Annotated in this window: 98 protein-coding genes and 1 tRNA gene (2 of these 99 running past the window's edge); 45 read left to right on the forward strand and 54 right to left on the reverse strand. The window is 40.2% G+C overall.

The genetic code is table 11. From position 1 onward, the window contains the following. Nucleotides 1–1962: the 3' portion of a TonB-dependent receptor gene (locus AC1XUO_RS10515; RefSeq protein ID WP_483329734.1), read on the forward strand. It extends 105 nt beyond the left edge of the window; the window shows 1962 of its 2067 coding nt (coding positions 106–2067); the start codon falls outside the window, past its left edge; its stop codon occupies nucleotides 1960–1962. A gap of 188 nt (nucleotides 1963–2150) precedes the next feature. Continuing rightward, the gene (hemW, locus tag AC1XUO_RS10520) at nucleotides 2151–3275 is read left to right on the forward strand and encodes a radical SAM family heme chaperone HemW (RefSeq protein WP_483329735.1); all 1125 of its coding nucleotides are present in this window, start codon (nucleotides 2151–2153) and stop codon (nucleotides 3273–3275) included. A 77-nt stretch (nucleotides 3276–3352) separates the two neighbouring features. On the opposite strand, the gene AC1XUO_RS10525 is transcribed toward hemW, so the two are convergent. After that, a complete protein-coding gene (locus AC1XUO_RS10525; protein WP_483329736.1) occupies nucleotides 3353–4807 on the reverse strand; it encodes a collagen-binding domain-containing protein in 1455 nt (484 codons plus the stop codon). Nucleotides 4808–5189: 382 nt separating this feature from the next. On the opposite strand from AC1XUO_RS10525, the gene AC1XUO_RS10530 reads away from it, so the two are divergent. Beyond that, on the forward strand, nucleotides 5190–5687 hold the full coding sequence (locus AC1XUO_RS10530) for a DinB family protein (RefSeq protein WP_483329737.1): 498 nt from the start codon (nucleotides 5190–5192) through the stop codon (nucleotides 5685–5687). Between the two features lie 67 nt (nucleotides 5688–5754). Here the strand turns inward: AC1XUO_RS10530 and AC1XUO_RS10535 are convergent, their stop codons facing one another. Further along, nucleotides 5755–6177, reverse strand: a complete 423-nt coding sequence (locus AC1XUO_RS10535; protein ID WP_483329738.1) for an OsmC family protein — start codon at nucleotides 6175–6177, stop codon at nucleotides 5755–5757. A gap of 251 nt (nucleotides 6178–6428) precedes the next feature. Here AC1XUO_RS10535 and AC1XUO_RS10540 point away from each other — a divergent pair, with 251 nt between their 5' ends. The 3 genes from AC1XUO_RS10540 (at nucleotide 6429) to dinB (ending at nucleotide 8796) form a co-directional block, all read left to right on the forward strand. Next, nucleotides 6429–6962 carry a hypothetical protein gene (locus AC1XUO_RS10540; protein WP_483329739.1) on the forward strand — a complete coding sequence of 178 codons (534 nt, stop codon included), beginning with the start codon at nucleotides 6429–6431 and terminating at the stop codon, nucleotides 6960–6962. A gap of 103 nt (nucleotides 6963–7065) precedes the next feature. Beyond that, entirely contained in the window at nucleotides 7066–7668 is a 603-nt protein-coding gene (locus tag AC1XUO_RS10545) for a DUF1684 domain-containing protein (RefSeq protein ID WP_483329740.1), read from the forward strand. A 24-nt stretch (nucleotides 7669–7692) separates the two neighbouring features. After that, nucleotides 7693–8796 carry a DNA polymerase IV gene (dinB, locus tag AC1XUO_RS10550; protein WP_483329741.1) on the forward strand — a complete coding sequence of 368 codons (1104 nt, stop codon included), beginning with the start codon at nucleotides 7693–7695 and terminating at the stop codon, nucleotides 8794–8796. Nucleotides 8797–8924: 128 nt separating this feature from the next. Here dinB and AC1XUO_RS10555 read toward each other — a convergent pair whose 3' ends face one another. Further along, entirely contained in the window at nucleotides 8925–11078 is a 2154-nt protein-coding gene (locus AC1XUO_RS10555) for a M43 family zinc metalloprotease (protein WP_483329742.1), read from the reverse strand. Nucleotides 11079–11295: 217 nt separating this feature from the next. Beyond that, a complete protein-coding gene (locus tag AC1XUO_RS10560; RefSeq protein ID WP_483329743.1) occupies nucleotides 11296–12225 on the reverse strand; it encodes an aldo/keto reductase in 930 nt (309 codons plus the stop codon). A gap of 258 nt (nucleotides 12226–12483) precedes the next feature. On the opposite strand from AC1XUO_RS10560, the gene AC1XUO_RS10565 reads away from it, so the two are divergent. From AC1XUO_RS10565 to AC1XUO_RS10575, 3 genes are read left to right on the forward strand one after another with little or no spacing between them, the layout of a single operon-like run. Next, entirely contained in the window at nucleotides 12484–14310 is a 1827-nt protein-coding gene (locus AC1XUO_RS10565; protein ID WP_483329744.1) for an ABC transporter ATP-binding protein, read from the forward strand. After that, the gene (locus tag AC1XUO_RS10570) at nucleotides 14311–15246 is read left to right on the forward strand and encodes a glycosyltransferase family 2 protein (RefSeq protein WP_483329745.1); all 936 of its coding nucleotides are present in this window, start codon (nucleotides 14311–14313) and stop codon (nucleotides 15244–15246) included. 59 nt (nucleotides 15247–15305) lie between these two features. Then, a complete protein-coding gene (locus AC1XUO_RS10575) occupies nucleotides 15306–16268 on the forward strand; it encodes a glycosyltransferase family 2 protein (RefSeq protein WP_483329746.1) in 963 nt (320 codons plus the stop codon). Here AC1XUO_RS10575 and AC1XUO_RS10580 read toward each other — a convergent pair whose 3' ends face one another. The 13 genes from AC1XUO_RS10580 to AC1XUO_RS10640 all read right to left on the reverse strand — a co-directional run bounded on the left by AC1XUO_RS10580 (nucleotide 16269) and on the right by AC1XUO_RS10640 (nucleotide 29847). Further along, nucleotides 16269–17162: a glycosyltransferase gene (locus tag AC1XUO_RS10580; protein ID WP_483329747.1), complete on the reverse strand. Its 894-nt coding sequence runs from the start codon at nucleotides 17160–17162 to the stop codon at nucleotides 16269–16271. A gap of 80 nt (nucleotides 17163–17242) precedes the next feature. Further along, complete coding sequence (locus AC1XUO_RS10585) at nucleotides 17243–18631, reverse strand: hypothetical protein (RefSeq protein WP_483329748.1); 1389 nt, start codon at nucleotides 18629–18631, stop codon at nucleotides 17243–17245. Nucleotides 18632–18766: 135 nt separating this feature from the next. Beyond that, on the reverse strand, nucleotides 18767–19690 hold the full coding sequence (locus AC1XUO_RS10590) for a phosphatase PAP2 family protein (protein WP_483329749.1): 924 nt from the start codon (nucleotides 19688–19690) through the stop codon (nucleotides 18767–18769). Then, complete coding sequence (locus tag AC1XUO_RS10595; RefSeq protein ID WP_483329750.1) at nucleotides 19683–20318, reverse strand: sterol desaturase family protein; 636 nt, start codon at nucleotides 20316–20318, stop codon at nucleotides 19683–19685. Before AC1XUO_RS10595 ends, AC1XUO_RS10590 begins: the two co-directional genes overlap by 8 nt. Before the next feature lie 7 nt (nucleotides 20319–20325). Next, nucleotides 20326–20895, reverse strand: coding sequence for a DUF4833 domain-containing protein (locus AC1XUO_RS10600; protein ID WP_483329751.1), 570 nt, complete (start codon nucleotides 20893–20895; stop codon nucleotides 20326–20328). Further along, nucleotides 20873–21604 carry a CDP-alcohol phosphatidyltransferase family protein gene (locus AC1XUO_RS10605; RefSeq protein ID WP_483329752.1) on the reverse strand — a complete coding sequence of 244 codons (732 nt, stop codon included), beginning with the start codon at nucleotides 21602–21604 and terminating at the stop codon, nucleotides 20873–20875. The genes AC1XUO_RS10600 and AC1XUO_RS10605 overlap by 23 nt, the downstream gene beginning before the upstream one ends. Before the next feature lie 16 nt (nucleotides 21605–21620). Then, nucleotides 21621–24176 carry a DUF5686 and carboxypeptidase-like regulatory domain-containing protein gene (locus AC1XUO_RS10610; protein ID WP_483329753.1) on the reverse strand — a complete coding sequence of 852 codons (2556 nt, stop codon included), beginning with the start codon at nucleotides 24174–24176 and terminating at the stop codon, nucleotides 21621–21623. A gap of 76 nt (nucleotides 24177–24252) precedes the next feature. Further along, nucleotides 24253–24624 carry a GtrA family protein gene (locus tag AC1XUO_RS10615; RefSeq protein ID WP_483329754.1) on the reverse strand — a complete coding sequence of 124 codons (372 nt, stop codon included), beginning with the start codon at nucleotides 24622–24624 and terminating at the stop codon, nucleotides 24253–24255. A gap of 1 nt (nucleotide 24625) precedes the next feature. Beyond that, nucleotides 24626–25084 (reverse strand): phosphatidylglycerophosphatase A family protein, encoded by a 459-nt coding sequence (locus AC1XUO_RS10620; protein WP_483329755.1) that lies wholly within the window; start codon nucleotides 25082–25084, stop codon nucleotides 24626–24628. Nucleotides 25085–25273: 189 nt separating this feature from the next. Further along, entirely contained in the window at nucleotides 25274–26266 is a 993-nt protein-coding gene (locus tag AC1XUO_RS10625; protein WP_483329756.1) for an NAD-dependent epimerase/dehydratase family protein, read from the reverse strand. Beyond that, nucleotides 26263–27387 carry a hypothetical protein gene (locus AC1XUO_RS10630; protein ID WP_483329757.1) on the reverse strand — a complete coding sequence of 375 codons (1125 nt, stop codon included), beginning with the start codon at nucleotides 27385–27387 and terminating at the stop codon, nucleotides 26263–26265. The genes AC1XUO_RS10625 and AC1XUO_RS10630 overlap by 4 nt, the downstream gene beginning before the upstream one ends. After that, a complete protein-coding gene (gene spt / locus AC1XUO_RS10635) occupies nucleotides 27384–28589 on the reverse strand; it encodes a serine palmitoyltransferase (RefSeq protein WP_483329758.1) in 1206 nt (401 codons plus the stop codon). The genes AC1XUO_RS10630 and spt overlap by 4 nt, the downstream gene beginning before the upstream one ends. 655 nt (nucleotides 28590–29244) lie before the next feature. Further along, the gene (locus AC1XUO_RS10640; protein ID WP_483329759.1) at nucleotides 29245–29847 is read right to left on the reverse strand and encodes a TetR/AcrR family transcriptional regulator; all 603 of its coding nucleotides are present in this window, start codon (nucleotides 29845–29847) and stop codon (nucleotides 29245–29247) included. 406 nt (nucleotides 29848–30253) lie between these two features. Here AC1XUO_RS10640 and AC1XUO_RS10645 point away from each other — a divergent pair, with 406 nt between their 5' ends. The 3 genes from AC1XUO_RS10645 to AC1XUO_RS10655 all read left to right on the forward strand — a co-directional run bounded on the left by AC1XUO_RS10645 (nucleotide 30254) and on the right by AC1XUO_RS10655 (nucleotide 32863). After that, nucleotides 30254–30448, forward strand: a complete 195-nt coding sequence (locus AC1XUO_RS10645) for a hypothetical protein (RefSeq protein ID WP_235153708.1) — start codon at nucleotides 30254–30256, stop codon at nucleotides 30446–30448. Between the two features lie 347 nt (nucleotides 30449–30795). Next, on the forward strand, nucleotides 30796–31857 hold the full coding sequence (locus tag AC1XUO_RS10650) for an Atu2307/SP_0267 family LLM class monooxygenase (protein ID WP_483329760.1): 1062 nt from the start codon (nucleotides 30796–30798) through the stop codon (nucleotides 31855–31857). A 106-nt stretch (nucleotides 31858–31963) separates the two neighbouring features. Next, a complete protein-coding gene (locus AC1XUO_RS10655) occupies nucleotides 31964–32863 on the forward strand; it encodes a DNA-3-methyladenine glycosylase family protein (RefSeq protein ID WP_483329761.1) in 900 nt (299 codons plus the stop codon). A gap of 2 nt (nucleotides 32864–32865) precedes the next feature. On the opposite strand, the gene AC1XUO_RS10660 is transcribed toward AC1XUO_RS10655, so the two are convergent. The 3 genes from AC1XUO_RS10660 to AC1XUO_RS10670 form a co-directional block, all read right to left on the reverse strand. Further along, nucleotides 32866–33450 carry an alpha-ketoglutarate-dependent dioxygenase AlkB family protein gene (locus tag AC1XUO_RS10660; RefSeq protein ID WP_483329762.1) on the reverse strand — a complete coding sequence of 195 codons (585 nt, stop codon included), beginning with the start codon at nucleotides 33448–33450 and terminating at the stop codon, nucleotides 32866–32868. Between the two features lie 14 nt (nucleotides 33451–33464). Beyond that, nucleotides 33465–33734, reverse strand: coding sequence for an Ada metal-binding domain-containing protein (locus AC1XUO_RS10665; RefSeq protein WP_483329763.1), 270 nt, complete (start codon nucleotides 33732–33734; stop codon nucleotides 33465–33467). Between the two features lie 341 nt (nucleotides 33735–34075). After that, entirely contained in the window at nucleotides 34076–38215 is a 4140-nt protein-coding gene (locus AC1XUO_RS10670; protein ID WP_483329764.1) for a two-component regulator propeller domain-containing protein, read from the reverse strand. Nucleotides 38216–38550: 335 nt separating this feature from the next. Here AC1XUO_RS10670 and AC1XUO_RS10675 point away from each other — a divergent pair, with 335 nt between their 5' ends. After that, nucleotides 38551–39066, forward strand: a complete 516-nt coding sequence (locus AC1XUO_RS10675; protein WP_483329765.1) for a DinB family protein — start codon at nucleotides 38551–38553, stop codon at nucleotides 39064–39066. Between the two features lie 43 nt (nucleotides 39067–39109). Here the strand turns inward: AC1XUO_RS10675 and AC1XUO_RS10680 are convergent, their stop codons facing one another. The 7 genes from AC1XUO_RS10680 to AC1XUO_RS10710 form a co-directional block, all read right to left on the reverse strand. After that, entirely contained in the window at nucleotides 39110–40117 is a 1008-nt protein-coding gene (locus tag AC1XUO_RS10680) for a PAS domain S-box protein (RefSeq protein WP_483329766.1), read from the reverse strand. A 6-nt stretch (nucleotides 40118–40123) separates the two neighbouring features. Then, the gene (locus AC1XUO_RS10685; protein WP_483329767.1) at nucleotides 40124–40555 is read right to left on the reverse strand and encodes a response regulator; all 432 of its coding nucleotides are present in this window, start codon (nucleotides 40553–40555) and stop codon (nucleotides 40124–40126) included. Beyond that, nucleotides 40552–44682 carry a PAS domain-containing protein gene (locus AC1XUO_RS10690; protein ID WP_483329768.1) on the reverse strand — a complete coding sequence of 1377 codons (4131 nt, stop codon included), beginning with the start codon at nucleotides 44680–44682 and terminating at the stop codon, nucleotides 40552–40554. Before AC1XUO_RS10690 ends, AC1XUO_RS10685 begins: the two co-directional genes overlap by 4 nt. A 592-nt stretch (nucleotides 44683–45274) precedes the next feature. Then, nucleotides 45275–46345 carry a hypothetical protein gene (locus AC1XUO_RS10695; protein ID WP_483329769.1) on the reverse strand — a complete coding sequence of 357 codons (1071 nt, stop codon included), beginning with the start codon at nucleotides 46343–46345 and terminating at the stop codon, nucleotides 45275–45277. A gap of 36 nt (nucleotides 46346–46381) precedes the next feature. Continuing rightward, a complete protein-coding gene (locus AC1XUO_RS10700; RefSeq protein WP_483329770.1) occupies nucleotides 46382–47125 on the reverse strand; it encodes a hypothetical protein in 744 nt (247 codons plus the stop codon). Further along, nucleotides 47103–47714 (reverse strand): RNA polymerase sigma factor, encoded by a 612-nt coding sequence (locus AC1XUO_RS10705; RefSeq protein ID WP_483329771.1) that lies wholly within the window; start codon nucleotides 47712–47714, stop codon nucleotides 47103–47105. The genes AC1XUO_RS10700 and AC1XUO_RS10705 overlap by 23 nt, the downstream gene beginning before the upstream one ends. 403 nt (nucleotides 47715–48117) lie before the next feature. Beyond that, the gene (locus tag AC1XUO_RS10710; RefSeq protein ID WP_483329772.1) at nucleotides 48118–48813 is read right to left on the reverse strand and encodes a hypothetical protein; all 696 of its coding nucleotides are present in this window, start codon (nucleotides 48811–48813) and stop codon (nucleotides 48118–48120) included. 322 nt (nucleotides 48814–49135) lie between these two features. Between AC1XUO_RS10710 and AC1XUO_RS10715 the strand changes: the two genes are divergently transcribed. Next, nucleotides 49136–50068 (forward strand): glycerophosphodiester phosphodiesterase family protein, encoded by a 933-nt coding sequence (locus AC1XUO_RS10715; protein WP_483329773.1) that lies wholly within the window; start codon nucleotides 49136–49138, stop codon nucleotides 50066–50068. 13 nt (nucleotides 50069–50081) lie between these two features. On the opposite strand, the gene AC1XUO_RS10720 is transcribed toward AC1XUO_RS10715, so the two are convergent. The 6 genes from AC1XUO_RS10720 to AC1XUO_RS10745 form a co-directional block, all read right to left on the reverse strand. Next, complete coding sequence (locus AC1XUO_RS10720; RefSeq protein ID WP_483329774.1) at nucleotides 50082–50624, reverse strand: hypothetical protein; 543 nt, start codon at nucleotides 50622–50624, stop codon at nucleotides 50082–50084. A 33-nt stretch (nucleotides 50625–50657) separates the two neighbouring features. After that, a complete protein-coding gene (locus tag AC1XUO_RS10725; protein ID WP_483329775.1) occupies nucleotides 50658–50834 on the reverse strand; it encodes a hypothetical protein in 177 nt (58 codons plus the stop codon). 21 nt (nucleotides 50835–50855) lie between these two features. Next, nucleotides 50856–52034 carry a DUF748 domain-containing protein gene (locus AC1XUO_RS10730; protein ID WP_483329776.1) on the reverse strand — a complete coding sequence of 393 codons (1179 nt, stop codon included), beginning with the start codon at nucleotides 52032–52034 and terminating at the stop codon, nucleotides 50856–50858. 27 nt (nucleotides 52035–52061) lie between these two features. Beyond that, nucleotides 52062–56285, reverse strand: coding sequence for a malto-oligosyltrehalose synthase (gene treY, locus AC1XUO_RS10735; protein ID WP_483329777.1), 4224 nt, complete (start codon nucleotides 56283–56285; stop codon nucleotides 52062–52064). Continuing rightward, complete coding sequence (gene treZ, locus AC1XUO_RS10740) at nucleotides 56278–58125, reverse strand: malto-oligosyltrehalose trehalohydrolase (RefSeq protein WP_483329778.1); 1848 nt, start codon at nucleotides 58123–58125, stop codon at nucleotides 56278–56280. The genes treY and treZ overlap by 8 nt, the downstream gene beginning before the upstream one ends. Before the next feature lie 479 nt (nucleotides 58126–58604). Continuing rightward, entirely contained in the window at nucleotides 58605–58784 is a 180-nt protein-coding gene (locus AC1XUO_RS10745) for a hypothetical protein (protein WP_483329779.1), read from the reverse strand. Nucleotides 58785–58935: 151 nt separating this feature from the next. Between AC1XUO_RS10745 and AC1XUO_RS10750 the strand changes: the two genes are divergently transcribed. After that, complete coding sequence (locus AC1XUO_RS10750; RefSeq protein WP_483329780.1) at nucleotides 58936–59556, forward strand: hypothetical protein; 621 nt, start codon at nucleotides 58936–58938, stop codon at nucleotides 59554–59556. Between the two features lie 59 nt (nucleotides 59557–59615). Here AC1XUO_RS10750 and AC1XUO_RS10755 read toward each other — a convergent pair whose 3' ends face one another. Further along, nucleotides 59616–59885: a DUF4180 domain-containing protein gene (locus tag AC1XUO_RS10755; RefSeq protein ID WP_483329781.1), complete on the reverse strand. Its 270-nt coding sequence runs from the start codon at nucleotides 59883–59885 to the stop codon at nucleotides 59616–59618. Nucleotides 59886–60093: 208 nt separating this feature from the next. Here AC1XUO_RS10755 and AC1XUO_RS10760 point away from each other — a divergent pair, with 208 nt between their 5' ends. The 5 genes from AC1XUO_RS10760 to AC1XUO_RS10780 all read left to right on the forward strand — a co-directional run bounded on the left by AC1XUO_RS10760 (nucleotide 60094) and on the right by AC1XUO_RS10780 (nucleotide 66599). After that, nucleotides 60094–61344 (forward strand): hypothetical protein, encoded by a 1251-nt coding sequence (locus tag AC1XUO_RS10760; RefSeq protein ID WP_483329782.1) that lies wholly within the window; start codon nucleotides 60094–60096, stop codon nucleotides 61342–61344. Continuing rightward, nucleotides 61341–63743 carry a TonB-dependent receptor gene (locus AC1XUO_RS10765; RefSeq protein WP_483329783.1) on the forward strand — a complete coding sequence of 801 codons (2403 nt, stop codon included), beginning with the start codon at nucleotides 61341–61343 and terminating at the stop codon, nucleotides 63741–63743. Before AC1XUO_RS10760 ends, AC1XUO_RS10765 begins: the two co-directional genes overlap by 4 nt. A gap of 1 nt (nucleotide 63744) precedes the next feature. Further along, complete coding sequence (locus AC1XUO_RS10770; RefSeq protein WP_483329784.1) at nucleotides 63745–64695, forward strand: DUF4249 domain-containing protein; 951 nt, start codon at nucleotides 63745–63747, stop codon at nucleotides 64693–64695. Between the two features lie 370 nt (nucleotides 64696–65065). After that, on the forward strand, nucleotides 65066–65893 hold the full coding sequence (locus tag AC1XUO_RS10775; protein WP_483329785.1) for a sensor histidine kinase: 828 nt from the start codon (nucleotides 65066–65068) through the stop codon (nucleotides 65891–65893). After that, on the forward strand, nucleotides 65886–66599 hold the full coding sequence (locus AC1XUO_RS10780; RefSeq protein WP_483329786.1) for a LytR/AlgR family response regulator transcription factor: 714 nt from the start codon (nucleotides 65886–65888) through the stop codon (nucleotides 66597–66599). The genes AC1XUO_RS10775 and AC1XUO_RS10780 overlap by 8 nt, the downstream gene beginning before the upstream one ends. 284 nt (nucleotides 66600–66883) lie before the next feature. On the opposite strand, the gene AC1XUO_RS10785 is transcribed toward AC1XUO_RS10780, so the two are convergent. The 6 genes from AC1XUO_RS10785 to tilS all read right to left on the reverse strand — a co-directional run bounded on the left by AC1XUO_RS10785 (nucleotide 66884) and on the right by tilS (nucleotide 70084). Next, nucleotides 66884–67291, reverse strand: a complete 408-nt coding sequence (locus AC1XUO_RS10785) for a hypothetical protein (protein ID WP_483329787.1) — start codon at nucleotides 67289–67291, stop codon at nucleotides 66884–66886. Between the two features lie 92 nt (nucleotides 67292–67383). Next, nucleotides 67384–67737, reverse strand: a complete 354-nt coding sequence (locus AC1XUO_RS10790; RefSeq protein WP_483329789.1) for a hypothetical protein — start codon at nucleotides 67735–67737, stop codon at nucleotides 67384–67386. A gap of 26 nt (nucleotides 67738–67763) precedes the next feature. After that, a complete protein-coding gene (locus tag AC1XUO_RS10795) occupies nucleotides 67764–67949 on the reverse strand; it encodes a hypothetical protein (protein WP_483329790.1) in 186 nt (61 codons plus the stop codon). Further along, a complete protein-coding gene (locus AC1XUO_RS10800) occupies nucleotides 67942–68211 on the reverse strand; it encodes a carboxypeptidase-like regulatory domain-containing protein (protein WP_483329791.1) in 270 nt (89 codons plus the stop codon). Before AC1XUO_RS10800 ends, AC1XUO_RS10795 begins: the two co-directional genes overlap by 8 nt. 259 nt (nucleotides 68212–68470) lie before the next feature. Continuing rightward, nucleotides 68471–68555 (reverse strand) — tRNA-Ser (locus AC1XUO_RS10805). A gap of 179 nt (nucleotides 68556–68734) precedes the next feature. Next, on the reverse strand, nucleotides 68735–70084 hold the full coding sequence (gene tilS, locus AC1XUO_RS10810) for a tRNA lysidine(34) synthetase TilS (protein ID WP_483329792.1): 1350 nt from the start codon (nucleotides 70082–70084) through the stop codon (nucleotides 68735–68737). A 237-nt stretch (nucleotides 70085–70321) separates the two neighbouring features. Between tilS and AC1XUO_RS10815 the strand changes: the two genes are divergently transcribed. From AC1XUO_RS10815 to AC1XUO_RS10865, 11 genes are all read left to right on the forward strand, one after another. Further along, entirely contained in the window at nucleotides 70322–71809 is a 1488-nt protein-coding gene (locus AC1XUO_RS10815; protein ID WP_483329793.1) for an OstA-like protein, read from the forward strand. A gap of 171 nt (nucleotides 71810–71980) precedes the next feature. Beyond that, a complete protein-coding gene (locus tag AC1XUO_RS10820; RefSeq protein WP_483329794.1) occupies nucleotides 71981–72595 on the forward strand; it encodes a T9SS type A sorting domain-containing protein in 615 nt (204 codons plus the stop codon). A gap of 75 nt (nucleotides 72596–72670) precedes the next feature. Further along, complete coding sequence (locus tag AC1XUO_RS10825; protein WP_483329795.1) at nucleotides 72671–73594, forward strand: outer membrane protein assembly factor BamD; 924 nt, start codon at nucleotides 72671–72673, stop codon at nucleotides 73592–73594. 58 nt (nucleotides 73595–73652) lie between these two features. After that, nucleotides 73653–73964 carry a DNA-directed RNA polymerase subunit omega gene (locus tag AC1XUO_RS10830; RefSeq protein ID WP_483329796.1) on the forward strand — a complete coding sequence of 104 codons (312 nt, stop codon included), beginning with the start codon at nucleotides 73653–73655 and terminating at the stop codon, nucleotides 73962–73964. Nucleotides 73965–74108: 144 nt separating this feature from the next. Continuing rightward, nucleotides 74109–75317 carry a bifunctional phosphopantothenoylcysteine decarboxylase/phosphopantothenate--cysteine ligase CoaBC gene (coaBC, locus tag AC1XUO_RS10835; RefSeq protein ID WP_483330394.1) on the forward strand — a complete coding sequence of 403 codons (1209 nt, stop codon included), beginning with the start codon at nucleotides 74109–74111 and terminating at the stop codon, nucleotides 75315–75317. Further along, nucleotides 75314–76237, forward strand: coding sequence for a type IX secretion system protein PorD (porD, locus tag AC1XUO_RS10840; protein WP_483329797.1), 924 nt, complete (start codon nucleotides 75314–75316; stop codon nucleotides 76235–76237). Before coaBC ends, porD begins: the two co-directional genes overlap by 4 nt. 25 nt (nucleotides 76238–76262) lie before the next feature. Further along, a complete protein-coding gene (locus AC1XUO_RS10845; protein WP_483329798.1) occupies nucleotides 76263–76493 on the forward strand; it encodes a hypothetical protein in 231 nt (76 codons plus the stop codon). A 153-nt stretch (nucleotides 76494–76646) separates the two neighbouring features. Next, complete coding sequence (gene recN, locus AC1XUO_RS10850; RefSeq protein WP_483329799.1) at nucleotides 76647–78302, forward strand: DNA repair protein RecN; 1656 nt, start codon at nucleotides 76647–76649, stop codon at nucleotides 78300–78302. Nucleotides 78303–78329: 27 nt separating this feature from the next. Beyond that, nucleotides 78330–78761, forward strand: a complete 432-nt coding sequence (locus tag AC1XUO_RS10855) for a viral A-type inclusion protein (protein ID WP_483329800.1) — start codon at nucleotides 78330–78332, stop codon at nucleotides 78759–78761. A gap of 5 nt (nucleotides 78762–78766) precedes the next feature. After that, nucleotides 78767–79426 (forward strand): SCO family protein, encoded by a 660-nt coding sequence (locus tag AC1XUO_RS10860; RefSeq protein WP_483329801.1) that lies wholly within the window; start codon nucleotides 78767–78769, stop codon nucleotides 79424–79426. Between the two features lie 23 nt (nucleotides 79427–79449). Next, nucleotides 79450–79863, forward strand: coding sequence for a c-type cytochrome (locus AC1XUO_RS10865; RefSeq protein ID WP_483329802.1), 414 nt, complete (start codon nucleotides 79450–79452; stop codon nucleotides 79861–79863). On the opposite strand, the gene lptC is transcribed toward AC1XUO_RS10865, so the two are convergent. The 3 genes from lptC to AC1XUO_RS10880 are packed head-to-tail and all read right to left on the reverse strand — an operon-like array spanning nucleotide 79860 to nucleotide 82471. Continuing rightward, entirely contained in the window at nucleotides 79860–80444 is a 585-nt protein-coding gene (gene lptC, locus AC1XUO_RS10870) for an LPS export ABC transporter periplasmic protein LptC (RefSeq protein WP_483329803.1), read from the reverse strand. The genes AC1XUO_RS10865 and lptC overlap by 4 nt on opposite strands. Nucleotides 80445–80463: 19 nt before the next feature. Beyond that, nucleotides 80464–81765 carry a BamG family beta-barrel-assembly machinery protein gene (gene bamG, locus AC1XUO_RS10875; protein WP_483329804.1) on the reverse strand — a complete coding sequence of 434 codons (1302 nt, stop codon included), beginning with the start codon at nucleotides 81763–81765 and terminating at the stop codon, nucleotides 80464–80466. Continuing rightward, entirely contained in the window at nucleotides 81749–82471 is a 723-nt protein-coding gene (locus AC1XUO_RS10880; RefSeq protein WP_483329805.1) for a type III pantothenate kinase, read from the reverse strand. Before AC1XUO_RS10880 ends, bamG begins: the two co-directional genes overlap by 17 nt. 458 nt (nucleotides 82472–82929) lie before the next feature. Between AC1XUO_RS10880 and rho the strand changes: the two genes are divergently transcribed. From rho to AC1XUO_RS10900, 4 genes are all read left to right on the forward strand, one after another. Then, complete coding sequence (rho, locus tag AC1XUO_RS10885) at nucleotides 82930–84861, forward strand: transcription termination factor Rho (protein WP_483329806.1); 1932 nt, start codon at nucleotides 82930–82932, stop codon at nucleotides 84859–84861. A gap of 130 nt (nucleotides 84862–84991) precedes the next feature. After that, nucleotides 84992–85894 carry an OmpA family protein gene (locus AC1XUO_RS10890; RefSeq protein WP_483329807.1) on the forward strand — a complete coding sequence of 301 codons (903 nt, stop codon included), beginning with the start codon at nucleotides 84992–84994 and terminating at the stop codon, nucleotides 85892–85894. Between the two features lie 30 nt (nucleotides 85895–85924). Then, nucleotides 85925–86446, forward strand: coding sequence for a hypothetical protein (locus tag AC1XUO_RS10895; protein ID WP_483329808.1), 522 nt, complete (start codon nucleotides 85925–85927; stop codon nucleotides 86444–86446). A gap of 43 nt (nucleotides 86447–86489) precedes the next feature. Continuing rightward, nucleotides 86490–87023, forward strand: coding sequence for a hypothetical protein (locus AC1XUO_RS10900; RefSeq protein ID WP_483329809.1), 534 nt, complete (start codon nucleotides 86490–86492; stop codon nucleotides 87021–87023). A 63-nt stretch (nucleotides 87024–87086) separates the two neighbouring features. Here the strand turns inward: AC1XUO_RS10900 and htpG are convergent, their stop codons facing one another. Beyond that, complete coding sequence (gene htpG / locus AC1XUO_RS10905; protein WP_483329810.1) at nucleotides 87087–88925, reverse strand: molecular chaperone HtpG; 1839 nt, start codon at nucleotides 88923–88925, stop codon at nucleotides 87087–87089. Between the two features lie 248 nt (nucleotides 88926–89173). On the opposite strand from htpG, the gene AC1XUO_RS10910 reads away from it, so the two are divergent. Next, nucleotides 89174–89725: a hypothetical protein gene (locus AC1XUO_RS10910; protein WP_483329811.1), complete on the forward strand. Its 552-nt coding sequence runs from the start codon at nucleotides 89174–89176 to the stop codon at nucleotides 89723–89725. 53 nt (nucleotides 89726–89778) lie between these two features. On the opposite strand, the gene AC1XUO_RS10915 is transcribed toward AC1XUO_RS10910, so the two are convergent. After that, nucleotides 89779–90480: an MCP four helix bundle domain-containing protein gene (locus AC1XUO_RS10915; RefSeq protein ID WP_483329812.1), complete on the reverse strand. Its 702-nt coding sequence runs from the start codon at nucleotides 90478–90480 to the stop codon at nucleotides 89779–89781. Between the two features lie 160 nt (nucleotides 90481–90640). Next, the gene (locus AC1XUO_RS10920) at nucleotides 90641–93157 is read right to left on the reverse strand and encodes a TonB-dependent receptor (RefSeq protein ID WP_483329813.1); all 2517 of its coding nucleotides are present in this window, start codon (nucleotides 93155–93157) and stop codon (nucleotides 90641–90643) included. Nucleotides 93158–93478: 321 nt separating this feature from the next. Between AC1XUO_RS10920 and AC1XUO_RS10925 the strand changes: the two genes are divergently transcribed. Beyond that, complete coding sequence (locus AC1XUO_RS10925; RefSeq protein WP_483329814.1) at nucleotides 93479–94213, forward strand: DUF6962 family protein; 735 nt, start codon at nucleotides 93479–93481, stop codon at nucleotides 94211–94213. Between the two features lie 72 nt (nucleotides 94214–94285). On the opposite strand, the gene AC1XUO_RS10930 is transcribed toward AC1XUO_RS10925, so the two are convergent. Beyond that, nucleotides 94286–94921 (reverse strand): peroxiredoxin, encoded by a 636-nt coding sequence (locus AC1XUO_RS10930; RefSeq protein ID WP_483329815.1) that lies wholly within the window; start codon nucleotides 94919–94921, stop codon nucleotides 94286–94288. 489 nt (nucleotides 94922–95410) lie between these two features. Between AC1XUO_RS10930 and AC1XUO_RS10935 the strand changes: the two genes are divergently transcribed. From AC1XUO_RS10935 to AC1XUO_RS10950, 4 genes are all read left to right on the forward strand, one after another. Continuing rightward, entirely contained in the window at nucleotides 95411–96250 is an 840-nt protein-coding gene (locus AC1XUO_RS10935; RefSeq protein ID WP_483329816.1) for an ABC transporter ATP-binding protein, read from the forward strand. Between the two features lie 93 nt (nucleotides 96251–96343). After that, a complete protein-coding gene (locus AC1XUO_RS10940; RefSeq protein WP_483329817.1) occupies nucleotides 96344–97114 on the forward strand; it encodes a hypothetical protein in 771 nt (256 codons plus the stop codon). An 11-nt stretch (nucleotides 97115–97125) separates the two neighbouring features. Next, entirely contained in the window at nucleotides 97126–97506 is a 381-nt protein-coding gene (locus AC1XUO_RS10945; protein WP_483329818.1) for a GntR family transcriptional regulator, read from the forward strand. Nucleotides 97507–97516: 10 nt separating this feature from the next. Then, nucleotides 97517–98023: a hypothetical protein gene (locus AC1XUO_RS10950; RefSeq protein WP_483329819.1), complete on the forward strand. Its 507-nt coding sequence runs from the start codon at nucleotides 97517–97519 to the stop codon at nucleotides 98021–98023. A gap of 263 nt (nucleotides 98024–98286) precedes the next feature. Here AC1XUO_RS10950 and AC1XUO_RS10955 read toward each other — a convergent pair whose 3' ends face one another. The 5 genes from AC1XUO_RS10955 to AC1XUO_RS10975 all read right to left on the reverse strand — a co-directional run bounded on the left by AC1XUO_RS10955 (nucleotide 98287) and on the right by AC1XUO_RS10975 (nucleotide 105391). After that, entirely contained in the window at nucleotides 98287–99627 is a 1341-nt protein-coding gene (locus tag AC1XUO_RS10955) for a sigma-54-dependent transcriptional regulator (protein WP_483329820.1), read from the reverse strand. 140 nt (nucleotides 99628–99767) lie between these two features. Then, nucleotides 99768–100496, reverse strand: coding sequence for a 6-phosphogluconolactonase (gene pgl, locus AC1XUO_RS10960; protein WP_483329821.1), 729 nt, complete (start codon nucleotides 100494–100496; stop codon nucleotides 99768–99770). 10 nt (nucleotides 100497–100506) lie between these two features. Next, nucleotides 100507–102009 carry a glucose-6-phosphate dehydrogenase gene (gene zwf / locus AC1XUO_RS10965; protein ID WP_483329822.1) on the reverse strand — a complete coding sequence of 501 codons (1503 nt, stop codon included), beginning with the start codon at nucleotides 102007–102009 and terminating at the stop codon, nucleotides 100507–100509. A gap of 15 nt (nucleotides 102010–102024) precedes the next feature. Next, nucleotides 102025–103437, reverse strand: a complete 1413-nt coding sequence (gndA, locus tag AC1XUO_RS10970; protein ID WP_483329823.1) for an NADP-dependent phosphogluconate dehydrogenase — start codon at nucleotides 103435–103437, stop codon at nucleotides 102025–102027. Nucleotides 103438–104836: 1399 nt separating this feature from the next. Beyond that, complete coding sequence (locus tag AC1XUO_RS10975; protein ID WP_483329824.1) at nucleotides 104837–105391, reverse strand: YcxB family protein; 555 nt, start codon at nucleotides 105389–105391, stop codon at nucleotides 104837–104839. A 304-nt stretch (nucleotides 105392–105695) separates the two neighbouring features. Here AC1XUO_RS10975 and AC1XUO_RS10980 point away from each other — a divergent pair, with 304 nt between their 5' ends. From AC1XUO_RS10980 to AC1XUO_RS10995, 4 genes are all read left to right on the forward strand, one after another. Continuing rightward, entirely contained in the window at nucleotides 105696–107756 is a 2061-nt protein-coding gene (locus AC1XUO_RS10980) for a BatA domain-containing protein (protein ID WP_483329825.1), read from the forward strand. Nucleotides 107757–107860: 104 nt separating this feature from the next. Further along, nucleotides 107861–109003, forward strand: a complete 1143-nt coding sequence (locus tag AC1XUO_RS10985) for a 5-(carboxyamino)imidazole ribonucleotide synthase (RefSeq protein ID WP_483329826.1) — start codon at nucleotides 107861–107863, stop codon at nucleotides 109001–109003. A 38-nt stretch (nucleotides 109004–109041) separates the two neighbouring features. Next, nucleotides 109042–109533, forward strand: coding sequence for a 5-(carboxyamino)imidazole ribonucleotide mutase (gene purE / locus AC1XUO_RS10990; protein ID WP_483329827.1), 492 nt, complete (start codon nucleotides 109042–109044; stop codon nucleotides 109531–109533). 61 nt (nucleotides 109534–109594) lie between these two features. Next, nucleotides 109595–110251 carry a LysM peptidoglycan-binding domain-containing protein gene (locus tag AC1XUO_RS10995; protein WP_483329828.1) on the forward strand — a complete coding sequence of 219 codons (657 nt, stop codon included), beginning with the start codon at nucleotides 109595–109597 and terminating at the stop codon, nucleotides 110249–110251. Nucleotides 110252–110409: 158 nt separating this feature from the next. On the opposite strand, the gene AC1XUO_RS11000 is transcribed toward AC1XUO_RS10995, so the two are convergent. Together AC1XUO_RS11000 and AC1XUO_RS11005 are read right to left on the reverse strand one after the other, a co-directional pair. Continuing rightward, nucleotides 110410–113262 carry a TonB-dependent receptor domain-containing protein gene (locus AC1XUO_RS11000; protein WP_483329829.1) on the reverse strand — a complete coding sequence of 951 codons (2853 nt, stop codon included), beginning with the start codon at nucleotides 113260–113262 and terminating at the stop codon, nucleotides 110410–110412. 133 nt (nucleotides 113263–113395) lie between these two features. Continuing rightward, nucleotides 113396–115343, reverse strand: the 3' portion of a protein-coding gene (locus AC1XUO_RS11005; protein ID WP_483329830.1) for a PAS domain S-box protein. Its footprint extends 1667 nt past the window's final position; the window shows 1948 of its 3615 coding nt (coding positions 1668–3615); its start codon lies off the right edge, out of view; its stop codon occupies nucleotides 113396–113398.

The following is a 115343-nucleotide window of genomic DNA, read 5'->3' on the forward strand; positions in this document are numbered from 1 at the left end:
GAGATTACTGTTAGCGCGTTTGAAACTAATACAAACCGTCTGGCCACAACCGCAACCGTTGGATTACTTACCCCGAAATCCATAGAAAGATTTTCTGCAACTACCTGGACCAATGCTGTCAATGCGATTGCCGGTGTCAGAATGGAAGAAAGATCTCCCGGGAGTTATAGATTTTCCGTGCGGGGCAGTATGATCCGCTCGCCTTTTGGAATCCGAAATGTCAAATTCTACTGGAACGGAATTCCATTCACAGACGCAGGTGGAAATACACCCCTAAACTCGGTTGACTTTGGTGCAATCCAGAGTATGGAAGTAATTAAAGGACCCGGTAGTAGTCTTTACGGTGCCGGAACCGGCGGTGTTGTTTTAATGCATAGTCGCACCGATAATCCTGCATTAAATCGTATTGAACAAAGTGTTGGTTACGGAAAATATGGCTTCCAGAGTAGAAGTACTACTTTACAGGTTGGTGATATTTCCATTCAATATGGTCACCAGGAACAAGACGGATATCGCAAGCAAAGTGCTATGAAACGTGATGCGATACGTTTTACTTCGACTTCAAAAATTGGCGAGAAAGGCTCTTTGTCTCTGCTGGGCATGTATTCAGACTTATCCTATCAAACGCCGGGCGGTATTAATCTTGCACAGTATCAGTCGGATCCGACACAGGCGAGACAATCTACCGCGACGGTTCCCGGAAGTGAGGCCCAACGAGCTTCGATTTATACCAAATTTGCGCTTTTGGGTGGGAATTATTCAATCGCACTTTCCGAAAACTGGACGCAGAGCACAGCACTGTATTTAACTGTAAACGATTTTGCAAATCCTTTTATCAGTAACTATGAGAAACGGGACGAGCAGGGAATTGGTGGAAGAAATATCTGGAAAAACAGTTCACAGATCGGCGACATAAAGACCAATTGGACGTCGGGTTTTGAATGGCAATATGGCCGTTCAGCACAAAGAAATTATGACAATCTTGGTGGAACGCCTGGGAAACAGCAAACGGTTGAAGATGTTCGCACCGCCAATTTAACAGCATTCAGCCAGCTCGAAGCTGTTTTATTTTCAGATCTTACCGCAACGGTTGGACTGAGTTACAACACGTCAAAATACAAATACGAACGTTTTTTCGTGCTTCCGTACAGCAAAGAGCAGAGAACTTTTGACGGCATCTTTGTTCCAAGATTTGCAATTAATAAGATAATCGCGAAAACCTGGGCCGTTACCGCCTCATACAGCAGCGGCTTCTCCCCTCCCACTTTGCAGGAAGTCCGCCCTTCTGCGGGTGGTTTTAGAAAAGACCTGGAAGCAGAACGTGGCATGAATACGGAAGTGGGAATTCGAAAGATAACGGAACATTTTACCGCAGAAATCAGTGCCTATCATTTTGGTTTAAAGGAAACGATTGTGAGAAGAAGCAACGAAGCGGGTTCCGAGTTTTTTGTAAATGCCGGCAAAACAAAACAATTGGGACTTGAATGGAATCTTGGTTACGATCTTCTTTCGAATCCAAAAATCCCTGTTGCGCTACGTCTATGGAATTCAGGAACTTATACCAAATATACCTATGAAAACTACCAGCAGGCGGATGTCGATCTGACGGGTAAGCTTATTCCGGGCATACCACGCTTTATTCAAACCACGGGTATTGATGCCATTTTCAAGTATGGTTTTTCTCTTTTCGCAACCTATCAGCACGGAAGTTCCCTCTTCCTGAACGACGCAAATACGTTAAAGAATACTCCTTACCACCAATTTACCGCACGGGCGGCCTGGAAAAAAAGCTGGGGACAACATCTTTACAGCGAACTATCTGCCTCAGCCGAAAAAGTTAATGCAGGAATTTACAGTCTGGGCTACGACCTGAACGCATTCGGCAGTCGCTACTATAACTCAGCTCCAAAAAATAATCTTTGGGCAGGCGTTAAGGTTGGCTGGGAATGGGGAAAAAAATAATTGTCAATTGTTAATTGTTAAGGGTTAATGATGGAAACTTGTTATATCACTGACCATTCACACATCTTGGCGAGAGACGTTGTGAACTTTTGGGACGCTATTCGTTGTAATACAATTCTTTAATTTTATGAAAGCGGATTAACGCAAACCTATTAATCCTTTACAATTAACCATTAATAATTAAAAAATTGCATCTCTACATACATATACCCTTTTGCAGACAGGCTTGCCATTATTGTGATTTTCATTTTAGCACGAATACGAAAAATAAACGGGCTATTGTTGAAGCCATTGCAAAGGAGATTGTTTTAAGGAAAGAATATCTGGATTCAAATAATGTAGAAACCATTTATTTTGGCGGAGGTACACCTTCGCTATTAGACACCTTAGAGCTGGACTTACTGTTGAATACAATTCACTCAAATTTTACAGTAAATTCTGATGCCGAAATTACATTGGAAGCCAATCCTGATGATCTTGATCTGCAAAAACTTGTTCAGCTAAAAAATGCAGGGATCAATCGGTTAAGCATTGGTATCCAATCATTTCACGAACCGCATTTAACATATCTTAACCGGGTTCACAACGCTTATGAAGCTGGAAGCTGCGTCAAAATTGCTCAGGATGCGGGCATTACCAATATTTCCATTGATTTGATTTATGCAATACCTGCCCCGGATCATTCCATTTTGAACTTGGATATGCAGAAAGCATTTGATCTGGATGTCTCCCATATTTCTGCTTACTGCCTCACGATCGAACCGCAAACTGCATTTGGAAGTTGGCTTAAAAAGAAGAAAATCAAACCTATTGATGAAGAATTTGCCGCACAGCAATTTGAAATACTCATTGCCGGACTTTCCGAAAAGGGATATGAGCAATATGAAATTTCTAATTTTGCCAGAAATGAACAGTACAGCAACCACAACAGCGCATATTGGAAACAACGCCCATATCTAGGTGTCGGGCCAAGCGCACATTCCTATAACCGGGTGAGTCGTGAGTATAATATTTCCAACAACGCCCAGTACCTTGCTGCAATTCAGCAGAATACTATTCCTTCGACCATTGAAATTCTTTCCGCTGCTGACCAGACCAATGAGTACCTGTTGACCGGCTTACGTACAAAATGGGGATGCGAACTTTCGACACTGGACCTGCTATCCGGCAATCAATTTCAAGAGCGAAACCGTGCGGAAATTTCCGAAATGGCTCAGAAGGGGTGGCTGTATACGGACAACGGCACCATTTTTCTTTCCCAAGCTGGAAAATTATTCGCCGACCGTGTAGCCAGTGAATTATTTATCGATTGACACAAAAATAAGAAGGCGCACAAAGCTAAATCGTGCGCCTACATGAGTGAAATGTTCTTAATTTAACCGGTTATCTTTTATTGCTTCACAACTTTCGTAGTGCTGACTACCCCGTTCGCCTGATTTACCTGAATAACATAGATACCAGCTCGGACTTTTGACATATCAATTTTGTCAGCTGACATCGACATCGCTGTTTTCTGGCCCGCTGCATTGATCAGATAAATTCCGCTTACCGCTTTCCTGTCCTTAGTTTCAATGGTCAGATCATTTACAACGGGGTTCGGATAAATTGTTAAAGTAGTTTCAACATTCATGAACACGTTCTGAACGCGACTAAATGCAAACGTTCCGTCCCGGTCAATCATTTTTAAGCGATAATAATTTTGACCATTTAAAGGACTTGCGTCAACAAATTGGTACCGAATTAGATTTTTGCTTTCTCCGGTAGAAGCGACTGAGCCTGCCAAACTCCAATCCTTGGCATTAGCACTACGCTGTATCTCAAAACGATCACTGTTTGTTTCCAGCGTCGTTTCCCAATTCAAAACAACCTGATTTCCCTCTTTTCCGGCTGAGAAAGAAGTAAGCGTTACTGGAAGCGGGGTTACAGTTGGCATTGCGAAAGTGGAGCAATAATTATGAAATTCGAATCCATTATCCTGGGTGACATTGCCTCCGATAACAGACTGGCCATTGATATTCCCCCCACTTCCCGCCAGATTTGCCAAAGGCGCAAGTAATTGCCCCTGTACGGCAAAACTTTTTAAAGAAATATTGGTCGCAGCAGGAAAATTAAACAATGTGTTTTCCGCTTGTCCTCCGTTGATTGATCCTCCATCTACAATTACATTCTTATTGGTTACATTAATTAATACAGCAGAATTAACCGGAACATTGATGTTGATACCGAAGGGCTTATCCTCTGGAAGTGTTACATTAAAAATATTCAAACTCGTATTAGTTCCAACAAGATCGATGGTCACAAAACTATACGGAGCATAATTTACAGTACCGTTCGCAGTCATGTTTGACAGACTGACAGAGAGATCTGTAAAGTATGTTTTCAGATTATTATAGGCCAGCAAATCCGTAATCCCAGGTCCTTTATTTGTTCCTGTACCGACCGGATGGGTTGGATATTGAGAATTGATAGCCGCTTCGTTGTATACAAAGTTCCCTGTCATCCCCCAGTTGTTCGCATTTGTAAATTTCCCGTTCACGATAAAATTGTCTGTGTTTGGCGTAGCATCACGTCCACCACCAGAACCTACACTATAACTGCCAGGCGCAGTAAAATCACCGGCGACAACAAGCCGGCCTTCACTGTCACCTCCGGTGGCAACCAAATTGCCGAAAATGATAGCATTGAAATTTCCATTTCCGACCAACTCATCACTGAGATAGGAAGCGGGTACCGTAAGTACGGTATTCGAATTACATTGTGAGAAAGCAACATTTACCGATAAAATGAAAATGTTAATGACTACCAAACTAAAAAAGCAAGCGAAATTTCTTGTACACGATTTCATAGAGTCCAGGTTTAATGATAATTGAATTATTTCAACTTTGTAGAAAAAGATTTAATCAGAATTCCTATTAATTCTAAATCGATAAAAACTAACTAAAAATTAGTTCTACAAATATTAACTATCTAAATACCAAATAGTTAACAGATACAAATATATACCAACCTTAGGAAAATATCATATTTTTTTGTCATAAAAATATAATTTTTCTACGAAATAGAACTATATCACATAGTACTTTACACATAATTCTACACACCAGATATGTGTGTCGTTGATCGTCTACAAAGTCATAATTTTAATTTTTGAAAAATATTTCAACCCAACTGACATAGGGCTGTCACTGGCCGTTCTTTTTTTTGCGGCATCACTAAACAGGACAGCAATGGAAATGATATCGGTTTTCTTAAAAGAGTTTGTACAGGAAGCAATGACGACGCGCAAAATGTTGGAGCGCGTACCCACAGATAAATTTGACTGGCAACCGCATCCTAAAAGCATGACGATCCGGCAGTTAACTGCGCATATCGCTGAATTACCCACATGGATATCTTTGGTCCTCAATACCGATGAACTTGACTTTGCAAGCAGTCCATATAGCCCTCAGGATATTAAGGACACTCCTGGTTTACTGGAATTCTTTGAAAAATCGTTAAAGGAAGGGCAACACGCTCTTGAGCATGCACAAGAAGAACAGCTTAACGACATTTGGGTACTTAGAAACGGGGAAATAATTTTGAGTAAAACCTCAAAGGCTGAATTTATCCGAATGACTTTCAGCCAGGTGATTCATCACCGTGCACAGCTTGGTGTTAATCTGAGACTTCTGGATATTCCCATTCCGGGAAGTTATGGCCCAAGTGCAGACGATCAGCAGTCATAAAATATTGGGCTAAAAAAAACGAGGCTAAGAAGAAATTTCTCAGCCTCATTTTTATTTTCTTTTGGTATTAAGAAATAAATTCAACCTCCAAAGTTTTCTCTGCATTCAAAACTTTGGAAACAGGACATTTTTCTTTGGCGGCGTGCGCAATTTCATCAAATTTTTCAGCCGTGATTCCCGGAACTTTGCCTTTCAACACCAACGCACTTTTGGTAATTGCGCCTTGTGAAGGATCAAGGGTAATGGTAGCAGAAACATTCAATTCGTCAGCTGTAAAACCAGCTTCATTCAAGAGAAAGCTTAATTGCATGGCGAAACATCCCGCATGAGCAGCCGCAATAAGCTCCTCAGGATTTGTTCCAACACCATCAGCAAAACGTGTATTGAAAGAATATTGTGTATTTTCAAGGACAGTACTTTGCGTACTCATTACCCCGGTACCTTCTTTTCCAGTACCTTTCCAAACGGCATTAGCTTTACGGTTGATCATATCCTTCTTATTTTTTGGATAAATAATTGTTTTGATATTACAAGTCAGCAAAATACTATCTTACTCTATTCATTGCAAATTAATTATTTGTTAATGAACAGCGGTATTTCCGTCCTCAAATACCCAACTAATACCGCGCAAGAGTAGTTTCATTTTGTCAATGAAAAGTTAATGGCCCGAAATTATTAGGGCAATTAAAAAACATAACATACGTTTGTTAGCAGTAAAATTCACTTAGCCAATTTAAACTCATGATGAAAAAACTCATTCCCCTGTTGTTAGTAATTTCAGTTCTTTTTGCAGGATGTAAAGGAGACGATGGTGCACCAGGGATTCCAGGTGCTGATGGATTGATCGGCACTACCTTTGAAGCCGAAAATATCAATTTCACAGCTGGAAACGAATATACTTACACGATCAGGTTTGCTGATGTTCCGAATCTGGAAGTTGTGGAGTCTGATGCGGTGCTCGTGTACATTCTTTGGGAAGTAAACGGTTCGGCACCGATCTGGCGTTTATTACCACAGGCGATAACGACCACAGTAAGGTATAACTTTGACTATACGCCGACAGATTTCAGTGTATTTATTGATGCAGATGATCCTAATTATAACAAAGGTTCATTGAACAGTGCCACATTACAAAATCAAACGGTGCGTGTTGTTGTCATTCCGTCAAATTTCAACGCAAGAACAAGTGACGCTGTGGATGTAACCAACTACGAAGCTGTAAAAAATTATTACCACATCGACGAAAGCAAAATAATCAAGATTAAAGCGAAATAAATATTCAGACATCTGGTGATAATTAATTACCACCAGGTGGCACAGTATTGACAATATCACAAAAATCCGGTAATTTTTGCCGGATTTATTTTTTTAATACATTATGAAAAGCTTGCTCAACCTAACGATTCTTCTTTTACTCTGTACCAACGTTATCGCACAGAACTTCAATGAGGAAACTGAAAATTTCAGAAATCATTACAAAGAAGATTTTTTAAAATCGAAAAACTCCCCATTAAAAAAAGACGATCTGTCATACCTCCGCTTTTTTGAGCCGGATTCGACTTATCGTGTGACTGCGGTTTTCAAAAAAATCGAGAAAAGCCGGCCTTTTGAAATGCCAACTTACAGCGACACCAACAAAACGTATGTAAAATATGGTGAACTAAAATTCCGGCTTCACGGTAAAAAGCAATCGCTCACCGTCTATCGCAGTCTAAGTCTGCAATCACTTCCCCAATACCGGGATTATCTGTTTTTACCTTTTAAAGACAAAACAAATGGCGTTGAATCTTATGGCGGCGGTCGTTATATTGATCTGAGAACCGGGGATATTAAGGAAAACGTTGTTATTCTTGATTTTAACAAAGCTTATAATCCATATTGCGCATACAGCGACGGTTATCACTGCCCCATTCCTCCTGCTGCAAATCACATTTCTGCCAAAATTGAGGCCGGAGAGAAAAATTTTGGTAAAGAACATTAAGATCATTTTTTTGGTTTTAGAGTAATGTCAGATACGCCAAAACCTTCTCATCGTAAAATCATCCATATTGATATGGACGCATTTTACGCGTCGGTTGAGCAGCGTGATTTCCCCCAGTATCAGGGAAAACCTCTGGCAGTCGGAGGCTCCCCCACCGGCCGCGGCGTGGTGGCGACGGCAAGTTATGAAGCCAGAAAATTTGGTGTCCGTTCGGCAATGTCATCCCGCCGCGCAATTCAGTTATGCCCCAACATTATTTTTGTTTACCCAAGATTTGAAGCTTATAAATCAGTTTCCCGCAGTATCCGGGAAATTTTTGAGCGTTATACGGATATCATCGAGCCGCTTTCGCTGGACGAGGCATTTCTGGATGTTACGAATGACAAACAGAAGATCGGATCGGCGCTGGAAATCGCGCAACAGATAAAAAAAGCTATCAAAGATGAATTAAATCTTACTGCTTCCGCCGGTGTTTCAACCAATAAATTTGTAGCAAAAATTGCTTCTGATATCAACAAACCTGATGGACTGACTTTCATCGGCCCTTCAAAAATTGAATCTTTTATCAACAATCTTCCCGTCGAAAAGTTTTTCGGCGTTGGCAAAGTGACGGCGCAGAAAATGAACAGTATGCAATTGTTCACCGGTGCAGACCTACGAAAACTACCTGAAATTGAACTCGTCAAACATTTCGGAAAATCGGGGCATTTTTATTACAAGATTGTCCGGGGAATTGATGAGCGGGAAGTACAGCCTCACCGGGAAACCAAATCATTGGGAGCCGAAGATACATTTACTTATGATCTGGTTACGACCGAAGAAATGCACAAGGAACTCGATCTGATTGCGGAGACCGTTTTCAATCGCTTGCAGAAAAAACAACTGAAAGGACGGACAATTACTTTGAAAATCAAGTATAACGATTTTACTCAAATCACGAGAAATTATTCGTATCCTCATCCGGTTGGCGACTTCGAAACCATTTTTAATACGGCCAAACAACTTTTGGAAAAAGTAGACAGGGAAGAAAAGCCCGTAAGATTGCTCGGAATTTCACTTTCCAATTTTGGAGAACCAGAAATAAAACCAAGAAAACCGCGCGATCCTGAACAGCTGGAATTATTCTGATCTGCATAAATATAGAAAAACGCTTTACCGAAGAAAAGCCAGGTAAAGCGCTTCTAAATTTTGATCCTGTAAATTTTGCGGTTCAGAGCCAACAGCCGACCGCCGATAGCCGACCGCCGATAGCCAAGTTAGTATTTCACAATCTTCTTCGTCAGCGTTTTGTCATCAAATACAGCTTTAACGATATACATCCCGGCTGGATAATTTTGCAGGTTAAAGTTGAAAATATTTGTAGCAACTGCTCCCTCTGGCAGCGTAAGCCTTGCTACTTCCTGCCCGCTGATATTGTAAATCTGAACCGATCTCAATCTTGTTGGATGCGGATAAAACTGAACGGATATCTCACCACTTGTTGGATTAGGGGTAACTAAAAACCCTGCCTCTTTCAGATTCGGATTAACAGTGACCGTCCGAATATTAATATCGTCAAGATATACATCATTTTCGTTTCCATTAATGTTCTGGAAAGCGATCAGAACATTTCCCTGGCTGATAAAATTGCTGATGTCAAGCTCCTCTCGTCTCCATTCCTCGGATAATGGAGTAAATGCAGTTCGGGTTGCAGCCGTTCTTGTCACCAGATTTGGGCCCCATTTTTTATAAATACTGGTGTAGGTAAGCCCGCAATCCGTACTTACCAAAACCTGCAAGGTATCCCAGGCGCTGCTGCTAAAATTGGTCGAATTGGTATAAGTGGCCGCAGCTACCTGGAAAGAGACAAAGGCAGAATCGACGCCTGAAATATTAACGGTTGGCGTACGCAGATAATCTTTTTGGCCGATCGACAGGTAATCAAAATTCCTCATTCGCGCCGCACCATTGCCTGTTTTTGCGGCTACGTTTGTTTTCTCCCAGGTTTGCCCCCCATCCGGGTTTACAATATCCCAGGCCATTGCCGGGAATGTTCCTTCAAAACCTTCGCTAACTGGCGGGACCGAAGGCAGGTAATAAATAAAGTTGAAGCTTTGGGTATCATTGGAAGTGTCTTCATCCGCAACATCGTTTGGATTAACGGAGGTGACAGTCAATACATGATCACCCTCTGTGGTCGTCATCGTTGGCAGCGTGACAGATACTTCCCCGTAACTTTTCAAGGAGCCTGTCCAACGATAACTGGTAACAGGACCGTTATCAATACGCACATTAATCGTAACAGAAGTCAAAATCTCGCTACCCCTGTTTCTTAATAGAATGGATGGAGTAAATGTATTGGTACAAAGACGTTGTTCCGGGGCGGTAATCTGCCTTATCGACGCATCGTTACGCTTCAAATCCAATGGCAGACATCCTTTGGATTCACTTAGTAACGATCGGTAAGTTGCATAAGCAGTTTCCATCCGCGCGACCTGCTCATTGGTGAACATCAAAAGACAGTTGTCAGGCGAATAATCCATAAAATTCTGATACATAATTCCGGGAGATGCCGGACTGCAATTGTCCGTCACCACTCCCGTACGGCAGGTTGTCGTACTGTTTCCTTGATTGGGCGTATCGCTGACAAAATCGGTGCCGTTACAAGCACCACGGTCATCACCCCAGATGTGGTATAGATTGAAATAATGTCCGATTTCATGCGTTAGTGTTTTACCTGCATTGAAATTCGTCGCAGATCCTCCCGGGAGACTATTATACGCGATTACAACGCCCTGCTCATCATCAGCACCATCGTTAGGAAATGTGGCATACCCAAGGGTTTCATTATTCAGGACACAGACCCAAATATTCAGATAACTATTAGGATCCCAGGCATCAGCACCTCCCATCGCTGGATGTTTCACAAAATTATTTGTAAAGTCGAAAGACGTTTGAGTAGTATTATACCTGACGATTCCAGTAGTAGGTTCGTCGGAAGGAGTTCGCTGCGCGAGGCAGAACTGAATGCCCGACTGACCAAAAAGCGACTGGAAGTATGATGGAATTCTTGCAGAACCTTCATTTAAACCTGCATAATCTTTGTTTATCGTATCGAGCTGCGCTATAATCTGTTGATCCGTTACAGCCGACTGATTATTCATTACGATATGAAACACAACCGGAACCGTTATCAATTCATTCGTTTTTGAAGATTTCCGAGTGGCCATCCGTTGCCTGACCATATCCTGAAACTGGCTTTCCCTGGCGCTGAATCTAAGTTTCAAGGCCGGATTTGCTGAGAATTTTTGTTCCAGAAGTTCAATTGTTGCACACCTTTCCTGTGCTTCGGCTAAAAAATGAAGCGATAAAAAACAAAAAAGGTAAAACAGTCTGGAAAAATTTATAACATTAAAATACAATTTATTCATTTCAGGGCGCAAATAAGTTCTGATTCACTTTTTGTTCAGGTCGTTTTTTAACTTTAAAGCCAGTCAATCAGTACTTACGAAAAAAAGACCCGGAATGATGCAAGCACCCGAGTCATTTATTTATTATTTAATACCATACAAAGACTGGTCAACCAAGGTGACCAGCTATTTAACCGAATAGAAAATTTTAACGTTCGCGAAAAATCGAATTAATTCGTCAAATTGATTCGATAAAGGTCAGCATTTTTTTCAAACCAACCTGATCCGGTAATTTCCCATAACCTGCTCCCATATTGTCAATAAGATGTTTTTCATTCGAAGTTCCGGGAATTACGCAATTGACCGCAGTGTTTGCCAGAATATATTTTAGGAAAAACTGAGCCCAGCTTTTGATATCATAATCCGCAGCCCAAGCCGGCAAGGTTTTTTCTTTTACGAGTTTGAATAAGTTGCCGCTATCAAAAGGTTCATTGATTATAACCGCGACACCATGATCTTTCGCTGCGCTCAAAAGGCTTTTCTCTGCGTTCCTGACCTTGATCGAATAATTAAACTGAACGAACTCCACCACTCCGGATTTTACAATCCGTTCAAGTTCGTCATGTGCAGAAGCGGTATAGTGCGTAATACCGACGTACCGGATCTTCCCTTGTTCCTTCCAGTCTTTAAGGGTCTTGATATGGGTTTGCCAGTCCTGTAAGTTATGGATCTGCATCAGATCCATTTTCTGACGTTTCATCTTTTTAAAGGAGCTGTTCATTTGGTCGATGCCAGCCTGTTTGCCTGTGGTCCAGACTTTCGTTGCGTAAAAAAATTGATCCGCCTCGCCGGAAGCTGCTGTTAAATCGCCAATAACCTCTTCTGCTCGTCCATACATAGGCGAAGAATCAATTAATTTCCCACCCTGTTTATTCATACTTTTTAAAACCTGAACCAATCCCTGGCGTTCATTTTCAGATTTCCCAACGTCAAACTGCAACCAGGATCCAAGCCCGACAACTGGTAATTTCTCTTTCGAAGATGGAATTTCTCTTTGAAGCATATTTTGTTGATTATTAGCCTTCAACGCAGATGAATTGAGTAAAGCGGCCGACGTTAACGCACCAATATGATTTAAAGCTTCGCGTCTGGACAAGTGATTTTTCATATATTTTTTTATCTGTCGACATAAAAAAACCGATCCTGAAAATAAAGATTTCAAAAGCCTGTTCCAACCTTTGAGGAGATTATGGGTCTCAATACTATACGCAGTTCCAGGAAAAACACAAAAACGGGTAAACGATTTAAAATTAAAAACTGATTTTATGCGTTACTTAATATCTTATCCCAACTAAACAGAAACGGATTCGCACCCGGATCTTTACAGAACGGCATAAAAACGTATCTTTGTGCCTTTATATAAAAAATGAAAACATACTTCCGATTATTATCCTTTGCCAGGCCAATTGAAAAATTCGCCATTCCATATGTCATGTTCACTGTTTTAGGTGTTATTTTTAGTACCCTTCAGTTAGCACTTCTTTCTCCATTGCTGAACACGCTGTTTATAAGTGGAGCTAATAATGCGACACCACTCGAAGAGCCGAAGAGCTGGGTTGACATTACCGGATATTTAAATTATTATGCTCAACAGATTAGTATCAATTACGGCCCATTTGATGCTTTAAAGTACGTTTGTGGAATTATTGTATTAGCTGTTCTTTTAGGCAACGTCTTCCGATACTTTTCTCAGCGAATAATGGAGAACCTCCGCATTCACACATTGTTAAACCTTCGGAAAACCGTTTTTAATAATGTCATGAATCTTCATGTAGGATACTTCAACAATCAACGAAAAGGGGATATTATTGCAAAAATAGCATCGGATGTTGGCGCTGTTCAATTCTCCGTAACAGCTACTTTACAGGTCGTTTTCAAAGAACCTTTGCAGCTTCTTGCTTATGTGTTCATGCTTTTCTCTATTTCTTTTAAGCTCACGATATTTGCGATCTTGGTAATTCCAGTTTCGGCATTTATAATTTCGAAAATCGTAAAACGCTTAAAAGAACAAGCAGCTATGGCGCAACACATGTTTGGCCTGATGATCAGCTATTTGGATGAAGCTTTGTCCGGAATTAAGATCATTAAATCGTTCAACGCGACAGAAGCTATTAAAAATAAATTTGATTCGGAAAATGTACGTTATTCCGACTTAGGCCGTAAAATGGCGCGTCGACAGCAGCTTGGGGGACCGGTTTCGGAAACGCTCGGAGTTGCCATGGTTGCAACTATTGTTCTTTATGGAGGGTCACTAATTCTGAATAATGAGTCAGATCTTACAGGACCTGCATTTGTTTCTTACATCGCACTTTTTTCTCAGGTGATGCGCCCTGCGAAAGCATTGACCGAATCGTTTAGTAATATTCATACAGGTATAGCAGCAGGAGAACGCGTTCTTGCGTTGATTGATGAAAAACCAGAAATCACAGACGCTCCTGACGCCATTGCGCTTACTACTTTCAATGAAGCCATTCGTCTGGAAAATCTTTCTTTCTCGTATTCTGAAAGACAAGTACTAAAATCGATCAATCTAACTATTCCAAAAGGGAAAACCATTGCTTTGGTTGGGCCTTCGGGTGGAGGAAAATCTACTTTGATGGATTTGATACCGAGGTTTATTGATGCAGAAAGTGGCCGCGTAACGATTGATCATGTTGATGTCAAAAAACTGAAAATGGAATCGTTGTGGTCCATGATTGGTGTGGTGAACCAGGAATCGATGTTATTTAACGATACGATTTTTAACAACATCGCTTTTGGTATGCCGGATGCAACACAACAGGAAGTGGAAAACGCTGCGAGGGTTGCCAACGCTCATGATTTTATTCTTAACACAGACAACGGTTATGAAAGTAATATCGGTGACCGTGGAATGAAACTTTCCGGTGGGCAAAAACAACGGATCTGTATTGCAAGAGCTGTTTTGAAAAACCCTCCGATTATGCTTTTGGATGAAGCAACATCGGCTTTGGATACTGAATCAGAAAAACTGGTGCAGGAAGCGCTTAATAATCTGATGAAAAACAGAACGTCGCTGGTGATAGCTCACAGGTTGAGTACAATCCAAAATGCCGATATGATTGTGGTTTTGGAAGATGGACAAATCATCGAAACCGGCACACATGCTCAGCTTATGGCAAGCCATGGTTTGTATAAAAAGCTGATTGATATGCAGCAGTTTACGGAAGCATAAATGGATAGTCTGCCATTAATTTCTATTGCTTTGTGTACGTACAATGGCGAAGAATTCCTTGAAGAACTCATGGATTCGTTGCTGGCCCAAACGTATAAAAATATCGAAATTATTGTCGTAGATGACTGCTCTTCGGATGGGACTGTTAATATCATCCATGCTTATTGTCAGCGATATCCGTTTATCCGACTTATTCAAAATCCTGATAATTTAGGCTACAATAAAAACTTTGAGAAGGCTTTGCGCCATTGCTCCGGAGAATTTATAACACCTTGCGACCAGGATGATATCTGGGATAAAGACAAAATCAAATTACAGGTTGAGGCGATTGGGCAAAATCTGATGATTTATCATGATTCAGAATTCATTGATTCTCATGGAAAATCCATGAACCTGACAATTTCCGATAAGTTTATTTTTTATAGAGGAAATCACCCCGGACCGTTTCTGTTCATGAATTGCGTTTCCGGGCATAGTATTCTGATGCGGAAATCATTAATAGCACATATTCTCCCGTTTCCGGAGGGGTTTCATTACGATCAGTGGATCGCTTTTATTGCCACAAATCTTGGATCCGTTGATTTTATCGAAAAACCCCTGGTGAAGTATCGGCAGCATCAGCATAACAGCACCGACCTGCTGGCAATAAGAACACCAAGAAAAAATAGTACCGAAAGGAAAATCGAAAAGCTGACTCAGGAAAGTGCCTGGCTGAAAATTTGTTTGGAGCACAGTTCTGAGCGGAACAGCAGCCTGATTTCAAAGCTTTACCAATTAAGTTTGAAACGAAATTCCTCTTTGGTAAGTCCGGCTTATGGGCTGGAAATTTGGAAACATCAGGACCAGCTTTTGTATTTAATGAAAAAAAATAAAGTCAGCCGGTTCTTTTTTACAGTAAGAAAAATATGGGGAATAGTTATAAAGCGTGTTTTTTAGTTTTGTAAATCAAATTTCCGTCCGATGAAAAAACGGTATAAAAATAGTAAGTATCCAAGATGAATCAACCAAATACACCCCTCGTTTCCATTGCATTATGCGTTTACAATGGAGAAAGATTCCTGCACGAACAACTTGATTCACTGGTTAATCAAACCTATCCCAACATTGAAATTATCGCCGTAGATGATCGCAGCAGTGATACCTCGGTTAGTATTGTACGGGAATACCAGCAACGATTTCCCTTCATCAAAATTTTCGAGAATGAGCAGAATCTTGGTTATGTGAAGAATTTCGAAAAGGCGGTTAATTTATGCCAGGGCGACTTAATAGCACTTTCTGACCAGGACGATATCTGGGATCTCGACAAAATCAGGCTGCAAGTCGAAGCAATTGGCGACAGCCTTTTGGTATACCACGATTCCGCGTTGATAGACGAGGATGGAAATGATGCCGATAAAAAAATGTCCGATATTGTCAATTTGTACAGTGGCGATAATCCGAAAATTTTCCTGCTTTTCAACTGTATTTCCGGCCACAGCTGCATGATCAAAAAAGAATTATTGCAGTGGGCTCTGCCTTTCCATAAAGACTTTTTCCATGACCAATGGCTGGCCTACGTTGCGGCAAATGTTGGAAGTATAGCCGTGATCAACCAGTGCCTGGTGCAATATCGCCAGCATGGATCCAGCTCAACGGATATTTTAAATAAAAGAAAAAAGATAAACAAGAAATATCACGAGAACCGGGATATCGTTAAAATGAGGAAAGAGCTGAAATGGCTGAAACATTGCAACGGTTACAAATACAACAAGTATCCTGAGTTTGTTAACAAACTTGTCACGCTTTTTGAAGAACGTCTGGATACATTTTTCTCCTTCGAATATTCCAGTTTATTGCGCGAAGATTATGATTCGCTTTACTACATTCCGAGATATAGAAAATCAAATAAAAAAGGATTTATCAACCGACATATCTGGGGTATGAAGTCTAAACTTCTCTGGACCAGGATCTTTGGATAATCATTTCCCAATACCCAGCTTCTGCTCGACCAAGTGAGCATAACCCTTGAAAAATAATCTCAGTGGCATTTTACCAGACTTCCCGACCGTCAAAAGCATCCGGTGAATCTGGTAAAATGAATATTTCCAGTCGATCATCTGCTCAACCAGATTTTTCAGTGCTGCTTCTTCCGTATCATATAATTCAATATCTGCCACATCAGAGATCGTAAGCGGAAGAGATTTCGTCCATTTCCTGTGAACCTTTAAAATTTCGTCAAGCCAGTTTTTATTGAAATTTCCTTCGGACGCATGTTTCATCAGAACATCGTAAACGACGACAATTTTGTGCTTTCCGTAAATGTTCAGGCAAAAATCTACGTCATAACCGTGAAAACCTTTTAGAAGCTCTTCATCAAATGGTTTCTCATCCAGAATTTCTTTTCTTGCACAAAACCACAAGCCATCAACGCAGATTACTTCTGATATCTTTTGTTCGTACGGGTTGTGGTAAGCATGGATTTCATCTTTGTCATCCAGTTTAAAACCTTGTAAGAGATTTTGAAAATATCTGTCCACAGACTTGTATTCGAGGCAATACCAACCGGAAGGTGTCAAAGATTTGTAACCGCCGCCAGCGACCCCGATAACGCCAATATCAGCACGGCCTGCAAATTTGTCCAGCACGTTTTTTCCCCAATCAGGCGTATCGATCCTGATATCCTCGTGCATGAAACAAATGATATCAAACTTCGCCTTCTTTGCACCAATATTGTATAGCTCGCAAATACCTTTTTTTCCATCACTATTGTCGAAAGAAATAATTTCAACCGGTACGCCGATGGTTTGTTCGATATTTTGGGAAACGAGCCTTAGATCATTTGCGTTGGCCGAACAGATTACTATTGATATCATTTATTTTTATCTAATTTGAAAACAAAAAATTAAAACGGCTAAGTACCATAACCTAATCACGTTTTAAATATTAAGTAAAATTACTTTCCCGCTATGATTCCGTTGTCAATTCGTGGCAACACAGACTGATAAGTTTTAAGATCCAGCATTTGTTGAAGCCGTTCCTTGTCCGGATAGGGTATCTCAAAACGAGGTCTGTCAAGTGCCGATTTATCATGCGTTTTATAATATACAGCGACATTGCTCACCTGGAGAGACATCAGTGCATGCTGGTTTTTCATGTCAGTCATATCATCTGCAAAGCGCAGTTTATGCGTTTTATAATAAGTGAGATAAAAAGACAAACCAATAACAAACATCAAAACCCAGACGCGCACATTCCTTTCGAATTCTTCTAACAACCGTATCGAAAACCAGCTGACCGCAATAAGTCCCGGCGTCAGCAGATCAGAATACCGCGACGTAACCTGAGCCAACTCATGGCCCCTGCCATAAGAAATTGCCAAAACCTGAGCAAAAGTCCAGGCAAAACATGCAGCCATTAAAAGGTCAAATCTTTTGAAATTTCTGCGAATCAAGATAATAGGAATTCCTATAACAGCGGGAAGCCAAAGCGGTATTCCGAGCCAGCGGTTTAATCTGGATGGCCAGCTGAGAACTCTTGTAAATCCTTCAAAAAACTGGGTTAGATCCGCCGCACGAAGCCGCTCATGGCCTTCGACATGCGCCACCATTTGATATCCAGCATAGGCTAATAATAACAGAAGCGAAACAAAAACCAATGTCATCAGATAAGCCCGGCGATCGGCAATACTATGGTAAATATAAATTCCGCAGGCTGTCAATGGCAGCAGTATACCGGATGCCATGGTTAGAATACTCAATAAACTAAGACTTAAAACACCAGCAAACGCCCAAATGTTTTGAGGATGAAATATGGCGAGCGCAAAACCGGACAAAGCAAAAAACATCAGAAAGAAAAACTGGCTTTGGAACCCTACCAGGATATTTTCCCAACCAAAAGGAAGGATAAACTGTGCAATAATGATTAGTAAAATGACCCATCTGAATCCGAACAACTGCTTTTTTACCTGCATTAACCAGACGAGAAAAACAGGTGTTAACGCGGCAATAAATACGTTAACTCTTGCTTCATTGAGATTGCTCCATACACCGGTGAGTTTAAAACAAAGCCATGTAACGATGCGCGTCGGTAAAACGCGATGTTCGTTGTGAGGCAGCCAGAGATTTGAAAGTTTAAAACGTCCTTCCACAATTGGCCTGACAACATCTTCACCCTCGGCATCCCACTGATCCCAGAATGGAAAAGATAATCCAAATGTTTGAAGATAATACCACCGCGGGATAATGATTACAGCGGCGAAAAGAAGGAAAAATATGACATTTAAAATTCCTTTATTTTCTTCAAATTTTTGGTACCATTTAAGCTGAATGGTTTTGTTATACATTTCAAATCGTGATACTTTTCATGACATTTCACCAAGACGATGAAACTGATCGACTTTGGGATAAAACAAAAAGTTGAAGATAACGAACCATCCGGCTTATCCTCAACTTTCGCTGTTTAAAATCAAAAATTTATTCTAAATAAACCGTTTTGCTACAAACATATTGACCAAAATTATTCCAACAATTGCACAGCTGATTCCAGCCAAAACATCCAGAACATAATGATGACTTGTGTAAACAGCGGCGAACCAGATTCCCGGCATCGTTATCCCAATAATAATGGTCAGTGGCAAACTGATTTTACTTTTGACGGCATAATATAAAGCAATCAGCGGATAGGACGAATGTAACGACGGCATTGCGGCGAAAACATTTGAGCTTTTCGAATAAATGGATTTGAAAATGCCCACATCAAAAAACGAATCAAATCGTGATAATCCTGCTGTATTCCCCGGCGTGTTGGCTATAAATTCAAAACCATATAGCTGGCTATACCAAGGTGGAGCTGCCGGATAAAGATAATAAATCACAAACCCGATCAAATTGACAAGCAAAAACGTGAAAGCAAAGGTGAAAAACATTGGTCGGTTTTTGAAAAAAAGATATCCCGCCAATGACAATGGCAAAGGGATCCAGGTAAGATAAAACAGCCCAGACATGACATCCAAAAATGGATTTTGATGTTTGATCCAGAATTCATTTGGTGTCAAAACAGAGAGACCTGACGAGATACCAAACACCGATTTTTCAAGATCATATAAACTTTTTATATGCACCGTATTGTAATTATAATTCGGAAAAGCCTTCATATAATCAAACAAAATCCAATACACGATGAAGATCGAAAATGCGGTTATGAACCTACGGGTGGCGTCAGAAAAGAAATAGAATCCATTGGTTAAAACCAGCAAGACAATCTGTTCACTGCGAAACCCAATAAGATATCGGGATAGCAAAAGATAACCCATCGATAAACCGAGCATCGTCAAAAGGGCTTTTGGGCCAAAAAAATCTCTTCTCGAAATACGTGTTACCGGGCTATCTAAATCGTTAATCATTTTTCTTGTTTAAAAAATCGGAGTTAAAAATTTTGTCCCACAACGGAGAACTCACTCCATATCCTCTGGACGCATCATCATAGTGATGTAACATGTGATGTTTTTTCAGTTTCTTCCAGAACTTATTTTTAAAGTTAGCATGATGCAGCATGTAATGGGTCATGTCGTAAAATAAGTAACCTGTCATGAACGCCGAAAAAAATGCTGCCAATGGACCTGTTTCCAGAAAAAAAGAAAAAAGGAAATAAAACGCTGCCGAAAGTGGAATGCTTACCGACGGCGGCATGACCAGCCTTTTCGCATCACTGGGATAATCATGATGAACGCCGTGAAAAATAAAGTGGATTCTTTCCAATGCTTTATTTCCTTTTTTTGGTTCTAAATGAAAAACAAAACGGTGCATAACATATTCCGTCAGCGACCAGACAAACAAACCTAACAGATAAAACCCTGAAAATTGAATTGCGGAAAGCTGCTGCTCCCAGATTGCTTTCCAGGCGAAATAAATAATTACAGGTACAAAAATAAACAATGGCACTGAATAGTGCACTTTGGAAACGGATTCCAGGAGATCGCTTTCGAACATCCTTACCGATTCTTTGGAGTTGGATACATAGTTCTTAGGCATGGCAACATCATGAAAATTTGGTAATACGTTCGACCACAGTCTTACCATTTGAGGGATCGGTGCCCGTCACTTCGATATACTTCACGTTAGGAACCCAGAAAGTTCCCCCATCGATTCTTACAAAAATCCTGGTTAGCACACACTGTCTTTGATTGATCTGCATGAAAACCTGATATTTGTTATTTGTGCCCTTTTTAAGATATAAAGGGGTTTTAGCGTAAGCCACCGACTTCAGCTGGTAAAAATCTTTGCCAGATTTTTTAACTGTAATACCATAAGCAAATTTGCGCTGAAGATAATTTAACTCTTTGCGTGCTCCACCCGTAGGATAAAGTATCCAGTAAGGGTGAACCGGATTTTCCTCGTTTAACTGGCCTTTGTTATCCACATTAAGTTCATAACAAATGGTATTGGTGTTCGGATCTCTTTGAATGTAAAAAAGGAGATTAGGAACTCTTGGAACCGGGAAAGTGTCTACAGCCGTGGCTGCTACGTTCTCCCGTTTGTTTTTGTCTGCGAAGGTTTTGTCAGTTGTTGCGAAGAAAGCAAACAAACTAACGATTAATAGAAATCTCATCGGAATCTTTTTTGTCCAATATTTTTTTTACACTTAACAATCGATTAACAGCGGTAATATTGGTGAGAACGGCCATGATTGTAATGGGAATTGTAAAAATTGACATTGTTTCAAATACATGGAAAGGTAATCCCGGGATAAAAAGTTTATAATCCCCACCAATATAGCCAGATGCGACGCCGCAGGAAATTGCTGATATTCCTACCAAAACAACCCTTTCAGGACGTTGCATTAGCCCTTCTTTGCATTCAACTCTGAGCCCCTCAGCCCTGGCGCGTGTGTAACTTACCATAACGGATCCGATCAAAGCGATAAATGCAAACAGCGAACTAAAAAAATAGTGATGACCTACCAGATAATAACAAATACCCAAAAACATCACCATTTCACTATATCTGTCCAAAACAGAGTCATAAAAAGCACCAAAAGTGGAGCTCATATTTCCCAGTCTGGCCACTTGTCCGTCGAGCATATCAAAGATTCCTGCGAACAAAACCAGAAATCCAGCCCAGCCTACATAGGCAAAATCTCCCCTGTTTCCATCTTCGACACCCAGAATAAAAATCACCGCGACCCCAATATTCAGGACCAAACCGATGGTTGTTACCATGTTGGGTGTCAGTCCGGCTTTAATCAGAAACCTGACAAACGGATTGATCACTTTGTATATTCCTTGCTGTAAAGCCACTCTTAACTCGTCCTTATTCATTTTACCTGGTTTTATACTAAAAATCCAACTTTACTCTTGCCCTTATACCCCATTCTGAAACATTGGGGTTGTCAAGATAGTTGAAGCGCTTAACCAAATCAACTCTTAATAATTTAAAAATGTTCGCGATCCCTACACTTCCTTCCATATAAGGTTCTTTGTTGAGAGAATATGTGGCTGATGTCCCGTCATCATTTTGTAAAAAGCGGTATAATTCCGGATTATTGGCGGGGTTGTTCTCATTTCTCAATCCACCATATAACCCTTTGAATGCTACGACCTCTCTAAGTTTTAATCTTTTTAACAGCGGTATTTTATTGAATAAAAATCCGTTCAGATAATATTCAACACCTAAACTGGCATAATGATCGCTGACAAACTCCAAAAAGTTCATAAGATTATAAGAGCTTAGCTGATACGCATAACTCTGGTTGGCGCGGTGAATTGTCAGCAAAGGAAACGGTATATTTTTCCCAATCATATAACCACCTTCTGCGGTTACGTCGGCATAACCGAACTGTGAAAGGAAAAAGCGTTTGGCAATATTTCCTGTAAAATTATGATAACTGGTTTCACCGTCAAGAAAACCTTTGATACCTGCCCCATAACGGAAAGTGAAAACAGGGTATTTGTTAGGAATTGGAATACGGTATAATTTACCCTGATAGTATTGCTCCTTCGGCGCATACCGAAGTTCCAAACTTACTTCCGAATTGGATAATTTAGGAATATTGACCAATCCGTCGCTCGTTGTATCATATCGCTGATACACCAAAGCTCCGGCGGGACTCTGCGCCCATTGTGTAAAACCTAGTTTATAAGAAACACGGCTTGGAAATTCTCTTACATACTCAAATTTGTAAATGTCGTTGTACAGCCAGCGATCGTTATTCCCTCTTTTAAAAGATAAAAGAAAATTATCTTCCTGAACAAATTGCAACTCCTGTCCGGGAATTTTGGTATCATGCTGATAACTTAGCCTGAAATAATGAAGCGGGAAATGGTAAACAGATTTATTATTCAAAGAATACGTGCCGCTAACAAAATATTTCCATTTCATGTCCTTAAATCCGTACGCTGCATAAGTCTCGAAATAAAGTCTTTTACTGAACTGTGGTGTTGTCCTTCCGCCAAAGCGCAACCTTAAACCTTCAACCGGATTGAAGCTATAAAACGTATTTACCGGCCCGATTTCCAATGGTCCAAGAGACTTGTAACCAGCCAATAATAACGTACCGATATCCATTGTACGTTTAAAGGATTTTATTGTCTGAAGCGTATCTACGTTTTTGTAAATCTCAACTTCGCGGCGTTCCAGCGGAATGTGGCGGGAGTTTACCCAGAAATCCGGATTCTTCTTTTCCTCAGGATTATACATAATTTCCTCAGCCGGACCCTGATAAACACTATCCTTCTGCGCCTTATTTATCTCATAATCCCTAAAAGTAACAGTCCGCTCTCCGTATAACCCTCCGCCCTTATCTCCAAAGGCAAATTCCATCCCGAGTGTACTTTTACTCATATGATATCTACCGTCTGAACTCTTTTCAAATTCAAGTTTCGCTTCAAGATTACGCATGAAGTTCAGGTTAATATCCTTATTTACTGTCAGATAAGCGTGTTGAACACCATAATGACCGTCCAGGGTAATATATAATTTCCCCTGAAAAAGGAGATCGGTTTTGTTACGGGGAATAAAACTCAGCTCAACTAACCAGGGTTGCTGCGTCTTGATTGTATCCGTAATAAAAAACTTGTAAAAAGTAGGAGCACTATTGGCTATCGGACTCAGCAACAGGTTAGTAACCACCGAAATATTATTATTGTAGATGTTAATATCTTCATAGAGACGGTTAAAATAAGTGCTTAAACCATCATTATCAATAAACCGTGCGTCATACTCTGCTCGTTGATCGGCCAGAACACGCTGCTTCTTTTTGTATGGATTTTTACGAAAGTAAACCTGCGAAAGGCGCTCTCGTAAATAAGCAGGCAGCATATTCTTCCCACCGATGGTACTTGAATCCTGCTCTGTAAAAAGAAATTGATAGTTTCTAAATATTCGCTTTTCCCGGAATTTATCCGATAAGTTACTCAATGCCAGCGATATTTTTTCATATTGTTCATACTGCACATACGCATTTGCCTCCATCTGATTTTCCTCCTTATGGTCAATCACTTTTTGGATGAGCTCAACAGCAGGATTATTGCGATTTCTGTAACGCGCTTTGCCTTTGATAACAACCTCCGTCAGCATGGAGGCATTAACACTCAATTTCACGTTGATCACCTGCTCCTTACCAGGCTGAATCGCTCTCACGGCAGTATTGTAACCAATATAACCAAACTGAATTTTTGAATAGGTACCTTCCAGCTTGATTGCGTAACGGCCTTCGTCATCAGCCAGGACACCGATGGTGGTTCCTGGTATCAGAACATTCGCGTAAGGTAACGTCTCCTTTGATGCGGAGTCGGTAAGCACTCCCCTGATGATTGTAGTTTGTGCGCTGACAATATCTGCTCCAAACAGTATCAGGAAGAATATGGCAACTGTTTTAAATCGTACTAACATTTCTATTTTTTTTTAGCGTCTCCTGCTGCGGGCTTTAAGGCAGGAGCACCTTTCATCTGATTTTATTCTTCATGTGCTAGCTGAAAACAACCTTTTTCTGAAAGACATAGTTATAGCCAAAACCTACAACAAGTGCTACCAATGCCTTTGAAACTACGTAATTCCATTCTGTACCGTGTAAGATCAAATACATTCCTGCGGCATTAAGAGCCAAATTCCCGATCCAAACAAGGAAATATTTGAAAGCCTGGGCGCCCATTTTATTCTCTGTCGCTTCAAAAACCCAATAGCGGTTTATGATGAAATTAGTAACACCGCCACAGGTCGTACCGACTACACTACTCATAAACGGATCTTGTAAAAAAAAGTTCACCAGAACGATTGCAGTCGAAAAGTCGATAAATGTTGCCATCAAAGAGGAAGCTTGCGCTTTGATAAACCTTAACATTTTACAAGAGATTGAATCTGAATATGATTTGTAGAAGAATGTTTGCACAGACACCTGCCAACACGTCATCAAGCATAACGCCCAACCCTCCGGGTAGTTTTTCTGCTTTGCTGATATACAAAGGTTTTACAATATCGAAAAACCTGAATAGTACAAGCCCAGCTGCGATATAAGCAATTGATGCAGGTAAAAATAATAAGCTGATACACATCCCCGCGACCTCATCGATCACCACTTTTTTATCATCTTTTCCCCAAAAAGGCTCAACAGCATCGGAAGATATTATTCCAATTACCGTAATAAAAAGCGTAACCCCTAACGTCAGCCACAGGCCAGGCACAAAACGCTCATGCCAAAAATACCAGCAGATACATGTGAAAACAGCCGCGACTGTCCCTCCTCCTTTTCCGACGTATCCTATTCCCAAGGATGTTGCAATTAATTTATGCAACTGGTTCATTATTTTCAGGTTAAATCTGCACTAAAAGGTTCCAAAATCTCATACGAGAAAGCGAACCAATTTTTATCCCTGACCTTTCTGTTCAATCAATATCATGCTCCAAGTCAGTAAAGCATGATGCGGGTTAGATTCCCGGTGGTCTGATGTGCTGGTCTGGATTAATCATAAATTTTCAAATAAGAGGTGATTTTAAAGCCATTTCTTCTCTGTATACCAAGGCAATGATTCCGCCAATCCTGTTTTTAGATTATAAACAGGCCAATAATTCAGGTCCTTTTTTGCTGCTTCGATACTACAAGCCCAATTTGGTGCCACTAGTTCATTCAACTTTTCCTGATTTAGAACCGGCATTTTCCTGGAGTTAGCATATGCCAGTTCCAGAATACTTGCCACAACTTTTACTACACCTTCGGGAATGTGAAAACGCATTGTTTTTTTTCCTGTCAGGTCTTTAAAAGTATCTGCGAGTTCGTATCGGTTGTAAACATTACCGTCCGAAATATTATAAGTATACTCTTTCTTGTTTTCAGCCTTCAATGACAACATCGTGGCATTTACCAGATCCTGCACATAAACAAAACTGAAACGCTGCGGGTTATCGCCTATATACGCATCAAATCCGTCCTGTAACATTTTAAAAACGATGAACAAATCTTTTTCTCCCGGACCGTATACAGCCGTTGGCCGTAGAACCGCTTTTGGTAAATTAATTTCCTTTAAAAATTGCTCTGCCAAAAGCTTACTTTTGCCATAAGCCGTTACCGGATTCGGCGTTCTGTCTTCTTTAAAAAGATGATGATCGTGATATGCGGACGGTCCAAGGGCCGCAAGGCTACTTAGAAAAACAAATTTTTTCAACGGAATATCGGCCTCCGCAGCGGCTAATGCTAAATTTTTAGTGTATTCAGCATTGATAAGATTATACTCCCTTTCGTCTTTTGCTTTCGTAGCCCCGGCAGCATGCACGATGTATTCGTATTGTCCATCTTCCAGGTTTTTAAGAAGTGAATCTTTTGACCTGAAATCAAGATATATATATTTAGGAGCAAGAGAATCCAGTTGCGATAACTTGCTGGTTGCACGCACGGCAGCGTGGACTTCCAGGCCGGCTTTTTGTGCAGCTTTTATAAGATGGTACCCTATAAAGCCACTAGCACCCGTTATCAGGATTCTTTCGCTCATATTTCTTTTTCAAAAAGCCGGTAACGTTTATAAAGCTCTCCGTTCATCTGATCCAATGCGCGGTTCATCATATGATTATCTTCCAGCATCCAGGAGCACTCTCCGCCTTTAATTTTGGTGCCCTTCGAATTTTTGATTATCCCACCATACAAACACGCCTCTATCCCCATTTTCCGGTAACCGTCAATTACACCCAGCGTTAGTATGCGTAACATGTCGATATTTTTCTTCAAAAACAGAAGTTTGAAAATACCTGTCGGAAGCAATCGCCCCTTTTTTATCTTGATCAGTATCTGGTTAATGTCCGGGATGGCCAGAATAAAACCTACGATCTTATTATCTTTCTCAGCAAGCAGACAGTAATCAGGATTCAAAATCATTTTCAGATCTTTTGCCAGATATTCAAATTCTGCTTCCGTTGTTGGCACAAACCCAAGGTTTTCGGCCCAGGCAATGTTATAAATCTCCCGGATTTTCACTACCTCGTTTTTGAAATCTTTCAGATTTACCTTGCGAATCACGATCCCGTGTCTTTCAAGCAAACGATTTTGGAGCGTATCCAGCATTCTGATCGCCTTATCATTTACAGACTCATGCATTACCTTATAAGCGAGCAAATCTGTTTTTTTCTTCAAACCAATATTCTCTACAAGTTTCAGATAATAGGGAGCATTGTAGGGCATCATTGCAACGGGCGGCATATCAAAACCCTCAACTAACATTCCACAAACATCATTTGTAGAAGGATTTGCAGGTCCTTGAATTTTGTTAAGTCCTTCGCTTTTTAACCAGTTGATTGCACTTTCAAACAATAAATCAGCCGTTTCCTGATCGTCTATACAATCGAAAAAACCAAAGAAACCGTCCTTTGCACCAATAAATTCGTTATGATTTCTATTATTTATCGCAGCAATTCGTCCCGTTATCTTGTCGCCATCAAAAGCTAAAAACAGCTGAGCTTTTGAATGTTCGTAAAAAGGATGTTTACCAGGTGTAAGAAGATCTCTTTGTCCGATAAAAATTTCCGGTACGTAATTTACATCGTCCTTATACAGATCATGTGGAAAATCAACAAACCGGTCTAAATCCTTTTTAGAAGTAACGGGTAAAACTCTGGTCATACAGTTTCGGTGACGGGGTAAGAATATATCTGCTTATAAGCTTTCGCCATTTTTTCGACCGCCTCTTCAATCTGGTCAAAAGTGTGCGTAGCCATCAGTGAGAAACGAATTAGTGAGTCAGAAGTATGAACAGCTGGCGAAACCACCGGATTAACAAATATACCGTCTTCCTGCAAAAGTTTTGTGATATGGAAAGTCTTCTCGTTATCACGAATATAAATCGGCAGAATAGGGCTTTCTGTGCGACCAAGGTCGAATCCGCTTTCAATCAGTAATTTCTTCGCGTAATATGTATTCGCCCAAAGTCTTTCTATATGCTCAGGTTCTGTCTGTACAATTTCAAGACAAGCCAAAACACTTGCAACTGAGGAAGGCGTCATACTCGCACTGAACATCAATGAGCGGGCACGGTGTTTCAAAAACTCTATCGTTTCAGCATCAGCAGCAATAAATCCACCGAGGGATGCAAAAGACTTACTGAATGTACCCATGATAAGATCCGCCTTGTCAGTCAGACCAAAATGCGAAGCAGTTCCCGCACCGTCAGTACCGATAACACCCAAACTGTGCGCATCATCAACCATGATATTTGCTCCGAATTCCTCCGCAACTTCAACCATTTCAGGAAGTTTCACGATATCACCTTCCATACTGAATATACCATCAGTAGCGATCAACTTAATCGCATCCTCGGGAAGATTCCGAAGTTTGTTTCTAAGATCAGCCATATTATTATGCTGATACTTAACCACTTTCGAAAAGGACAAACGGCTGCCATCAATGATAGAAGCGTGATTTGCATCGTCAAGAATCAAATAATCATTTCTTCCGGTCATGCAGGAAAGCGCACCCAGATTAGCCTGGAAACCTGTACTAAAAAGCACAGAGGCTTCTTTGCCAGTGTAAACTGCCAGTTTCTCCTCTAATTCTTCATGGATATCAAGCGTACCATTTAAGAAACGGGAACCTGCGCATCCGGTTCCGTATTTAGTAATCGCCTCGCGAGCTGCTTCAACGACCTTTGGGTGGTTCGTCAATCCGAGATATGAATTTGAGCCAAACATCAGCACCTTTTTGCCATGAATGATCACCTCAGTATCCTGACCTGACTCAATTGGCCTAAAATAAGGGTACAGCCCCTTCTCCTTAATTACCTTCGAATCTCTGAATTCAGAAACCCGGGCATGTAGTTTATTCCCCATAAATATTTAGTGTCAGAAACATGCACCTACTTCCAGATTTTCAACTCGTTCAAGTGGGTTATGTATCATGTTCGTCATTAAAAAAGTAATAATATCAGATTTCGGCAATATTAACGCAACGTTTCGCCTGCATTACCTAACATGTTTACTTCAATAAAGGTTTTTACTTGAATTGATTTATTTAAAAAATTTATAACAAAAACAGTTTTTATTGAAATACCGGGAAAATCATCGAATTGTTTAAAGACAATTTATTGCTCTTCCTGGTATCCTGATAAAAGTCTGTCCAAATATTAATTAGCTACAATAGTATTCATAATCACAATGTTAACATCTGTTACAACTGTTGAATATCACCATTTAGAACTGTAATAGTACCGTAGCTGCAAAGATAGATAAATTGTATTTTAATATGTTCGTTACTTCAATTAATTCATGTCAAACAGAAAACAATATTATCTAATCAATAAGAAATTATTAACTGGCAAAGAAAATGTATTTATATCACTAAACCCGTTTAACAGATCAGATTATGGATATTTTAATACCTATTTAATCTTGAACTACGAATGAAACCCGCAAAAAAATAAAGCACTGCGGATCGTTGTAACAAAATTGACAATCAATAAAATAATTTAGCCAAATCGTCTGGAAGTTAAGATTTCTTAATCCCGTTCATGACAAGCTGCATCAGCAAACTTAAATAGTCAAGCATTTCGTCCAGTTTATCATACATAAGAAGGTCGAACTCAATTCCCCTTTGAGCACTGGCAAGCACAAACGCCATTTTTTCGAGTTCGCTTTCACTTAGAATCCTGAACTCTCCGCTGATCATCCCGTATTCGAGAATACTCTTCAGGATAATCATTTCCTTCTCATCGTATTTCTTCCGCCAGGTACAATCTCCTCCTACTGAAAACATTGCGTCTCTCGTTTCTGAAACCAAAACAGTATACAGATTGGCCATCTTCTTCATCATTTCAAAACGCTTTACATAAAAGGTTTTGAATTTTTCAAGCGCAGTTGGAGCCTTTGAAATTTCACCTTTCAGCATCTGGAAAAACTCATCTTTCTCCCTGCCGATTATAGCGTCAAAAATCTCTTCTTTGCTTTTGAAATAATAATAAAGCGTGCTTTTCCCCTTCCCGGCGTCCTTGGCAATATCTTCCATCGTGGTTTTATTTAAACCATATCGCTGGAATAACTTGTCAGCACCCTCCAAAATTTTCGCCTTAATTACCTCATCCTTATTCAACATTGGTCTTAACTATTTTTTCGACTAAAACCGTATTACGGTCTAAAATTAACTTATACAATTAACAGAACAATATATTTTTAAAAATAACTTCAAACATTCAAGATAAAGTACAAAAAAGTCTTATCATTATTTAAAAAAAATAATGCCAGGGCAACTGTAATAGTACTTATGCATGTGAGCATATTGAACGTAAAACTCCTTCTAAAATTAGTGTAGAATAGCTGAATCAAGTTTTTTAAAGTTGCCTGGATTGATGTAATTATTGATAAAAATCAAAGAATATGTAACCCTAGTTATTTAACGGTTAGGCAATTAAATAAATAAAATCCAAATTGACGCTCAATTCAAAACCAGCAACATTCTTGATAAAGTACAGGTAACCATTTTAACTATTTAACCCAGACGTATGAAAACTGACGAAACATCATTTACCGAAATCAATCGGCTCCTCGAAACTTACATGACAGAAATTGAGTCATCCGAGTTGAAGCCACTTGCAGCCAACATTTATCTTACCCATGCCAAAAATTTCGTCCGCTGGATCGAAGGTGAATTTGTCCCGGGAGGCAGGCTAAAAAAAACATCCGAAGCATTAAGCTAACAATTTAATAACACTCAGAGCACTTAGCACACACTATACTTTCTGAGTTTCAATTCCAAACCTGATTTCAGATTCTTCATTAATTCTGCCTTTCTCAGATTTCTTCAAAATACTTTACACTACAGCATTATTCTGATTTGAATTAACAAACCGTGACAGTTTCAGATTTCCCAGCCAGTTCTTCTGCCACACTCCTTATAAACTCCTTCCCATGTCCTATTAAATTACTTTCAGGGCCTTTGAAATTTTAATCTTAAAATTAAACTGACCTACTACACTTTGTGTTGTCTTGATAACAAAACTGAAAAGAAAGAAAATTCAGACTGCCACTTAGGATAAATCAAACAATGGAATTAGGTATAAGTACTTTTGGAGAAGTGAAACCAGATGGCGTTTCCGGAAAAGCTTTCAACGCACATCAGCGCATGAAGGAATTATTGGAAGAAGTTAAATTGGCAGACGAAGTTGGTCTCGACGTTTTCGCATTCGGTGAGCATCATCGTCCCGATTTTGTAATTTCTGCCCCGGAAGTCATTCTTGGCGCAGCGGCGGCGATTACTAAAAATATAAAATTATCAAGTTCAGTAACCGTCCTGAGCTCCGCAGACCCTGTCCGGACTTTCCAGAATTTCGCAACTGTTGATCTACTTTCAGATGGTCGGGCAGAAATTATGGCAGGACGCGGTTCTTTCATCGAATCATTTCCGCTTTTCGGTTATGATCTGAATGATTATGACGAATTATTTACTGAAAAGCTGGATTTGCTTATTAAAATCAATCAAAGCGAGAAGGTATCCTGGAAAGGCAAATTACGCGCGCCAATTGATAACAAAGGAGTATACCCAAGGCCTTTGCAGGAAAAATTACCGATCTGGCTGGCAGTTGGAGGAACACCTGCATCCGCAGTTCGCGCCGGGAAGATGAATCTTCCAATGACGGTGGCATTGCTCGGTGGCAGAGCTGACCAGTTCGTTCCTTTTGTTAATCTATACAGGGAAACTGCAAAAAATGCCGGGCACGATGTGAATAAATTACAATTGGCAATCAGCTCACAGTTTTATGTGGCAGACAATGAGCAACGCGCCGTGGATGAATTTTACCCGTCTTATGAAATTTTGATGAACCGGGTTGGCCGGGAAAGAGGTTGGTCACCGCTGAGCCGCCCTCAATTTGAATATATGCGCAGCGATGGTCCGCTTATGGTTGGTAACGAGCAGCAAGTGATCGACAAAATTCTTTACCAGCATGAACTCTTCAAAAATACCCGCTTTTTAGCGCAGTTGGTAACGGGATATATTCCGCATAAGAATGTACTGCGGGCTATTGAATTATATGGAACGAGAGTAGCGCCGGTAATCAGGAAAGAGCTGAATGTTATACCGAAAACATTAAAAGATGTTTTGAACTAGATATGTTCCAGGTTCCTTAAACATTATTAACGCAAGATCCGGGTTATTAATTAATGAGAAATCTGTTAACTTCGGATTTCAACTTAGCTCGTTTTTTACACAGCGCATGCCTGAAAACATTCTCTTTATACCAATTTCTTCCACATTCAATTTTAGCGAATCCTTGTGGTTTTTGAACCGGAATTTTGACGATTGCCTCCATACTGTTTTCCCTGATCATGTTAGAAAAGCACTCGTGATCAATAGCAAACCGATTTTAATTGAAATTGTACAAAAGGAAGATTCCTTACAGATAGAAATTCTTTTTGGTAGCTGTCAGGAAGAAAACAAATCTGAACTTCTTGCTTATATTAAAGAATGGTTGGATATCGATCAGGATATTTCCCATTTCTATGAACAGCTTAGAAAAGATGAACGTCTTTCTTACATGGAGCAAGCGTTCGGAGGACTAAAACTTGTTGGCATACCTGATCTGTTCGAAGCATTATGCTGGGGGATTATTGGACAACAAATAAATCTAACGTTCGCTTACAGATTAAAACGAAGACTTGTAGAAAAATTTGGAACACACATAGAATTTGAAAACCAGTTCTATCACATTTTCCCGACCGTTGAAGTACTTTCGGAAGTTGACCCGGAAGATTTGAAAGGGATGCAGTTTTCTTCTAAAAAAGCGGAGTATATTGTCGGATTAGCTAAAATTTTTAAAGAGGGAAAACTGGGCAAGAACCTATTAAAAAACTTACCTGATTTGGCTGCACGTCAAAAAACATTGACTTCCATCAGAGGAATCGGAATATGGACGGCAAATTACGCTTTGATGAAAAGCCTGAAAGAACAAACCAGTATTCCATACGGAGACACTGGATTGATGCAGGCCTTGTTCAACCATCAAATCATTCAACACAAAAAGGACACAATTCCTGTTAAAAAGTTTTTTGAAAATTACTCCGGCTGGGAAAGTTATCTCGTTTTTTATCTATGGCGTAGTCTATCGAAAAAATAATTTCAGCTGATAATTTTCCTGAAAGTCAGATTGATCCTAGCTCCTGAAATTTTGGGTTCTTTTGGTATACTATGATACCAATGATGCTGTGTGTTTCCTGCCATTAGCAAAAAACTTCCGTCGGTCAATAACAGTTTCTCTTTTAAATTTTTATCCAATTGGTTTTTAAAGTTAAAACTTCTTGAAACGCCGAAACTGACTGAGCCTATCACAGGATTTACTCCTAACTCCTTTTCATTATCCTTATGCCAGCCCATGCTGTCATTTCCGTTTCGATAATAATTCAACAAAACATTTGTGAAATAACAGTCCGCCTCTTCTTCAATTCGTTTTTTGATTTTCATTAATTCCTCTGTCCAGGGCTGCGGCGTCATCGTTATACCTGAATATCGATATGTTTTTGGCTCGCCATACCAGGCCGTAAGCCTCGGCTGCATAATCTCACGACCCATAATTTTTATAGGTTCCTGCTTCCAAAGAATGGTTTCCTCCAATGTTTTGAAAAAATAGGTACTTTCCTCTTCGCTGAAAAAATGAGGATAAAAATATACCTCTCCATCCTGCGGCAATAAATTTTCTGGTGTCATAATGTCTTACCGTATCAAATTATATCTTGGTTTGCTTTCCAAAGTTTATATTTTTCTGATAAGCAATTTCCGCAAGGGCGGTATCCTTCGCTTATTGCTTCCTGCTCATTTTTGAAAAAAACGCGGTTTTCTTGATTCATTCGCTTGCCCGAACCACAATGTAAGGTCCCGTAGACTTTCGTCTTTTTATATCCACCCAAAGTCACTTCGCCCTTCCTGATCAACCGTGCCAGATGACTTTTCCGCTCTTTCAGATTCTCTCCAAGCTCGATATGCATGACCATAATTAACTTTAATAAGTTGCCCAAAAATAGAGATTCCTATAATCTCACCAAACCTGAATCTTGCCGAAACTATATTTATTACTACCTTCTGTAAAACGCTGGTGCAGGACAAACTACGAGTTATATTACAGCAGTTTGAAGCCCATGAAAAAACACTGGAGCAATTACGCAAAACCATTTCAACGGAGCACCGCCCCAGGATGGTCTTTTTAAGTATTTAAGCGAAGCGATACTGCAAAAACGAAGGGGTACGCAGAAAAGTTAAAACAGACAACTCTGTACAGACATTACCGCTTTTTTCATTTATCAGTTGACGAATTTTCAATAAATATTCAGGATGATCAAGTTTGCAATTGAATCGACCATTTTTTGAGCATCACAATCAATTCTTCCAGTCTGACGGGTTTACTGATGTAGTCATCCATGCCAGCTGCCAAACAGCGCTCCTTATCTTCCTGCAAAGCATTTGCGGTCATTGCAATGATATAAGGCTGAACTGGATAGTTCTTCTTGATTATTTTAGTCGCTTCCAGACCATCCATGACAGGCATCTGTACATCCATTAATATAATATCAAAATTCTTTTGTTCTGTAAGTTTGATTGCTTCTGATCCGTCCGTTACGAGATCAACGCTGTATCCAAGCTTACCAAGCGTATTCATGATAAAAATCTGATTTACCTTGTTATCCTCAGCAACAAGAATGGACAGCGGGTGTTTGGCGGAAAATTCTGTGTACAGCATATTTGTAGATATGCTGGATTTTAGAGGCTCAGTTCGTGTTATTGTTTTTCGCCTGTTAAATTCTTCAATAATGGCTTGAAGGAGAAGATCCTGCTTGACAGGCTTCGGCAAAATTGCACAAAATATTCCCGGATAATTATTCTGTATTTCATTACCCTTTGTGCTCAATAAAATTACAGGCAAATCACCATGCAATTTATTTATCTTCTGACCAAGTTCGATGCCATCCATTTCAGGCATTTCGCAATCTGTTATAACAAGTCGGAAGTCGTTCGTCTTTGCTAAAATGTCATACGCATCAGGCCCCGACATTGCCGTATACGTAACGAAACTCCAACTTCCCAACTGTTCTGCAAGGATGTTACAATGTGTTTGATTATCATCTACGACAAGAATCTTATAATTTTCAAATTCAGTCGGATTGCTCTCATTTTGTTGAATTAACTGATCCCTATTTTCGACGATGATGGAAAAACGGAACTTACTGCCCTTTCCGTCAACGCTCGTAACCGAAATATTTCCGCCCATGAGGCTAACCAATCTCTCACAAATCGCAAGGCCCAGGCCGGTTCCACCATATTGACGGGTGGTAGAAGAATCAACCTGAGAGAACGCCTTGAAAAGACGATCCATTTTGTCTTCCGGTATACCTATTCCCGTGTCGCTCACTTCAAAACCAATCTCCAACTGAAAGTCATCAATATTTTTAATTAAAGTGATATGCAAAAATATTTCTCCTTCTTTCGTAAATTTTAAGGCATTTCCAACAAGATTAATAAGTACCTGCCGAAGACGAAGACTGTCCCCGAATAAGAAAACCGGAACTTCATTTTCAATTTTATAGATCAGGTCCAGTTTCATTTCAGCAGCGCTGGCTGCAAAAACGTCCATAACCTCCTCCACACAAGTTCGTAAATTAAAATCTCCCTTGTCCAACTCCATATTCCCGGATTCAATTTTTGAAAAATCAAGGATATCGTTGATCACGACCAGTAAATCCTGTCCACAGGTCTGAATAGATTTTGTAAAATTCTGCTGCTCTTCATTTAATGGTGTTTCGGCAAGCAACGCAGCCATACCAATCACTCCATTCATCGGCGTCCTTATTTCATGACTCATCACAGCCAGAAATGAACTTTTTGCCTTATTTGCCAACTCTGCCTTTTGAACTGCTTTTTTCTCTTCTGCAATAGAAAATTCCAGTTGTTCTGTCCGTTCCTTGATCTGCCGTTCGAGAATTCTCTTTTGCTTCCTGATGGTATACGTCCGGATACGATAAAAACCAACAGCCACACCGAATAGAACGAATACACCCGCAAGCCTGAACCACCACGTTAACCAAAATGGTGGCATTATAATTACCTCAACAGAATTTCCAAGCTCATTCCAGACACCATCATTATTCGACCCTTTAACTCTAAAGGTGTAGGAACCAGGGTTCAGATTGGTATAAGTTGCGGTCCGGTTACCACCAATATAATTCCAGTCCTTATCAAAACCTTCCAGTTTGTAGGCATATTTATTATTGCCCGGGAGAGAATAACTCAGCGCTGCAAATTCAAACGTAAATACAGACTGGTCGTACGATAGTTTTATCTTTTTTGTTTCAATGATATCCTTTTGAAGCGTATTACTCTCATCGCCAACGGCAACATCCTTATTAAATACCTGAAATCCAGTGATATATACAGGAGGAATAAAATCATTTTCTTTTAAACTATCCGGGTAAAATGTACTGAAACCATTTACTCCTCCAAAGAACATTTGCCCATCCGCAGCTTGATAAGCCGAGTTATCCCTAAATTCATTCCCCTGCAATCCATCAGAAGTCGTGAAATTTTTAAACGTTTTTTTCTTCGGGTTAAAACAAGAAATCCCTTTGTTGGTGCTCAGCCATAAATTACCTCTTGCATCTCGACGGATGGCAAAAACAACATTGCTGGGTAATCCATTTTTTTCAGTGTAAGCTGTGAAAGTATTCGCGGAACGGTTAAAATAATTTAGTCCCCCACCAACAGTTCCCAGCCATAAGTCGCCATTTTCAGCTTCCAGAATTGACTGGATTTTATCATGGGAAAGACCATTTTTATCTCCAACATTGTGCTGAAAATGACTAAACTGCTTTCTATCAGCACTTAGTAGATTAAGACCATTGTAAGTACCAACCCAGATATTCCCGATCTTATCCTGGAAAACGGTCGTCACGATATCGCTGCTTAGACTGCTTTCGACCAATGGATTATGTCTGTAACGTGTTATTCTACCGGTTTTATTATCGTAAAGATTTAATCCTCCTTTCCAAGTTCCAAGCCAGATATTTCCGTCCCGATCCCTGAACATATTATTAATATCCGAAATAGACAGACTATTCTGATCATTATTGTTAGAAATATGATGTTCCGCAACTCCCGTTCTTACATTAAAAAAGTCAAAACCTCCATTATGAAAACCGAGCCCCAGCACATCACGGCTCACTTGAATAATTGAAATCACATAGTCATTGCTTATAGAATTTCTGTTATTCGGGTTGTGCCGGAATTGTTTAAACGTTTTGGTTTTTCGATTAAACAAATTTAAACCGCCGCCATCCGTTCCAATCCATATTTTGTCTTCATCGGCATCGCCTTGAATGGACAGTACTGTATTGTTGCTCAAACTGTTAACATTACCTGGAATTTGACGATAGGAAATAAATTTTTCTCCAAATTTTGGCAAAAAATTCACCCCTCCGGCGTATGTCCCAATCCAGACATTCCCTGCATCGTCGTTATAAATAGAGTAAACCGAATTATTACTGAGTGTTGATTGATCGTTTGGATTATGGGCGAAGTTTGTAAACGTATCATTTTCAGGATTGAGAATACTTAAACCCCCATTTTCGGTACCAATCCATATTTTGCCATCCTGTCCTTCATTAATACAAAGAATGTCATTGTGTGCAAGACTCTTCCTATTACCGGGACTATGCAGGAAGGTTTTAAAATCATTTGTTTTAAAATTATACAACGATAACCCTCCACCGTGTGTTCCAATCCAAATGTTTCCCTTTTGATCTTTACACAAAGCCATGATCCAGTCACTGGCAAGGCTTTTTCGATCCCCTTCATTTTTTAGATATGCATTTATCTTTCCGGTTTGTTCATTGAAACAGTACAGACCCTGGTCAGTTCCTAACCATAAAGCTCCATTATTGTCCTCTTTAATTTTGTAAACATGGGCGTAAGCCAAATCGTACTTTCTTCGTCCTACATGCTGATAAGACTTAAATATGCCGGTTTGAACATCAAATAGAAACAATCCCTGATTCGTCGCAAGCCAGATTCTATTTTTACTATCCTGAAAGATATCCTGAATATCGTACTGAACTGCCTTATCGGTATAATGAACAAAACAATTTTTATCCCGGTCAAAGCGATCGAGACCATTTGACGTAGCAATCCATAGATTTCCTGCATTGTCTTCCAGCAAATCCTGAATGTAACTATCGGCTATACTGGTATTATCATTGGGGTCATGTTTGTAATGTGTGAATTTGTAACCATCGTATTTATTGAGCCCATCTTCACTTCCAAACCACATAAAACCACGCTTATCTTCCAATATGGCACTAACCTGGCTTTGAGACAATCCGTCATTCGTGGTTAGATGTTTAAACCTGAAATTTTGCGTTTGCCCGAAAGAGGAGCATATTCCTGAAAAAAGGAGCCAGAATGCGGCAATTGGTAATTTTATTTTCATGGCGTTTGACGAATGTGCCTGTATTACAAAATGAGAATAAAACTTTATCTAACCCTGGATCCAAATAGTTCTATATGAATCTTAAATTTATAAATATTTCTCAATTCTCAAAATCTTCCTGTCGTATTATCTATATAAATAATTCAATAAATAACCTGACTGCTCTATTCGCAGTAATTTAATTATAGTACTATTTTTTTTCAGAAAAATACAATCCATTCAAAACTACAATGTTACCCTAATCTGTTTGTGTAAATTATTTTTTCTCTACTGACATACTGTTGTCATTACCAAATGTGTCATTTGCATATCACTTTTAATCAAAACAAAAAAATATGGAATCGAACGTAAAAGCGCCGGAATCATTACCACAAGTAGTTATCACGCCGGAAATATTATTAGATCACTGGCAGGCACACCGCCGTCTTACCCGCCGCGTCATTGAAGCTTTCGGGGAAGAAGATTTATACAATTATTCAATCGGTGGAATGCGCTCGTTTGCACAATTAACGATGGAAATGATCGTTCTTGCTGGTCCTGGGATCCATGGAATCGTTTCAGGTAACTGGACTTCGGAAAAGTTTCCATTTGATTTTTCAACGCCGCCGCCGTCAACAAAAAAAGAGATCCTGGCATTGTGGGACTTGGTAACCGAAGAAATCAATACCCTATGGCCGCAAATTCCTGCTGGCAGGTTCCAGGAGAATGATTTGGCGTTTGGCATGTATGAGGGTACCATCCAATATATGACATTTTACTTGATCGATAATGAGATTCACCACCGTGGGCAGGGTTACGTATATCTGCGAGCGCTTGGTATCGAGCCCCCTGCATTCTGGGATAGAAGCTAGGGAATTATAATGAAATAGATCAATGATCCGGTTCCTGCCGAATTTATTGATCTATTTCATCTGTTTTCCCGGCAACACACCGGATCACCTTATCCAGCTCCTGGACAGATACCAGCATCCGTTCCAGGAACTCGCGCTGTTCTGTCTCTGAATTTTCATAATTCGTAGCCAGGTCAATCAGGCTCATCAATCTAGCCACAGGCGCTCTGAACACGTGAGACTGCATCCAGGCAATTTCTTGTAATTTCTTATTCTTTTCTTCGATTTCCTGAATATATCTTAACCGTTCTGTGACGTCATTTACCAAAACAACCCGGGCAGTAACATTGTTGAGCAAAATGATGTTACTCTGGATTTCGGCCCATAGGATTTCCCCATTTTTCTTTGAGTGAAGGTAAATCCCACTCAAATGGCTGTTTTCTTTTTGACGCAGGCGATCCAACTGTTCGTCTAATTTAGGAAGCTCCTCGGGCGGCCTGATATCACGAATGGTCATGGATAAAAATTCCTCAAAACTATATCCGTAGTGTTTTATCGCGGCATTATTGACATTCAAAAAACGCAGTGTTTCTATATCATAAACCCACATGGGCTGAGGACTGAGCTGAAAAAGATCGCTGTACCGTCGCTTAGATTCTTCAAGCTCCTGAGATTTCTTCTTCCGTTCGATACTGTAAAGAATGCTTTTAAAAAGCGAGGAGGAAGATAAATCATCTTTGACCAAATAATCCGCTACGCCCAGAGAAAGAGACTTGACACTAAAAGCCACATCCGGATAACCGGTAAGTATTATAATCGGGATTCCTGAGCTTATTGCAAGAATCTCTGTTATCAATTCTTCTCCGCTTTTGTCTGGTAAAGAAAGATCAAGTAAAATAACGTGAACATTTTTAACAGATTTTGTTAAAAACATCTCCCCTTCCTTGAAGGTTTTTGCTTGATAAATTAGAGGAAGATGAATCTTATCTTCCAAAAAATCTTCGATCAGTGCGAAATCTCCAGGGTTATCTTCAATAACCAAAATACGGTACGGATTTTTGTCCTTTTCCATAACCTGTTATCTGAGTGATGGAAGTTTTACGATATTAATCCAGAAATTTTCGATGTTTGCCACCACATTCAAAAAGCTTTCAGATTCCACTGGCTTAGTGATATAGCAGTTCGCATGATTTGTATAGGACTTTTTAACGTCGATGTCTGACGACGAAGTGGTCAGCATAATTACTGGGATATGCTTAATACTTTCGTTTGTTTTTACATAGTGCAGTACCTCATGTCCGTTTTTCCTAGGCAGGTTTACGTCCAATAAAATAAGGTCTGGTACTTCCTCCGTCGCATATTTACCTTTTTTATCAAGAAAGTCGAGTGCCTCTTCACCATCGCGGACAACGCTGACTTTATTGGATACCTTACCTTCCTTCAACGCCTCCGTGGTCAGTAAAATATCACCTTCATTATCTTCTACCAATAAAATATGAATACCTTTCATAACGTCATTAAATGCTTAGCAATAGTAAAATAAAAAGAACTTCCCTTTCCCTCTTCTGATTCCACCCAAATTTTACCATCCAGGCTCTCTACAATTTTTTTTGTAATTGCCAGCCCCATGCCCGTTCCGGAATATTCATCGCGGTTGTGGAGACGTTGAAAGATAACGAAAATCTTTTCGAAATACTGACTATTGATACCTAATCCGTTGTCAGTCACACAAAATTGCCAATGTGTAGGTGTTTCTACGCTGACAATTTTGATGTAAGGACTTTGGTCTCTCTTTTGATACTTCAAAGCATTACTGATCAGGTTTTGGAAAACCTGCCGTAACGGGGCCTTAAATGCCATGATTTGCGGCATTCCGGAAAACTCAATTTTGGCTTTTTCCTCCTTTATTTTCTTTTGGTATAAAGTGAGAATCTCCCGGATCACACCATCAACGTCTACTTTTTCCGGATTTTCCTTATTTTTTCCTACCCTGGAAAAATCAAGTAAATCCAGAATAATCTGGCGCATTCTTTTGGCACCGTCCACCGCGTAATAAATATAAACCTTGGCCTTGTCGTCAAGCGATTCACCGTACTTTTTTTCAAGCAACGTTAAAAAACTGGTTACCATACGCAAAGGTTCCTGTAAATCGTGCGAAGCGACATAAGCAAACTGTTCGAGCTCAGCGTTTGATACTGCCAGAACTTTTATATGTTTTTCAAGCTCCCGGTGCATATCCTTTAACTGAGATTCTGTTATTTTCCTCTCCGTAATGTCTTTGAAATAGACCGTCAAGCCGTCCGTGGTTGGATAGGCATTGACTTCAAACCATTTCTCTATACGAACGAGCTCTTCCTCAAAACGTACGGGTATATTTTCCTGCGTGGCTTTGAGATACAGATTATAAAATCTCGGCGGAATATTTTGGTAATAAGTTTTCCAGATACTCTTACCAACAATTTCTTCGCGTTTAATACCCGTAAGATTCTCCGCTTCCCGATTCCAATAAGTAACGATCCAATCCGTTGATACTGCAAAGAAGCCATCCTGAATACTTTCTAATATTCTGTTCTTTTCCTCAAAAGCCGATAGAAGTGCCTGATCCGCCGCCTCAGTCTCAATTACTTTGGCAAGATTTACAGCGATACTTTTCAAAAATGACCTTTCATCTTCGTCCCAATACCGCTCCTTTTGGCAATCGTCAAAACCGATATAACCGTAAAACTTATTTTTAGCGAAAACCGGAAATATTAATATCGATTTGATATCCTGGCTGATCAATCCGTCTTTAAACTCCGACTGAGGCATTTTGCTTACAATTCCGATGTACGGCTTATTGTTCTCCAATGGCGACATAAGCTCGGTGAACGCCTCATGCGGCACATTTTGCAAATCAGGATTATCAAGTTGCGACTGAAATCTTCCTGAATTCCATTCCAGTTTTTGGTTACAATATATTTTACCGGATCCCGGATCTGTATAGTTCTCAAAATAATAAACCCTATCCACATCTATTGTCTTACCTACTATTCCGAAAGAGTGGTTGATAGCACAAAGCCAATTATCATATTGTAAAAGACTACTGTTTACCTCAGCAATTACAGCAAGTAATGCTGATTTACGAACTAATTTAAGCTGTGTTTTTTTCCTTTGAGATACATCCCGAAGCACGCCAATCATCCGGACCACTTCTCCCTGCGGGTTACGAATGATGTAACCATTCTCCTGGACAAACGCGTAGATTCCATCTGATTTTTTAAATTGATACTCAGCTGTCCAGCTATGCTGAGTCCGATTTTGCAGTGCAGATGATAAACTTTTACTTACAAATTCTACATCAGACTCATGTATCAGACTAACCCACTTACTGACAGGATAATTCTCCCGTCCTATTTCATAGCCAAACAAACGAGAGAACCCATCACCCCAGGCAATGTGATCTTTCAACATATCCCATTCATAAATGGCGTCCCGGGTTGCTTTATTGACATATTCATATCGGGCATTGCTTGATTTCAATTCGTCTACAAGCGTCAATAACCGAGATTCGCTGGCTTTTAAATCCTGTTGTGCCTTTTTACCTTCCGTAATATCCAGGCATGCACCAATCATTTTCACGGGCTTTCCATGGGCATCCGTTTTTAGTCGGCCCCACGATTTTAAATGACGGATCTCACCCGTTGGACGGATGATTCTTTCTTCAAAAACGATATCTTGTCTGGTATTCAAAACACCTTGTATTTTGTCCACTACACTTTCCCTGTCATCAGGATGTAACATCTCCTGATAACTTTGAAAGGATGCTTTGAAATCGGCCTTCTCAATTCCGTAAATCGAAAAAAGTGAATCTGACCAGGTGACTTTATCGTTATAAAAATCCCATTGCCAGTTACCAAAATGAGCAAGTTCCTGGCCCTGTTTCATTAGCTGGGTATTTTCCTCTAAAAGCTCAGAATTATGTCTGTTCTCCAAAATAATTCCCAAAATCGAGGTAAACCGGTTAATTGTCTCAACCTCCTCTGGTTGAGGCGATTTCACTTCATTATAGTAAATGCCAAAAGTCGCCATCACCTGTCCTTCTGAGTTAATAACCGGATGAGACCAGCAAGAACGAAGTTCATATGGAAGTGCCAATTGTTTAAATCCCGCCCAACGGCTGTCGTTTTCTATATCACTGGCAATTATCTTTTTTTTAAGAAATGCGGCAGTTCCGCATGAACCTACATTTTCCAGTGCAGGAATGCCCTCTATCGAGTTAATATATTCTATTGGCAAAGAAGGAGATGCCCAATTGTAAAGTTGCTTGTTCCTGACCTGTAGCACAGAACACAGCATTTTAGGGAAAATCTTCTCTATCCCCAAAATATAAGTAGTCAAAACATCCTGTATGGGAGAATTTTTCCGGGCATTAAGTTCCAGAACAGATTTTTCCAATCGCTCCAATTCCGTAAGACGTTTCTGTTCCGTAATGTCAATCATCACACCCCGAAGTTTCGTTTCCTTGCCCGCTTCATGAATGACCGAAACCATATCCTTAATCCAGACGAGACTTCCATCCGCATGGACCATACGATAATCAAAATCATAATTTTTGGATATTTTCGACTTTTCCACGCAAAAACAAATAGCTTGCTCACGATCCTCCTCATAAATATGACTTTCCCAGAAATGAGGAGTATCCAGCCATTGCTGGGGAGAATAGCCCAGAATTGTCTTGACCTGATCGCTCACAAAAGTAAAGTCATGGGTAAAAACATCTGTTTCCCACACAATGCCGTCAACAGTTTGTACAAGGGATTCGAATTTGTTTTTTGATTCCAGAAGTTCTTCTTCGATTACCTTACGATCCGTGATATCCTGCATGGAACCATACAGACGAGCGAACTTACCATCTTTCAATTCTCCCAAACCCGTTACCCGTACCCAACGAAAATTACCTTTCGCGCTGATCATACTGGCCTCGAGATCGAAAAACTCGCCTAGCTGGGATGCTCGCTTGATCACCAAATTTAAAGTTTCCCAGTCTCTTCCCTGACTATAAAAACTACTTACCGTATCAAAATCGATCTCATTTCCAGATTCCACTTCATGAATTTCTCGCGCGACATCCGTCCATTTTAATACGCGGCTCGACAGATCAACCTCCCAGCTACCAACCCGCGCAATTCTTTGTGTCTCTGTCAGAAATTTTTCATTTTTATCCAGGCTGGTGGCTGATGTTTTTTCGTTGATTTCGTTTTTGACAAGCTCGGTAACGTCAGAAACAGTACGAATAATATATTTCACCTCATTGTTTGCGTCAAAGACCGGCGTGTTTGAGGCAATTAGGCTTCTGATTTGCAACTGGTCTGTGGCTTTGTCATGAACCGGAAAGTCAAAAATAGGTGTCTTATTCGGAAGCTTGTCTTCAAGAAGTTTTTCAAAAAGGTTTTTCCATTCCGGTAATTTGACATAGGGGTAGTTTGAAAAGGCATCAAAAAATCCTTTCCCTTCCAGGTCTGACTCACCCAGTCGCACTATTTCCAGATAAGCATCATTCGCACAGACAATCGTAAATAGAGGAGCATCTGGCAGTAAAACAATCGTCGGCGTCGGCAGGGCTTTAAAAACCGAGTTCGAAAAATTCTGGTCCACCATAAAATATACTTGTTAATCGCAAAGCAATTTTAAATAATCAGTCAGAAAATTACAGGTAGAGTAAAGCGCAAATTATTTTCACACCTAATAATATCATAAAGATTATCATTAAAAAGTTTACGTACAAATTTTTCTACTTCGCGTAGTACGAATTTACCTAAAGGAAAATTAATCATTTGCAAAAAGTGAATATCCCCAAACTTTTTGCTCTGTTTTTCCGGATCACCAAAATCTATTAAGTCAGAATAGTTTGGTAGTGATATGACCCTATACCGAGCGCATCATGCTTCCAAAATGCAAAAATCTTTTTGAGAATATCTACCTCTAAGCTATATACGATAATAAAAGAGATTGCAAAAAAATAGTGTCCTAAATACACTTTCTGAAACACTTTCACTACCACAGCTGCGAAAATTAGAGTCATTGTGAAATTTATCAGCAGATACTCTTCACCTGATCGAAAAGTCATCAGACAAAGAATAAGACAAATTGGGAAAGTTATTAATATAGATGATTTGCTTAGATTTATTCCAATAGACCAACCACGGAAATGAAGATAATAACAGAACCAAAATTCCAAGGCAGTATTTTCTTATCTACCTAACTTGATACCAAAAGAGACGTAGCCTATTTTTCCCTTTTTGTCTTTAATAAAACCAGAATCCGGACGTTCCGTCTTACCTATTAATTTTGTTGTCAAAACAACATTTTCGGGATATAAGTTGACAAATAATCCAATCCACTTATAGCCGGCTTCTGCGATATAACTCGTGCCAAAATTATTTTTTCTACTATAAACGCTATAACCTCCCCCACTGATAACCGGGCCATGGAAAGTGCTTATGATTCCTCGTGTAGCATTTAAAGACATCCCCGCCGAATAAGCCGCCGGATCAAAATTCTCAAAAACCCGGTCATAATTAAATCTAACTCCGGCGCTCAGGAAGAAAGTCGACTGCCCTTTCGCATTTTTGATTGCAAATTTTGGAGCCATTTGAAAGTGACTTTGAAAGGCGCTGAAATCAGATTGTTTGGCTTCTATTTTTTCCTGGCTTATCAAATTCCGGGCTCTCAGCACGATCTCACTAGCCTCAGCATTATTGACAGACTGCAATAATGTCCAATGAACATAACGATGCAAATTATAGCCAACTCCCAGGCCGTACCGAAGGCTAAAGGTAAATTTTGCTCCGTCTGCTATAATCATATCATGGACAGCCGCTAAACTGGTGCTCAGTTTATTCTGCATAATTATTTCACTGGTCAATTGAGCGGTCGGATGATTTAAAAGAGCTGATGCAGGCTGAAAAAAAATATATCGCCCCTTGTCATTTCCTCGGCCAACATATAGATTTAGGAAGGTTTTGGCCAAATATTTTTGCTTCCAGGATAGTTTTGGTTCACTTAATGATGGACTTAAATATCCCTTCTCATCCAGTTTCACCAATTGTTTCGCAACCGAATCTGAGGAATTTTGTCTCTGGTTAAGTTCCTTGATAATTTTGTTTAGATCCAGCTTCTCAAGATTTTTCAGATCCAGACCCGACTTCCCGTAGAAAATCACTTTACTGTTTTTCCCGGCGTTTAAAATAATAGTGTCCGGAACGGATGCATAGGCAGGAGAAAGCAGCACAGCAAAAAGGAATAATGATAAAATTTTCATGGCTAATAAGTAAAAACAATTGACAATTTATATAGTTTAATATGCTCTTTTTAAAAGAAAACCCGAATCCGGATTGGCGGAATTATCAGTAAAACTATGCTGAACAAATGACCACAGTGCCGTTTTTTTTCTATTAGTACCAAAGTTCACACGTATTTTTCTGGACTCCCTTTCTCCCTTTGCTGTTTCAAACATCCGTCTTAATGTTGGTGCTTCTTCCACGCTTTCTCCCGGAAGTTCAATCTCCGCAATAAGTACTTTCTCCGGTTTAGAAGGTCTCTCAGACGATCCTTTTACCACATTCCTCATAGAATCCCCAGGAAGCTCAGGGGTTGGAATTGCCTGCGCCAAAACGGAAAAAGATGTATATTTCTGTACAGAGTCATTCTCTTGAACCGACAAACTTTCGCCCCCTTCATCCCTCTCAGCGAGCAAATCAGGAAGGCTTTCTTCAAAACTGGATCTTGATTTAGCTGCAGGTGTTTTCCTCGACTTGCCGGGTAAACTTTTAGTCAATTTATCCTGCTGAAGAACAATCGATGTATTGCCGGCAACTCCTTTCACAACCAACTGATTATCAGCACCATTCAAAAGAATAAATGATATACCAATACCCAGTATCAGGCAAGCAGCAAGGCCCGATAGCCAAAGCCTCCTGAGTTTCAGGTTCTGCCTTTTTTCAATTTTCAGCCATACCTTTTCCGGATTCCAATCGTCGGAATCGTCAACGTCCCTGAGAACTGCGTCCTTTATTTTTTTAAATAACTTTTCGTTTTGCATAAGATGGATCAAGCTCAATAATTTTCTTTTGCAATAAACTCTTTGCCTTGCTCAGCTGAGACTTAGAAGTTCCAATCGTAATATTTAACATTTCAGCAATTTCCGAATGCGTATATCCCTCTATTTGGTACAGATTAAATACTGTACGATAACCAGTCGGCAACGTTCCGATAACTTTGAAAATTTCTTCCGCGGTAAGGCTTTCAATCGTTTCATCGTCGACAACAAAACTCAAATCCTCGCCATCTGACAATATCTCGAATCGCTTATCCTTTTTTAAAATTCTCAGGCATTCGTTGACAACGATTCTCTTCATCCACATTTCGAATGGGGGAATTGCCAGGAAATGACAAGTATTCAGCTTTTTTAAAATGATAAAAAACGATTCTGCCACCGCGTCCTCAGCTTTGTCCGAAACAGATAAATATCGTTTCGCTAACCGATATAACACTTTTCCATACGTATCAAAAATTATCCGTTGCGCACGAACATCATTTTTTTGAGCATCGGAAATGTTGGAAAGTGTAATCAAAATTGTTAGGAACGAATTACTATAATAAGAATTGGGGAATGTAAAAGGTTGCCTCATTCCCGAAAAAATATTAAGAATTTTGATTGGATAAAAATATTTAGAAGGTTGATTCTTTTTTTGATTGGAAAACTTTCATACCAATACAACATGCTCAATCTCAATGAGCTCAAAATCTTAATTAAGGTTGCGGCTTGAAGAATACATTCCAGACTTTTTTTCTAAAAAATCTCTGAAAGGAGTTTTCAACTTCGCATGCGGTCGATTTTACTATTTAAGTCTATGACTAACACACAAATTTAAAGCTTTGACATCCAATACTTTATAAAAGAAGTAGTAATAATTACAACGCGATCGTATGTCGCAGATTAGCGCGAAAACCGCAAGAATGATCGTTTAGAAAATGGTGAAGTTTTGATCTTAACTTCATAGGGAAAATGAACAGACTTGTCTATTCGAATTATCACAGCGCATTGCAAAACCGAAGCAGTGATCTTAATTGATCCGGATCACCGAAATCAACCTTATTTTTACGGAAATAATCAGACAATAGCGCCTTCTGTCTACCGTATACCTTCATAAATCCGGATTTTTTTGCCAGATGAGACACTCGGTTTTGATCAATCAGATAGTAGTCGGTTTTATATTGATAATCTGGCTTTGTCGTAGTATTTTGCCAGCCAAATTCACCGGCCTGATTTGAAATTAGTAAGTAAGTCGGTGTCGTGCTTTCAGAGTTTGCCGAATACTTCTGCTCAGAGGTATTTGTTTTGTTTCCTTTTAAAACCAAATGCGTTTTTTTAGCAAGCATCACTTTCCCATATTCCGCTACGACCTCGATCTCTCCATGGTCTTTTTGAGCATAATAAATTCGTTCATTAAGTGCGATAAAGTCTATACGCTCTTTATTCGTCATGATGAGCGTATCATTAGTCGGGGAAATAAATTCAATCGCTCCGTGCAGATGGTCATAGTTGAGCTTAGCTTTCGTAAATTTCCCATTTTTGAAATAAACCTGCCCATCCTTAAACTCATTGAATTGATACTTACTTATCTCCTTAGGATGAAGCTTAGGGGAACATTTTTTCGGGTTAGCATCAGTTTCGTAGGAAGACAAAAAAGCTATGATGAATAATAATCGAAGAGGTGTCTGTTTCATGATACGTTTGTTTATATTTCAGAAGATCGGTTGGAGATTCAAAAAAATAAAGAGCACGCTTATTATTACTTTTTCTTATTTTAATGCCAAAAGGACGACTTTGTTTAAGGATGTGATTTTTAGCGTATTATACCCTATTGTAAAAAAATATAATTACTCCCGAACTCATCCAATATCTCGAAGCAAATTGTAATGCTCAACTTCGGCATGTACAAAAAGCTTTTAGCCTCAACTGATTTCAGGGCGTCACAATTTGTTAACGTCCGCCATTTAGAAATTATGGCAATATTGCGGGCTTAACTGCCTGCTAAAACCTTGACAAATGAAAATTCAAAAGCTTAAAATATTTACCATATCCATTCTGTTGTCTTCAACTTTGGTAGGAAAGGCGCAGGATAAAATGAACATTTTGAAATTAAAGACTGCGAAAGATCTGCATGAACTTTTCAGGTATACGAATCATGATGTTGTATTGATTTCCGGTCACCGCGGTGGTATGGTTCCGGGTTTTCCTGAAAACTCTATTGCGACATTTGAAAATACGCTTAAACATACTCCCGCATTTTTCGAAATCGATCCCCGACTGACAAAAGATAGTGTGATCGTGTTACTTCACGATGCTACCCTGGACAGAACCACCACTGGAAATGGCAAATTATCAGATTATACTTTTGAAGAACTGAAACAACTCCGTTTGAAAGATGCAGAGGGAAATATTACCCGTTTTGGAATCCCTACCCTGGAAGAAACCATCACATGGGCACGCGGAAAGACGGTTCTGAATCTTGATCACAAGGACGTCCCGCTTCAAATGACAGCCGATTTATTAAGAAAACATAAGGCTGATGCATTCATGATGGTAACTGTTCATAGCGTAGCCGAAGCAAAATTCTATCTGGCTGACAACAAGGATCGGATGTTTTCCGCCTTCATCAGAAATATTAAGGAATACGAAGAATATGAAAAATCCGGTGTACCATTTACGCAACTGATCGCCTATATCGGACCTTTGGTAAAACCGGAAAATCAGGAATTATATGCGCTCTTACATAAAAGAGGAACCATGTGCATGATCTCAGCAGCTTCATCGTATGATAAATTGAAAACTCCCGGGGAGCGTAAAACTGCCTATATTTCCATCGCGAACGACGGTGCATCAGTTCTTGAATCTGACAGACCGATAGAAGCCGCTGAGGCAATCCGCGATTTTCAGAAAAGGGGACATTCCAAAGAAAGATTTTTTGGTAAAAAGTAAGTATTTTACCCCATTAATCCAGCTCAGTATAACCGTCATCACCCAGGATATCATGGCCATTGTTATCATGAAAATCTTTGATGATCGCCGTTTTTTCTTCAAAATTTCGTGGGTCTACGCTGATTATAATTCCACCCTCTTTCATGCTAAGCCCGAGAGAATCCTTGTGCTCCACCATTAATTTTGAGTCTTTTTGGTCGGCTGTTTCTGTGTTTGCTTTTGAAGATTTTATTACCGGCGTTCTTCTAAAAAAAGTTCGGCATATAGCAACTCCCAGTCCCGGAAGTGAAATCATTGAAGATATAGATACAATCGCATCAGCGATTACATCCGACGTATTTCTAATGGCAGATTCTGATTCTCCCAGATCCTCAGAAGTTTGAACAGCCTGATCTTCAGATTTACCCAGCGTTTCATCTGACATTAAAACCGAAATATCATCAGGGGTATGTCCGCGTTTGAGTAACGCATTGTAGGCGTTGTCAGCATCCTTTTTACTAAAAAAAACTGCTGAAACAGTTCCAAGCGTGCCAGCCGGAGAACCAGAATTTCCCATAGATTTTTTTAATTTAATTTCCTATCTTCTTGACTACTTTTGGTCCAATAGTTCCAAATCTTCCTCTTTAAAAGTTTCTTCAATAGGCTCACCTTCTTCATCGTCGAATGCGCAGCGAACTTCTCCGCCAGTCACGCTGACAACCGTCATTCCTTTTGTACCCATTTTCTCTTTAACCCAGGTTCCCTCTTCAAATTTTGGCTTGCTCATAATCTTATGGTTTTGTGATTACTAATCCTTGTTATTTTTATCTTCCTTTTTTTTGTCCTTCTTATCACCATCTTTCGAGAATATCTTTTGCAGGAAAGTTTTGTCTTCATCCTTACCTACCTTCACGGAGCCGATCGAAATCTCATTGTCGATAGTCGGTTGCAGCGCATGTATAAAAGCGTTCTGCAAAACATTTGATAAGGCATACCAGACATTCGTATCGGGCTTATCCATATCTCCTTTGAAGGGGATTTTTGTTGCCAGTTGATCCTTCCGCTGGTTCTCAAAAATTTCTGCTACTGTTCCTGCTGCGCCTTCCCATAATTTATGTAAAAGATTATCTTTCCGGTCCTCTTTTCCCAACACATCCAGGTCTTTGATGATCGGTTTCACATATCCGGCGAACTTTTTATCCTTGGCGGCAACCTCTGTGTACAAACCAAAAATCCCCTTATTTACGTCAATTTTTGCATAAGCCTGAAAAAAGTCATTCAACTTGACCATATTCGTATTTTTCAGTTCAGCACTCATATCGAATGTTGGGGTAACTGCCAAAGGATTTGCTTTGGCATCAAAAGTTAAAGTCCCATCGTAAACATTTGCCGACGCATCAATCGTAGCAGGCAATACAACCGTGGAATCATAGCTATTACGTAAATTTTCAGCCAGCAGGTGAAGATCTGTCATCTGGAGGTCAACCTTTGGTTTTGTCGATTCGTCAATGTACTGGATTCTGCCATTGTTAATTTCACACCGGTTGATTTGAAGCGGCATAAAATCATCCAACAATTCCTTCAAAGCTGAGGAATCCTTGGCTACGTCTTTGGGTTCCACCTTATCTTTGGTGAACCGTATCATCGGCTCCTGCATCGCCACCTCACCAACAATTGATCCTTTAAAAAGAGCCTTCCATTCAACGGAAAGGTCAATCAACGATGCTGCAAAAAACGGTGTTTGTTTATTTGATATGGTATCTTTTTTGTTTAAATAAATGCTATCAACCTTATAAGCACCACGAATTATTTCCAGGTCAATATCGTTTACGTGACCATAATACCCCTTCATGGTCGCCAGATTTTTATTTACTAGATGGAGTACCACATAAGGTAAAATTATTCTGACAATTACAATCAATGCAATAAACCCAATAAAGAAATAAAATGCCTTTCGTTTGCGATGCCGAGGTTTGCGTGTTTCCATAGTTCGTCCGTTTTGTGCTTTTAATGTTCAATCGCGATCAAATAATAGGGTTAATTGTTTTAAAAAATCTTCGCTCTCCTTCGTAATTTGTCCCGGAGTAAGTCGCCATAACCAATTACCACTTTGTGAACCCGGGCTGTTCATTTTACTATTTTCGTCAAGATTTAAAACATCCTGAATTGGTAAAATTGCCGTTTTGGCTACTGACGAATATGCGAGTCTTGCCATAACTGAATAAACATTTTCCTCATTGAGGGAAACTCCTACGTAACTTTCCAATCGATCTTTTGTATTACTATCAATACCTTGCCTGAACCATCCCCGGATTGTATTATTATCATGGGTACCAGTATAGACTATAAAGTTGGGTTCATAACGGTGAGGAATATATTCTGACTGCGACATATTCTCCTCAAAGGCAAACTGCAATACTTTCATGCCAGGAAGTTCCAGCTTATCACGGAGTAAGTATACGGCTGGGCTGCTTTCTCCCAGGTCCTCAGCCACAAATGGTAAACTACCCAGCGAAGATTTTAGTACTTCAAAAAATTCTTCACCGGGCCCTGGTTTCCATTCGCCGTCTTCAGCGGTATCCTCATTTCCGGGCACAACCCAGTAGTCAGCAAAAGCGCGAAAATGGTCAAGCCGGACAAAATCAAAAAGCTCAATGTTTTTTTTCAGTCTGTCGATCCACCATTGATATCGCTGGTCTTTCAGTGCCTCCCAGTCAAAAACCGGCATGCCCCATAATTGACCTGTTTCGGAAAAGGCGTCTGGCGGAACGCCGGCAACACCGGTTATTTTTCCGTTCTCATCCAGCAAAAACAGATCCCGGTGAGCCCAGACATCGGCGGAATTATAGCTGACATAAAACGGAAGGTCTCCCAGAAATTCAATATTATTTTCATTGCAATATTTCCGCAACGCTTTCCATTGTTTGTCAAAAATATACTGCACCCATTTCACAAAACGGATATTCCCGGAGTCGGTATTTTTTAAAGTTTTCAGAGTTTCAGTATCCCGAAGTTTGAAGTTATCTTCCCACTCGATCCAGGGTTTTCCGTTTTGGTGGTTTCTGATGACCATATACAAGGAAAAATCATCAAGCCATTCTGCGTTGTCCTTACAGAATTTATCAAAATCTCCAGCATCAACTGCGTTATTATTTTGGTTAAAAACAACATACGCTTTTTCCAGAAGCTCCATTTTTGTTTTTTCCGAAGCACCAAAATCAACTTTGTCCGTTTCGGGCAAATGATATTGGGTAAGATCAACATCCGGCAAAAAACCGTCCTTCGCGAGCATTTCCGGGCTGATCAGAACCGGATTGCCAGCCCGACTAGAAAGCGCACTATAAGGAGAATTTCCCTGTGCAGATTCGGTAGGATTCAGCGGGAGCAGTTGCCATACTTTTTGATTACTGCGGTGTAAAAAATCTGCAAAAGCATAGGCCTCTGGTCCAAGGTCACCAATGCCAAACGGGGAAACCAGCGAGGAAATATGGATTAAAATGCCTGCACCACGCTCGTTATTTACCTTAGTCCCTTTTAGCAGTGCAATTGGGAATTGTTTAAATAATTCTCCCGCAGCAATTTTATGCTGATATTCTTCCCGGTTTCCTGAAACCAGATTCTCCCAGTCACTATTCAAACCTTCCGGTAAAACGATTTTGGTATTTCCCCAATCCAGACTAAAAAAATCCGTGTTTTGTTCCTTGCAAAGCGCAGCGGTATGTAATGGCACCACAGAGACTGCAATCGAATCTTTATGGGCACGCGCGAACGCAAGAATATTTTGTTTGTAAATACCTTCAACCTTCAATGAAACATAATTTCCCTCAGCAAAAAGTGTGACGTTATGTTTGCGTAAATTGAAAAGTCGATTGGTTAACCACAGTTTGACAGCTCCATTTTTTCTGTTTTTCCAAAGCTCTTCTAACAGTTTCCCCTGATCGTCATGATGATCAAACTCGCCTAAAATTTGCTGCCTTTTTGCATAATCCACCGGCCTGCGGTTATCAGGATCAACCAGACTCAGATCCCATAATTCGCATCCCTGATAGACATCAGGAATACCCGGACATGTAAATTTCAATAAAAGCTGGCTCAGCGAATTAATAATACCATGGTCGATAATCTGTTCCTGAAAAGCTGAAAACTTCTCCCAGAACGGGTTTTGTTTATTTAGCAGTTCTTTTACAAATCTTTTGACACCTGCTTCGTAGGCTTCGTTGGGTTCGGAATAATTGGTATTGACCTTGGCTTCCCGAAATGCTTTTTCAAGATATTCCTCGAAACGGTTTCCAAAATCATCCTCATCTTCGCCTGGCATCGGATAGGCTCCGATCAGGTTTTGGTATATAAAATATTCATCATTCGTATCCGGCGAAAAATACTTTTGTTTCAGCGGAGCATTAAGTTTTTGCCATTCTCTCACATTTGAAAACCAGTCTTCGCCAATATCAGTCAGCACATTCAGACGAGTTCGCACGTCTTCTCCTCTTTTTGTATCATGTGTGGACGTTGTGTTCTGAGATAACGACCAGTTTTTTTGACGGTATTTCATCTTCTTATGAAAATCTTCAACAGACATACCAAAGCTTTCTGGCGAATCTCCAACATCACTATGACCGATAAAGCGGTTATAGGTATACATCAGAGTATCTTCACCGCCTTTTGCCATGATCGGGCCGGTAAATTGCATGCACCGATGATAAAACTCCAACACCCGTTCATTATAATTTTCATCACCTAATTCAGAAACCGAAAGAAAACAGGATTCCAGTAATGAAACGGCGTCTGATAATTGGGGATGAACGGTACTTACCTCTTTGAAAATATTTTCCAGTGCTGTTTTTACGTTTTCTTCAAATGGAAATGATCCATAATAACGGTAAACGGGACAGTGGATCAGAAACTCACCGATGGCATTTTTGACATTTTCCTTGCCCAGCTTCTCAATGTTTTCAGGCTGCGTCAAATTTAATTCAACGAAGAGCTGATAAAGATTTTCAAGCTCTCCACCCATGTGTTCGTATAAAATAATTGCCTTTTTTTCCAGCAGCTGGCTTTTCGGTTTGTCCTGCTCTCCTGTCAGTTCATGGTAAAAATCAGTGAATTCTTTTTCAGCCCGGTTATTGGTCAAAACGTTATTAACTGATGCTAGAAACTCATAACCTGTCGTTCCCTGGATAGGCCATTTTTCAGGCATTTCTTCGTCCTGCCCAAGAATCTTTTCAACCACGATATAAGTTTCTTCGCCAGCCATTGCTCTCAATTCTTCCAGATATAAATCCGGATCAAATAATCCATCGATATGATCGATCCTGATACCCTGAAAAACACCTTCGTCAATCAGGGTTTTCGTCAGTCGATGATATTCATTAAATACCTCTTCATTCTGGATATTCAAACAAATCAAACCGTTCACAGTAAAAAAGCGGCGAAAATTAATCTGCTGCTCCGTTTTCTGCCAGTGGCATAAGGCGTATGCCTGATGGTCAATAAGCTCACGAAGTTCTGCTTCGTCTGCATTGATTCCAGCCAGTTTTTCTTCAAGCCAGTTTTTAACTTTTTCGTCTGCCGACAAAGATTTTAATTGAAGAAGAATTTCATTCCAGCGCTGCGAAAATAAATATGATTCCTCAATTTCGCGCGCTTCCTTAATCTGAGAGATAATTTGCTGAACCGCCTGGTTTTCAGAAACAGGCTCGGCAGACAAAATCGTCAGATAGGATTTGGGATTAACAGGAAATACAGATTCTTCATATCTGATCACCAGTCTGTTTGAATCATATTCAACCTTCACTTCCCCTTTTTTGATTAATTCTTCAAGATCAGAGCTGAGAAAAGGAACCATTAGTTTTCCCTGAAAAAGCCGGCTATTCCAGGCCACGTCAAAAAACGTTGAGTACATGGATTTTTCTCCTTTTTCCAGAATATCCATAAGCCAGGAATTTTCTGAATGAAATGCCATGTGATTCGGGACAATGTCCTGAAGCCAACCCATTCCCTCATTTTTCAGCAACGCGCCGATCGATTTCAAAGTATCCAGACTGCCGATCTCAGGATCAATTTTATTCGGGTTCACACCGTCATAACCGTGCATACTGCCGGCAGTGGAATTAAAAACCGGTGAAGCGTAAATAGTACTTACTCCAAGTTTTTTCAAATATGGAATAAGCTTTTCAAGTTCATTTAAAGTAAAATCTTTGTGAAATTGAAAGCGGTAAGTAGCGATTGGATTATTCATGCTCGTTGCTGTAAAGGGTAAAAGATTCTGGCGGTAAAAGCAGGGAAATTTCTTCTGAAATGGTTCTGGGCAGATCTTCCGATCCTTTCCATTTCAAATCAGATGAAGCGATCAGTTTGTGCCAAACCGGTGAAAAAACGGGTACTTTAATCTGCTGCGGAAGTTTTGAAAAATTCATCAAACAGATCGTATGTTGAATTTTATGCTGTCTTTGTAAAATAATCGCCTCCTGCTCAGCCAGGCATTCTACCGAAACATCTTTCCGGTTGAGCACATGCAAAGCTGCCTGTTCCTTTCTCATGGCAATTAATTTTTTGTAAAAGCTGAGCAGGGTTTTATATGGTTCCTGTTCAATCAACCGCCATTGAAGTTTCGAATTCATGAAAGTTTCTTCGGACATAGGATCCGGTGCCTCACCCTCAATATGAAAAGCTTCAAACTCCTTTTTTCGGCCTTTTCGTACTGCTTCAGCAAGTTCCGGGTCGGTATGGCTTACGAAATACTGGAATGGATTGGTTTCTCCATACTCTTCTCCCATAAACAACATGGGCAAATAAGGGCTGACCAATACCGCTCCGGCGAGTAACTTTTGCATTTCAAAACTTACCAAAGCACTGGTACGCTCACCAAGCATACGGTTGCCCGTCTGGTCATGATTTTGAGAAAAAACGACAAATTGCTGTCCCGGATTTTCAGTCGCTTTTGTACCAAATTTTTTCTTGCGATGTTCTGAATAACCGCCGTCATACACGTAGGCGTCTTCGTATGATTTGGCTAAGGAAACAACACCTTCAAAATCCGAATAATAACCGGTTTGGGGCTGGCCTGAGCTTACCCGCAAAGCATGATGGAACTCATCGATCCATTGCGTATCAAGCCCAAATCCTCCTTTACTGATCGGATTTATGTATCGCGTATCATTTAAGTCAAGCTCAGCAATCAGATAATGATTCCGCCCGGTCTTTTGAATCAGCTCGTCGACATGCAACTTAATTTCCTGTAAAATATGCAGGGCACTAAAATCCTTGATGGCATGAACAGCGTCCATACGCAATCCGTCAATGTGAAAATCCCGGAACCACATCAGCGTGTTTTCAATGAAATAATTCCGCACGTGGTCACACCAGGCATCATCAAAGTTGATCGCGTTTCCCCAGGGGGTGTGATATTTCCCGGTAAAATAATGCCCAAAATTTTCGAAATGATTTCCTTCCGGGCCGATGTGATTATATACGACATCAAGGACCACTGCAAGACCTTTATTGTGACAGGTATTGACAAGGTGTTGAAGCCCTTTTGCTCCTCCATATGAAGTCTGGACACTGAACGGAAAAACGCCGTCGTATCCCCAGTTTCGCTCTCCTGAAAACTGGGCTACCGGCATAATTTCAATCGCCGTAACACCCAGATCAATCAGATAATCCAGTTTTTCTTCAAGCGCAGCAAAAGTGCCTTCATCGGTAAAAGTGCCAACGTGCAGTTCATATAATATATAATCTTTCAGTTCGATGTTTTTCCATTTTTCGTCTGTCCAGCTGAAATCTTTAATATTAATTGCTTGTGACGCGCCATGTACGCCATCAGGCTGCGAGAGCGACGCCGGGTCAGGAAATTGAACTTTTCCATCCAGCTTAAAAAAATATAGATCCCCAGGATCCAGGGTATCCGACGTTAGTGTCCATAATCCCTGCTCACCACCGAAAAGCGGCTCACTTTGATTTTTATCTACATAATATATCTCAACAAGCCCGACTTTAGGTGCCCATAAGACGATTTCTGCCTGTCCGTTTTCGTTAAAATTTATTCCTATCTGGCGTTTTTCTACATCAATTTTTTCCATACAATTTCCTGAAGACTGAATTTTATCGACGCTCAGCCATGGTGTGCGTAATAAATTACTGTGCCAGTCAGAAACTTAGGCTATGCAAAAACGTATGATACCAAATTTCAAAAAAAACAGGAAAGCTAAATTAGCCTTCCTGTTAACTACCTACGAAATCACACATCACTTGAATCGAAAAAATCTCCTCAGCCTTTTCTCAGCCTAACGAATCAGACTTTCACTACCTTATTTTTTCGAGACAAATTTGCTAAACCGGCTTTCCTTCCCGCCGGCTGTTTTTTCCTGATATAAAATCCCAAGTTACTTTCGTCGAACTTTATGAAAAAGTCTCTTCAAATGAGTTCTTAATCTTTTAATTAATAATGAATATTAAAAAAGTATGCCTTCAAAAATACGTATCAGTATTTTGTCTGATTTTTTCGCCTTTAATCAATCTATATCATCATTATTTAAAGGATGGAGCCAGAATATTCTTTCTAATCTTTGACATATTTCCAGGCAGCTATATCGTTTAAATTGTGGGTAGTTAATTCAGCAGAATATATTTCAATATACATCTGATTTTCAAGATCAAATTCTCCGTCTCTCCACTGATCATCATCCATTCTTTTAAATTTAACAAGAGCGCCATTGTCAGGAGTATCTGTTGGTTTCATATTTTTTTGGTTAAAGTTTCTGTTCTGGTACTAATTATAATGATGCCACGCCTGATCTACAATATAAGAAAATAACTATCTTAAAATCAATACGTAACTCCAAAATTTGATGGCACAGGTTTTTAGTAACCTTCAGCAAAAATTTTAACGTATGGAAGCGAAAAATTACACCAGGACAATTCCCGAAAAGTTTGATGGGGGGAATATCAATGCCGAAAGAGTTGTGGAACTACACAACCTGGCTGCTGCGAAAGAATTATTTACGCTGGCGAGAAAAAGACTGTTAGACGTCAACCGCTGGAAAGAAATTTCGGCATATCCCATTGCAGATTTCAAACTTTGTGACTCGAAGGGTAACCTGACGACCGGGCTGGTCGAAGAAGGAATGTTCTTTCGAATTGATATCCCTGGTCCGGGCTCCGAAACGGGAGATGGTTTCGATTGGGTGATGGTTGAAAAAATCAGCGAGTATCAACTGGAAGATATTGAAAGTTTGGGAATACGCGTAAGGCCTGCTCCGAATCCCACAAACAGTGACCAGGAAGTTGCTCATTTCTACTCCGCTCAAACGACAAGTACTTTCACAGTTACGCGTGAAAACACCACCGTGACCGCAGCAGTTTTCGACCGGAATACTAAACTAAATACTGATGATCAAAGCTTTCTTGATAAAATAAGAAACATGCTGACCGGGACAGCAGGAATTCTGGCCTTCTCCAAAATCCAATGGCAAAGCCTTACAGACGGACTGGTGCGAAATAATGATGAATAAAATTAGAATGCTTGCCCATTATAAATCGCAACAGTTTAAGGGAATTGATTGCATTAACATTATTGCTTTGCCGAAAATCGCTTGATGGCTTCCGATGTGGAACTCACAAAATTGATGTGCCCCAGTTTATTACTCTCATAGATAAAGTCCTTCATGCTTTTACTACCGATAGCATCAAAATTTTCCGCATCAAGAATAATCCTATCGAATCCCTGGTAATACAAATTCCCCAGTAAGTCCAGACAATCCTCCACAGACGTTACGACGAGTTTGTCGGAAGTAATTTCTGCAATTCTTAAATCTCCGGCTTCATGTTCTTCAATGGTCATACGATGATTTTCTATCTGGTTATTTCAAATTGGCAAAACGGAATAATGCAATAAAGGTATATTCATTGCCGGACAAAATGGGCCATAGAATTGATATTAAGGAGTTGTATATCTACACTTAACCTTTGCTTATCTACACATTTAACGAATCAGGACCGAAAGTAAGTACCTGTGGATATTGAATCAAGCAATACTATATACTTTACTTATGCCGCTATTTCTAAACAAGCAGCAAGCTCGAATATTACTATATTTACTCGTTTTCATTTCAGTTGAAAGTACTGCACAACGTGTTTTTGTGAATGTTGTTGGCGGCGTAAACCGAAGTCACCTGCATTATTCCAACAGCATCAATAACGACTATAACAGCAACAAACCTGTTGTCATTGTTTTACATAAAAATGGAAAAACTGCAAGAGACGCCTTCTCTAATGCAGCCTGGAAATCGCTGAAAGAACCGACCATTTTAATTTTTCCGAATGCCGTTAAAAGTACATGGAATTGCCAGGATGAGGCTTCGCTGGATAATGACGTACAGTTTTTAAGGTTCATTCTTACTGAAACTTATAACAATTTCCACCACAACCGAAACCGTGTTTTTATTGTCAGCGACAAGGATAGCGAATGTGTTGTCAAAAAGTTTCGGCAGCAGTATCCAAAAGTGGTTAACGCTTTCGAAAGCTGGAAAGACGGTATTGAGGTTGACAGTCTCCTCGCTCTCAACAATGTTCAGAATCTGTTGAATAAAACAGTTAAAACCGATACAACATACTCGTTATGGGACGATCCCATGGTAAAAAGAAAGATGGATCCGATAGATTCTCTTAAGGGTTACCGGTTGCATAACAGATTGGTTCTTGAAGTGAGATACGGTGGTTTTGCCATGTTAGGCTCTGTAAAGACTGGAATTTCAGACGGGACCTATGCCAAGTTATATAACGCTCATTCCTTGTTAGATATACACCTAACAAAATGGATGAACGATTCTATCGCCTGGTTTATCGATATCGGTAGGCTAAGTGTGCCGCAAACACAGGAGGCCACCACAGGCGGAAGTATCAGAACAGGCGGCGGAATGATTATGCCGCTTACAATTGGGCTCAAATATGCACTTCCGAGAGTGAGGGCCCATCCTTATTTTATGTTGGGTTCAGGTATCATGCAGGTTATGGTTTTCGGCGGAAGGTTAAATCCAGGTGCCATGACTTCTGGCGCAAGACCCAATTTTAATGCTGAAATGAGAATGGTATTTCACACTTCAATCGGCACGGGCGTTGATCTCAGATTTGCAAAGCGTTTTACGTTTGGCGCGCACCTTCGCTACATACACTCCGCAAATTTTGAAAGTGCCGGCAAGGTCGACGCCATTCGAGGATTTAATCTCAATGTCGGTTTGGGTTACATCATTAATGCCAACAGTCTCAAAAAGCTTCCGTTTCCTCTTAGTAACAAAAAATGAACAAGTATTCTATTTTCCTTTTTCGAAGTATTGGCAGCAGCTTCGTACTGCTTTTCATTGTAGCCACCACGGCCTTTGGACAAAACAAATTTACCGTCAGTGGCACGATGAAAGATAAATCCAACGGAGAAACACTGATTGGGGCAAGTATCTTCGTAACAGAAAGCCAGTCGTCGGGTGCTGTTACAAACGTGTACGGGTTCTATTCAGTAACGCTGCCCCAAGGTTCTTACACACTGGAATATTCGTATCTGGGCTATGAGAAGATAGTCAAAAAAATTGTTCTGACGAGTAATACCATTGTGGACATAGAATTGCCAGTATTATCCAGAGTGCTGGATGAAGTGAAAATTGTTGATGAAAGCAGAATTTCCACTTCCCGAAATTTTGAAATGAGCGTCAATAAGATGGATATCAAAACTATTCAAAAACTCCCGGCACTCATGGGTGAGGTTGATATTGTTAAAAGTTTACAGTTTCTACCAGGGGTAAGCCAGGTTGGCGAAGGTTCGTCGGGCTTTAATGTCCGGGGAGGGAGTGTCGGACAAAATCTTGTCTTGCTTGACGAGGCGCCCGTCTACAATTCCTCGCACATGCTCGGCTTCTTTTCGGTCTTTAACCCTGATGCTGTGAAAGATGTAAAATTATATAAAGGCGCGATTCCAGCCGAATATGGCGGTCGGATCAGTTCTGTGCTAGATGTTCGATTGAAAGAAGGAAACAACAAAAAAACAGAGGTAGATGGTGGCGTAGGTTTTATTTTCAGCAGGCTGGCCGTTCAGGGACCACTCGTCAAAGACAAATCGTCCTATCTGATAGCAGTGCGAAGATCCTACATTGATGGTCTGTCTACGCTGCTGACCAGTAACAATTTTGGTTTGAATTTTTATGATATCACGTTAAAAACAAACTATACCTTAAACCAGAAAAACCGGTTATATCTTTCGGGTTTCTTTGGTCGTGACAATTTCGGTCTGTCGGATGATGCGAAATTTAACTGGGGAAATAAATCCGGGACGCTCCGTTGGAACTCCTTCATCAACAGTAAGTTATTTGCTAATGTTTCTGCCATATTCAGCAATTACAATTATAACCTGGGTTTCAATCAGGATGAGAATAACAAATACAGCTGGAATTCCTCCATCAGCAATTATGTATTCAAACCGGATTTCAGTTATTTCATCAATAGCAATTCAGAATTAAAATTTGGTCTGGAAAGTTCTTATTATCAGTTCAACCCTTCGAAAACGGTCGGAACTACAAATGGAGAAACTGTTGATAGCAGTCAGCCCAAAAAATATGCTCTGGAGCTGGCTGGTTACGTCAGCCATCGCCTGAAATTCGGTTCAAAACTGGAAGTTCAATATGGACTTCGGTTTTCTTATTTTAATTATCTCGGACCAGGGACAGCATATACTTACAACGACACTATTCCTGGCAGAAAGCGTACGGCCATCGCTGAGCGGCAATATAAAAGCGGAGAGTCAATCGCCTCATATAATAATCCGGAACCAAGGATATCGGCAAAATATCAGCTGAACGAAAGAACTTCACTAAAAGCGAGTTTCAGCAGAACGGCTCAATATGTACATTTTATTTCAAACACCAGCGCTTCGAACCCGCTCAATATATGGACGCCGAGCACCAATAATATTAAGCCGGCCGTTGGCAATCAATATACGCTGGGCTATTTCAGCGATCTGGGTAAAAATTCGGAGTATGAGTTTTCTGCGGAAACATTTTACCGCAATACCGTTAACGAAATTGACTATATCAATGGTGCTGAACTTTTGAATAATGACCGCCTTGAAGGTGATTTGTTGAGCGGAAACGGAAGGGCATACGGTTTGGAACTTTATCTGCAAAAGAAAAAGGGGCTGATCACAGGCTGGATAAGTTACACACTGAGCCGCTCAGAACTCAAAGTAGATGGGGTCAACAACGGGAACTGGTACCCTACCCGTTTTGACCAGACCCATAACCTGAAAATTGTCGGCTCTTATACGATCAACCCAAAATGGTCGACCACTGCGGATTTTGCATTTACAACCGGAACTCCTACAACCTACCCCAATCAGCGATATCTCTCACAGGGCATTCTGATACCTTATAACACAAACAATTCCCGAAACGACGCAAGATTAACGCCTTACCACCGACTTGACCTTTCACTCAGAATGGAAGGAAAAACACATAAAAATAATGGTCAGATAAGAAAGAACCGGGATTATTGGGTTTTCTCAATTTATAATGCTTACGGGCGTAGAAATGCCTTTTCAACTTATTTCACGCAATCTTCTGATAGGGTTACCTCATCTCAGGCCATACAAACGCAGGCGCACCGGGTATCGATCATCGGATCCATGGTACCTTCCGTTTCTTACAATTTTAAATTCTAAAATGCTTACATTTTATATGTCATCCAACGCCATCCGCATCTGTTTACGACATCTATGCTTACTCACCATCCCGCTTTTATGGGGTTGTGACGACGAAATTGATTTAACGGTTTCTTCGGCTGATCCAATAATTAATATAGATGCCTGGATAAACGACAAGCCCGAAACACAGCGTATATATCTGACGTTCACTCAGGATTATTTTGAAAATAACAGTCTTCCGCCGATAGTACGCGGAGCAAAAGTGAGCGTAACAGACGACGAAGGGAACATTTATGAATTTACCGAGGAAAGTAACGACGTGAACGGCGCTTACACCTGGCAGCCGGGCAAGGTTGGAAAACTCGGTACCATTGGCAAAAGTTATACTTTAAAAGTTATCTACAATGGCGAAACCTTCACGGCTACCTCCGTCATGAAGCGCGTACCGCCCGTAGACAGCCTTACCTTATCGTATCAGGAGGGACAGGGTATGATGGACGACAGTTATCGCGCAGAGTTTTGGGCAACTGATCCGGCAGGCAAGGGTGATACCTACTGGATCCGGGCTTATAAAAATGGGCAGCTGCTTAACAAAGCGAGTGAAGTTACAACAGCATACGACGCAGGTACTTCTTCGGGAAGCGGCTTCGATGGTGTAACTTTTATTTCACCAATCAGAATCGGGATCAATGCAAACGACTTGGATGACGACGATAGGCCGGAATCTCCCCTGGCCAATGGAGATTCCATTTATGTTGAAATTCATTCAATCAATATGGTCTCATTTAACTATCTGGCGGAAGTCGTTTCGCAGGCTGACAGAATGGGTGGAATTTCAGAACTGTTTACCTCAGCGCCATTAGCCAATGTATCAACCAACATTGTGAATTCCAATCCGAACGGATCTTTGGTGGTTGGCTTTTTCAACGTGGCTGCCGTTTCAGGATCGGGGAAGAAATTTTACTTCTGATTTTGGCAACCACAATTCCCGTCTTGCAACAGATTAAGCATTTAACGGGTACAGGCAACAAATTATCATTTTAATTATGGCCATTTTATCAGGGCATCAGCTTACCAAAAGGCCCTTTCTGTTAGACTATCGGTTTTGGTTACATGTAACCGGTTGGCTAGCGTTTTTTGCAGCACCCTTAATTTTGCCTATTCCTATTTTCAAACATCTGCCAGACTATTACGTCAATTACCTGTACGTTACCAGAGTCATAATCAACCTGATACTCGTTGGGACATTCTATCTAAACCTGCTTTGTTTAACACCTAAATTATTGTTAAACAGAAATTTACCCCAATTTTTATTATATCTCACAGTATTGTTTTTTCTGATGATACTGCTGGATAATCTGCTGCTAAGAAATATCAAAAATGATCTTCAAATGTATTTTTCAGATATAGTTGAAAACGATTTCTTTTTTAGGGATGTGAAAGAGAATACCATTTTCACTTCGCCTCAGTTTTTCGCTAATCTGATCATGTTTGCCCTGATTATACTTTCCAGTTCGTTGTGGGCCGTTCTGACAGACCGAATGCGTCAACAAGAATTTAGTCGACAAATATTGTATGAAAAGACAAGCGCGGAATTGGCTGTACTTCGTCTTCAGATCAGCCCGCATTTCCTTTTTAACACGCTGAACAACATTCGCTGGCTCACGCGGATTAAGTCTGATCTGGCTGAAACTTCAGTGATGGAATTATCTGAAATACTCAGATATATGCTTTTTCAGGTTACGCATCATCAGGTGAATCTGAAGGATGAAGTTATGTATCTGAAAAGGTACGTAAATCTGCAAAAATTAAGAATTCATCCCAAGGCGGAAATCGACTTTTCCTGCGTTGGTGACGATCAGGACGTCAGGATTGAACCTCTTCTTTTAATGCCTTTTGTTGAAAATGCTTTCAAATTTGGACTGCATCCAGATCAGTCTTCAAAAATATCGGTCTACTTATCGGTGAAAGAACATGAACTTTTATTCAAATGCCAAAATCAGTGTTTTGAGTTGACAAACGACGGCGAAATAATTGGAACTGGCCAGGGACTGCTGAATGTAAAAAAAAGGCTTGAACTTCATTATCCTCGAACGCATACTTTAACGATAACTCACGACGAACATTTTTTTTCTGTAGAACTGAAATTAAGCTTGAAACATGAATAAAATGAGGTGTATGGTGGTAGATGATGAGCCATTTGCATTGGAAATTCTTGCAGATGACATCAGCAAAATTAAAACACTTGATCTGGTCAGAACGTGTAGGAGCGCATTGGATGCCAAAAGGGTTCTTGATTATATGGATTTTGATCTTATTTTTTTAGATATACAAATGCCGGGACTGTCAGGATTACAGCTGCTATCGCAAATGCACAAGCCACCGATGGTCATTCTTACAACTGCTTTTGAGCAATATGCGGTAAAAGCTTTTGAGCTGAACGTAATTGATTATTTGCTAAAACCAATTTCTTTTGAAAGGCTCATCGCAGCAACCGATAAGGCTTTTTCTATGCGTGAAATGAAAATACGAAGACAGCATTCAGCTGACCCGCAGGCGGCATTGTATGTAAAATCTGAATATCAGACCATCAAAATTCTTCATTCTGACATTCTGTATGTTGAGGGTTTGAAGGATTATGTTAAAATATTTACAATTTCGAGATCTGCTCCATTGCTTACAAGGATGAACGTAAAAGGAATTCTTTCGCTCCTGCCAGATAATCTTTTTTGCCGGGTGCATCAATCTTACATCGTTTCAATTGAAAAAATTGAAGCATTTCAAAAAAGAAAAATATGGATTACTGACAAAGAGATACCTGTTGGGAACCAGTTCTGCAAAAATCTCAATACCATTTATCAATTAAAAAAATGATAAAGTTATTCTGGAAATTTTCAGCTCAGTCCTTGACAAAAAGAAAACCTAGATATCCTGAATTATTTCGTCCCGGCAATTGACAAAATTATATTTCTAAACAATCATTAATAAAGCAACTTTACTTAAACAACAAAAGGCCGTTCGCAATATGGAACGGCCTCCTGTTGATTGATATTAAATAAAACTGTTGGTGATGGTCTATTTCACTACAACGATCTTCTTCGACAAGTCGCCATGTTTGATGATGTAAGTGCCGGCTGACCAGTTTGCTGTTGAGACCGCTATGGACAATTATCTAATATTACCAACCTTTTTTTACCTTTTATTCGTATTTTATTATTCACGAGCAATCGGGCTAATATAGCCGCTCCTCCTAAACTACCACTAATTGTGGCAGCTTCCTTGGTGAGCGTTTTCTCGTTTATCACACTCGCTAAGAAGTAACCTACACCAGCCAGAAAGAAAATCTTCTCGTACTTATATTTAAAAACATACCATATCCTCGTTTTCTCGTCGACATACAGATGACTGATATCCTTGGGATTGATCTTGTAATTACTGACAACGAATACGCTATCCTCAAATCCTAAAATCTGAAAGGTATATTTCGTTTTATCGTTATGAAGGCGAAAACTGATTGGATCACCTTTTTTATAAAAAGCAGTTCTCCTCCTATTCTTTTGAAACATTAAACACTCCTGTGCGCAACAAATTGTTTGTACACCGAGCAAAATAAAGAGCATAAGTACCTTCACCGTTGATAAAATCGATATCGGCTTCATTAGTGCACCAAAGTAACAAAGTAGCAAAGATTCGTTTTTGTTTTCGTCCATTTATCCTGGGTTGCAATTCGAAAATAACTGGCATGACCGGAGGACATCGCTTCGGGAATAAATATTTTAGGATTCTCTCCTTCTTTGATGGTGTGCTCCAGCCATTGTATCGAGATAGCAAAATCGGTTTCAACAACAATATTATACTGCTCCAGATCAACTTTGATCCAGCCTGTCATAAAATCTACAACGTCGACATACAAATCTGTATTAAGAAGTTGCTTGTCGGGAAAATTGTTTTTTAGTGAATAAATATTCACACGAAGTTTGATCTTGCTGAAATTATTTGCAAAAAAAACCAATTGAACTCTTTTATCATCGCCGGAAATTATTCCGTTTGGAACCTCATTCCAATTTCTGTACCCAGCACAATCTGTTTCTTGGGATGCATCGCTATTTGAATAAATCCACCCGCTTTGGTTCTACCCACCACCTCGGTAGTTTCTTTATTAACAACAACCTTTACTTCCTCAAGAATATAATCACGGGGACTCAGCTCGATCTGCTTATTCATGTTTCTTTCGATGATCGACAACAACCTTAATTGTATGATAACTAATACGACTGATCTGCAACGTATCTGTCAAATTTTCCTCTTGCAAATTCAACAAGAATCTGCCGGAAGTGTCGGAGATTGTTCCGAGTGATTTATTAAGAACACCAATATTTACATAAAACAATGGCTTCCGATCTTTTCCATCAACCAGCATTCCTTTCAATTTAATCTGATCCGTACTGGTTTTCGCGCGGGTGATATTGAATGCAAACAATGACACGCAGAAGATTGCAAATCGAATCATCATTCAGGGCATCCCAGCGATATTTATTCGGATTTCTAGTAAAGCGTCCATAGCTAACCTATGTGCGCGAAGGCCGTCTGTCACTTTAACACAAATCAACAACTTTTCTCACCTTCCCACAACTTTTCCGCTTGATCCGAAGTTATTTATATTTGAAGATTAGCCTAAAACAAAGAAAACCACATACTTTCATATGTGGTTTTGGTGCCAGCTACGTCTGCTGATGGTAAAATTGCAGAGAGAGAGGGATTCGAACCCCCGGTAGGTTACCCTACAACGGTTTTCAAGACCGCCGCATTCGACCACTCTGCCATCTCTCTGTGTGCTTCGGCGTATCCGAAACGTGGTGCAAAGGTAGAAAGAAAAGTTATACTTGCAATAGTGGAGGGAAATAATTTGAAATGTTTTTTTCTACAAAAGGCTCTCTCAGCGGTTAAACACTTGTTTTTTAACCGCTTCCGGAAAAATATTTTTTATAAAAATTTTAAATTTATAATTTTCATAACACCGGATTATTCAGTCGTTGTGTGATCAATAAAATTTCTGTTGCCTCTTTCACAACTTTATATCTATCATCGAGCCTTAATCCGATGACCCAAACAATATCCCCGTTTTTATTTACCAGAACTTTCACTTTTTCCTTTTCATTTAGGCTTAATTTTAAATCAATCATAAGGTCGCTGACTTTTTTCCTTTTACCGGCCATTCCGAACGGACAAAAGCTATCTCCTTTTTCCCAAGATCTGATAGTCAAGGGAAATTCTAATTTACCGATGTTCAAATATGCCATGGATTTATCTGATGCAAGTGTCAGATCAGGGATATTTGAAATGACGGTAAACGAAAAAACGAAACTCCCCATTTGATATTCGCCGGAAGGCTGGCTGATTTCAAATGAAATGCACTCACCACTCTTAATCACTGAAACAATGAAATACTCTCTGTCTTTGAGAACCTGATGGGTTTTCGAATAAAAAACTTTCCCTGAGCTAGCTTCCACCGAGGTACAAATTTCTTCTGACTGAATATAGCTAAACCCAAAATCCTGCAAAATAAACCACAACCTATATTCCGGTTCGGAACACGAGATTAATGCAGGAATTGAAATGTAATATTCTTCTCCCTCTTTCCTGACCGCTCCTTTTTTCCAGTCATGTAAAAAGAAATCCAACAAATTTTCAGCTGACCTCAACCGCTCTGAGGTAGTTTTGAATGTGGATTCCAAAGAAGGATTGATGGTTTTCAAAACTGGTATTACCTCATGTCTGATTAAATTACGCTTATAATGGTTACTTAAATTTGAGCTATCCTCACGCCAGCTTAGATCATGCTGTTTAACATATTCAAGGATTTTATCTCTCGAAGCAAACATCAGCGGACGGATCAGCGTGTTATTTTGTGAGGCGATACCATGCATTCCGGCCAGACCAGTACCTCTCACCAAATTTAAAATGACTGTTTCGAATGTGTCATTGACATGATGCGCGGTCGCGACCCAATTGTAACCATACTCATTCCTGACTTCTTCAAACCAACGATAACGAAGATCGCGCGCTGCCATTTGCGTTGAAATCCCTTCATCTTTTGCGTAACCCTTCGTAGAAAAATGCTTTACATAAAACGACAAGTTATAAGTTGTTGCAAGATGCCTGACAAAAACTTCGTCCTCATTCGACTCCTCGCCCCGCAATCCGAAATTGCAATGAGCAATACCTGCCTCAAATCCTGCCTGAAGAAATAGATGGGCAAGCACAACTGAATCCATTCCTCCGCTGACCGTTAACAGCGTCGACTTTTTATGAAGATCAAATTTTTGTTGGTTAATAAAAGTTAAAAAAGCTTCCAACATACCATGAAGAGTTGTAATTGGTGTAATTTTGGCAAATATTTCAACAGACTACTTTTACCGGGCTCGCGAAAATGAGGTAGAACAACCCGTTTCAAAGGTAAAGGAAACCACAGCAAAATGAAGAAAAAATTATTTATAAAAGTTTGCAACCCTTTTAAACTTTTGTGCGTCATATTGATCAAAGACAATATATTTAAACTAACGTTCTTTACCATATTGTTTAGCTCGCCATATCTTATGGCCCAGCAAGTTACGCCGTCCTCGCAGCAGGGACCAACCAGTGATATTGTAGAGCTTTTAAAATCGGACGAACTGGAATTGATCAGTGAGAATGGTGTAGACAGCCGCCGTGTTGTCAACGGGATTTTCAAACACAAAGGTGCGCTCTTATATAGCAATCTTGCCATCCAAAATGTCAGTACAAACATTATTGAGGCATACGGAAATGTCAGGATCGTACAGGGCGATACGATAACGGTCACAGGCGACACGTTGCACTATTTTGGAAATTCGAGGCTAGCCATTGTTAGTGGAAGAAAAACGGTTTTGAAAGATAAAGTCAAAACCCTGACGACCCGAAAAATGGAGTATAACATGGCCTCCGGAGTTGCATATTACCGAGTTCCTGGTAGAACGGTGGATGTGGAAAATGTTTTGACGAGCAACGAGGGTTTTTATAATACGAACACAAAGGAATTTACCTATTATAAAAAAGTAAAGCTGGTCAATAAAAAATATACATTAACGACCGATACTTTGCTCTATAATTCCGTCACAAAGTGGTCGTATTTTAATGGGCCGAGTAAAATTGTGAATAAAGATGGTACGTTGTTGAGCAATAAGGGCGCATATAATTCTCAGACCGGCGAATCGGTATTTGCGACCAGAACCACAGTTGATAACGAAACTTATACGTTAACAGCTGATTCTTTGTCCGTAGATGGCCAAAAAAATAATGGACAAGGAAAAGGGAATGTTGTAATCGTTGCAAAAAAAGACAATACCATACTAAACGGGGATCATGGGTTCTACCGAAAAGCAGAAGGTTTTTCAAAAATATATGGTCATGCGTACGTAAGAAATGTAGTTTCAAATGATACTTTATACATCCGAGCCGACACTTTGTATTCTTTTGAAAACGCACGGGACAGCACACGCAGATTGGTTGGTGACAGAAATGTGTTTATCTACAAATCGGATTTTCAGGGAAAATGTGATTCGATAAGTTACAACACAGCAGATTCTACCATCTTGTTTTTCAAGAAACCAATACTGTGGAGCAACCAGCACTATCAGATGGAAGGTGATACGATAAGTGCTTTTCTGGTGAATAATGCGATTAACCGGATGCTTTTAAAAAGTAAGGCATTTGTAATTACGGAAGATACTTTGGTACAGCAGTTTAACCAGGTAAAAGGGCGAACAATAAATGCATATTTCGCAGCGGAAAGTAAGCTGCGTCAGGTGTTGGTAGATGGAAATGGTGAAAGTGTTTACTATGCAATTGACGACAAGGAAAAAATGATTGGATTAAATCGTGTAGAGTGTGGAAGAATGAACCTTCTTTTTGTGGATAACCGGGTAAATAGGATCGCATTTATCGGAAAACCTGATGGAAGATTGATCCCACCCCGACAGATTAAACCAATTGAAAGACAACTTGATGGCTTTAATTGGCGCGTTTCTGACAAGCCTACCCGGTTAAAGACCTTATGGTTAGAATAATGTGAACATCTGCCATAATAATGTTTTTCAGGCACGGTTTTTTTATCCTGAAAAATAAATATGCTCGTTCACACAATATATTTTGATGATCCAATTTTTTCTCTATATTTTTGTAAGGTACTTTTTGAATGAGACTAGTAAAAGTTGTCAAAAGTATTACGAATAATTGCTATGAAGAAAACTATACTTTATTTTATCATATGTACATTCTTTATCTGGACAGGAATCCAGGCACAGACCGTAACTAACGGTAGCCGTCTGAATATTGCACCTAAAAAGAAATCGATGACGACTGGAAATCTGAAATTTTCAAATGCTCCCGGTGTACTGAATTACAAGCCTTTGGCAGATCAAAAACCAATGGCATTGAATAAATTTTACCGTACGTTGCTATTCTCAAATACGTCAACCGCCGAAAGTACAGCAGTTTCTAATACCGAGGCTATTGAGAAAAATTCAGAGAAACGCAATCCGTCGACGGAAGCTACCGTACGGGTTGAAGAGCAGCTTTACACCAGTGAGAAAATAACGGTTTCAAACATTTACCCTAACCCTGCCAGCGAATCTGCTGAATTGGATTATGCTATGTCAGGAGACATCAGAGATGCAAAGCTAATTTTTTACAATGTACTTGGAACTCAGATACAGGCATATTCTTTGTCAAAAAATGATACAAAGCTTCGGATTAATACGCGCGAAATGTCTACCGGACTATATTTTTACCAACTTGCTTTGGATGGAAAAAAGGTTGCGACAAAAAAAATGCTCGTACGTCATCAACAATAGATTTTTTAGAATACTATAATCAGCTACGCATTCGTTAGGAATGATGTAGCTTTTTTTTATTATCTTTGCAGCTATATGCTAAAAAACAACCGTGCAAGTTACTTCTTGCTATTTTTTGCCGTACTTATTATCACTTCCTGCAGTAAATTTTCGAAGCTGCAGAAAACTGGGACAGACCAGGAGAAGTATGATGCAGCCATGACTTATTACAAGAAGGGTGACTTCTATCGGTCAGGGCTATTGTTTGAAGAACTTATTCCTTTACTGAAGGGTAGTAATGAATCCGAGCTCGCTCAGTTTTATTATGCGTATACACAATATCAGCAAGGACAGTACAATACCAGTCAATTTTTGTTTAAGAAGTTTTATGATACTTATGCAAGAAGTGATTATGCTCAGGAAGCATTATACATGCACGCTTTTTCATTGTATAAAGATTCAGCCCCTCACAACTTAGATCAGGCGAGTACCTTCACCGCAATTTCTGCGATGCAGGATTTTATAAATACTTATCCTCAAAGTACTTTTCGCGATGAATGTACACGTTACATTCTTGAACTTCGTGAAAAACTTGAATTGAAAGCATACGACAAGGCTAAGTTATATTACAAGATCAGCGATTTTAATATGATGTCGCTAAAATCTGCGGTAATATCTATTGACAATTTCCGTAAGGATTTTCCGGATTCAAAATTCAACGAAGAGCTTGCATATCTGAAAGTTGAATCCCAGTATAACCTTGCTTCAAACAGTTTCAGCGTAAAACAAAAAGACAGATATCTAGACGTCGTTAAGTTTTATAAAGAAATGGTAGACAAGTATCCAACCGGAAAATATTTACGCGACGCGGAAAAAATGTTTGACAATAGCCAGAAAGAACTGGAGATCTTGACTCAGGCAGAAAAAGAGCGTCAAAAACAAATGGAAGCTCAGCCAGATTCTGGTTCGAAACCTACGAAGGTTACAGCGTCCACCAGCACTGACCAAAAACAAAATTAATAAGCCAGTTTTTCTGGTTCTGTAATAAAGATTTTTAACTATATCATCGAAAGTAAGCATGGCAACGAATCCATCCATCATTACCCGCGATACGGACAAAATAGCTGACGTAACAGGGAATTTATATGAGTCGGTATCGGTAATCTCAAAAAGAGCACGTCAGATATCAAGCAAAATGAAAGAGGAACTCAATAACAAGCTTGCTGAGTTCGCGTCGGGAGTTGACAATTTGGAAGAGGTATTTGAAAACCGTGAACAAATTGAAATCTCAAAATTCTACGAGCGTATGCCAAAGGCTGGTAGCATTGCTATTGACGAGTTCATCGACGGAAAAACATATCACGGTTACAGAGATACAACTGAAGAATAGTATCGATTATTCTTTTAAATGAAAAACCAGTCGTAAACATTAATTTTGTTCTTACGACTGGTTTTCTTTTTCCGGCATTCAAAATGTAACTTTCATTCCAAATGCCAGAGTCTTCACAATAAACGTGCATTTGCATTTATAGGATTGAATCTGAAAGGCAAAAATATACTATTGGGCGTATCAGGCAGCATTGCTGCCTACAAATCGGCATTATTGGTTAGGTTACTAATCAAGGAGGGTGCCGAAGTTCAGGTTATCATGACTGAATCTGCACATCAGTTTATTACCCCACTAACCCTGGGAACGCTATCCAGGAGGCCCGTTTATACTTCCTTTACACAAACCGAAAATGGAACCTGGAACAATCATGTTGATCTGGGTTTGTGGGCAGATCTGATGATTATTGCCCCGGCTTCTGCAAGAACTCTGTCAAAATGTGCGGCGGGAAATTGTGAGGATTTGTTAACGGCCGTTTATCTTTCCGCACGTTGTCCGGTATACTTCGCCCCGGCGATGGATGTTGATATGTACCGCCATGCTTCTACACAAAATAATCTTAAAAATCTTCTGAGTTTTGGGAATAGAATCATTGAAGCCGAATTTGGAGAACTGGCGAGTGGCTTAATTGGAGAAGGAAGACTTGCGGAACCGGAGAAAATTGTTGCCCAAATTATCAAGGAATTTGCGGCAAAAGCGGTTGCCAGAAATAAAAGAGTTTTGATCACGGCCGGGCCGACGGCAGAGCCAATAGACCCCGTCCGGTATATCAGTAATCGTTCTTCCGGAAAAATGGGATATGCACTCGCAAAAGCCTTCGCGGAAGCTGGTGCCAGTGTTACGTTAGTAAGCGGACCAACAAACCTGGCTACTCCGGAAGAAACGATCAGACGCGTAAATGTGGAAACGGCGAAACAAATGTTTGAAGCCACAAAGGATCATTTTGAAGAAAGCGATCTTGTTATATTTTCCGCAGCCGTGGCAGATTACACGCCTGCTTATGTTGCTGACCAGAAAATAAAAAAGCAGGGCACAGATCTGAAACTGGAACTCATAAAAACAGACGATATCGCCGGAAGCCTGGGTCAGCAGAAAAAAGAAGGGCAGCTTTTGGTTGGCTTTGCTCTGGAGACGGAAAATGAGCTGGATCATGCACTGGACAAACTTCGTCGCAAAAACTTTGACTATATTATTTTAAATTCATTAAATGATGCCGGCTCCGGTTTTGCACACGATACCAATAAAATTACCGTTATTGACAGAAAGGAGAATATTAACAAGTTTTCCCTGAAATCGAAACATGAAGTTGCACAAGATATTTTAAAAATTATTCTGGATAAATGGAGCGAAGTATGAAAAGGTTTATCATTCTCTTTTTATGTTTAACAAGTATTTTTTCGAAAACCGCATATGCCCAGGAGCTTCAATTCACTGTAAGTCTCAACTATGATCAGTTGGTTGCACAGCAAAAAACTGATCCGCAGTCGATGGCCAAGTTGCAATCTTATATTTCCGATTTTTTAAATAATACAAGCTGGACAAGCGAAACTTTTGGGAAGGATGAGCGGGTAAAATGTAAGCTGAACATAAATCTGATCCGGTCATTTTCACAAGGCAGTTTCGAAGGTACAGCCCAACTTGTAATTGCACGTCCCGTATTTAATTCAGCATATGAAACTGTACTTTTAAGTTATGTTGACAGGAATTTCACCTTCAACTATCTTCCTACGACGCAGATGTATTTCAATGAAAATAGCTATACCGACGAGCTTCCTTACATTCTCGCATTTTACGCTTACACGGCTTTAATTTTCGATTTTGACTCATTCAGCAATTTGGGTGGCACGCCTTACCTGCAAAGAGCGTTCAATATCGCAAACCTGGCGAGCACTGCCGGCGGGGGTGCAAAAGGCTGGGATCAACGCAAGGGAAATGGGGATTCGAGAAACCGGTATTGGCTTATTGAAAACCTTATGAGTCAGCAGTTTATTCCTTTCCGTGAAAGTCTCTATAACTACTACCGCCAAGGATTAGATGTCGCCACACAGAATCCTGCTCAAACCCGTAGTAAAACATTGGAGCTGTTAAATTCTGCCAAGGCAGTCGCTCAATTAAGACCGGGAAGTGTTGTTATAAATTCATTTTTCGATACAAAGTCTGATGAGATTTTCCAGATCATGAAAGAGGCTACACCAGAGGAAAAAAGAGCTGCGCAAACTCTATTGGTTAATCTTGACCCTTCGAAGACACAACTATACCAGAGACTTTCTCAGTAATTTCCACCAGTACTTCTGTTAAATCATGAGTAAACGCTTGATTCGAATCGCCTCAAAAAATATAGTGACAGAACTTGGCAATACCTCGAAAGGGTTAGAGATCAATTCCGTTTCGTATACGGGTAATACTTGTTTCGGAAAATTAATATCGGTAACTGCTGAATTTTTGACGATGTTTGACAACCGGCAGCATATCCACAAATTCGCAATAGCGGATATTTTCGAAGTTGTATATGACGAAAAAAGCAAATTTTAAATTTCAGTGGCGGAATGTGATCCATATTACTTATTAAAGAACCAGTAACGTTTCCTAATTGTTGATAACATAGCTATATTCGTATCCAGGACGAATGGCCTGATTTTTTCATCAGCGGTTCTTACCAACCTTGACTATCTGCTTATTTAAGGCATGCTTTCAAATTTACTTATTAAAAACTACGCCCTGATCAAGCAACTGGAAATGTCGCCTGATCCGGGATTAAACATAATTACAGGCGAAACTGGCGCAGGTAAGTCGATTATGCTTGGTGCCATAGGCCTTTTGCTGGGTAACCGGGCAGATGTCAAATCACTTTATGATCCTGGTGAAAAATGTGTGATAGAAGGAAGTTTTGATTTGTCCGGCTATGATCTGGCTCCCAATTTTGAGGAAGAAAATCTTGATTTTGCTGAGGAATGTATTGTTAGAAGAGAAATATCGGTGGCAGGGAAATCCAGGGCGTTTATTAATGACACTCCGGTCAATCTGGATACGTTGAAAAAAATCAGCGGACAGCTTCTGGATATCCATTCCCAGCACGATTCGATTTTACTTGGAAGCAATGAATTTCAATTGCAGGTGGTCGATACCTACGCCCAGAACTTTTCATTACTTCACAGTTACCGGAAAAATTTCAACATCTACAAAGAAGCTGCAAAAGCTTATGAAAACCTGAAAGACGAAGCCGTACAATTGCGAAAGGCTTTTGATTATGACCAGTTTTTATATCAGGAATTAAGCAATGCCGGGCTGCAAAGCGACGAGCAAAGTCAGTTGGAACAGGAGCTTATTATCCTTGAAAACGCGGTGGAAATCCGGGAGCGTCTTCAACTTGCTTATGCTTATCTTGACAATCCGGATAATTCGATACTTGAATTTTTGAAAAGTGCGGTATCTGCAATCGGACAAGCAAGCCGTTTGGTTTCCGCCTACGAGCCTTTACGTGAAAGAGCACAAAGCAGTTTGATTGAACTTAGGGATCTGGCGGATGAACTGGATTCAGTTAGTTCTTGTGTCGATATTGATGAAGGCAGAACTACCATCGTCCGCGAACGCCTTGATTTGATTTACCAACTGCAAAAGAAACATCATGTTTCCACAGTCCAGGAATTGATCTCGATACAGGACTCACTTGAAGAAAAGGTTGGAACCGTTTTAAATCTTGACGAAGCTCTTTTGAAAGCGCAGCAGAAAGCGTCCAGAAGTGAAGAAATAATGCTGAAAAGTGCTCATTCCTTGTCAAAAGAACGGCATAAAGTTATAAAAGCGATCGAGGCGGCCATTATCGAACGTCTGATTGAACTTGGCATTCCGAATGCGTCTCTCTCAATCCGGATTACTGAAATTACACCCACCAACGACGGTATCGACTCAATTGCTTTTCTGTTTAGCGGAAACAAAGGACTGGCACTTCAGGAACTCAGACAGGTTGCATCAGGCGGAGAATTTTCCCGTTTGATGATGGTCATTAAATACATCCTTGCTGACAAAAGGAAGTTACCGACTATCATTTTCGACGAAATTGATACAGGCGTATCCGGGGAAATTGCTAAAAAAATGGGTAAAATGATGATCAAAATGTCGGATAATCATCAGATTATTGCCATTACCCATTTGCACCAGATTGCCAGCAGCGGGAAGGCTCATTATTTTGTGTACAAAGACCATTCATCTGAGAAGACAGTCAGTAAAATAAAAAAACTCACAAATGACGAGCGAATTATGGAAATTGCGCAGATGATCGGCGGACATAACCCGACTGAATCTGTCATTGAAAATGCGCGCGAAATGATTTCAAAAGGATAATAATTAACTGAATAACCCTCAATAAAAATGAAACAATTTATACTGGTATTAGGAATTGGTTGTCTGCTTTTTTCTTGTAATAAAGATGCTGACAAAGTGTTGGAACTGGAAAGCGAAGTAATGCGTATTCATGATGACGTGATGCCGCAAATGGACGACATCATGACGCTTAAATCGAAATTATCAAAAAAAATAATACAGATGGACAGCCTTCAGAATGAAGGTGTAGCGGGAAATAATCTTGCGCAGGAGCGCATTAAGGCCACGGAAATCAACCAGAGACTTAACGAGTCGGATAAATTGATGATGGAGTGGATGCATGCATATCGTGGAGATTCTGCGAAAAAATTAAAACCAACAGAAGCAATTCAATATTTCGAGGCGCAGAAAGATAAGATTGTAACAGTGAAAGAAATTACTTCCAAAAACATCCAGGAAGCAAAAGCATTTTTAGATTAGTAATTATGAGTGGTTTAGTGTTAAGGCGTATTAATATATTTTTTGTTTTTGTATTTGCAGCTCTTTTATTAGCCTGCAATGGAGGTGATAAAAAGCTGCCAATATTAGGGGAACGCGATGCCGTAAAGAAAATAGTAAATGGCGAAGAAGTTATTGATACAATTTACAATACAATTCCCCCTTTCTCTTTCACCAACCAATATGGCGAAACAGTATCTGAAAAAATCGTAGAGGGGAAAATTTATGTAACAGATTTTTTCTTTACCTCCTGCCCTACCATCTGCCCGGTTATGAAACGCGAAATGGTGAAAGTTTATAAAGAATTTAAAGACAATCCGGATGTAATGATCTTGTCGCACACGATTGATCCTGAACATGATACGCCAAAAGTTCTGAATACATTTGCGAAAGACCTTGGCGTAGAAGGAAAGCAATGGCAGTTTTTGACAGGGCCAAAGGAGGATATTTATGCCTTAGGCCAGAAAAGTTATTTATCCGCTGCGCAAGAAGACAAAACGGCGGAAGGTGGTTTTCTTCATAGCGGTGCTTTTATCTTGATTGACAAAGAAAAACACATCCGGGGCATGTACGATGGCACGACGGAAGAAGGAACTCATAAATTGATACGCGATATGAAAATATTGCTGGAAGAATATAAAAAATAGCGTGTCGAAAAGACATTGAATTAATGATCAAAAGAGGATTTATAATCTTGATTGCTCTTGCTGCATTTTCGTGTCAAAGTGCAGAGGAGCTTAAAACCGAGCAATACTTCGCCGAAGGATACCAGATCTACACGTTGAATTGCGCAAATTGCCACCAGGCTGACGGCAAGGGTATGGCAAATTTATATCCACCGCTGACCGGGTCGAAAATTATTCAGGACAAAGCTGCCATGGCTTGTATTATAAGATATGGCATGAAAGATACGATCATCGTGAATGGGAAACCATTTCACAGACCTATGCCCGCGAATCCCAAATTGCAGGAGCTGGAAATCGCGGAAATAATTACATACGTCAATATGAAGTGGGGGAAAGATAGTCTTTATACGCCTATCGCAACGGTGACAAAAGCATTGGAAAATTGCAAGGAAAATTAAAGCTCTTCAAACTTCATTTTGAACGTCCCTTTTCTGAATTTAATATGTGAAAAATCCTGATCCGCATCCATACCGTTGCCGTTAATCACGTCTTTCGTGACCATATTTTTAACGGTTACGAACTTATCCGTAAAAACCTTTCTCGTTTCCGGGCTCCAGTTAAGCTCCGTTGTTGTTAAAATTTCCTTCGTTTCAGATTTGACTACGCGCACATTGCCTTTCACAAGGTAGACATTTTTACGTTGGTCAAACCGTCCGGAGTCTGCGCGGAGCCGGGTGATAACGGTAGTTCCGGTGGGATCGTAAAAATGAATGTTGACAGTGTCAGGAAAAACTTTATCCTCATTTTGAAAACGAAGCTGCATAGGCGTTTTCAATAGTACTTTCAAAGCTCCCTGTTCGCTGTATTTAACCTGTACCCCATTAACCGTCTCGATAGGTCCGGTATAGGCCTTTCCAACTTTATTTTTATTTTGCTCGCAGGCGCTGAAAATTATTCCGCAAAACATTAGAAAGCAAAAAGGAGATATAAATTTATCTCCTTTTTGTTTTATCCTGAATATCTCTTTAATACCTAACATTCGTTCAGGTCCTATTTTATTAATCAATTTTTTGTTTCACGAACCAAGTTTCTCTCAATGTTAATCCGAGCGACACACGTCCGTAACGTTCACGTAATTGTCCGGTTCCTATAACCCCACGCTGCCCACCGATGAAGGAAATTGAAACAAAGTTCTGGTATCCCCGACCCATCGGGAAAGTGAAACCGAGACTAAAATTGGTATCTTTTACATTCGTTTCTTTAACAACATAGGGGGTATTACCAGCACTAAAACCGGCACGGTACCGAACATTATCAAAATAGCTAAGAGACCCAAACTTCGGCGTATACTCAACCCCCAGGTGCAGGCGGTTAACATCTTTCAATCCGCTTGAAGGATTATTACTTCCAAAGCTTCTGTATTCCGTCCATGACTGGTGGCTGTAATCAGCAGCCAGCGTTAGCTTATATGGCCATTCAAAACTGAAACCAACCTGAAACTGGGTAGGTAAAGTCATATTACCATTGTTTTGATTGACCAGCGTATCAGGTTCTATGACAGGAAAAGATCCCTGAGTCAATTCAAATGAAGTCGTATGAACTGCATTCAGTTTTGTGCCAAGTGTATAGGCACCCCCAAGATTTAAAAATAGTTTGTTGTCTTTTTTTACCGGAAGTCGCAAAGCAGCCCCACCCCGAAATGCAAAATCACTGTATGTTGTACGGTCATTAATACTTGCAAGGTAATCGTTGCCGTCTCCAAAAGGAATCATCGCTTCGGTTGATTTTCTTACATTTCCAAAGAAATATGAAGTTTCCAGTCCCAGACTTAAATATTTTCCAACTTGAAATGCGTTGGTAAGAGAAGCTTTATTTACGCCGCCTTTTCCACTGTTATAATAGTAAGCACTGAATGGAGTTCCTGCAACATTTTTAGTTGTCGTATTGGTAAAATCTACGAAGCTGTAAGGTTTAATACTTACACCAAGCGTCCACCTCTTTGCAACCGGGAATGACAAAGCAACATAACCCAGGTTACCTCCTGAATTGGTTTGTTTGGCTGATCCGGAATTAATTTGTTTATATTGTCCGATTGCACCGAAATCAAGTGTTGTAAACTTGTTTCTAATCCACAAGGCAGGATTGAGATTATTAATTTCGAAACTGCTGGCAGTACTTACACCCGCTTGTCCCATTCCATTAGAAGCAGCAAAAGCATCGGTATAAAGTTCTCCCATTCCGAGAGAAGAATAAGGAGCATTCCCTAGACCTTGTGCATTAACCTTTGATATTAGGGCCGAATAATTGCATCCGAGCGTAATTGCTATCGTGAGTAATCCTATTCTATTGTAAAGCGACATTATATGTTAAAATTCTGTTCAGTCCAATTAATACCAGTTCCGGCACTGCAAATATGGGTGGTTTCAGGCTACTTTCAAAAAAAGGTATATCACCACCACATACCACTACGCGCAAATCCGGCATTTTGTTACGATACCTTTCAATTATTCCTTCGATCTCCGCCAGCATCCCGTTCATCACGCCACTTTGCATCGCTTGTTTTGTACTTTTTCCGATAAGCTGAGGGTTATGCTCAGGATCAAATAGCGGAAGTCTTTTAGTAAACGTATGAAGCGCGTTAAATCGCATTCTTACACCCGGAGAAATTAAACCTCCATGAAATACTCCTTCCCTATCTACCAGATCATAAGTGATGCAAGTGCCCATGTCAATCACCAACACGTCCGATTCAGGAAACATCCAGTTTGCCCCGACTGCTGCTGCTACTCTGTCCGCACCCAATGTTTGCGGCGTTTCATAGTCTTTCCGAATAGGCACCGGCGTTTCACCTGTAAGGTTCAAAACCGGGATGTTTTCCCCCAGTGCTTCCACAAACTCTTCTGTCGAACGACTCACGGAAGAGTACATAATACGTTCCGGCAATTCTGATTTTATTAGTTGAATAAGATCAGGGAAGCTTAGCATCGTTTGATAGCGAAGCAAATTTTCTCCTGAAAACCAACCAATTTTGGCGTACGTGTTGCCTGAATCGACGACAATATTCATAATTGCACAAAAGTCTTCTTTTATTAGGAGAAATACTAACATTCTCGGAAACACAACACCATAATATGCCCTTGTGAAAATAATTTAACACTTTTTAATAAAAGACAAACATTGTATTTGCATTTTATTAAATGCTTTTGTACCTTCGTTTTAGTAAAAAAAGCACCCCTGTATTATTCAGTACGTCCAACGTTCGTCAGCCCTCAAAACTGACGATAAGAAAAATACTCAAAAAGTTTAATTACACACTTCATTTCCAATAAATTGCAAACAATTCCAGTTGATCCATCTTAGTTTATCGTTTTGCATGGCTTGTTTAGGCTTGTGCAAGAAAAATAGAATTTCACGCATCAATGACCATCACGTGACCCGAGAGCTAGGTTCTCTTATCATATTCCATCTATATTCACTATCCCATTAATCATCTGGTAAAGTTATCTTTACTGTATATTTTCTGTATGCTTACAATTGATGAATTAAACCTTAAGCTTCTGTCTGAGCTGAAAGAAATAGCAGGAAACACTGGCATTCAGGATTATGCCAAACTTCCTAAAAAAGAATTAGTCTCCAGAATTATTGCTCAGCAAGAAGCGCAGCAAAATACCGCGCCTGCGGTTGATACCGTTACTGAATCAGAGGCTTCCGAGGGCGACGAGCCTAAGAAAAAAAGAGCAAGACGTACAGTAGCCAACGAAACTCCTGTGTCCGCCAAACCAATTAACGCCCGCACCGGAAAACCTAGAAAAGAAATGGGTTCCGGTAACTCGGCTCCTCTTTTCGATACAACACCCAGAACCATTGAGGTTCCTGAGGAAACGCCTGCAAATCCGTCCGCAACAAATGAAATTCCGGCAGCAAATGAAATTCCTGCCCGTCGTGAAGTTTCTGCGAGAGCAGAAGTTCCTGCAAGAAGAGAGGCTCCTGTGAGAAACTTTGAGAGAACAGGCAAGAAATTTGATGCTCCGAAAAAAGAAATTTTTTCGAAAAATATAGATACTACCCCTCAGGATGATGAGGATGGAGATACGATGGATGACCTGGGGCTTGAAGAAACTGCCGCACCAGTTGAAAACCCGGGACAAAATGATTCCATCACACAAGCTGACAATACCGAAACACCTCAAAATGCTACGGTTACTGCCCCTGAGGAGAAACCAGCACAACAGCAGGCGGAAAATACTGAACGCAGTAATCCAAATAACAATCCTTCGCAGCAAAGGGAGGATCCATCCAACAAGATCAAACGTAATTACAACAATTACGTTCGTGAGTTTGACGGTCTGATCGTCAATGAAGGCGTTTTGGAGATTATGCAGGATGGAGGTTACGGATTTTTAAGATCCGCTGATTATAACTATCTGGCGAGTCCGGATGATATATATGTATCTCCGTCACAAATAAAACTATTCGGCTTAAAAACAGGTGATACTGTTAAAGGCCAGATTCGTCCTCCGAAAGAAGGCGAAAAATATTTTGCCTTGCTTCGCGTTGAAACAGTTAACGGCAAGACAACTGAGGAAATCAGGGACCGTATTCCTTTCGAATACCTTACGCCGCTTTTCCCGGAAGAATGTTTGAGATTGAGCGGCCGTCCAGACCAATATTCCACACGTATCCTCGATTTGTTCGCGCCAATTGGAAAAGGACAACGTGGAATGATCGTTGCCCAGCCAAAAACGGGTAAAACGGTTCTTTTAAAAGAAATTGCAAACGCTATTACACGCAATCACCCTGAGGTATTTTTGCTGATCCTACTGATCGATGAACGTCCTGAAGAAGTTACTGATATGCAACGCAGCGTTCGCGCGGAAGTTATTGCCTCAACATTTGATGAGCAGGCAGACCGCCACGTAAAAGTGGCGAGTATCGTTCTTGAAAAAGCTAAAAGAATGGTTGAGTGCGGCCATGACGTGGTTATCCTTCTGGATTCTATCACACGTTTGGCTCGTGCGTACAATACGGTTGTGCCTTCATCCGGAAAAATTCTATCGGGTGGTGTTGATGCCAACGCTTTACACAAACCAAAACGTTTCTTCGGAGCGGCTAGAAATGTTGAAAATGGTGGTTCGCTGACCATTATTGCAACTGCGCTGATCGATACAGGTTCGAAAATGGACGAGGTTATCTTTGAAGAATTCAAGGGTACTGGTAACATGGAACTTCAACTGGATCGTAAACTTTCGAACAAACGCGTATTCCCGGCCATTGATGTTATGGCATCTGGTACTCGAAGAGAAGATTTGCTTTTGGACAAAGAGACATTGAAAAAGGTCTGGATTTTAAGAAAACATATGTCCGACATGAACGCGATGGAATCAATGGATTTCCTTCTCGATCATATGAAAGGCACACGGAACAACGAGGAGTTTTTAATCTCGATGAACCGATAAAAAAAATCCCGGATATAATTATCCGGGATTTTTAATTTTTAACCTCGTGGAATATTCTATTTAGAGATTAAATTTATGTGACCGAATCAGGTTATTTCAGTCCATATAATAAATTAATCCTTAAATACTTATGTCAAACAACAAAACACTTTGGTGGATTTTACTTATCGGCTGGATGGGAGGCTCAACCTATTGGCACGTCTGTAAAATAAAGCAGCTCTGCGATGCGCCACTCTCAACGTCTACGGTAAATACCGACACTAACACACCAACAATTTCAATCACGCCGTTGACCATTACCGACGGTACAGCATTCAATCTTCAATCACCTGGAAATTTTGGCTTCGCCAAATCGGGTGCAGATGCGAATTTCTCAGGAGTACAAGCTGAAATCGATTCACTTGCCTCGTTCGCAGCTGCCAATCCAAGCAAAATTATTACAATTACTGGCCTGTACTCTTCGGAGGAAACCAATCCAACCAGTTTCCCGAATCTGGGAATTGCGCGTGCGGCGGGTATCAAAACTTATCTGACCGGAAAAGGTTTGCCCGACTCATTGTTTATTTTGAACGGAAAACTAAATGACGCCATTGTTTTCAGTCCCGATTCTATGAGCGGTGGGATAGACTTTACTTTTGCCAGACGTATTGCCGTTACCGAAACCGATCTGGCTAACGAACAGAAATATGAGAGTATCTTCAAGCCTCTGGATCTTTACTTCCCGGCAGCCAGTACAGAATACATAAAAACGGCCGAAAATGGCAAATTTCTTGAAGAAGCCAAGAAGTTTCTGTCAGAAAATAAAGACAAGAAATTATTACTGACTGGCCATACCGACAGTGATGACAGTGCCGAATGGAATCTTAAACTTTCTAAAAAGCGCGCAAATATTGTCAAGGCAAAATTCGTCGCTCTGGGTATGCCTGCCGACAGGATTCTGACGGCTGGAAAAGGAGAAGCCGATCCAAAGGCTTCTAATGATACCCCGGCAGGAAAACGTGCAAACCGCCGTGTCACCATTGTCGTTCAATAGCTTATTTTAATCAAATAAACACATTATAAAATGTTTGAATTAAATCCTCTTGCAAACCCCGATGCCTTTTGGCAACACCTTTTGATGTTGGCCGTAGCGTTGATTCTTGGGTATATCATCGGCTATATTTCCAGAAAAAGCGTGATCACCGATATGGAGACTGAATTGTCCAGGTTGGACAGCGACCTCAAATATTGCCAGGATCAAAAAATCGTGATGAAAAATGCTGCTGAACGCGTGCAGGTGAATAATCTTCGTGAGGTAATTCCAGTAGTGCCGGTCGTTGAAAAAATTCAGCATGACGACTTGAAAATAATTGAAGGGATAGGACCGAAAATTGAAAGTGTGTTAAAAGATGCGGGTATTTATTCTTTCCGTCAGCTAAGCCAGAAAAATGCAGAACAGATATCAGAAATCCTTGCGAATTCTGACTCACGTTTTCTAGTGCATGATCCTACTACCTGGCCTCGTCAGGCTGAACTTGCCGCCAATGGCGACTGGGACAGGTTGAAAGCTTGGCAGGACGAATTAAACGGCGGACGAATTGAATAGCCAAAGCATTTGATATCTTTCATTTTAAGACAACTAACACATTATGATATTCTTACAACTTAATCCGTTCAGTAAACCGGTCGCGATTTCTGAAATTATAATACTTCTTATCATTGCCGCTTTACTCGGCTGGCTTCTCGCACGTCTGATGACCGCCGGACGTATAAGGGTACTACGTGAAGCCATTGATGAGAGAAAAGCTGAGCTTGCTGACTGTCGATTGCAAAAAGTTGACTATAAGGCAACGCAGCCGCTGGTAGGTAAGGCCTCCAAAACGGTATATCCCGAAATAGAGCCAGTCGTTAAAACGTCGGAGGTAAAAAAAGTAGATGATTTGAAACTCGTTGAAGGAATCGGACCAAAAATTGAGGAGTTAATTAATAAGGAAGGTATATACACCTACGAACAATTAGCAAATACTTCACCCATCCGAATCTCCAATATCCTGAAAAATGCAGGTCCGCGCTTTCAAATGCATGATCCAACCTCATGGCCCAGACAAGCATTCCTAGCAAAAGAAGGAAAATGGGAGGAACTTCAAATACTGAAAGACAAACTGATTTCAGGAAGAAGTTAGATCCCTTTATAAACCAAAAAATCCGCCTTCACAACGAAGGCGGATTTTTACTTCCATACTATTTTACAAATTCACAACGGTTCGTTGAATGAATTGAGTCAAATCTTTTCCTGTCAACAATCCTTGTGATAAGAGCGCTAGATCATAAACCTGTTTTGCAAGGGTCTTCTGATCTTCTTCATTTTCAGTACTCAAGATGCGTCCCAGCACCGGATGGTTTGCATTTACAGAAATCGTGTACATCATCGGCATATCACCAAACATGGAACGCTGTCCTGACGAAGCCTGCATATCCGTCATACGACGCATAAATTCAGGAAATGTTATCACGACTGGTAATTCATCAACCGGCATCGCTTCAATTTTCACAGTACCAGCCTTGCTGTTTACTACTTCTTCAAAAAGTTTCTGCGCTTTCTCTTCTTCTTCTTTCGAGATAACGCTTTCAAGCGTGATGTCTTTTTCAATCAGTTTGTCAAGCGTATCTGCATCAACACGTTTCACCTGAACTTTTTCAACCTTCTGCTCTAACGTATTGATAAAGTGAGAATCAATTACGCTGGTCAGTTCAAGAATATCATAGCTGCGTTTTTTCGCAGACTCGATAAATGCATCTTGTTTTTTTACATCGGTAGTGTATAACCAAACCTGCATATCATTTTTGTCAGTCTGGTTCTCTTTCACCGCTTCACGATACTCTTCGAAAGTGAAATATTTTCCGTCAACGTTTTTCAGAAGGCAGAAATCTTTCGCTTTGTCATAGAATTTTTCGTCGCTGATGATACCGTACTTAACAAAAAGTCCGATGTCATCGAATTTTTTCTCAAAACCTTCACGGTCATTTTTGAAGATTTCAGAAAGTTTGTCAGCAACTTTACGTGTAATATATCCGTTAATCTTCTTCACATTTCCATCAGCCTGCAGATAACTTCTTGAAACGTTCAAAGGAATATCCGGAGAGTCGATCACACCGTGCAGTAATTGAAGAAAATCAGGAACGATATCCTTTACTTCATCCGTGATAAATACCTGACGGCTGTAAAGCTGTATTTTTTCACGCTGCCCCTGGAAATCATTTTTCAGTTTCGGGAAGTAAAGTACACCTGTCAGATTAAATGGATAATCAACGTTCAGATGAATCCAGAACAACGGATCTTCGCTGAATGGATAAAGTTCTTTGTAGAAAGAAAGATAATCTTCATCGGTCAGGTCAGCAGGATTTTTAGTCCAGATCGGATTAGGATTGTTAATTACCTTATCTTCAAACTGAATTTCTATCGGAAGGAATTTACCGTATTTTTCAAGAATTCCCCTTAACCGATGCTCGTCTAAAAATTCTTCTGAATCCGCCGCAACGTGGAGAATAATATCTGAACCGCGTTCAGCCTTTTCCGCCGATGTCAATTCATATTCTGTCGATCCGTCACATATCCAGCGAACTGCTTCGGAACCGTCTTTATACGATTTTGTAATAATTTCAACATTATCCGCCACCATATAAGCAGAGTAAAAACCGAGACCAAAATGTCCGATAATACCCTTGTCACCTTTTCCGTCCTCGCCTTTATCCTTGTATTTTTCTACAAATTCCGTAGCACCTGAAAAAGCGATCTGGTTGATATATTTTTTTATTTCATCGGCTGTCATACCGATTCCATTATCGCTGATTGTGATCGTTTTGGCCTCTTTATCCAATTTAACAACCACTTTCAGCTCTCCTAACTCTCCGTTAAATTCACCATAAGAAGCAAGTTTTTTAATTTTTTGACTTGCATCAACGGCATTTGAAACTAATTCTCGTAAAAATATTTCGTGGTCCGAGTAAAGGAATTTTTTAATAATCGGAAATATGTTCTCGGTGTGAATGCTAAGATTTCCTTTTTCCTGAATCACTGATTCCATAATTTTTCTGTTTATTGAATTTATATTTTAGAATTATTTTCTGCTTTGCAATACCGCATAAAAATTTGCGTTCCAATATGAATTATATGCAAAGGAGTCTGACAGATTGTCAGCAACGTTCCGATTAATAGAGAAGCAGATTTCCTGTTGGTTACTGCACCGCTTTTTATTAATTTTGCGATCTCTGCATGAAAGAATAAGCGTGAAGATTTGAGAATCAGTTAATAGTGAAACACGAATTACAACCCATGAATCTAATTAAAAAACTTTTTGCCGGCCTGGCACTTATCGTTGGCGTATCTGCTTGTACCACCACGAATTCTATACCTTTTACCAATTACACCGTGTTTACGGAAGATCTGCGAAAAGATCTTGAAAGCGCAGGGATTCCTTTGAGCAAAGTTCAGTTTTTCAATGACAAGGCAATCACAATCCGTCGTGAGGTATCTGACCCCAATGATATTAAAGTAAATCCGGAAGGACAAATCAGTATCAGCAACGGAAAAAGTATTCAGACAATCAATGTCCGTCCTTTTACACCGGGTGTTTCGCTGGGATCCGGAAATGGAACGATTTATGTTTCCTGGGATGATACGCAGCAGGACAAAAAAGGAATGTTATTTAACCTGAGTGGTCAGAATTATTTTCTTGATGTTATGCCAAACAACAAGTTTACTTACAAGGAACGTACGTTTGATATGCAAGCCGGAAACGGTACGCGTCTTTTTGTAAATAAAGATTTGTTAAAACAAGTGAACAACCAGCGCGAAACCTTGAAAGGTCGTAAGGTTGGTCAATAAGGATTAACGGTTAAAACAAAAACAGCCATGAGGACATCATGGCTGTTTTTGTTTTAATTCAAATGAAAATGGTGTTTTTCATCTTTCATTACTTTCGAGGTATCAATGATTCTGGAATTTTGAATAAATACCAGGATAATTAACCCTATAATTACAGCTAACCCAACCTGCAAAAAGGAAATTATCGCGTAACTCGCAAAGTCACTTTGCGATTCCTTTATTAATTCTTTTCCAACGATCGACTGGATTTTTGTCAGTTCATTTAAGTTACTGATCGTGCTCTGGAAAGTCCTCGCTCCGGCTCCTTCAAATATTTCCCTTCCTGCCTCCCGGTGACCGGAGTTATAAAGATTCAGCATCATATTTTCTAAAAGCGCATATTCTTCCACCCTATTTTTGAAAACCGCCAAACTTTTTGCTTCCTGATCCACCAGGTACGTCTTTTCAAACAAATGGATGAGTGAGTCAATACTTCGATTATGTACGGAAAGTAATTCAGAAATTTTTCCGCTATCGTCAGCGTCATTGGTAAGAAGAAACTTTTCCAGCAAAAGACGTTTTCCGTATAAATCTTCGGTAAGATAAATAATTGTGGTAGCTGGTATCAGCCGATCCTGATATATCGACGAAAAGGACTTGTCAATTCCACTGATATTTCTTCTGGAAATGATTGTACCTAAGACTATCACAAGCATAATTCCACCCAAGAGTAGCGTCGCTTTAAATTTTTGCTGAATTACAAATGACCATTTCATGGCTGACTTGACTTTGTTTTTTTATAAAAAATAATAATTTATTATAATAATAATCAAACATTATCCATTTAGCTAACAAAGACAGAATAATTTAAGCGGCAATGGAATAAAAAAAGGCTAACCAAAAGTTAGCCCTTGAAATTACGAAAGTGACGATCTATTAGTTATTCTCACCACCGCTCTTAACATCTGAGTTCGAAACCGACCGTGTTTTACGTTTCGGCGCATCAAAGCTCATTTTTCCAATTGAATAACTGAAAGTAATCTTGAAGTTCCGGTTATATAATTGTGTCTGACTGGATTGCGCAAGGATTGGTGATTTTAAATCTGATGTAAATCTAACGCCTTTCGTCAGGAAGTTTTCAGCTCCAAAACCGATGCTCCCTTTCTTGTTGGCAAAATCTTTTTTGAAGCCAAGCGAATACATATAAAAACCGGTTCTCGTTCCCTGCAACTGGACTTCTCTGCCCCGGTAGAAAGCAAAAGCCTGTAATCCCCATCCTTTTTTCAGCGATAACTGTGACATCAAACGACCGCCATAATTGAAGCCAGAATTGCTGACCGCCTGCGAAACGCCTTCTTCGTTAACCGTCTGACCTTCCATATAAGATTGCAAAAGATCAATACTTCCGTTAACGGTCCATTTTGATGTTAGGTAAACATTGGCAAAAACATTCATTCCATACGCACTTTGCTTCCCGATATTTTCGAAGGTCGTCACGATCGCACCGGCAAGGGTATCAACTGTCGTCCGGATCTGTGTGATTGAGTTATTCGTATTCCGCGCAAAAGCAGACACGTTCAGATATGTTTTTTTGATGTTTGTACTCACACCAACTTCGAAATTATCTGTCAATTCCGGGCTAAGTAATGGATTTCCGGTACTTATACTTTGCGGATTTGCAAGATTGACATTCGGATTCAGTTGCTGAATACCCGGGCGCTGGATTCTTCGGTTGTACGCTGCCTTTATCGTCGTCGCGTCTGTCAGGTTCTTCGAAACATTGATGCTTGGAACCAGATTTCCATAACTTGGAATATTCACCGCGCCTTCCGCCCCCATATCTGCGTTGATCCCGGTATACTCATACCGCGTTCCCGCTTTGAAAGTATATTTATTTTTCGTCGTCAAAGTATAAGATACATAACCGGCAGCAACATTCTGATTGTAATTTAACGCACCTGACGGATTATCAGGATTAATCGTAAAATCGCCTGATTCGCCTGCCATCAGATATTTATAGTCACTATTCACAGTCCGGAAAATTCCCTTTGCACCGAATTCCAGTAATTGATTTTTCTTAATCGGTGTCTGGTAATCAGTTTGTAAGGTAAACTCGGTGTTGAAATTTTCGTTTACATTTTTCAGCTTACTTCCAACACTGCCACTCGGCGTTAACAAGTCTGTATTGAAATTATTGGTGAGATTTGTTCTGCTATAAAGCGTTGAAAAGCTCAATTCCTGTTGCGGCTTAAAAGTCCGCAGGTAGTCAACATTTACATCAACCGTTCCTGATAGATCCTTACGATCAACTTTTCGCTGGGAATTAGAAGTCAGATCTGAGTTGGTAAACTGATCGATTGTCAGATTTTGCTTTTGGATAAAATTCCTGGTGCCATAGCGAACGCCAGCGGAAAGTGCCTGATTTTTCCCCAAATCGTAATCAAAACCCAGAGAATATTGTCCGAACAATCCGCGATCTTTTGAATCAGAAGTTTGTTTTGTTCCAAAGATATCACTTCCTGATTTCGTTTCCTGATTCAAATCCGAGGTTGCTTTATTATAAAAAGCACGTCCGAAACCACCCAGCGTAAAACCCATTTTTCCTTTCCGATAACTACCGTTAAGTCCCAGGTTGGTACCTCTATTCCCAACACCCGAGTCAACATTGAGGGTTAGTCCCTGCAAGTTGTTTTTCTTGGTGATGATATTGATAATACCTCCTGAGCCTTCGGCATCATATTTGGCTGACGGCGAAGTGATAACCTCAACCGACTTGATCATATCAGCCGGAATTTGCTTCAGTGCATCGGCCACGTTGCTCGCGATGATCGTTGACGGTTTATTATTGATCAAAACGCGAATATTAGAACTTCCTCTCAACGAGACATTCCCATCAAGATCAACTGACAACATAGGGACTTTGCGAAGCAAATCTGACGCGTCGCCACCTTTGGAAGTAATATCTTTTTCTGCATTGTAAACCAAACGGTCAACTTTTTCTTCTACCATTGATTTCTCACCCGTGATCGTTACTTCATCGAGCGTTTTGGTGTTGGCCGACATTTGAACGTTACCCAGGTTAACGTCTTTCCCCTTTTCGACAGAAATGTTATCTACCGATTTATCTTTAAACCCTATAAACGAGATCAGCAGTTTGTATTTTCCTGGCGCAACACTTGTGATTTCAAACTTTCCGTCAACATCAGCGACAGTCCCATCGATCACTTTGTTATCCGTGGCGTTCACTAAGGCAATACTTGCAAACTCAACCGGTTTTGCAGCAGCTGAATCAGAAACGATTCCTGAAATTTTGGAATTACCTTTTGGGGTTGATACTGCCGGTGCAGTCGAAGTGGGTGCGATTGTACCTTGTGCTTGGATCAGTTGCGATTGTAAAAACAAAACGCCTGTCAGCATTAACACTTTTAAACTTTTTAAAAATAACTTGTTCATGGTGAATTGATTTATGGTCAGGAGGGTGAGTCTCATATTTGACACATTTCCCGATACAAAGGAATAGTATGTTTACCAGAACAATTTTGGAAATAGACCAGCGACCTGATTTTATCTACGGACTGGCACTTTTAATCGGGTAGACTTCTTTTATGTTAGAGATTTATCCGGTGTTTTGGAATTTATTGTCGTTCCTTAACTGGCATAGTTTTATTAAAGTGAGATTGAAAGGGCTGAATGTTGCAAAAAAGGCGTCATTTGTTGTTACTTTGAATAAATAATCAAAAACCCAGACTTTATTACCAACAGAAACTTGACCTAATGAATGAGATTGCGATAGACTTCGACAAAGTACATCAGATAACATTATTTGGCATTACCATTTTGGAGCCGTCGACCGTGATATCAAGCCTTTTGATGGCGATCGTATGTTTTTATGCTTTTGTTCATTTAGGAAGACTCGGACGCGTACACGTAATGTACCGCCAGATTCAATATTTCTTTCTGTTTATGGGGATTGCCACCGTGATTGGTGGAGTTCTTGGACATGGTTTTTTATACGTAACCGGACAGCGTGGAAAAATCCCCGGTTGGTTTGCCAGTATGATCGCGGTTGCTTTGTTTGAGAGAGCGGCAATCTGGCATATCAAACCGCTATTGAGACCTAAATTTGGATCCTGGCTCGGCTATTTGAACTACTTTGAGTTGACGACATTTTTTGTTTTGACATTCATTACCTTAAACTTCGTAATCGTAGAAATTCATGCCGTATATGGATTGTTTCTGATGTTATGCTCCATCGAAATTTATGTCTATAAAAAGAAAAAAGATCCCGGAAGTAAATATATTTTCATAGCTTCTTTCCTTGGCGCCGTTGCTGCCGGGTTCCATGCCTTAAAATTTAGTTTTGGCCCCTGGTTTAACTACAATGATATAAGCCACATCCCGATGGGATTATCGATCTGGTATTATTATCAGGCTGCAAGAAATATGATCTATTATGGAGATCCGGTGATCGAACCGGAAGTAATAATAAAATCAGAGGTAGAAAACTAAAAAATCCCGGATTCGATAGCTGACAGGCAGCTATCGAATCCGGGATTTTAGCGTATAAATACGCTATCAATATTATTTATTAGGCTGCGGAGTGTAACGCAAATAAGGTTTTACAATACGCAAACCTTTTGTAAATTTCTTCTCTGCATCTTCCGTACTTACAGCCGGAACCACTATAACATCTTCGCCATCTTTCCAGTCAGCCGGTGTTGCTACTGAATAGTTGGCCGTCAATTGAAGTGAGTCCACAACACGAAGGATTTCAGTAAAATTACGTCCTGTCGATGCCGGATATGTAAGTGTCAATTTTATTTTTTTATCAGGACCGACGATAAATACCGACCGAACAGTTGCCTTTTCGCTTGCATTTGGATGTATCATATCGTACAGTTCAGCAACTTTACGCCCTTCATCTGCGATGATCGGGAAGTTCACTTCTGTATCATTCACTTCATTAATATCCGGAATCCAGCGGTTGTGTGAATCAATATCATCAACACTGACAGCCAGCACTTTGACATTACGTTTTTGAAACTCACCTTGTAAAAGAGCGGTTTTCCCAAGCTCTGTTGTGCAAACCGGAGTAAAGTCTGCGGGATGAGAAAAAAGCAATCCCCAGCTATCGCCTAACCATTCGTGAAATTTGATAGGTCCTTGTGTTGTATTTGCCTCAAAGTCCGGGGCAATATCTCCTAATCGAAGTGACATAATATTAAAGGTTTAAATTAAAAAGCATAATCTACTGATATTATAGAGTTAACGCAAATTTAGATAAATAGATTCAGAAATATAATTGTTCCGCGTTAATATCGGGTTTGATATTCATAGTAACTCAGAAAATTAATTCTTCCATAATTCCCCCACCCTTTTACAATATTCGTTTTAACCTCATTTTAAGGATAGTTTAACAGCGTTTTAATTGACGTGTAGCTTCTTTGGTACATAAATCAGATTTTGGCCAGATACCTGATCAAAATCTTAAGCATACCTCACTGACCTATTTTACTGAAATCAAATAACCCGATATCATCCCGGATGTAATAGATTAAAATTAAAATGCAACAAGTTATCCTTAAAGGGGGCCTCTGCTTAGAGGCCTTCTTTTTTTTAATATTTGTTCAAAAATACTAGATATTCAAAAATCAATCGCATATATTTGAAGTGTACTATTACACTAGAACACTAAACAAGTACTATATGATTCACGTAGACTCGGTGTCATTTGGATACAGTTCTAAAAAGCTGCTGTTTGAAAATTTGTCGGTCAAGCTCCATCCGGGAAATATATACGGGTTGCTTGGCAAAAATGGGGCTGGCAAATCCAGTTTGCTACGAAACATAGCAGGGCTTTTGTATCCGACTGCCGGCAAAATCGAGATTGATGGTTGGGAGCCCAAAAAACGACAACCTTCGTTTTTACAGGATTTTTTTCTCATTCCCGAAGAAATCTATCTTCCCTCGGTAACAGTTGAAAAGTACATCGAGACACTTGCGCCTTTTTATCCAAAGTTTGATGAAGCGCAATTCCGTAATTATCTGGGAGAGTTTGACATACCGCAGGGAAACAAAATCACGGACCTCTCTTATGGACAGAAAAAAAAGGTTTTAATCAGCTTTGGCTTGGCCACCAACACCAAACATCTGATCATGGATGAGCCAACGAACGGGCTTGATATTCCTTCGAAAAGTCAGTTCAGGAAAGTCGTTTCTTCCGCCCTGGATCCTCATCGTGTCATTCTGATATCCACACACCAGGTTCGGGACCTGGACAATCTTATTGATTCAATCATTATTCTGGACGACAGCAAAATCCTCGTGCATCATAGTCTTGACGAGATCAGTGAAAAATTACGGTTTACAACGTTGGTTACTGCCGAAGATGACAACAGGATTTTGTATTCAGAGCCTTCCCTGAAAGGATATACCGTTGTAATGGAAAACCTGGAGCAGGAAGACAGCCGCGTTGACCTCGAACGCTTGTTCAATGCCGTGATCAACAATCCTGCACGCATCAGGAAAATCTTTCAAAAACCATGAAACTACTGATTCAACTGCTTTTGATTTTGGGTTTTCTGATCCTGAAATCTATTCCCAAACCATCTCCAATGTCAAACCTTAAAACTTTTTTATATGAATCAGGTTTTTAGTTTTCACCGCTACTTGCTTCTCCTTAAACTGGATTTTGCGGAAAATGGAAAAAGAAGCTTGCTTTCGCTTGCAGTTATTTTTGGTCTCATGCTGATTATGATGACTCCGACAATTGACTATACAAAATTAGGTTTTGATCCGGTTTTTTTCCACACGCTAGCTTATTTCCTCATAACATTTTGTACCAGCTTATCGGCCAGTCTTGTATTTGACAAATATGCATCTTCAACAAAAGGGATCAACGCAATATTAATTCCGGCCTCACAAACGGAAAAATTATTGGCAGCACTTACCGGAAACCTTGCGTTCGCAACAGTACTTATCGCACTCTTTCTGGGTATGCATATCTGGTTTGTAGACATTCTGGCAGTAGAAAACGCGGACATAATTAATAGAAAATTTCATCCAACTTTTCTCGTGCTGCTTGTTTACATCTATTATATGATACAGGGCGTATGTTTTTTAGGTTCGATTTACTTCAAAAAAGCAGCATACATAAAAACTGCCTCAGTGCTTATTTCCTTTGTTATTATCTATTCCTTAATCAACAGAACATTTGTAAGAAATCTCACTGACGCCGATCCCGCTATCAGCGCAATACCATTTGGACAGTGGAACATCGTGGGACAAAACGCCATGTTTCAAATTGGATACAGCGAATCCACTTTTCTATTAATAAAAATATTTCTGGTGTTCTTCGTCCTTGCGCTCTGGTATATCGCATTCGTAAGACTAAAAGAAAAGGAAATTTAACCCGGTGAATTATGGAATTTAAAGATAAACAATCAATCTATTTGCAGATAGCAGACTATATCTGTGAACAGCTGCTGCTTGGCAAATGGCCGCCCGGAGATAGAATTCCTTCGGTGAGAGATCTGGCCGGAACCCTGGAAGTAAATCCAAATACCGTTATGCGCACCTATGAATATCTGCAGGGTAAAAACATCATTTTCAATAAACGTGGTGTGGGATATTTTACCGATGCAGAAGCAACAAACAGAATCAGGGAATACCGAAAAGAAAGATTTATGGAAAGCGAACTTCCGGAGTTTTTCAGGACACTTTATTTGCTCGATATCAGCATTGAAGAATTGCAACAGCGATATAAAACATTTATTGAAACGGCTTATCCTGCAACACTTTAATTAAAATGACATGAAAACAAGCAATAAACTTCTTATCGTCATAGCATGCATTACACTGATCGCAATGCTTGGAAGTAATTTGGAAATACAGGCAAAATATAAAAAAATCAAGGCAGATGATATCCTTCCCGGTTACGTTTCGCAAACAGTAACACCGATTCGCGTAATCGTTTTGAAAGGCAATTTAAATGGATTCGTAGAAATTCAATCAGGAAAAACCAACGATGTGAAAATTCACCCGACATTCACAAAACAAGCCAAGTCAACAATGCATGGTGATACCCTCGAAGTGAGTTTGATCTATCCGAAGCGAAATAATTTTACCGAAACGAAAGTGCCATATTTTGGCCCGACAGTCCATATAGATGTTACTAATCTCGCGGAAGTTATTTCAACAGATGTATCTTATAAAATTAAAGGGTTGAAAACAACTCAATTGAAGTTACAGGCCAATGGAGGTTATACACTTCTGGATAGTACTGATATCGAACAGGTTACCGCAGTTTACAAAAAGTAGGCTATACTTAAAATCGCTGATAATAATAAACTGGGTCAGACGAATATCAAAATTCAGGATAAAAGTGAGCTCAATGTTGAGAAAGATATTTTCAGCTCGTTAAACATGGATATCGATAGTGCGGCACGTGTCACAATGCCTGGAAATATGTTTTACAAATTGATGAAAAAATAACAAAATCCATTAGCCATGAAATGCGGACGGACGCAGATTAATTGATCCGCGTCCGCTCCTCTTTTTAGATTGAAAATATTTCCTGATATCTAATGAATATTGTACTCTTCCAATTTTCTGTAAAGTGTTGCTATACCGATTTCCAGTAATCTTGCTGTTTCAGCTTTATTTCCTCTGGCATAATTAAGCACTTTCTGAATATGTAATTTTTCGATACTTTCCATTGAAAAAGCAGAAAGCTGGCCATTTTTTGCAGCTGGTTCAGACTGCTGAATATCAAAAGGCAAACTATCAATTTCCAGCTGACCATCACTTAATATCACGGCGCGTTCGATGACATTTTTCAGCTCACGGATATTCCCTACCCATTTATACGTTTCCAGCTTTTTGAGAAATTCGTCGGAATACGTCAGCGTTTTTTTATTCATTTTTGCAGAAAACTGCGCCACAAAAAATTGCAAAAGCGGCTCAATATCCTTAACTCTTTCTCTTAGAGGCGGGAGCTGAATTTGGAATACATTTAAACGAAAATAAAGATCGGAGCGAAAACGCTTTTCTTCACTTTCAACCTTCAAATCCCTATTCGTAGCTGCTATAAGGCGAAAATTGGATTTGGTCGGTTTGGTATCACCCAGTTTGATAAATTCATTGGTTTCCAGCACACGTAATAATTTCGCTTGTAATTCAAGAGGCATCTCCCCTATTTCATCCAGGAAAAGCGTTCCGTTATTCGCCTCTTCGATCAACCCTTTTTTATCCTTGTTTGCCCCGGTAAACGCTCCCTGCTTATAACCAAACAATTCACTTTCAAGGATATCTTTACCAAAAGCACTACAATTCAAGGCGACGAAATTTTTGCCGGCACGCAGGCTTGCCTGATGAATCCCTTGCGCAAAAACCTCCTTACCAGTTCCTGTTTCTCCCGTTAAAAGCACGTTCGTATCATTTGGGGCTACCTTTTGCGCAAGGTCGACAGCGTGCTGAATTGATCTTGATTTACCAATGATGGCCAGAAAAGAAAACTTATCATCGACACGTTTTTCCAGATCTTTAACCCGCTTTTGTAGTTGTACTTTTTCGATAGCACGGTGAAGTAACGGAATGATTTTGTCATTATCATCTCCCTTGACGATATAATCAAAAGCGCCATTTTTCATCGCCTGCACACCGTCTGTTATATTTCCGTATGCTGTGAGCAGGATAACTTCAAGTAATGGTTTTTTTAGTTTTATTTTAGAAACCATGTCAACACCACTTCCGTCGGGCAATTTCACATCACACAAAACGACATCGATGTCATTTTGTTCAACACTTTTTAATCCCGATTTACAGTCTCCCGCTTCGAGCACCTCAAAGCCTTCTGATTTCAAAATTCTTGCTAAAAGCGAACGAAGTTTTGCTTCGTCGTCAATGATTAATATCGTTTTCAAGTTTTTTCTGGCTGACTGATGTTGGCGTAAATGTAATGGTAATTTGATGAGCACGTATCAATTCAAAGGTTCTTTTTAAAAGTAAAAAAGGGGCAATATCGAATCGATACTACCCCTTATAATATATTTTACTAAAAATTTTATGCAGTTAATCCACTTGCAGCCGCTTCATCAATAAACCAGTGAAGCTCACCTTTCAAAGGTTTGATTACCTGCGAAGGATAAGTATCCGGCGCGAATTGTCCTTCAAGAACATGTTTTAAAACTTCCGCTTTACCAGTACCAACTGCTAAAAAAGCAACACATGCAGCCTGATTAACCACGGGCGCAGTCAAAGTAATGCGGTACATATCCTGCGAATGTAAAAAGAAGGAAGTTACCCAGGCATCTTTTTCATGAATCACCGGCGTTCCCGGAAATAAAGACAAAGTGTGCCCATCATCACCCATACCCAGCAAGACAAAATCAAAGGTAGTTTCCTCGCCTTCGAAATATTGTTTCAATATCTTTTCATATTCAGCAGCTGATTCCCCGGCACTTATGTCCGTACGCATGACATGAATATTCTCAGCTTTAACATCAACTTTATCCAGTAATTCGTCGTAAGCCATTTTTGCATTGTTACGAGAATCTTCAAACGGAACCGCTCTTTCGTCACCCCAGAAAAAATGAACTTGTCCCCAGGGAATACTTTCGGCGAACGGCGATGCAGCCAGTAATTTATACAACTGCTTCGGCGTATTTCCTCCGGAAAGGACAAAAGTGAACCTGTCTTTCTTTTTGAGAACTTCAGGAATATAATAACTAAGCCAGGCTGCCAATTCTGCGCTAACCTTTTCAGCGTCTTCTGCAATATGAAGTCGAGACATAATTTTCGTTTTATGCTGATGGTACATTAATCCAGGTATGCCCTTCCTGTGCAATAAGTTTGTCTGCTGCTTCCGGCCCCCACGAGTCAGGTGTATAATTCGGGAAATCAGCTGGTTTGTGACTTTCCCAATGTTCTAAAATTGGCATGATCACCTTCCACGCAGCCTCAACCTGATCACCGCGCATAAACAACGTTGGATCACCTTCCATTGCATCCAACAGCAAAGTTTCGTAAGCTTCCGGTGCATGGTCTGCTTCGGTGTCGTAACTGAAAGTCATATCCACAGGATCCAGAGTCATCGTTTGTCCGGGACGTTTCACCTGAAAACGGATGCTGATATCCATTTCCGGTTGAATGCTGATCGTCAGCTTATTGGAATGCCAGGTATCAGTTGATTCGTCCGGAAAAGCATTATGGGGAGCAGATTTGAATTGCAACGTAATATGCGTTGCCTTCTGGTTCAAATATTTTCCCGTACGTACGTAAATAGGAACACCCTGCCAGCGCCAGTTGTCAATATAAAATTTTGCGGCAGCAAAAGTATCAATCGCAGATTCAGGATTTACTCCTTTTTCCTCTCGATATCCAACCACTTCCTCGCCCTTTTTCCAGCCTTTTGAATATTGTCCCCGAACGGCATGCTCACTTACTTTATCAGGCGTAATACGGCGAATGGCATTTAATACATCTACCTTTTTATTTCTGATTTCGTTGGCATCAAAAGAAACAGGTGCTTCCATCGCAACCATACAAAGTATCTGCAAAATATGGTTTTGAACCATATCACGCAAAGCACCCGAATGCTCAAAATATCCTCCGCGGCCTTCCAAACCAACACTTTCAGCAGCAGTGATCTGGATATGGTCAATATAATTGCGGTTCCAGATTGGTTCAAACAGTGCGTTAGCAAAGCGCAAAGCAAGAATATTCTGAACCGTTTCCTTACCCAAGTAATGATCGATACGGAATATTTGCTCCTCTTTGAACATACTTGAAAGCAGCGCATTTAATTCATGCGCGCTTTTCAAATCGTGACCGAAAGGTTTTTCAACAACAATTCTGGTACAATGCACATCACTGCAAAGATTCAGCGCACCCAGTTTCGTTGCAATCGAAGGAACAAGCTGCGGAGCCACGGCCAGGTAAAAAATCACGTTCGGGTGTTGCCCCCATTCAGCTTCTTTTTCTTTAACCAGATCGGTAATTTTATGATAGGCTGACGCATCGTCTCCATCCATTTGAAGATAAGAAACATGCTGTGCAAAATCTTTCCAATGTCCGTTCTGTTCACCTTTGCGACGGGAGAATTTGGTTATCCCATCCAATAAATGGCCATGATATTCCTGGTTGCTATATGAGCTTCTGCCTATTCCGGCGATTGCAAATTTATCCGGCATCCATTCATCCAAAAAAAGATTGTAAAGTGCCGGCGTTAATTTTCTGTAATTTAAGTCGCCGCTACCTCCAAAAATAAAAAGTATGGAAGCTGGCGGTCTTTTATTTGTTTTCATAAAAGTTACACGCTATTAATGATTCCACTCGGTATGGAAAATTCCCGGAATATCTATACGCTGGTACGTGTGAGCACCAAAATAATCACGCTGCGCCTGAATAAGATTTGTCGCCATACGTTCGCTGCGGTAGGCATCGAAATAAGCCAGTGACGACATCAAAGCAGCAGCAGGAATTCCGCTCAAAGCAGCTTGCGCAGCCACTGCCCGCGTATTGCTTTCAACCGATTTTATGATTTCGGCAACACCCGAATCAAGCAGAATGTTTGACAAACCCGATGTGTTTTTATAAGCCTGTGTGAAGGTTGCCAATAAGGTCGAACGGATGATACATCCGCCGCGCCACACACTTACAGCATCCGGCAAAGGAATATCCATGGCCAGTTCCTTCGACGCCTGGAAAAGCATGGCAAGCCCCTGGGCATAACTCAATATGGTTCCAAAATATAAGGCATCATGAACCTGCTTGATCCATTCATCAGTCGAAACGTTGATGGGCGCGCCAGCTTCATTATATAATGCCGCTGCCTGGATTCTTTCTTCTTTATATCCCGAAACTGTACGCATCGCAACCGCACTGTCAATGACAGAAACCGCAACAGGCAATTCCATTGAATCCTGGGAAGTCCATTTTCCGGTTCCTTTTGAACCGGCTTTGTCAGAAATCACATCCAGCAGGCGCGCAGAGGTTTTATCGTCATCCTGAAGAAAAATATCGGCAGTGATTTCAACAAGGAAAGATTGCAACACGCCTTCATTCCAGGATTTGAACGTTTCGTGAAGCTGGTCGTTGTTAAGGCCGGCGTGTTTCAGCAAAGTATACGATTCGCTGATCAACTGCATGATCGCATATTCGATACCATTATGCACCATTTTTACATAATGGCCTGCTCCTTCTTTTCCTAGGTAGGCAACGCAAGGTTCGCCGTTGACTTTTGCTGCAATAGCTTCCAGCAAAGGTTTAACATGCGCATAAGCTTCCAAATCTCCACCGGGCATAATACTTGGGCCTGTACGTGCGCCTTGCTCGCCACCAGAAACGCCAACACCCATGAAGTGAATTTCTTTATCCCGAAGGTATTTAACGCGGCGTAAAGTATCAGTATAATGAGAATTTCCACCATCAATAATCACGTCTCCTTTTTCAACCAAAGGCAGAAGTGACTCGATCACATCGTCAACCGGTTTGCCGGCTGGTACAAGCATCATCAATTTCCGTGGACGCTGTAATTGCTGCACCATCTGTGCAAGATCCGGAACTCCTTTCACCGTAGTCCCTTCTGTTGCGGCAGCCTCAAGAGCGGCCGTTTTAGCTTCGTCTTTATCAAAGCCAATAACAGAAAAACCATGATCGGCGACGTTAAGCAACAGGTTTCTACCCATTACTCCCAACCCAATCATTCCAAAATCGAAGAGGTTATTTGACATAAATTAAAGGTCTATTGAAACAAGAAGCCGTAAAAATAGGCTTTTTTCGTACTGGTTTTACGATTTCGGAGAAGCTTTGGTTCATATCAGGTAAAAAACCCAACACCTGCGTTTCCTCATTGTTTGCAAGTATCCGCAAGTAAATATTTGTTTATACGAAATACCATAGAGTAAAACGCTGATTCAGAAATATTTAAATTGTTAATAATTAGAATATTTCTGAATCCGTTATATAATTTAATCTATCAAATGTTAACACAAAATTTAGCTTAAATAATTTCGAGGCGAGGGTTCTGTCACCCTTTCAGGGTTTTAAACCCAGGTTATCAGGTTTTGTACTATAATACTTTCATCCCTTCGGGATTGGATTCCGGGGTTAATCAATCACTTGATTTAAGGCTTTGAGAATTGTAAGAATATTAATTTCCCGAAGCGTAATACAGAAGTGATGAAAGTATTGTAGCTCCGAAAATGTTTGAACTGCCAGATTGAATCCCAAAGGGGTGACAGAAAAAAAAACTGATTCAGAAATATTTAAATTGTTAATAATTAGAATATTTCTGAATCCGTTATATAATTTAATCTATCAAATGTTAACACAAAATTTAGCTTAAATAATTTCGAGACAAGGGTTCTGTCACCCTTTCAGGGTTTTAAACCCAGGTTATCAGGTTTTTTACTATAATACTATCATCCCTTCGGGATTGGATTCCGGGGTTAATCAATTACTTGATGTAAGGCTTTGAGAATTGTGACAATATTAATCTCCTGAAGAATAATACAGAAGAGGTGAAAGTATTATAGAAATAGAGAATGTTTCAACTGCCGGAATAAACAACAACAGGGGCACAAAACCTTTCCCGAAGCCTGTTTCCGAAGGGATGAAAGTATTATAGATATAGAAAATGTTCAACTAACGGAGTAAACCCCAAAGGGGTGACAAAAAACATTTACGAAGCGTAATCCCGAAGGGATGAAAGTATTATAGAAATAGAAGATGTTTCAACTCCCAAATTAAACCCCGAGGAGTGACAGAAAATTTTTCAAAGCGTAGTCCCGAAGGGGTGAAAGTATTATAGAAATAGAGAATGTTTCAACTGCCAAAAATAAAACAATAAGGGGACAAAAATATTTCCGAAGCATAATCCCGAAGGGATGAAAGTATAATAGAAATAGAGAATGTTTCAACCGCCAAAAATAAAACAACAAGGGGACAAAAATATTTCCGAAGCATAATCCCGAAGGGATGAAAGTATTATAGAAACACGAAAAATTTCCACTGCCGGATTGAAACCCAAAGGGGGTGACAGAAAAATTTCTGTACAATTAGATTATAATAAAAAAAGCGAAAATCGGGTCAAAACCCAATTTTCACTTTTAAATTTCTCAACAAAAACCCTTATTTCTCTTTTAGAAATTCTTTTTGTCTTAATATTCTTTCAAATACCTTGATATCGTGTTCGGAGGTAAAAATGGAAAATGGCAAGTGAACAAATTGTCCTCTCGAAATTACCATTACGTAAGCTTCTTCGTCTTTGTATACATCCTGGATCTGCTCCCATTTCATGATACTTCCTTCTTTCGCATTCATTTTCATCAAAATCTGACGCTGGTCGATTTCGTATGAGAATTTTTCAAACATCGGTTTGTATTGTGCAAGCTGCGTAATCCCGGTAAACTGAATTACCCAAAACAAAATATAAAGAATCACCGCAACTACAATCACAACATATATCCAGATATTTGAATATACCCCTGTGATGTTCACCACTGCATTAATAAGAAGCAATGCTACCGGCAGCAAAATCCATTTGATTTGTGCTTTGAAGAAATTCTTCATCGCCAGCATGATGTATTTTTTGGTTGGCAACGCATACCTTTTCGTACGAACCGCTGCCGGATTCGTAGGCATTTGATAAACAGGCTGGTGTTTGTTCACCGATACTTTGGCCATAATTCTGTTAAAAATTAATCAATTTCTTTATTTACAAAAGTTTGCTGAACCCAATCCGTTTTCAGCGACCATTGAATGAACTGCAAAGTTAGAAAAAAGCAGTTGACTTATCAGAAAGCGGTTGAAATAAATAGTGCAAATCGTAAACGACTTTGAAGATTCAGCTTTTAGATATTTCGGAAAATGAATAAAAAGCAAAAGTTTATCACCGATATTTGAAAAATTTGCGTTCTTTAAGATATAAATTCCTTGTAGCCGGGCGACAGCCGAAGACCGGCAGCATAAAATTAACTTCCGAACCTAAATGAGTTTTCTGTTTCCGTCATTCTTGTGGGGTTTACTGGCCATATCGGTTCCGATAGCTATTCATATCTTTAATTTCAGGAAAACAAAACGTGTTTTTTTTACAAATGTAGCTTTTCTTAAAGCAGTAGAAACGCAGACCAGGTCTATCAGAAAAATAAAACACTGGCTGATCATGGCGGCGCGTATTCTGGCAATCACCTGTTTGGTTTTTGCCTTCGCCCAACCTTTTTTACCTGGAAAAAATAATGCGTCGGTAGACAGAAAGGGTATAACAAGTCTTTATCTGGACAATTCTTTCAGTATGCAAAACGAGTCGAATAACAAACGTTATCTGGATATTGCCACCACACGGCTCAACGAATTGTTAGGACTTTTCAAAAATGCTACGTCTCTTCAATTAATAACAAACGACTTCTCCGCCGCAGAACAAGGGCTTTACCCGGCTGAAAAAATCCGTGACCGGTTCACAACCATCGGACTTTCACATACGCCACGTACACTTGAACAAATTTATAAGCGTCAGGAAAATTTATTATCCAGACACCAGAATGGCGGGAAAAACCAGTTTTTCTGGTTTTCCGACTTCCAGAAGAGTACTTCCGGCGATTTGACAAAACTCAAAACTGATTCTGTTAACCAGCTTTTCCTGGTCCCAGTTCAGGCGGTTGCTGAGAAGAATATTTTCGTTGATTCCGTATGGCTGAGCAATCCTTTTATCAGAGAATTGCAGAACAATATTCTTTTTGTCAAAGTAAGCAACTCGGGAAGTGGCGAGGCAAAAAAAGTCATTTTGAAACTGAGTCTGGACAATACGCAATCCTCCACGGCATCCGTCAACGTGCCGGCCAATGGCAACGCCTTCGCAAAATTTAATTTTAATCTGAAAGGGAAAGGATTCAAACAAGGAAAAATCACTTTTGACGACTTTCCTGTTACTTTCGACAACGATTATTATTTTGTGCTAAATGCGTCTCCGCTTATCCGGATCCTGCATATTTATGGTCAAAAATTTGAAGGAAATTATATCAGCAATGTGTATGCCAACGACAGCCTGTTTGCTCTTCAGAGTTTTGCTTCTCAGAATGTCGATCCTGGTTTAATTAAAAACTCAGATATGGTTTTGCTTGAAGGTGTTGAACAGCCTTCGGGAACGCTGGCCACAGAAATTCAGGAATTTGTAAGAAAAGGCGGTAGTCTGACCGTCATACCACCATCCATTCCGAATGCGGGAAGTTATAATAAATTGCTGCAAAACTTTGGTGTCAATGGGCTGAATGCAGAAAAGCCTGCAAACCGTGAATTGATTTCGATTGCATCTCCCGACCGGAATAACCCGTTTTTTAGTGATGTATTTGAAGAATCGATCCGGCAGGAATTAAATCTGAATCTGCCATCGGCATCGCCGGCCTGGAGCTGGACAAGTGCCGGACAGCCGCTTCTGACACTTCGAAGCGGACAGCCTTATCTAAGTCAGATTTCGAGCGGCAATGGGAAAATATATCTGTTTGCTTCACCATTAATTCCTGAATTTGGATCCATGGCGCAACACGCAATATTTGTTCCGATTATGTATAAAATGGCTGCGCTGAGTGTAAGAGCCCAACGTACGGCATTCACGTTTGATGAAAATCCAATTGTACTAACGGTTCCTGCTGAAAGTCAAAACAGCGTATACAAACTTCGCCGCAATAAGGCAGAAATCATTCCTGTACAGAAATTGATCGGCAATCAGTTATTACTAGAAATTCCACAGGGCGACCAAACCGGAAGCGAACTGGATGCGGGATATTTTGAACTGATCAAAGACAATAAAACTGAACAACTATTGGCTCTCAATCATAATCATGCAGAATCAAAACTGGATTATTATTCCCCTACGGAACTGCGGAATATCTTTTCCGGACAAAAAAATGTTCAGATTTTTGATAAAATAGATGATGATGCCTTTGCTCAGGAGTTTCAGCAGCAAAATCTCGGAACAAGTCTTTGGAAATATTTCCTTTATGCCGCTTTGTTCTTTTTGTTAGTTGAAATTGGACTGATCCGTTTTATGAAATAAGCCGTTATGCGGTAAGACACTTATCTAATTGCGATAATTGACAGAAAGTGTTTTAAGTTCGCGCTTTTTCAACCAATTTTGCAGAAATACAATCGAACTACTAAATGCTTTCATCCCGAATAGGTATTCTTGGCGGTGGTCAATTAGGACTGATGCTCTTACAAGCAGCCATAGACTGGAACCTTGACATTCATATTTTAGACCCCGACGCAGAAGCGCCCTGCCGCAAAATTGCCCCGAAATTTACACAAGGTTCCTTACAGGATTATGACACCGTTTATCAATTTGGTAAAAATCTGGATGTCATTACGATAGAAATTGAAAAGGTAAATGTTGAAGCGTTAGAGGCGCTTGAAAAGGAAGGAAAACGAATTTATCCGCAACCGTCCGTGATCCGGAAGATTCAGGATAAAAGAATTCAAAAGCAGTTTTATCTCGAAAAAGGGCTTCCTACCGCTGATTTCATCCTTACTGAAAACCGTGAAGACGTGCGGAATTTCATTGATTTCCTCCCCGCTTTTCACAAACTCGGACGCGATGGTTACGACGGTCGCGGGGTGCAGCGGGTATCTTCCGAAGCCGATATTGAAAAGGCGTTTGACCAGCCAGGATTGCTGGAAAAAGCGGTACCTTTTGATAAGGAACTCGCTGTCATTGTTGCCAGAAATCCATCAGGAGAGATCAAATGTTTCCCAACTGTCGAAATGGTTTTTCACCCCGAACTTAATCTGGTTGAGTACCTTTTTGCACCGGCGGAAATTAGTCCGGAAATAAATCAGAAAGCTCAGGAAATTGCCAAAAAGACCGCTGAATCTTTCGAGATTGTAGGCTTGCTGGCTGTGGAATTGTTCCTGACAGCCGACGGCGAAGTACTTATAAATGAAGTCGCGCCGCGACCGCACAACAGCGGGCATCACACCATAAGGGCCAATGCAACATCTCAATATGAACAACATTGGCGTGCGATCCTGGATTTGCCTTTGGGAAGTACTGAAACCTATGCGCCATCCGCAATGGTTAATTTACTTGGCGAAGATGGTTTTGAAGGCCCGGCGGTTTATGAGGGAATGGAAAAATTGCTGGCGACCGAGCAGGTATTCCCGTTTTTGTATTGGAAGGCGATCACAAAACCTTTCCGAAAAATGGGCCATATCACCATTATGGACAGTAATATTACTGCTTTGAAAGATAAAGTAGAATTTGTTAAGAAAAATATAAGAGTTATCAGCGGAGCTCCGCAGAAATAGACATTTCGGTTTTAAACCGTATCAATAAATAAAAATAAATGGTAGGAATTATTATGGGAAGCCTGTCTGACCGGAAGGTTATGCAGGAAGCAGCAGATGCACTAGACGAGCTTGGAATTACGTTTGAGATGGAGATCGTTTCTGCGCACCGGACGCCTGAACGTATGCTGGAATATGCAGCCACAGGCAGGAAAAGAGGCTTAAAAGTGATCATCGCCGGCGCAGGCGGGGCTGCACATTTGCCTGGTATGGTTGCGTCGCTCACTTCTTTACCTGTTATCGGTGTTCCTGTTTTATCAAGTAATTCTATTGATGGCTGGGATTCCGTTTTATCTATTTTGCAAATGCCATCGGGAGTGCCGGTTGCAACGGTGGCATTGAATGGAGCGAGAAACGCCGGGATTCTGGCTGCACAAATTATCGGAGCGAGTGATCCTGAAGTGGCCAACAGGCTGGATATCTTTAAAGAAAGTTTGAAAGACAAAGTTGCTATGATGAATAAGGAATTAAAAAATGAAGTTGTAAAGTAATAGCCGTTTGCTATTTTCGTGTAATAACAAGTCACCCGTTCAATCGAATCATTATTAAGCTATGGAAGACGAAAACCCGAAAAAGAGAAATATACGCCCAACAGAAAAATCCAACCTGCCAGTTATTACTTTGTTCGTGTTAGTACTTCTAGTTTTGGCAATGCTTTACGTTGGGTATGAATATATATCTGACGACGCTACCAATTCAGAAGAACTTACGTCAGCAGCAGCTGATACTTCGGAAGAAAAACCGGTGACCAGTGAAATGACGGACGATGAGGAGGAGGAAGATGCGGTAGTTGCGGTTGAAGAAAAGCCAAAAACGCCGGAGAAAAAAGAAGAAAAAAAGAAAGAAGAAACCAAAAAGGAGGAACCGAAAAAACTGGAAGATCCAAAAGTAGTTGCTGCTAAAATTGGCGGAAGAGAAATTACGCGTACTGTGAAAAGCGGTGAAACATTTTCTTCGCTGGCCAGCAAATATAATCTTACAACCGAAACGTTAAAGTCTTTAAATCCTTCGATTTCGGAACTAAAAGCGGGTGATAAGCTTAAAATCCGTGTAAAAGCGGTTCATACTGTGGGGCCGGGTGATATTTTAAAAGTTGTTTCCGGCAAATATGATGTGAGTAAGGAAGCTATCATGAAAGCCAACGGAAAATCCAAGGATGTGGCTAGTCGCGGCGAAGAATTGGTAATTCCATTTCCTACCAGACGTTGAGTTCGATAATTTTTTACAAACAAAAAACACCGATTTGATGTCGGTGTTTTTTGTTTGTATTCGGTAATATATAATTGCAATTCTGTTGTTTTGTCATACGTGTTGAAAACGCAAAATAATAAGCACAGGGTTTGCAAATAAGTGTGAGCCGGCGTAGATTAAAAACTTCCCGGTCTGCCACCGCCTGTTCTTCCACCACCCATTCCGTCAAAACCTTCACGACGTCTTTCTGAGTTATTAGGTGTTGGCATTTTACCGAAATTTCTTAGCGTATAAGTGAAAGTAAGCATCGCGTATTGCGTCAATACCTGGCTTGTAACGTCTTGCACGAAGGTCTCAGTGACATTACGTGCAATGCTGTTATTCTGTTTCAGAAGATCAAATACGGTAAGTTTCAACTCACCTGCATTATTTTTCAGGAATTTCTTACCAACACTGGCATTCCAAAGTGTAAAGTTCTGATTAAATCCTGCACCCAATCCACGATAAGATTGATTGTTGACATCAGATGAAACTACGAAGCCTTTTCCAAAAATCCAGTTAACCCGGGCACTGATCGAGCTTGTGTAATAATTGTTGTTTAAATTCGGTTGAATCGAATTTCTAACCACATTATAGTTTCCTGAGTATGAAGCGGTAAAATCCAGGTTTTCGCTCACGTTGCTGCTCAACACCAGCCCCTGACTATAGGCGTAGGTATTTGAATAGTTAGCAATATTGTTGATCATCCCCGGTGAGCGAACGTAGTTAAAACCAGAAGTTAAATTTACGTTCATTTTAATTTTAGAAACCGGTTTGCCATAAGTAAGCAATGCTCTTGCGTTCCAGCTGCCGTCCACGTTGATCGGCGCTGTCAATTTTGCTCCTTGCTCCAAAACAATTCCATTTGGTAAGGTTGTCAATTCCGGTGCTATAAATGTGGAATTTACAATCGCGTTATTGGTTTGGGTTAGAAAAATCATTGCATTCAAACTAAACGGTCTGTTTGCACCAGCGATTGAGTAACGCATGTTTAAATTACTTCGATACTCCTGTTTCAAATTGGGGTTACCGGCTGTCAACGATAACGGATTACTGTTGTCAACCACATTTTGCAACTGAGAAATAGACGGTTGATTTGTAGAACTGCGGAAGAAAGTACGAAATTGCGTTCCCTCTTTTGAGCGATAAGTAATCATCGCATTCGGTAAAAAGTTTGTAAAACTCTGATCAACTTTCCCCATTACCGGTGCCAATTGTTCACTATATAAACCCGTGTTCTGAAAATCCATCCCTAGATTGGCAGACCAGTTATTTTTGCGATAACGGTAACTAAGCCCAGCGCGATTGGTCGTATACCGGTTATCAAAACTGTTTGAAAGTAATGTATCCAGCTGTGTGTATGCATTCGCATCCAAAAGCGTATTATTATACGTTTCTTTGTCCGAATTGCTGTTACTTACCGTCAGTCCATAATTGAATTGCAATTGTCCGGTACTGCTGATAGGTTCGGTATAAACAAAATTCCCTCCTAAAACTACAGCGTTGGAAGATGTGTAACTGCGCTGATCAATCGTATCTCCCGGCATTTCCAGATTGGTGAAATACTGGTTTTTCGAATATAAATTACCAGTCCCGTTTTTATCGTTGATCTGTGTATTAAAGTTAAAGGAAAGTGTACGTCCTTTCTTATCAAAGGAATGACGGAACAATAGGTCATTTGTAAAATTGTAACCGTCATTTTTGCTTGATCTGTCAATATCCGTACTGTTTAATGGTGTACCATCTCCCAGGTTTGTCAATCCGTTTTTCAAAGTACCAGACTGATTATTTTGAAAGCTCAACCGCGGCGTAAAAATCAACATGTTCTTTTTGTCAATTGCGTATTCAACTCTGAAATTCAGACGGTGATTGATATTGGTACTACCCGAATTATTAGTTTCTTTATATAACTGTCTGCCATAGTAATCTTCATTGGTGGTCTGAAAATTATTATTACTGGTTCTGTTAAAGAAATAACTCCCGGTCACGTCCACTTTTTCACCAAACTTATTGGCATAGTTAAGTCCGAATGAATTTGTTCCCGTCAACCCGCTTTGCTGACCTACTAAAAAATTTCCTGCTGCTCCGCCACCGCCTCTGTTTCCACCACCGCCACTATTCCCGGACACGCCTAACAAATCCTGGCTCGAAAAATTTTGCTGGTTAATATTGTTTGTAAGACCAATAACTGAAATACGTTGATTTTTATTAAAAAAACTGACATTACCTCCTGCCTGATAACGGTTATCCAGACCATACCCAGCAAATACTTTCCCAAACTGCCCAACTTTTCTATTAGATTTGGTAACAATGTTAATCGTTTTTTGTCCGCTTCCATCATCAAATCCCGTGAACTGAGCCTGATCACTTAGTTTATCAAAAACTTCTATTTTATCAACAATTTCCGCAGGAAGTGATTTTAGGGTAAGTGCTGCATCGTCTCCGAAAAACGGTTTTCCATCTACCAAAACCCGGTTAACAGTTTCTCCATGCGCCGTTACAGTTCCATTCGTTACCGTAATGCCAGGCATTTTTTGAATAAGATCTTCCGTCGTAGCATCGGGATTAGTTTTGAAAGCTGCGGCGTTAAACTGGGTGGTATCTCCTTTTTGTTCCATCGGAGTCACAGCACCGACCACTTTGACTTCCTTCAAAGTTGACACAGCCTCAGTCAGCAAAAATGTCCCGGCATCCTGAATACTTCCAACGACACGGATCGTTCTCTCTGAGTCATTATAACTCAAATAAGAGACCTTCACGAGGTAAGATTCCTGATTAACTGTTATGGCAAATTTTCCGTTTACGTCGGTTGTTACGTATTCAGGCTTTGCATCCGGAGCCGTTTTGGTCACTGCAACATAGGCACCTACGACCGGCGATTTACTCGTACTGTCAATTACAGTTCCGATAATTTGTGCTGTCTGTGCTTGAACGTAACCTGGCAATGCCATGGAAATGATCAGCAAAAGGAGTGGTGTAATTCGTTTCATGGTTTCCTCTTCAAGGTTTATGCAGGGTTAGAGGCCCTTTCTTGAATAAGGTTTAAGTGCTTTGAATTAAAACTGGCCAAAATCGACAGAACACCCGTTTTTACCGATCATTTAAATGACTTACCCTATTAAATTATTTCATCCAATCGTTTAATAATTCTTCATAATGATCGAGAAACTTGCGGTATGCGCGTTGTAGCTGTGGAAGCGCTTCGGACAACGTACTGGTATCGTCCGATTTTAATCTCCACTCTGCATCCTTTGCAATCTCAGCTACCTGAGAAACGCCGACCGTTCCCGCGCTTCCTTTTAACGTATGCAGATTGCTTTTCACTGTCGCAATATCACCGTCTGCGAATGCCGTCACTGCTCCTTCCACGAGTTCGTTAGACTCCATTACGAAATCTTCAAAAACGGACAAGACAAGATCTGCGCCGCCGATTGCTTTAAGCTGGTCAATTATTTCCTTATCTAAAATTGGTAGTGAAATTTCCTGGGCAATTTCCTTTTGTTTCAATTCCAGCTTACGTCCTTCCACATTACCGATCAGCTCTTTTACTTTCCAGATCAAATGTTGTGCACGAATTGGTTTGGCGATATAATCGTCCATTCCCTGGCTTAAAAAACGATCCCGGTCTTCCTTCATTGAATAAGCCGTCATCGCGACGATCGGGGAGGTCAGTTCAGGAAAACGCTTTTTCAATTCCTGCGTGGTTTCGACGCCATCCATATCGGGCATCTGGATATCCATGAAAATAATATCGTAGTACTCACCCTTGGATTTAAGTTTGTCTTCAACCTTATCAATCGCAACGAATCCGCTGTCTGCCAGATCCACCTGACAACCTGATTTTTTAAGGATTTCATTCGCAACTTTTCTGTTGACCGCATTATCATCAACGAGCAAAATCACCGGATGGAATTCCGAGAACACATTTTCGATTGGCACCTCTTGCATCTGACTGCTAGAACTTACCTGCGCAATTGAGGTACTTTTCGTTTCAAATGTAAACCAGAATGTGCTCCCCTCGCCTATGATAGATTCAACACCAATTTCACCATTCATTAACTCACAAAGTTGTTTAGAAATGGCCAGTCCGAGCCCGGTCCCTCCAAAAGATTTACGGGACGAATTGTCAAGCTGAGTAAAGGATGTAAACAAAATCTGCTTGTCAATGGCACTGATACCAATACCGGAATCCTGTACTTCGACTTTTATTTTATATGTCTTCCCATCTTTTTTGACAAGCGATAAGAAAATTTTGACCGCGCCCTTCTCAGTGAATTTCAAAGCATTGGACGTAAGATTTGATAAAATTTGCAGTAATCTCGTCTGATCTGCAATGATGAATTGCGGGAGGTCAGGCGCAACGTGGTAAGTCAATTCGTTACCTTTATTTTTCGCCGTTTGTCCAAAAAGAGAAACCAGCTTCACAAGTAATTCATCCAGTGCCAGTGGCGATTCATGCAGCACCATCTTGCCTGCCTCAATCTTTGAAAGATCCAGAATATCGTTAAGGATATCCAGCAAGGTTTCAGACGACCGTTTAATCGTGAAAACGTAATCACGCTGTTCGGTATTCAGTTGTGTCTCACCCAACAAATCGATCATACCAATCACACCATTCATCGGCGTTCTGATCTCGTGACTCATATTTGCAAGGAAACCTTCTTTAACTTTCAGCGAATGCTCTGCGTGTTCTTTGGCCTTTAACAATTCCTGCTCATTCCGTTTCAATTCCGTAATATCACGGGCCAGAACAGCAACTTCAATCGCTTTTCCTTTATCATTGGTAAACATCAGCATATTGACCATGAACTGCCTTTCTGTTCCATCTTTACGGTTCAGGCTGATCTCGAAATTTCTGAGACTTTTAGTCTTCCGAAGACGGATCAGTGCCGAATGGATTTTCTTTCTGTCTTTAAAAAATTCAGTAATTTCATGTCCGATCACTTCATCCGGCGTATAACCCATTCGCTTGAAAACAGACTGGCTGATCATAGAAATCCGTCCCTGACGATCGATCCGGCAGTAAATATCCTGAAGGTTCTCAAATATCCCACGGAATAATTCTTCACTA

The sequence above is a fragment of the Dyadobacter sp. HNCC25DJ186 genome (genome assembly GCF_056895235.1).

Coding starts and splice junctions, on each gene's coding strand:
- AC1XUO_RS10525 (WP_483329736.1), bottom strand. CDS start 4,807: ATGAAATCGTGTACAAGAAATTTCGCTTGCTTTTTTAGTTTGGTAGTC.
- AC1XUO_RS10530 (WP_483329737.1), top strand. CDS start 5,190: ATGGAAATGATATCGGTTTTCTTAAAAGAGTTTGTACAGGAAGCAATG.
- AC1XUO_RS10535 (WP_483329738.1), bottom strand. CDS start 6,177: ATGATCAACCGTAAAGCTAATGCCGTTTGGAAAGGTACTGGAAAAGAA.
- AC1XUO_RS10540 (WP_483329739.1), top strand. CDS start 6,429: ATGATGAAAAAACTCATTCCCCTGTTGTTAGTAATTTCAGTTCTTTTT.
- AC1XUO_RS10545 (WP_483329740.1), top strand. CDS start 7,066: ATGAAAAGCTTGCTCAACCTAACGATTCTTCTTTTACTCTGTACCAAC.
- dinB (WP_483329741.1), top strand. CDS start 7,693: ATGTCAGATACGCCAAAACCTTCTCATCGTAAAATCATCCATATTGAT.
- AC1XUO_RS10555 (WP_483329742.1), bottom strand. CDS start 11,078: ATGAATAAATTGTATTTTAATGTTATAAATTTTTCCAGACTGTTTTAC.
- AC1XUO_RS10560 (WP_483329743.1), bottom strand. CDS start 12,225: ATGAAAAATCACTTGTCCAGACGCGAAGCTTTAAATCATATTGGTGCG.
- AC1XUO_RS10565 (WP_483329744.1), top strand. CDS start 12,484: ATGAAAACATACTTCCGATTATTATCCTTTGCCAGGCCAATTGAAAAA.
- AC1XUO_RS10570 (WP_483329745.1), top strand. CDS start 14,311: ATGGATAGTCTGCCATTAATTTCTATTGCTTTGTGTACGTACAATGGC.
- AC1XUO_RS10575 (WP_483329746.1), top strand. CDS start 15,306: ATGAATCAACCAAATACACCCCTCGTTTCCATTGCATTATGCGTTTAC.
- AC1XUO_RS10580 (WP_483329747.1), bottom strand. CDS start 17,162: ATGATATCAATAGTAATCTGTTCGGCCAACGCAAATGATCTAAGGCTC.
- AC1XUO_RS10585 (WP_483329748.1), bottom strand. CDS start 18,631: ATGTATAACAAAACCATTCAGCTTAAATGGTACCAAAAATTTGAAGAA.
- AC1XUO_RS10590 (WP_483329749.1), bottom strand. CDS start 19,690: ATGATTAACGATTTAGATAGCCCGGTAACACGTATTTCGAGAAGAGAT.
- AC1XUO_RS10595 (WP_483329750.1), bottom strand. CDS start 20,318: ATGCCTAAGAACTATGTATCCAACTCCAAAGAATCGGTAAGGATGTTC.
- AC1XUO_RS10600 (WP_483329751.1), bottom strand. CDS start 20,895: ATGAGATTTCTATTAATCGTTAGTTTGTTTGCTTTCTTCGCAACAACT.
- AC1XUO_RS10605 (WP_483329752.1), bottom strand. CDS start 21,604: ATGAATAAGGACGAGTTAAGAGTGGCTTTACAGCAAGGAATATACAAA.
- AC1XUO_RS10610 (WP_483329753.1), bottom strand. CDS start 24,176: ATGTTAGTACGATTTAAAACAGTTGCCATATTCTTCCTGATACTGTTT.
- AC1XUO_RS10615 (WP_483329754.1), bottom strand. CDS start 24,624: ATGTTAAGGTTTATCAAAGCGCAAGCTTCCTCTTTGATGGCAACATTT.
- AC1XUO_RS10620 (WP_483329755.1), bottom strand. CDS start 25,084: ATGAACCAGTTGCATAAATTAATTGCAACATCCTTGGGAATAGGATAC.
- AC1XUO_RS10625 (WP_483329756.1), bottom strand. CDS start 26,266: ATGAGCGAAAGAATCCTGATAACGGGTGCTAGTGGCTTTATAGGGTAC.
- AC1XUO_RS10630 (WP_483329757.1), bottom strand. CDS start 27,387: ATGACCAGAGTTTTACCCGTTACTTCTAAAAAGGATTTAGACCGGTTT.
- spt (WP_483329758.1), bottom strand. CDS start 28,589: ATGGGGAATAAACTACATGCCCGGGTTTCTGAATTCAGAGATTCGAAG.
- AC1XUO_RS10640 (WP_483329759.1), bottom strand. CDS start 29,847: ATGTTGAATAAGGATGAGGTAATTAAGGCGAAAATTTTGGAGGGTGCT.
- AC1XUO_RS10645 (WP_235153708.1), top strand. CDS start 30,254: ATGAAAACTGACGAAACATCATTTACCGAAATCAATCGGCTCCTCGAA.
- AC1XUO_RS10650 (WP_483329760.1), top strand. CDS start 30,796: ATGGAATTAGGTATAAGTACTTTTGGAGAAGTGAAACCAGATGGCGTT.
- AC1XUO_RS10655 (WP_483329761.1), top strand. CDS start 31,964: ATGCCTGAAAACATTCTCTTTATACCAATTTCTTCCACATTCAATTTT.
- AC1XUO_RS10660 (WP_483329762.1), bottom strand. CDS start 33,450: ATGACACCAGAAAATTTATTGCCGCAGGATGGAGAGGTATATTTTTAT.
- AC1XUO_RS10665 (WP_483329763.1), bottom strand. CDS start 33,734: ATGGTCATGCATATCGAGCTTGGAGAGAATCTGAAAGAGCGGAAAAGT.
- AC1XUO_RS10670 (WP_483329764.1), bottom strand. CDS start 38,215: ATGAAAATAAAATTACCAATTGCCGCATTCTGGCTCCTTTTTTCAGGA.
- AC1XUO_RS10675 (WP_483329765.1), top strand. CDS start 38,551: ATGGAATCGAACGTAAAAGCGCCGGAATCATTACCACAAGTAGTTATC.
- AC1XUO_RS10680 (WP_483329766.1), bottom strand. CDS start 40,117: ATGGAAAAGGACAAAAATCCGTACCGTATTTTGGTTATTGAAGATAAC.
- AC1XUO_RS10685 (WP_483329767.1), bottom strand. CDS start 40,555: ATGAAAGGTATTCATATTTTATTGGTAGAAGATAATGAAGGTGATATT.
- AC1XUO_RS10690 (WP_483329768.1), bottom strand. CDS start 44,682: ATGGTGGACCAGAATTTTTCGAACTCGGTTTTTAAAGCCCTGCCGACG.
- AC1XUO_RS10695 (WP_483329769.1), bottom strand. CDS start 46,345: ATGAAAATTTTATCATTATTCCTTTTTGCTGTGCTGCTTTCTCCTGCC.
- AC1XUO_RS10700 (WP_483329770.1), bottom strand. CDS start 47,125: ATGCAAAACGAAAAGTTATTTAAAAAAATAAAGGACGCAGTTCTCAGG.
- AC1XUO_RS10705 (WP_483329771.1), bottom strand. CDS start 47,714: ATGAGGCAACCTTTTACATTCCCCAATTCTTATTATAGTAATTCGTTC.
- AC1XUO_RS10710 (WP_483329772.1), bottom strand. CDS start 48,813: ATGAAACAGACACCTCTTCGATTATTATTCATCATAGCTTTTTTGTCT.
- AC1XUO_RS10715 (WP_483329773.1), top strand. CDS start 49,136: ATGAAAATTCAAAAGCTTAAAATATTTACCATATCCATTCTGTTGTCT.
- AC1XUO_RS10720 (WP_483329774.1), bottom strand. CDS start 50,624: ATGGGAAATTCTGGTTCTCCGGCTGGCACGCTTGGAACTGTTTCAGCA.
- AC1XUO_RS10725 (WP_483329775.1), bottom strand. CDS start 50,834: ATGAGCAAGCCAAAATTTGAAGAGGGAACCTGGGTTAAAGAGAAAATG.
- AC1XUO_RS10730 (WP_483329776.1), bottom strand. CDS start 52,034: ATGGAAACACGCAAACCTCGGCATCGCAAACGAAAGGCATTTTATTTC.
- treY (WP_483329777.1), bottom strand. CDS start 56,285: ATGAATAATCCAATCGCTACTTACCGCTTTCAATTTCACAAAGATTTT.
- treZ (WP_483329778.1), bottom strand. CDS start 58,125: ATGGAAAAAATTGATGTAGAAAAACGCCAGATAGGAATAAATTTTAAC.
- AC1XUO_RS10745 (WP_483329779.1), bottom strand. CDS start 58,784: ATGAAACCAACAGATACTCCTGACAATGGCGCTCTTGTTAAATTTAAA.
- AC1XUO_RS10750 (WP_483329780.1), top strand. CDS start 58,936: ATGGAAGCGAAAAATTACACCAGGACAATTCCCGAAAAGTTTGATGGG.
- AC1XUO_RS10755 (WP_483329781.1), bottom strand. CDS start 59,885: ATGACCATTGAAGAACATGAAGCCGGAGATTTAAGAATTGCAGAAATT.
- AC1XUO_RS10760 (WP_483329782.1), top strand. CDS start 60,094: ATGCCGCTATTTCTAAACAAGCAGCAAGCTCGAATATTACTATATTTA.
- AC1XUO_RS10765 (WP_483329783.1), top strand. CDS start 61,341: ATGAACAAGTATTCTATTTTCCTTTTTCGAAGTATTGGCAGCAGCTTC.
- AC1XUO_RS10770 (WP_483329784.1), top strand. CDS start 63,745: ATGCTTACATTTTATATGTCATCCAACGCCATCCGCATCTGTTTACGA.
- AC1XUO_RS10775 (WP_483329785.1), top strand. CDS start 65,066: ATGATACTGCTGGATAATCTGCTGCTAAGAAATATCAAAAATGATCTT.
- AC1XUO_RS10780 (WP_483329786.1), top strand. CDS start 65,886: ATGAATAAAATGAGGTGTATGGTGGTAGATGATGAGCCATTTGCATTG.
- AC1XUO_RS10785 (WP_483329787.1), bottom strand. CDS start 67,291: ATGTTTCAAAAGAATAGGAGGAGAACTGCTTTTTATAAAAAAGGTGAT.
- AC1XUO_RS10795 (WP_483329790.1), bottom strand. CDS start 67,949: ATGAATAAGCAGATCGAGCTGAGTCCCCGTGATTATATTCTTGAGGAA.
- tilS (WP_483329792.1), bottom strand. CDS start 70,084: ATGTTGGAAGCTTTTTTAACTTTTATTAACCAACAAAAATTTGATCTT.
- AC1XUO_RS10815 (WP_483329793.1), top strand. CDS start 70,322: ATGGCCCAGCAAGTTACGCCGTCCTCGCAGCAGGGACCAACCAGTGAT.
- AC1XUO_RS10820 (WP_483329794.1), top strand. CDS start 71,981: ATGAAGAAAACTATACTTTATTTTATCATATGTACATTCTTTATCTGG.
- AC1XUO_RS10825 (WP_483329795.1), top strand. CDS start 72,671: ATGCTAAAAAACAACCGTGCAAGTTACTTCTTGCTATTTTTTGCCGTA.
- AC1XUO_RS10830 (WP_483329796.1), top strand. CDS start 73,653: ATGGCAACGAATCCATCCATCATTACCCGCGATACGGACAAAATAGCT.
- porD (WP_483329797.1), top strand. CDS start 75,314: ATGAAAAGGTTTATCATTCTCTTTTTATGTTTAACAAGTATTTTTTCG.
- AC1XUO_RS10845 (WP_483329798.1), top strand. CDS start 76,263: ATGAGTAAACGCTTGATTCGAATCGCCTCAAAAAATATAGTGACAGAA.
- recN (WP_483329799.1), top strand. CDS start 76,647: ATGCTTTCAAATTTACTTATTAAAAACTACGCCCTGATCAAGCAACTG.
- AC1XUO_RS10855 (WP_483329800.1), top strand. CDS start 78,330: ATGAAACAATTTATACTGGTATTAGGAATTGGTTGTCTGCTTTTTTCT.
- AC1XUO_RS10860 (WP_483329801.1), top strand. CDS start 78,767: ATGAGTGGTTTAGTGTTAAGGCGTATTAATATATTTTTTGTTTTTGTA.
- AC1XUO_RS10865 (WP_483329802.1), top strand. CDS start 79,450: ATGATCAAAAGAGGATTTATAATCTTGATTGCTCTTGCTGCATTTTCG.
- lptC (WP_483329803.1), bottom strand. CDS start 80,444: ATGTTAGGTATTAAAGAGATATTCAGGATAAAACAAAAAGGAGATAAA.
- bamG (WP_483329804.1), bottom strand. CDS start 81,765: ATGTCGCTTTACAATAGAATAGGATTACTCACGATAGCAATTACGCTC.
- AC1XUO_RS10880 (WP_483329805.1), bottom strand. CDS start 82,471: ATGAATATTGTCGTCGATTCAGGCAACACGTACGCCAAAATTGGTTGG.
- rho (WP_483329806.1), top strand. CDS start 82,930: ATGCTTACAATTGATGAATTAAACCTTAAGCTTCTGTCTGAGCTGAAA.
- AC1XUO_RS10890 (WP_483329807.1), top strand. CDS start 84,992: ATGTCAAACAACAAAACACTTTGGTGGATTTTACTTATCGGCTGGATG.
- AC1XUO_RS10895 (WP_483329808.1), top strand. CDS start 85,925: ATGTTTGAATTAAATCCTCTTGCAAACCCCGATGCCTTTTGGCAACAC.
- AC1XUO_RS10900 (WP_483329809.1), top strand. CDS start 86,490: ATGATATTCTTACAACTTAATCCGTTCAGTAAACCGGTCGCGATTTCT.
- htpG (WP_483329810.1), bottom strand. CDS start 88,925: ATGGAATCAGTGATTCAGGAAAAAGGAAATCTTAGCATTCACACCGAG.
- AC1XUO_RS10910 (WP_483329811.1), top strand. CDS start 89,174: ATGAATCTAATTAAAAAACTTTTTGCCGGCCTGGCACTTATCGTTGGC.
- AC1XUO_RS10915 (WP_483329812.1), bottom strand. CDS start 90,480: ATGAAATGGTCATTTGTAATTCAGCAAAAATTTAAAGCGACGCTACTC.
- AC1XUO_RS10920 (WP_483329813.1), bottom strand. CDS start 93,157: ATGAACAAGTTATTTTTAAAAAGTTTAAAAGTGTTAATGCTGACAGGC.
- AC1XUO_RS10925 (WP_483329814.1), top strand. CDS start 93,479: ATGAATGAGATTGCGATAGACTTCGACAAAGTACATCAGATAACATTA.
- AC1XUO_RS10930 (WP_483329815.1), bottom strand. CDS start 94,921: ATGTCACTTCGATTAGGAGATATTGCCCCGGACTTTGAGGCAAATACA.
- AC1XUO_RS10935 (WP_483329816.1), top strand. CDS start 95,411: ATGATTCACGTAGACTCGGTGTCATTTGGATACAGTTCTAAAAAGCTG.
- AC1XUO_RS10940 (WP_483329817.1), top strand. CDS start 96,344: ATGAATCAGGTTTTTAGTTTTCACCGCTACTTGCTTCTCCTTAAACTG.
- AC1XUO_RS10945 (WP_483329818.1), top strand. CDS start 97,126: ATGGAATTTAAAGATAAACAATCAATCTATTTGCAGATAGCAGACTAT.
- AC1XUO_RS10950 (WP_483329819.1), top strand. CDS start 97,517: ATGAAAACAAGCAATAAACTTCTTATCGTCATAGCATGCATTACACTG.
- pgl (WP_483329821.1), bottom strand. CDS start 100,496: ATGTCTCGACTTCATATTGCAGAAGACGCTGAAAAGGTTAGCGCAGAA.
- zwf (WP_483329822.1), bottom strand. CDS start 102,009: ATGAAAACAAATAAAAGACCGCCAGCTTCCATACTTTTTATTTTTGGA.
- gndA (WP_483329823.1), bottom strand. CDS start 103,437: ATGTCAAATAACCTCTTCGATTTTGGAATGATTGGGTTGGGAGTAATG.
- AC1XUO_RS10975 (WP_483329824.1), bottom strand. CDS start 105,391: ATGGCCAAAGTATCGGTGAACAAACACCAGCCTGTTTATCAAATGCCT.
- AC1XUO_RS10980 (WP_483329825.1), top strand. CDS start 105,696: ATGAGTTTTCTGTTTCCGTCATTCTTGTGGGGTTTACTGGCCATATCG.
- AC1XUO_RS10985 (WP_483329826.1), top strand. CDS start 107,861: ATGCTTTCATCCCGAATAGGTATTCTTGGCGGTGGTCAATTAGGACTG.
- purE (WP_483329827.1), top strand. CDS start 109,042: ATGGTAGGAATTATTATGGGAAGCCTGTCTGACCGGAAGGTTATGCAG.
- AC1XUO_RS10995 (WP_483329828.1), top strand. CDS start 109,595: ATGGAAGACGAAAACCCGAAAAAGAGAAATATACGCCCAACAGAAAAA.
- AC1XUO_RS11000 (WP_483329829.1), bottom strand. CDS start 113,262: ATGAAACGAATTACACCACTCCTTTTGCTGATCATTTCCATGGCATTG.